This window comes from Sphingobium sp. EM0848, from assembly GCF_013375555.1.
Classification (GTDB): Bacteria; Pseudomonadota; Alphaproteobacteria; order Sphingomonadales; family Sphingomonadaceae; genus Sphingobium.
On the sequence record NZ_JABXWB010000002.1, the window covers coordinates 1 to 115,343 of the forward strand.

Annotated in this window: 93 protein-coding genes and 3 pseudogenes (1 of these 96 running past the window's edge); 61 read left to right on the forward strand and 35 right to left on the reverse strand. The window is 61.3% G+C overall.

The window, feature by feature from the left end:
* The coding region (locus HUK73_RS15690) for a hypothetical protein (protein WP_176592995.1) at window positions 1-546 on the forward strand (546 nt) is incomplete at its 5' end.
* 106 nt (window positions 547-652) lie between these two features.
* On the opposite strand, the gene HUK73_RS15695 is transcribed toward HUK73_RS15690, so the two are convergent.
* Both HUK73_RS15695 and HUK73_RS15700 read right to left on the reverse strand, forming a co-directional pair.
* Window positions 653-1,174 carry a hypothetical protein gene (locus HUK73_RS15695; protein ID WP_176592996.1) on the reverse strand — a complete coding sequence of 174 codons (522 nt, stop codon included), beginning with the start codon at window positions 1,172-1,174 and terminating at the stop codon, window positions 653-655.
* Window positions 1,175-1,274: 100 nt separating this feature from the next.
* Window positions 1,275-1,439 (reverse strand): hypothetical protein, encoded by a 165-nt coding sequence (locus HUK73_RS15700; protein WP_176592997.1) that lies wholly within the window; start codon window positions 1,437-1,439, stop codon window positions 1,275-1,277.
* Window positions 1,440-1,742: 303 nt separating this feature from the next.
* Here HUK73_RS15700 and HUK73_RS15705 point away from each other — a divergent pair, with 303 nt between their 5' ends.
* Window positions 1,743-2,177 carry a thermonuclease family protein gene (locus tag HUK73_RS15705; RefSeq protein ID WP_176593069.1) on the forward strand — a complete coding sequence of 145 codons (435 nt, stop codon included), beginning with the start codon at window positions 1,743-1,745 and terminating at the stop codon, window positions 2,175-2,177.
* Between the two features lie 75 nt (window positions 2,178-2,252).
* On the opposite strand, the gene HUK73_RS15710 is transcribed toward HUK73_RS15705, so the two are convergent.
* From HUK73_RS15710 to HUK73_RS15720, 3 genes are all read right to left on the reverse strand, one after another.
* Window positions 2,253-2,660 (reverse strand): single-stranded DNA-binding protein, encoded by a 408-nt coding sequence (locus tag HUK73_RS15710; RefSeq protein WP_176592998.1) that lies wholly within the window; start codon window positions 2,658-2,660, stop codon window positions 2,253-2,255.
* Between the two features lie 435 nt (window positions 2,661-3,095).
* Window positions 3,096-3,731 (reverse strand): hypothetical protein, encoded by a 636-nt coding sequence (locus HUK73_RS15715; protein WP_176592999.1) that lies wholly within the window; start codon window positions 3,729-3,731, stop codon window positions 3,096-3,098.
* A gap of 112 nt (window positions 3,732-3,843) precedes the next feature.
* Window positions 3,844-4,785 carry a DUF2493 domain-containing protein gene (locus HUK73_RS15720; protein ID WP_176593000.1) on the reverse strand — a complete coding sequence of 314 codons (942 nt, stop codon included), beginning with the start codon at window positions 4,783-4,785 and terminating at the stop codon, window positions 3,844-3,846.
* A 543-nt stretch (window positions 4,786-5,328) separates the two neighbouring features.
* Between HUK73_RS15720 and HUK73_RS15725 the strand changes: the two genes are divergently transcribed.
* Window positions 5,329-6,261 (forward strand): EcsC family protein, encoded by a 933-nt coding sequence (locus HUK73_RS15725; RefSeq protein WP_176593001.1) that lies wholly within the window; start codon window positions 5,329-5,331, stop codon window positions 6,259-6,261.
* A 63-nt stretch (window positions 6,262-6,324) separates the two neighbouring features.
* Here the strand turns inward: HUK73_RS15725 and HUK73_RS15730 are convergent, their stop codons facing one another.
* Complete coding sequence (locus HUK73_RS15730) at window positions 6,325-6,615, reverse strand: hypothetical protein (RefSeq protein ID WP_176593002.1); 291 nt, start codon at window positions 6,613-6,615, stop codon at window positions 6,325-6,327.
* 185 nt (window positions 6,616-6,800) lie between these two features.
* Window positions 6,801-11,660: an autotransporter domain-containing protein gene (locus HUK73_RS15735; RefSeq protein ID WP_176593003.1), complete on the reverse strand. Its 4,860-nt coding sequence runs from the start codon at window positions 11,658-11,660 to the stop codon at window positions 6,801-6,803.
* 416 nt (window positions 11,661-12,076) lie between these two features.
* On the opposite strand from HUK73_RS15735, the gene HUK73_RS15740 reads away from it, so the two are divergent.
* Window positions 12,077-12,805, forward strand: coding sequence for a hypothetical protein (locus HUK73_RS15740; protein WP_176593004.1), 729 nt, complete (start codon window positions 12,077-12,079; stop codon window positions 12,803-12,805).
* 73 nt (window positions 12,806-12,878) lie between these two features.
* On the opposite strand, the gene HUK73_RS15745 is transcribed toward HUK73_RS15740, so the two are convergent.
* Window positions 12,879-13,529 (reverse strand): hypothetical protein, encoded by a 651-nt coding sequence (locus tag HUK73_RS15745; protein ID WP_176593005.1) that lies wholly within the window; start codon window positions 13,527-13,529, stop codon window positions 12,879-12,881.
* Between the two features lie 199 nt (window positions 13,530-13,728).
* On the opposite strand from HUK73_RS15745, the gene HUK73_RS15750 reads away from it, so the two are divergent.
* The 4 genes from HUK73_RS15750 (at window position 13,729) to HUK73_RS27180 (ending at window position 16,003) form a co-directional block, all read left to right on the forward strand.
* Window positions 13,729-14,109 carry a hypothetical protein gene (locus HUK73_RS15750; RefSeq protein WP_176593006.1) on the forward strand — a complete coding sequence of 127 codons (381 nt, stop codon included), beginning with the start codon at window positions 13,729-13,731 and terminating at the stop codon, window positions 14,107-14,109.
* Window positions 14,110-14,302: 193 nt separating this feature from the next.
* The gene (locus HUK73_RS15755) at window positions 14,303-14,710 is read left to right on the forward strand and encodes an MbcA/ParS/Xre antitoxin family protein (RefSeq protein WP_022682587.1); all 408 of its coding nucleotides are present in this window, start codon (window positions 14,303-14,305) and stop codon (window positions 14,708-14,710) included.
* Window positions 14,711-14,712: 2 nt separating this feature from the next.
* Window positions 14,713-15,411, forward strand: coding sequence for an RES family NAD+ phosphorylase (locus HUK73_RS15760; RefSeq protein ID WP_255326377.1), 699 nt, complete (start codon window positions 14,713-14,715; stop codon window positions 15,409-15,411).
* Between the two features lie 187 nt (window positions 15,412-15,598).
* Window positions 15,599-16,003, forward strand: coding sequence for a DNA translocase FtsK (locus HUK73_RS27180; protein WP_176593007.1), 405 nt, complete (start codon window positions 15,599-15,601; stop codon window positions 16,001-16,003).
* 291 nt (window positions 16,004-16,294) lie between these two features.
* On the opposite strand, the gene HUK73_RS15770 is transcribed toward HUK73_RS27180, so the two are convergent.
* A complete protein-coding gene (locus HUK73_RS15770; RefSeq protein WP_176593008.1) occupies window positions 16,295-18,256 on the reverse strand; it encodes a hypothetical protein in 1,962 nt (653 codons plus the stop codon).
* 526 nt (window positions 18,257-18,782) lie between these two features.
* Between HUK73_RS15770 and HUK73_RS15775 the strand changes: the two genes are divergently transcribed.
* On the forward strand, window positions 18,783-21,470 hold the full coding sequence (locus HUK73_RS15775) for a PD-(D/E)XK nuclease family protein (protein WP_176593009.1): 2,688 nt from the start codon (window positions 18,783-18,785) through the stop codon (window positions 21,468-21,470).
* Window positions 21,471-21,472: 2 nt separating this feature from the next.
* Complete coding sequence (locus tag HUK73_RS15780) at window positions 21,473-24,637, forward strand: UvrD-helicase domain-containing protein (protein ID WP_176593010.1); 3,165 nt, start codon at window positions 21,473-21,475, stop codon at window positions 24,635-24,637.
* A gap of 38 nt (window positions 24,638-24,675) precedes the next feature.
* Here HUK73_RS15780 and HUK73_RS15785 read toward each other — a convergent pair whose 3' ends face one another.
* Entirely contained in the window at window positions 24,676-25,086 is a 411-nt protein-coding gene (locus tag HUK73_RS15785; protein ID WP_176593011.1) for a hypothetical protein, read from the reverse strand.
* 564 nt (window positions 25,087-25,650) lie between these two features.
* Between HUK73_RS15785 and HUK73_RS15790 the strand changes: the two genes are divergently transcribed.
* From HUK73_RS15790 to HUK73_RS15815, 6 genes are all read left to right on the forward strand, one after another.
* Window positions 25,651-26,994 (forward strand): anti-phage deoxyguanosine triphosphatase, encoded by a 1,344-nt coding sequence (locus tag HUK73_RS15790; RefSeq protein ID WP_176593012.1) that lies wholly within the window; start codon window positions 25,651-25,653, stop codon window positions 26,992-26,994.
* A gap of 99 nt (window positions 26,995-27,093) precedes the next feature.
* Window positions 27,094-27,606, forward strand: a complete 513-nt coding sequence (locus HUK73_RS15795; RefSeq protein WP_369805529.1) for a hypothetical protein — start codon at window positions 27,094-27,096, stop codon at window positions 27,604-27,606.
* 51 nt (window positions 27,607-27,657) lie between these two features.
* Entirely contained in the window at window positions 27,658-27,846 is a 189-nt protein-coding gene (locus HUK73_RS15800) for a hypothetical protein (protein ID WP_176593013.1), read from the forward strand.
* A 127-nt stretch (window positions 27,847-27,973) separates the two neighbouring features.
* Window positions 27,974-28,594 carry a hypothetical protein gene (locus HUK73_RS15805; RefSeq protein ID WP_255326379.1) on the forward strand — a complete coding sequence of 207 codons (621 nt, stop codon included), beginning with the start codon at window positions 27,974-27,976 and terminating at the stop codon, window positions 28,592-28,594.
* A gap of 29 nt (window positions 28,595-28,623) precedes the next feature.
* The gene (locus tag HUK73_RS15810; protein WP_176593015.1) at window positions 28,624-29,016 is read left to right on the forward strand and encodes a heavy metal-binding domain-containing protein; all 393 of its coding nucleotides are present in this window, start codon (window positions 28,624-28,626) and stop codon (window positions 29,014-29,016) included.
* Window positions 29,017-29,071: 55 nt separating this feature from the next.
* A complete protein-coding gene (locus HUK73_RS15815) occupies window positions 29,072-29,590 on the forward strand; it encodes a hypothetical protein (RefSeq protein ID WP_176593016.1) in 519 nt (172 codons plus the stop codon).
* A gap of 420 nt (window positions 29,591-30,010) precedes the next feature.
* On the opposite strand, the gene HUK73_RS15820 is transcribed toward HUK73_RS15815, so the two are convergent.
* The 5 genes from HUK73_RS15820 to HUK73_RS15840 form a co-directional block, all read right to left on the reverse strand.
* The gene (locus HUK73_RS15820) at window positions 30,011-30,679 is read right to left on the reverse strand and encodes a hypothetical protein (protein WP_176593017.1); all 669 of its coding nucleotides are present in this window, start codon (window positions 30,677-30,679) and stop codon (window positions 30,011-30,013) included.
* A gap of 69 nt (window positions 30,680-30,748) precedes the next feature.
* A complete protein-coding gene (locus tag HUK73_RS27185; RefSeq protein WP_369805531.1) occupies window positions 30,749-30,985 on the reverse strand; it encodes a DNA translocase FtsK in 237 nt (78 codons plus the stop codon).
* 4 nt (window positions 30,986-30,989) lie between these two features.
* Window positions 30,990-31,148 (reverse strand): hypothetical protein, encoded by a 159-nt coding sequence (locus HUK73_RS15830; protein ID WP_176593019.1) that lies wholly within the window; start codon window positions 31,146-31,148, stop codon window positions 30,990-30,992.
* Window positions 31,148-31,498, reverse strand: a complete 351-nt coding sequence (locus HUK73_RS15835; protein WP_176593020.1) for a thermonuclease family protein — start codon at window positions 31,496-31,498, stop codon at window positions 31,148-31,150. Before HUK73_RS15835 ends, HUK73_RS15830 begins: the two co-directional genes overlap by 1 nt.
* Before the next feature lie 120 nt (window positions 31,499-31,618).
* Window positions 31,619-31,867 carry a hypothetical protein gene (locus tag HUK73_RS15840; RefSeq protein WP_176593021.1) on the reverse strand — a complete coding sequence of 83 codons (249 nt, stop codon included), beginning with the start codon at window positions 31,865-31,867 and terminating at the stop codon, window positions 31,619-31,621.
* Window positions 31,868-32,089: 222 nt separating this feature from the next.
* Here HUK73_RS15840 and HUK73_RS15845 point away from each other — a divergent pair, with 222 nt between their 5' ends.
* From HUK73_RS15845 to HUK73_RS15870, 6 genes and pseudogenes are all read left to right on the forward strand, one after another.
* Complete coding sequence (locus HUK73_RS15845; protein ID WP_255326380.1) at window positions 32,090-33,439, forward strand: ADP-ribosylglycohydrolase family protein; 1,350 nt, start codon at window positions 32,090-32,092, stop codon at window positions 33,437-33,439.
* Between the two features lie 140 nt (window positions 33,440-33,579).
* Window positions 33,580-34,620 carry a YafY family protein gene (locus tag HUK73_RS15850; protein ID WP_176593023.1) on the forward strand — a complete coding sequence of 347 codons (1,041 nt, stop codon included), beginning with the start codon at window positions 33,580-33,582 and terminating at the stop codon, window positions 34,618-34,620.
* A gap of 66 nt (window positions 34,621-34,686) precedes the next feature.
* Window positions 34,687-36,162, forward strand: coding sequence for a DUF2779 domain-containing protein (locus HUK73_RS15855; RefSeq protein ID WP_176593024.1), 1,476 nt, complete (start codon window positions 34,687-34,689; stop codon window positions 36,160-36,162).
* An 82-nt stretch (window positions 36,163-36,244) separates the two neighbouring features.
* Complete coding sequence (gene sbcD / locus HUK73_RS15860; protein WP_255326381.1) at window positions 36,245-36,952, forward strand: exonuclease subunit SbcD; 708 nt, start codon at window positions 36,245-36,247, stop codon at window positions 36,950-36,952.
* A gap of 65 nt (window positions 36,953-37,017) precedes the next feature.
* Window positions 37,018-38,766: a DUF262 domain-containing protein gene (locus HUK73_RS15865; RefSeq protein ID WP_218036619.1), complete on the forward strand. Its 1,749-nt coding sequence runs from the start codon at window positions 37,018-37,020 to the stop codon at window positions 38,764-38,766.
* A 550-nt stretch (window positions 38,767-39,316) separates the two neighbouring features.
* Window positions 39,317-39,679, forward strand: a pseudogene (locus HUK73_RS15870) (transposase); the annotation flags it as partial.
* Window positions 39,680-39,901: 222 nt separating this feature from the next.
* Here HUK73_RS15870 and HUK73_RS15875 read toward each other — a convergent pair.
* The 5 genes from HUK73_RS15875 to HUK73_RS15895 form a co-directional block, all read right to left on the reverse strand.
* Window positions 39,902-40,822, reverse strand: coding sequence for an ArdC family protein (locus HUK73_RS15875; protein WP_176593025.1), 921 nt, complete (start codon window positions 40,820-40,822; stop codon window positions 39,902-39,904).
* A 90-nt stretch (window positions 40,823-40,912) separates the two neighbouring features.
* Window positions 40,913-42,925: a ParB/RepB/Spo0J family partition protein gene (locus HUK73_RS15880; RefSeq protein WP_176593026.1), complete on the reverse strand. Its 2,013-nt coding sequence runs from the start codon at window positions 42,923-42,925 to the stop codon at window positions 40,913-40,915.
* A 111-nt stretch (window positions 42,926-43,036) separates the two neighbouring features.
* Window positions 43,037-47,230, reverse strand: a complete 4,194-nt coding sequence (locus HUK73_RS15885; RefSeq protein ID WP_176593027.1) for a strawberry notch-like NTP hydrolase domain-containing protein — start codon at window positions 47,228-47,230, stop codon at window positions 43,037-43,039.
* Window positions 47,231-47,296: 66 nt separating this feature from the next.
* Window positions 47,297-48,163, reverse strand: a complete 867-nt coding sequence (locus HUK73_RS15890; RefSeq protein ID WP_176593028.1) for a toprim domain-containing protein — start codon at window positions 48,161-48,163, stop codon at window positions 47,297-47,299.
* 63 nt (window positions 48,164-48,226) lie between these two features.
* Window positions 48,227-48,553: a single-stranded DNA-binding protein gene (locus HUK73_RS15895; RefSeq protein WP_030092610.1), complete on the reverse strand. Its 327-nt coding sequence runs from the start codon at window positions 48,551-48,553 to the stop codon at window positions 48,227-48,229.
* A 664-nt stretch (window positions 48,554-49,217) separates the two neighbouring features.
* Here HUK73_RS15895 and HUK73_RS15900 point away from each other — a divergent pair.
* The 5 genes from HUK73_RS15900 (at window position 49,218) to HUK73_RS15920 (ending at window position 53,807) form a co-directional block, all read left to right on the forward strand.
* Window positions 49,218-50,294 carry a replication initiation protein gene (locus tag HUK73_RS15900; protein WP_176593073.1) on the forward strand — a complete coding sequence of 359 codons (1,077 nt, stop codon included), beginning with the start codon at window positions 49,218-49,220 and terminating at the stop codon, window positions 50,292-50,294.
* Between the two features lie 194 nt (window positions 50,295-50,488).
* A complete protein-coding gene (locus HUK73_RS15905; RefSeq protein WP_176593029.1) occupies window positions 50,489-51,691 on the forward strand; it encodes an AAA family ATPase in 1,203 nt (400 codons plus the stop codon).
* 47 nt (window positions 51,692-51,738) lie between these two features.
* A complete protein-coding gene (locus HUK73_RS15910; protein ID WP_176593074.1) occupies window positions 51,739-52,752 on the forward strand; it encodes a ParB/RepB/Spo0J family partition protein in 1,014 nt (337 codons plus the stop codon).
* Window positions 52,753-52,871: 119 nt separating this feature from the next.
* Window positions 52,872-53,222 (forward strand): antitoxin Xre/MbcA/ParS toxin-binding domain-containing protein, encoded by a 351-nt coding sequence (locus HUK73_RS15915; RefSeq protein WP_176593030.1) that lies wholly within the window; start codon window positions 52,872-52,874, stop codon window positions 53,220-53,222.
* A 66-nt stretch (window positions 53,223-53,288) separates the two neighbouring features.
* A complete protein-coding gene (locus HUK73_RS15920) occupies window positions 53,289-53,807 on the forward strand; it encodes an RES family NAD+ phosphorylase (RefSeq protein ID WP_176593031.1) in 519 nt (172 codons plus the stop codon).
* A 2-nt stretch (window positions 53,808-53,809) separates the two neighbouring features.
* Here the strand turns inward: HUK73_RS15920 and HUK73_RS15925 are convergent, their stop codons facing one another.
* On the reverse strand, window positions 53,810-54,913 hold the full coding sequence (locus HUK73_RS15925) for a hypothetical protein (RefSeq protein ID WP_369805532.1): 1,104 nt from the start codon (window positions 54,911-54,913) through the stop codon (window positions 53,810-53,812).
* Window positions 54,914-55,145: 232 nt separating this feature from the next.
* On the opposite strand from HUK73_RS15925, the gene HUK73_RS15930 reads away from it, so the two are divergent.
* Window positions 55,146-56,351: a tyrosine-type recombinase/integrase gene (locus HUK73_RS15930; RefSeq protein ID WP_255326386.1), complete on the forward strand. Its 1,206-nt coding sequence runs from the start codon at window positions 55,146-55,148 to the stop codon at window positions 56,349-56,351.
* A gap of 104 nt (window positions 56,352-56,455) precedes the next feature.
* Here the strand turns inward: HUK73_RS15930 and HUK73_RS15935 are convergent, their stop codons facing one another.
* The 3 genes from HUK73_RS15935 to HUK73_RS15945 are packed head-to-tail and all read right to left on the reverse strand — an operon-like array spanning window position 56,456 to window position 58,631.
* Window positions 56,456-57,298, reverse strand: a complete 843-nt coding sequence (locus HUK73_RS15935; RefSeq protein WP_176593033.1) for a hypothetical protein — start codon at window positions 57,296-57,298, stop codon at window positions 56,456-56,458.
* Window positions 57,295-58,242, reverse strand: coding sequence for an MvdC/MvdD family ATP grasp protein (locus tag HUK73_RS15940; protein ID WP_176593034.1), 948 nt, complete (start codon window positions 58,240-58,242; stop codon window positions 57,295-57,297). Before HUK73_RS15940 ends, HUK73_RS15935 begins: the two co-directional genes overlap by 4 nt.
* A 14-nt stretch (window positions 58,243-58,256) precedes the next feature.
* Window positions 58,257-58,631 carry a hypothetical protein gene (locus HUK73_RS15945; protein WP_176593035.1) on the reverse strand — a complete coding sequence of 125 codons (375 nt, stop codon included), beginning with the start codon at window positions 58,629-58,631 and terminating at the stop codon, window positions 58,257-58,259.
* A gap of 219 nt (window positions 58,632-58,850) precedes the next feature.
* On the opposite strand from HUK73_RS15945, the gene HUK73_RS15950 reads away from it, so the two are divergent.
* The 3 genes from HUK73_RS15950 to HUK73_RS15960 all read left to right on the forward strand — a co-directional run bounded on the left by HUK73_RS15950 (window position 58,851) and on the right by HUK73_RS15960 (window position 62,525).
* Window positions 58,851-59,693, forward strand: a complete 843-nt coding sequence (locus HUK73_RS15950) for a hypothetical protein (protein WP_176593036.1) — start codon at window positions 58,851-58,853, stop codon at window positions 59,691-59,693.
* 475 nt (window positions 59,694-60,168) lie between these two features.
* Complete coding sequence (locus tag HUK73_RS15955; RefSeq protein ID WP_176593037.1) at window positions 60,169-61,614, forward strand: nucleotidyltransferase; 1,446 nt, start codon at window positions 60,169-60,171, stop codon at window positions 61,612-61,614.
* Window positions 61,615-61,616: 2 nt separating this feature from the next.
* Complete coding sequence (locus HUK73_RS15960) at window positions 61,617-62,525, forward strand: S-4TM family putative pore-forming effector (RefSeq protein ID WP_176593038.1); 909 nt, start codon at window positions 61,617-61,619, stop codon at window positions 62,523-62,525.
* 42 nt (window positions 62,526-62,567) lie between these two features.
* Here HUK73_RS15960 and HUK73_RS15965 read toward each other — a convergent pair whose 3' ends face one another.
* Window positions 62,568-63,134 carry a hypothetical protein gene (locus HUK73_RS15965; protein WP_176593039.1) on the reverse strand — a complete coding sequence of 189 codons (567 nt, stop codon included), beginning with the start codon at window positions 63,132-63,134 and terminating at the stop codon, window positions 62,568-62,570.
* Between the two features lie 221 nt (window positions 63,135-63,355).
* On the opposite strand from HUK73_RS15965, the gene HUK73_RS15970 reads away from it, so the two are divergent.
* From HUK73_RS15970 to HUK73_RS16010, 9 genes and pseudogenes are all read left to right on the forward strand, one after another.
* Window positions 63,356-64,117, forward strand: a complete 762-nt coding sequence (locus HUK73_RS15970; protein WP_176593040.1) for a LuxR family transcriptional regulator — start codon at window positions 63,356-63,358, stop codon at window positions 64,115-64,117.
* Between the two features lie 16 nt (window positions 64,118-64,133).
* Window positions 64,134-64,877, forward strand: a complete 744-nt coding sequence (locus HUK73_RS15975) for a LuxR family transcriptional regulator (RefSeq protein WP_218036621.1) — start codon at window positions 64,134-64,136, stop codon at window positions 64,875-64,877.
* 72 nt (window positions 64,878-64,949) lie between these two features.
* On the forward strand, window positions 64,950-65,561 hold the full coding sequence (locus tag HUK73_RS15980; protein WP_176593041.1) for an acyl-homoserine-lactone synthase: 612 nt from the start codon (window positions 64,950-64,952) through the stop codon (window positions 65,559-65,561).
* A gap of 10 nt (window positions 65,562-65,571) precedes the next feature.
* Entirely contained in the window at window positions 65,572-66,447 is an 876-nt protein-coding gene (locus HUK73_RS15985; protein WP_176593042.1) for a phytanoyl-CoA dioxygenase family protein, read from the forward strand.
* Between the two features lie 125 nt (window positions 66,448-66,572).
* Window positions 66,573-66,914 carry a hypothetical protein gene (locus HUK73_RS15990; RefSeq protein ID WP_176593043.1) on the forward strand — a complete coding sequence of 114 codons (342 nt, stop codon included), beginning with the start codon at window positions 66,573-66,575 and terminating at the stop codon, window positions 66,912-66,914.
* A complete protein-coding gene (locus tag HUK73_RS15995) occupies window positions 66,911-67,579 on the forward strand; it encodes a lytic transglycosylase domain-containing protein (protein WP_176593044.1) in 669 nt (222 codons plus the stop codon). Before HUK73_RS15990 ends, HUK73_RS15995 begins: the two co-directional genes overlap by 4 nt.
* The gene (locus HUK73_RS16000) at window positions 67,576-67,923 is read left to right on the forward strand and encodes a TrbC/VirB2 family protein (protein WP_015449338.1); all 348 of its coding nucleotides are present in this window, start codon (window positions 67,576-67,578) and stop codon (window positions 67,921-67,923) included. The genes HUK73_RS15995 and HUK73_RS16000 overlap by 4 nt, the downstream gene beginning before the upstream one ends.
* Window positions 67,920-68,270, forward strand: coding sequence for a type IV secretion system protein VirB3 (locus HUK73_RS16005; RefSeq protein WP_015449339.1), 351 nt, complete (start codon window positions 67,920-67,922; stop codon window positions 68,268-68,270). Before HUK73_RS16000 ends, HUK73_RS16005 begins: the two co-directional genes overlap by 4 nt.
* Window positions 68,263-69,570, forward strand: a pseudogene (locus HUK73_RS16010) (transporter); the annotation flags it as partial. The gene HUK73_RS16005 and the pseudogene HUK73_RS16010, both read left to right, overlap by 8 nt.
* A 35-nt stretch (window positions 69,571-69,605) precedes the next feature.
* On the opposite strand, the gene HUK73_RS16015 reads toward HUK73_RS16010, so the two are convergent.
* Window positions 69,606-70,199 (reverse strand): recombinase family protein, encoded by a 594-nt coding sequence (locus HUK73_RS16015; RefSeq protein ID WP_013039114.1) that lies wholly within the window; start codon window positions 70,197-70,199, stop codon window positions 69,606-69,608.
* Between the two features lie 139 nt (window positions 70,200-70,338).
* Here HUK73_RS16015 and HUK73_RS16020 point away from each other — a divergent pair, with 139 nt between their 5' ends.
* From HUK73_RS16020 to HUK73_RS16080, 13 genes and pseudogenes are all read left to right on the forward strand, one after another.
* A complete protein-coding gene (locus HUK73_RS16020; protein ID WP_011627729.1) occupies window positions 70,339-73,296 on the forward strand; it encodes a Tn3 family transposase in 2,958 nt (985 codons plus the stop codon).
* A 57-nt stretch (window positions 73,297-73,353) separates the two neighbouring features.
* A pseudogene (locus HUK73_RS16025) lies at window positions 73,354-74,457 on the forward strand (transporter); the annotation flags it as partial.
* Between the two features lie 3 nt (window positions 74,458-74,460).
* Window positions 74,461-75,174: a type IV secretion system protein gene (locus HUK73_RS16030; RefSeq protein WP_176593045.1), complete on the forward strand. Its 714-nt coding sequence runs from the start codon at window positions 74,461-74,463 to the stop codon at window positions 75,172-75,174.
* Window positions 75,174-75,389, forward strand: coding sequence for an EexN family lipoprotein (locus HUK73_RS27190; protein WP_369805535.1), 216 nt, complete (start codon window positions 75,174-75,176; stop codon window positions 75,387-75,389). Before HUK73_RS16030 ends, HUK73_RS27190 begins: the two co-directional genes overlap by 1 nt.
* A 17-nt stretch (window positions 75,390-75,406) precedes the next feature.
* The gene (locus tag HUK73_RS16040) at window positions 75,407-76,351 is read left to right on the forward strand and encodes a type IV secretion system protein (RefSeq protein ID WP_176593047.1); all 945 of its coding nucleotides are present in this window, start codon (window positions 75,407-75,409) and stop codon (window positions 76,349-76,351) included.
* A 334-nt stretch (window positions 76,352-76,685) separates the two neighbouring features.
* Window positions 76,686-77,384, forward strand: coding sequence for a virB8 family protein (locus HUK73_RS16045; RefSeq protein WP_176593048.1), 699 nt, complete (start codon window positions 76,686-76,688; stop codon window positions 77,382-77,384).
* Window positions 77,381-78,238 (forward strand): P-type conjugative transfer protein VirB9, encoded by an 858-nt coding sequence (gene virB9, locus HUK73_RS16050; RefSeq protein WP_176593049.1) that lies wholly within the window; start codon window positions 77,381-77,383, stop codon window positions 78,236-78,238. Before HUK73_RS16045 ends, virB9 begins: the two co-directional genes overlap by 4 nt.
* 3 nt (window positions 78,239-78,241) lie before the next feature.
* The gene (virB10, locus tag HUK73_RS16055) at window positions 78,242-79,465 is read left to right on the forward strand and encodes a type IV secretion system protein VirB10 (RefSeq protein WP_176593050.1); all 1,224 of its coding nucleotides are present in this window, start codon (window positions 78,242-78,244) and stop codon (window positions 79,463-79,465) included.
* A gap of 3 nt (window positions 79,466-79,468) precedes the next feature.
* The gene (virB11, locus tag HUK73_RS16060) at window positions 79,469-80,473 is read left to right on the forward strand and encodes a P-type DNA transfer ATPase VirB11 (protein WP_176593051.1); all 1,005 of its coding nucleotides are present in this window, start codon (window positions 79,469-79,471) and stop codon (window positions 80,471-80,473) included.
* A complete protein-coding gene (locus HUK73_RS16065) occupies window positions 80,457-82,418 on the forward strand; it encodes a type IV secretory system conjugative DNA transfer family protein (RefSeq protein ID WP_176593052.1) in 1,962 nt (653 codons plus the stop codon). The genes virB11 and HUK73_RS16065 overlap by 17 nt, the downstream gene beginning before the upstream one ends.
* Complete coding sequence (locus HUK73_RS16070; RefSeq protein ID WP_176593053.1) at window positions 82,408-83,271, forward strand: LPD7 domain-containing protein; 864 nt, start codon at window positions 82,408-82,410, stop codon at window positions 83,269-83,271. The genes HUK73_RS16065 and HUK73_RS16070 overlap by 11 nt, the downstream gene beginning before the upstream one ends.
* A gap of 45 nt (window positions 83,272-83,316) precedes the next feature.
* Window positions 83,317-84,009, forward strand: a complete 693-nt coding sequence (locus HUK73_RS16075) for a HEPN domain-containing protein (RefSeq protein WP_176593077.1) — start codon at window positions 83,317-83,319, stop codon at window positions 84,007-84,009.
* A 3-nt stretch (window positions 84,010-84,012) separates the two neighbouring features.
* Entirely contained in the window at window positions 84,013-84,846 is an 834-nt protein-coding gene (locus HUK73_RS16080) for a DUF3883 domain-containing protein (RefSeq protein ID WP_369805533.1), read from the forward strand.
* A 34-nt stretch (window positions 84,847-84,880) separates the two neighbouring features.
* Here HUK73_RS16080 and HUK73_RS16085 read toward each other — a convergent pair whose 3' ends face one another.
* Window positions 84,881-85,864 carry a YafY family protein gene (locus tag HUK73_RS16085; protein ID WP_176593054.1) on the reverse strand — a complete coding sequence of 328 codons (984 nt, stop codon included), beginning with the start codon at window positions 85,862-85,864 and terminating at the stop codon, window positions 84,881-84,883.
* A 105-nt stretch (window positions 85,865-85,969) separates the two neighbouring features.
* Here HUK73_RS16085 and HUK73_RS16090 point away from each other — a divergent pair, with 105 nt between their 5' ends.
* From HUK73_RS16090 to HUK73_RS16115, 6 genes are all read left to right on the forward strand, one after another.
* Window positions 85,970-89,269 (forward strand): TM0106 family RecB-like putative nuclease, encoded by a 3,300-nt coding sequence (locus HUK73_RS16090; protein ID WP_176593055.1) that lies wholly within the window; start codon window positions 85,970-85,972, stop codon window positions 89,267-89,269.
* 3 nt (window positions 89,270-89,272) lie between these two features.
* Window positions 89,273-90,382 carry a DNA repair exonuclease gene (locus HUK73_RS16095; RefSeq protein WP_176593056.1) on the forward strand — a complete coding sequence of 370 codons (1,110 nt, stop codon included), beginning with the start codon at window positions 89,273-89,275 and terminating at the stop codon, window positions 90,380-90,382.
* Complete coding sequence (locus HUK73_RS16100) at window positions 90,379-93,009, forward strand: AAA family ATPase (RefSeq protein ID WP_176593057.1); 2,631 nt, start codon at window positions 90,379-90,381, stop codon at window positions 93,007-93,009. The genes HUK73_RS16095 and HUK73_RS16100 overlap by 4 nt, the downstream gene beginning before the upstream one ends.
* Before the next feature lie 196 nt (window positions 93,010-93,205).
* Window positions 93,206-96,403 carry a site-specific DNA-methyltransferase gene (locus tag HUK73_RS16105; RefSeq protein ID WP_176593058.1) on the forward strand — a complete coding sequence of 1,066 codons (3,198 nt, stop codon included), beginning with the start codon at window positions 93,206-93,208 and terminating at the stop codon, window positions 96,401-96,403.
* A 5-nt stretch (window positions 96,404-96,408) separates the two neighbouring features.
* Window positions 96,409-99,195: a BPTD_3080 family restriction endonuclease gene (locus HUK73_RS16110; RefSeq protein ID WP_176593059.1), complete on the forward strand. Its 2,787-nt coding sequence runs from the start codon at window positions 96,409-96,411 to the stop codon at window positions 99,193-99,195.
* Window positions 99,196-99,318: 123 nt separating this feature from the next.
* The gene (locus HUK73_RS16115; protein WP_176593060.1) at window positions 99,319-105,132 is read left to right on the forward strand and encodes a DUF3320 domain-containing protein; all 5,814 of its coding nucleotides are present in this window, start codon (window positions 99,319-99,321) and stop codon (window positions 105,130-105,132) included.
* Between the two features lie 145 nt (window positions 105,133-105,277).
* Here the strand turns inward: HUK73_RS16115 and HUK73_RS16120 are convergent, their stop codons facing one another.
* The 8 genes from HUK73_RS16120 to HUK73_RS16155 form a co-directional block, all read right to left on the reverse strand.
* Entirely contained in the window at window positions 105,278-106,333 is a 1,056-nt protein-coding gene (locus HUK73_RS16120) for a nucleotidyl transferase AbiEii/AbiGii toxin family protein (RefSeq protein WP_176593061.1), read from the reverse strand.
* Window positions 106,326-106,937 (reverse strand): DUF6088 family protein, encoded by a 612-nt coding sequence (locus tag HUK73_RS16125; protein WP_176593062.1) that lies wholly within the window; start codon window positions 106,935-106,937, stop codon window positions 106,326-106,328. Before HUK73_RS16125 ends, HUK73_RS16120 begins: the two co-directional genes overlap by 8 nt.
* A 140-nt stretch (window positions 106,938-107,077) precedes the next feature.
* On the reverse strand, window positions 107,078-108,184 hold the full coding sequence (locus HUK73_RS16130; RefSeq protein ID WP_176593063.1) for a relaxase/mobilization nuclease domain-containing protein: 1,107 nt from the start codon (window positions 108,182-108,184) through the stop codon (window positions 107,078-107,080).
* Window positions 108,177-108,713, reverse strand: coding sequence for a plasmid mobilization relaxosome protein MobC (locus HUK73_RS16135; protein ID WP_176593079.1), 537 nt, complete (start codon window positions 108,711-108,713; stop codon window positions 108,177-108,179). Before HUK73_RS16135 ends, HUK73_RS16130 begins: the two co-directional genes overlap by 8 nt.
* A gap of 278 nt (window positions 108,714-108,991) precedes the next feature.
* A complete protein-coding gene (locus HUK73_RS16140) occupies window positions 108,992-109,897 on the reverse strand; it encodes a ParB/RepB/Spo0J family partition protein (RefSeq protein ID WP_176593064.1) in 906 nt (301 codons plus the stop codon).
* Window positions 109,897-110,661 carry a ParA family protein gene (locus tag HUK73_RS16145; protein WP_176593065.1) on the reverse strand — a complete coding sequence of 255 codons (765 nt, stop codon included), beginning with the start codon at window positions 110,659-110,661 and terminating at the stop codon, window positions 109,897-109,899. Before HUK73_RS16145 ends, HUK73_RS16140 begins: the two co-directional genes overlap by 1 nt.
* A gap of 13 nt (window positions 110,662-110,674) precedes the next feature.
* Complete coding sequence (locus HUK73_RS16150) at window positions 110,675-110,851, reverse strand: hypothetical protein (RefSeq protein ID WP_020820482.1); 177 nt, start codon at window positions 110,849-110,851, stop codon at window positions 110,675-110,677.
* Window positions 110,852-111,037: 186 nt separating this feature from the next.
* Entirely contained in the window at window positions 111,038-111,430 is a 393-nt protein-coding gene (locus HUK73_RS16155) for a DUF3768 domain-containing protein (RefSeq protein ID WP_176593066.1), read from the reverse strand.
* Between the two features lie 506 nt (window positions 111,431-111,936).
* On the opposite strand from HUK73_RS16155, the gene HUK73_RS16160 reads away from it, so the two are divergent.
* Entirely contained in the window at window positions 111,937-115,050 is a 3,114-nt protein-coding gene (locus HUK73_RS16160) for an SNF2-related protein (protein ID WP_176593067.1), read from the forward strand.
* Window positions 115,047-115,343, forward strand: partial view of a hypothetical protein gene (locus tag HUK73_RS16165; RefSeq protein WP_255326383.1) — the start only. The gene runs 1,443 nt beyond the window's last position; 297 of the gene's 1,740 nt are visible here — the first part of the coding sequence; the start codon lies at window positions 115,047-115,049; its stop codon lies beyond the right edge, outside the window. The genes HUK73_RS16160 and HUK73_RS16165 overlap by 4 nt, the downstream gene beginning before the upstream one ends.

Here is a 115,343-nt window from a genome sequence, read left to right on the forward strand (position 1 = left end):
ATGTACGATCCAACATCGATCCTCGCCCAATTGCTGGAGGCGGCACCCGCCCGCCTTGAGACGGTTCCGCAGGGCCAGGGCATATACGCGCTCTACGATCATGAGGGCCATGCGCGCTACATTGGCATTACCGCCAAATGCCTGACCGACAGGATTTTCAAGCGCCATGTGGGCGGTGATAACAACAGCCACAAATTTTCGACCGTCTACAATGCTGGCCGGATGTTTCACGCTCGCAAGGCAGCGGCCTCCTGCCCGAGGGATGGCAAAATCGCCAAGGAATTGCGCCGTCTCTTCGTCAGGGAACATTGCCGTGCGGTAGCGATTGCGCTTCCTGGCCTTTCTTGGGCCGAGCTGCTTTCGCTTGAAGCCAATGTCCTGGCAGCGGTCCCTGCAGACGCGAAGCGTTGGAATGATGCCCGCGTGCTCAGCGCCGCTGAACCTATAGATCAGCTCAATGCCTTTCTGGCGACGATTGAATGGCCGCCTGAAAAGCACTTGGCCGTCAATCGGCAGGCAGAGCGTTGGCAATCTCTTGCGCGTTAGGCGGGAACCGCGCGGCAGGGATCGCCACCCGAATGGGCTGAGACTTGGAAAGCCAAGGCTCAGGGCGAAGCCTAGAGCCCGGTCCGGCATCGCCGGAGCCGCCCCTTCAGCTCTTAACGGTTCGCCGAAAATTACCGAGAACGGAGCACAGCTTCCGACTTTTGCGTTTCAGATCGGTAAGACGTTCTTCCGCTTCGGCTTGTTCGAAAAGCAGCATCAGGCGTTCAGCCTGCTGTCCGCGGATCGAGACATGGCGCAAGATCACGATCCATTTGCCGGTTCGCTCAAGCGCGATCTTCGCCTGACCATGCGCAAGAAACGACCGTAGGCCCTCGAGCGCGCGGAGATCCGAAAGGGCCTTAGCGGCCGCCTTGCCTTCCTTAGCAAAAATGCCTTCTTCCTCAATGAGCTTGCTGAGATCGTCGAACCGCTGACCGATCAAATGCCGCAACCGTACTGCCTCCCCTCTGCCCGGGATGGCCTTGAGAAGGAGGAGCGTTTCGGTGACGGCAGCTTCTGCCGCCGAGAAATGCTGCAGACATGCGCCGCGCCACGCGTTCACATCGTGGATCGCCTGGTTCCACAACGGATCGTCGTTCACAATCTCGATCGGGGCGTCTTCATCCATGAAGAGCGCCTAGCGCCGCTGTCTTTATTTTCGTTGAATCGAACACCACGCCGCGCGCCGTCTCGGCAAAACGTGAGCCCATAGACTCCCGGTGAAGCAGTCAGGAAAAGGGGTCGAACTCGGCCACCAAGGCAACGCTGCCGTCCGCATCCTCCGCGGTGATGACCCCATATTGCTGCCCGATCGCGATGACGAAGGTGACCACCATGAGGCTGCGCGAGAGACTGAAGGCGTGACGACGAGCGGTTGCAATGTCGGTGAACATGTCGGGGCTCCTTTGCGCGCCGGCGGGTCCGTCCCGCTCGACTGGCGCCCGACGTGTCCGGCCGGCGGCCGCGATCACTTTTTTGGCGCAGCCCAAAAAGCCGTAGCGCAGCGACCGGACCCCCTTGCGGGTTGATCGTAAAAGGCCGGCCGGACCAAGGATCGCGCCTGATTGAGAGCGGGTGGACCCGCCGGCCAGGCCCCATGATCCCGCCGATTTTTGCTCGGCGGTCACCCCCGCCCCGCCGGTCTGACTGATGGCATACCCATGACAAGCACGAGCCTCTCGGATAGCGTCGCCGCGATGCTGTTCGCACTCCTGCTTGCCGCCACCGTCATTCCCGATGGCCAGGTCTTCACCTGCACGCCGACGCGCGTCTGGGATGGAGATGGGCCGATCTGGTGCCGTGAAGGCATGCATGTCCGTCTCGCCGGAATTGCCGCCCGAGAGATGGACGGGAGTTGCCGGCCAGGTCAGCCCTGCCCCGAGGCAAGCGCCCTCGCCGCCCGTGATGCTCTTGTTAACCTGCTCGGCGACGCACAGGGGCGCACCAGCACGAGCCACATTCTGGTCGATGGTCCCACCATGCGCTGCCTTTCAACCGGCAACGCGCGCGGCAACAGGACCGGCGCCTGGTGCGCCGCGCCCTCTATCGGCGACCTGAGCTGCGCCATGATCCGCACCGGCACCGTGCTGCGCTGGGATCGCTATGCCCAAGGGCGATGCCGATCCCGCTGATCCGCTTGCCTCCTTTCCCGCCTGAGCAGGAAAGGAGGCCCGGCGGCGACGCCGCCGGGCCTGATGGGACCGATTTCAGAAAGGGATTTCATCGTCCTCGGGCTCATGGCCGCCGCCTGCATTGTCGTTCGCCTTGGCGCGGGTGAGGAAGGTCACTTCATCGGCGATGATCTCGACGCCGTAACGCTCGATATTCTCGTTGTCGGTCCAGCGGGTGTAGTGAATGCGGCCCCGGACCATGACCTTCATGCCCTTGTCGACATACTGCTCGACCGTCTTGCCGACCCCGTTGAAGCAGGTGATCCGGTGCCATTCGGTGTCCTCGAGCCGACGGTTATTGTCGTCGCGGAGGACCTTGCCGTTGCTGTCGCGCTTCGGGCGCGAGGTGGCGAGGCTGAAATGCGTGATACGGGTGCCGCCCTGAGTGGTGCGGGCTTCGGGCGTGGCGCCGACATTGCCGGCGAGGATGACGAGATTCTGCATGGCTGGAGTTCCTTCGAACTGGGTCCAAGGGACCGTCCCTTCGACTGATCCCCGGCCAAGGCGGACAGGACGGATCATCCACCGGCAGGCGCAGCGCCGGAAAACCCCGAGACAAGGGGTGGTGCGGGCAGCCGTGGCACACGGCAACTCGGCCCGAAGGCTCGCGGGTTGGATGGGCCGGGCGGCCGACTTAGGGGTCAGATGAGGAGAAGGACGGATCGTCGCTTGGCCGTGCCAGGAACCCCTCCATGGTAATCATGGGCATCCCCGACCTATAGCGCCACGCCGGTCCAACACCTTGGCGAACGTCAGGCTCGTCTTTGCCCCACCCGCCGCCTCAAGCCGCCCGGCATAACCGACCATGTTCCGCGCCGCCGTCCGGCGGAAGCCAAACCATGGCATGCCCATGCGAAGGGGACGGGCAAGGCGAACCGGTTACCGCGCCGGCATCGGCAGGTTCAGTCCGGCCGCCACGGCATCGAGGAGCGAGCCAGTCGCGCGCAGCACGGCCGCGAAGTCGCAAACATAACCATCCGCCACCAACGCGTCGATGCGATGCGCAGCATAGGCGGGACCGAGGCTTGTAAGCAAATCGACGAGAATACGGCCCGGGGTGGGCAGGCCAAGCCGCCGTGCCTCGTCGAGGGCGACGAGAAGGTCGTGACGAATATCGTGCGCGACCTCATCGTGCGACCAGCCCCGGCTCATAAGATAGGCTTTGAGCCCCAGCTCGCAGGATATCGCTAGCAGGTGCAGCGCGGGGGCAAGGGAAACGGTAGCGCCGAGACGTGCCCCGCCGTGAAACTCGCGCGCGCGATCAAGGAACATCAAGGCGGTTTGCCGATCGCCGGGCTCCGCCAGTCTCTCGATCGCGCGCCAGCGGTATGGCGACAGCTGGCTGAGCCACGCTGGGCCGGCCTGGTTGCGCAACTGGCGCAGGCAGGCACCATCGGCCTCTTCTACATCGCGGCCGGTCGACCACAAGAACAGCAGCTTCGCTTTCCAGCAGCGGCCACGCGCCGTGCGAAAAGCAAGGAGCGCGCGCGCCGTGGGGTGATCGGGCATGAACATGATGCAAACCTCCGGGAAAACGGGATGCACCCGCCCTGCCCTCCTCCCCTCCGGCATCGCAGCATTTTGAACCGGGGAAAGCCGGCCGCCGGAAGGCGGCCGGCGCTGCGGATCAGCCGCAGGGTCGCGACGCTGGTGGCGTGCCAAGCGGTCCGCGGCGATCGACGACGTGGATGCCGCGCGCCTTGGCCTCGATCACCAGCCTTTCGGTGACACCATTGCCTTGGAAGGCGATGACGTAGCGCGGCTTGACCGAAAGCATCTGCTCATTGCGGCGGAACCCGGCGCGATCGCCGAGCTTGCGATCGAGTCCGAACCGCAGCTGCTGGATACCGTTCTGCTCGGCCCAAGACGCGGCCAAGCGCTCAATGCCCTTCATGTCACCGCCATGAACGAGATACATGTCGCCCACCCGCTCGCGGACGGCATTGAGCGTTCGCAGCAGGTTATCTGCGAACTGCTTGGCTTCGTCGTCGCTGGCGAAACGCAGCCGCCCGCCGGCGAAGATCACGGGCGTGCCATGGACCATATTGGCATCGCGCACCCGGTCTCGTCGCGCCTGGAGATAGGACCGGCCATCGACGATCGCCGCAGTCGTGCCGAGCGAAATGCGGTTGCCCGACGCTGGCACCCAGGAACGGCCCGTCTCGTGCAGATAATGACGGGCTGCCGTGTCACGCATCGTCTCATAGGCCTCGGCGGACTGCTCGATCTTGCGGGCGAGATCGATTTTGTCCTCGAGGTCGGCGGTCGCGACTTCTGAGCCATCTTGCTCGGCGAGCAGAAGCCGAATCTCGTCCGTCAGCCGGTCGATCATCTGGTGCTTCTTGGCGGCGGCGCGGTGGAAGAGATTGACCAGGCCCCAGCCCAGATCCTCGATGTCGCGTTCGAGCGCGCTGAAGGGAAAAAGCGCGAAAAGATCGCTCCAGACAGCGCTGACGGTTTGTTCCATGGCTTCGGCGGGGGGCGGCGCCTCTAAGGTGCGCGGGTCGCCAGTGTGATCAAGATGACCGAGTTCGAGGGCGGAGAGTATCGCCGAGAGAGTGCTGGTCATGAGCTTTGCCTTTCGTTCCACTTGGGACCGGCGGCCCATCCGCCGGATGCGCAGCCTCCGGGCCATCGAAGGAAGCGGCGGCGGCACCGCCGGGCAAAGCCCAAGGGAAACCCGGGACAATGCCGGGTGGTGCGGGCAGGCGCGCGAGCGCCAACACGGCCGGATTGGCCCCGGGTTGCGGCCGCCAGCGCGATGGCCCAAGCATGCGCATCCTCTGGCGAAGGGCTGAGGCCTCATGGAATCAGGTAGCGTCGCCTTTCCAGCGATCGCATAAAATCTCAGATGTTGAATCTCGTGACATCATGATCGACGCGTCCCGAACAGCAAAGTTTGGGACGCCGCCGTGGTTCGCAGGCTTAGCGGCGAAGGTGGGCTTCTTGCGGAAGCGGACGTCGAGGCGCATCCGGCATTTGGTGCGATCAACGAACAGACGGACTTGTTGAGCGCCGCAGACACGGCGGCCGAGCAGGACCAGTTGACCGGGCCAGCAAGGCGACTACGGTTTCCCCAGCGGCATAGAACGCACTGCTAAGAGGAAATTAGATGATTGCATTATCGCCGTATGAGCGAAAAGCGTTGATTGCTATAGAGGAATGGAAAAGTCCTGAGCACAGTTTTTTCAGTCGCGCCATGAACTATGTTGATATTCCTTTGGATTTCGTCGGCGACTTTGTTCTCAAAACACCTTGGTTAGGCGATGCTCTTCAGAAATCTGTGAAGGGGGTACTTTCAGTTGCGAACGACACTGCGCAATACACAGTTCGGTCTAGGGCCATCATTGCGGAGTTTAGTGCGGCAGGTCATCAGGTTTCCACCCTACAGGATATTCGGAGCCTCGATCTTGAAGACGTGGACACCATGGTTGGATGGCTCTCTGCAAAGTATAAGGCCCTGGCAGCAGCAGAGGGAGTAGGCACAGGCCTCATGGGTGCGCCTGGGATCGCGATTGATGTCCCCGCGCTGCTGAGTATCAATTTTCGGGCGATTGGCGAGTTTGCGACATACTACGGGTTCGAGATCGGGCGACAAGAGGAGAGAATCTTCGCCCTTGCGATCTTGCATTACGCGGCCTCCCCGAAAGATGCGTCAAAGGGACTGCTGATGGCTGAGATTGCAAAAGTCACAAAGCAGGCAGCATCGAAAAAGACTTGGGAAAAGCTCAACCAAAGTGCCTTGGTAAAAATAGTCGAGGCAATAGCCACCAAGATCGGAATTAAACTAACCAAAGGGAAGCTTGCGCAAAGCATTCCCCTTGTGGGAGCAGGGGTGGGCGGGAGCTTTAATGCTTATTTCACGGCGAAGGTCTGTGACGCGGCCTATTATTATTATAGAGAGCGATTTATCAAAGACAAAGAGCGTCGACAGAAAGAAAGCTCGCCTCAATCGGTCATGCAGTCGGGTTCAAACGACGAAATTGAGGATGCGGAATTCACAGAAGTGGAGGTTGAAAATGTGGGCTCAAGCAAAGCAGACTAGTATGCTGCCCTTGTTAAATCGTTTCGTGGTGCGGCCTAAGAACGCTGTTCATGCAGAAGCCGATCACTGCCCGGTAATCGCTACTTCCTCCAAAATGGCCTGGGTGAGCAGGGGCGAAGATCTGACAAGCTGCTGCAGTTCACGTATCGCACCATCTTCTAGCCCATGCGCATATTCACCGTCTGCCCAAGGACGACCGATGTGACCGGGAGAAGGTACGAAAAAACATATCGCACCGCTGTCGTTAGTCAAAATTTGCACACCATAATGTGCGAGCCTTTCCATAAGGAGACTGGCAAGCGTCTTGTGCGTTTCTGCGCTTTGTCCGAAGTTGTTCACGTTCTGTTTACTCATTGATTCTGCACCAATATCTTCTCCGCTGGATCTGAATAGGCGGCGCGACAAATTTGGACGCAGCAGAATTCTTCCGAGCCCCTGTCCAATGCTCGGCATTCCCATCACACCCCGAGAGCAAAGCGGGCAAGCAAACGAAAGGGCGCGCCGAAACCGCCGCGCCCTTCCTTTGTTAGTGCGTTGTGTCAGAAGCCGAAGCTAATGCCACCCCGAACTTGGCCGAGCGTGTTGTGGCCACCGAAGCCGTAACCGCCAGAGAGGAACAGGTTGACGCGCTTGTTGACCGAGGCATCGACGCCCAGTTCGATCAGCCCGCTTCCATCCGGATCAACACCCTTCAGGCGGAAGGCATCGCCGCCGCCCAGATACTGGACCGTGCGGTCGCTGCCGATATTGCCCTGGAAGCTGTACTGCACCTTGGCATAGGGACGGTAGGCCATCCCATCGGCATCACCCAGCAGAGCTCCCGCCTTGACGCCCAGCACCGGCGAGAAGACCGTCTTCGACGCGTCGTCGACCCGCAGGCCAATGCCCGCACCGCCTTCTTCGGTGAAGCCGTTCATCGACCAGCGACGCAGCGCCAGCTTGCCGTAAGGCGTCACGACCAGATTGCCACCGGCAGCAAGGTCGTAGCCCAGCTCCAGGCTCGCATCCAGCTGCTTACCCTTGAAGTCGCCTTCGATCGTGCGAGCCAGCAGGGTGAGGTCCCGTTCGACTTCAAACTTCGAGAAGCCGTAGGCGACCTGGAAGCTCCCGTAGAAGGGGCCGAAGCCTTGGGTCGCATAGGCACCGATGGTGTAGGTGCGAACCTGCGCTTCTTCCGGCGAACCCTGAGCGGTCACATCATGCTGACCGTAGCCGAAACCGATGCCGAACGCGCCGTTGTCCTGGTAGGCAACGTCGATACCGAAGGCGCCACCGTAGCTGTTGGTCTTGATCTTCGACGCGCCCGACTTGGTGCCGCCCATCTTGGCGAAGTTCGCCGAGGGGTTGAACCAGATCTGGGTGCCCAGCGCCTCGCCATAGCCGCGGCGAGCGGCCAGGCGATTGACGGTTGTGTTGAAGACCGCGTTCTGATCGACAGCGGCAAGCGAACCGTAGATCTCAGCCGAGGAAAGCTCGTTGAAGACCTGCGCTGCCTGTGCGCTGTTCAGACGCCAATCAAGCCCAGCCGCGATGTTGGCGATATCCTGAGCATTGGCGATCTCAGTCACCGTCGCAAAGCCGTTGCCGCCAGCGGCATCCGTCTTCACCCGGGCGATGACATCGGCCAGCGCGCTGTCCAGTCCTACCGCAGCCGACGCCGCATTGGCATTGGTTGCGCCGGTGGCGTAGCTCTTGCGGGTCGCTTCGATCGATACGGTCTTGGCCGTCGCGTCATGCTTCAGGCCGAAGCTGACGAAAGGCGAAGCGAGCGATGAAGCGGCCGTCGCCGTGACATCGCCGGTGCCGGTGTAGGTGAAGAGCGTATAGCCGTCGCCCGTCGAATAGAGGCTGTCCTTCGACACCGTCACCGCGACCTTGCCGGCCAGGTTCAGGTTGCCGTCCACCGAGACCGAAGACGGGGTCGAGAAGACGCCGGCATTGGTCGGAGTGGTGAAGTAAGGGACGTTCACCCCACCGGTGATCGGGCCCAACACCTCAGGCGAGGAACCGGCATTGCCGACCGACAGGTTGCCGAAACGAACCAGCGAGGGGTTGACGCCCACCACCGTCGTGCCGCTGGCGCTCTGGTTGTAGTTGCCCTGCTGGTGGATTTCGATGCCCTTGATCGCTTCCGGACCCGGAGTGACGATGCTGTTGCCAACCGTCTGAACGAAGGTCGGTGCACGACGCCCCAAGACAAGGGTGGCATCGTTATTGATGTTGCCCTTGATGCCGAACACGGCGTCGTCCGAACCCACGACATCCAGCTGAACTTCACCCGCCTTCACGTTGAAGTTGTTGACATCGAGCGTCCAGGCAGCCGGAGTCGCGCCTTCCGCCGGGACATATTCGGCGCCGGTGACGACGAAAGTGCCGGTGCCGGTCTTGTTCAGTTCGTTGACGCCCAGCACGCGGACGCCGGTCGGAGAGAACAGACCTTCAGCTTCTTCGGGCAATTCGGCCACGGGGCTGTAGTTCGCAACCCCAGGAGCCGCCGGCTTGAACTCGCTCGCGCCTAGGAAGCCGCTGCCGTTCAGGTTGACGGTGGTGTTGGTCAGGTAAGCGCCGCTGTCATCGCGCTGGGCGTCAATTTCACCAAGCGTGATCGAGCCGTTGTTGAGGTTGACCGTCGCATTGATGTCAGCCGTCTTGACCGCTGCCTGGCCGTTCACCGTGAGGTTGAACGTCGCCGGGTCAACCAGCGACGCATCGAGCGGCACCAGCGGAGACAGCTGCGAGGCCAAGGCCGAGGTGACCTCATCCTGCGAGATGGTGGCGCCCGTCACGACGAAGCCGCGCGACACGCCATTCTGGTCGACCGTATAGCTCTGGGTGGCCAGCACCGGATCGACGCTGACGTCGGTGGTGTTGATCGTCGCGTTGACCGTTGCCGAGCCACTGAACTGCGCTTCACCAAGCGTGGTCGTACCGGCGAGAACGCCATTGTTGGTGACCGCGCCAGTGAGGCCAGCGATTTCGACATCACCAAGGGCCACGCCGCTGTTGGTGAAGCTGGCATTGCCACCGACCGGCGAAGCATTGACCGTAGCGATGATCGTGCGCGAACCGGCATCGGTCGGATTCGTGTCGGTGATCGTGATGCTCGCTTCGGAGTCCAGAGCCGAAACACTGAACAGGTTTCCGCCCGAGCCCAGCACGCCGTTGTTGACGAGCGAGGCAGAGGTCAGCCCCTCAACTTCCACATCGCCAATGGCTGTGCCATCGTTGGTGACCGAAGCCGCGCCACCCACGGAGCCGAAGCTAGTCGTGGAGACCTGGCTGGCGGGCGTGAAGCCATTAGCCGCAAAAGTGGTGACGGTCTCTTCCGAGATGCTTTCGCCAAGGCTGCTGGCGAACAGATTGCCGCCGCTGCTCAGATCGGCATTGCCGACAACGCTGCCTGCACCAATGGCAATCGAGGCGCCGCCGATGCCCGAAGCATTCACATCGCCTGCGACGCTCGGCACGCCCTTGCCTTGCAGCGCGGCCGCCGTATCGACAACAACGCTAGCCGTACCGCCCACATCTTCCGAATTCTCGCGGAAGGTTGCAGTGGTCTGAGTGCCGATTCCGCCATCGAGCGTGAACTCAGAAATGTTTTCGGTGCTACCGATGGTGGTGCGGGCGAAAGCGTTTACCGAACCGCCTACGGTGCCCGTGATGGTGGCGGCCGCATTGCCGAAGCTCGCACCGACCGTGGCATCGCCGTCCACCCGTCCGGCATTGGTGAGCGTCGCGTTGCCTGCATTGGCAGCGGCTGTCGAGCTGGAGAGAGTGGAGCTGACAGCCGTGCCGTCACCCGCAGCGTCCGTGGTGCTGGAGTTGGAAGAGGCGAAGGACTGGTCGCCCGACACGAAGCTGTTGACGAAAACATTCTGTTCAACGGTCGCCGCCGAACCGATCGTCGCGGTGGCGGAAGTCACGCCACTGACGTTGACATTGCCGCCGACCAGGCTCGTTCCTTGGAGCGTGACCGAGGCATCGCCACCTGCCTGGCTCTGCGTGAACTCGAAACCGCTGCTCGAGCTGGAGCCCTGAAACACGCCGGCATCATAATTGTCGGTCGTTTCCGAGCTGAACTCGAAACCGCTGGTCAGGCCCTGGCTGGTCGAGGAGACGTTCCCCGACACCTTGCCACCGTTCAGAGCAACGCTGCTGCCAGCATTGCCGAAGGAAGTGACATTTCCGTTCCGGCCGGAATCGCCAGGAGCCACCGTGCCGCTGATGTTCACCGTGCTCGTGCCGCCGGTGGCGACCGTCTGCTGCGTGTTGGTGCTGCTGCTGATGACGGAACCGGTGCCTGCGGCATCGCGCGAGTCGGTGACAACCGAGACGTTTTCGCCAGTGGTCGAGAAGCCCTGGGCGGTCGAAGAGAGATCGCCATAGACCGCTCCGCTCACCGTGGCAGTGCTGTTCCCCCCGGTGAACTGGCTGACGCTGCCGTCATTGCCCGTGCCGAAGTTCAGCGAGCCGTTGATGCCGGCATAGGTCCCGTCGATATCTCCGCCGACCGTCTGCTGAGAGAAGCTCGACTGGGTCGTCGTGGTCGTGCCGGAAACCGTGGTGGTCGGGCCCGTCGAAGTGAACACCGTGTCCTGGCTTACCGCATTGGTCTGACCGAGCACCTGGCCGTTGTTGGCGATGCTGATCGCTCCCTGATCCGAACCGGCAAAGACATCGCCGCTGATGCGGCCGGTGCTCGCGTTCGCGATGGAGATCGCGCCTTCCGTCGTGACGGCATCAACATCGCCCGCAATATCGCCGTTGTTAACGATACCGACGGTGCCGGTCGAGGCCGAGCCGAACACATCATCGTCGACTGCACCATCATTGGTGATCTGCACCGTGCCCGCGCCGAGACCCTGGCCGTTCAGGCTGTCGACCTGGCCCGCGACGCCGTTGGCGAGCGTAACGCTGCCGAACGCGGAGCCGGTGATGCTGCCGCCAACCAGATTGTTGTTGGTGACGGAAACTGCGCCGCCGAAGTTGGAGGCGCTGATGCCGCCCGCCACTTCGCCGTTGTTGGTCGCCGTGAAGCTGTTGGACGCACTGGCCGCGCCGACGCCGCCGAAGCTCAGGCCGGTCACATTGCCATCATTGTTGACGATGACCGCGCCATCGCCTTCGCCTGCTGCAAAGCCGCCCGCAACGAAGTCGAAACCGATATTCGCGCCGCTAATGTCCGCGCCGCTCGCGATCGTTACCGTCAGATCGGGATTGGCCAGCGTCGTAATGGCCGTGGCAATGTCGGCATTTACCGCCGCGCCGGTCCCCGCGCCGCTCGGTACGTTCACGGTGGCGGGAGCCGCCAACGCGCCACCGGCGTTTGCGAGCAATGCCGCCGCCGGTATGGAAGCTGACAACAGCAGCATCCGGTTGAACCTCGAATTCTTATTCATTCAAAACCCCTATTGCCTGCGCTTCTCAGGTGGGTTGGGTGGTGAAACGACGAGCAGCAGCGCTGTACGGACGCAACCGGCCGCGCATCGATGCTGTTTGGAACGCCCCCCAAACACCTGCCGTTGCGCAAATGTGCGCAACATTCGCAAATACCTATTCACTGAAAGCAAACCGCGCAAATCTTTTTTGCAGCGCAATGGCGCATAAAATGACAGAACCGGTCGTATATAAGTTTTGTCCGCTGCGCAGGTGCGCCATTTTGTGAAATTTTGCGCAAATATGCACTTGATTATTTGCGCTATTATTATTTGCGCCGATGTGCCGGAAGCGCATAATGATGCGGGTGCGGCGGGAGGGCGCCCGGATCAACCGGCCGCCGTCGAATGTCGCGCTAAAAAAATGCGGGCGCAAACACATGTCTTCTGTCGATGAATGGGATCAGGATAGAGCCCGCCAGCTGGTTGGCTGCCTGGTCAAAGAAACTGGGTTTTCAGCAAGCCAAATTGCACGCCGTTCTGGCCTGGCGCCCTCTACCCTAACCCGAATCTATCCTAATCCTACCGTCGGCTATTCGCTATCAGACAGAAGTGTCGCCAAGCTCAAGGCCACATTTCCAGACGCATTTTCCACCTGTGAAACTGGAGCGTTGCCACTGCCGTCTCCGGTATCCGAGATCACCGCTAAGGACGATCCCATCTTCGCCGGACTGCCGAAGAAACTTATTCCCGTTTACGCCGTCAGTCTGCACTTCCCCGAGGAAAGCGCGACATCCTTTGCCGATGAGCTTGAATTCTGGGAAGGGGATCTTTCGCGCCCTGCTGCCTATATGGCAGCACCGTTCGGCTTGGGCGACGCCGAGCGCTACTTTGCAATCTATATCCCTGGCGAAGCCATGGAACCACGTTTCCGCGCCGGCGAGCGGGTAATTCTTGATCGCATCAAACCCGCGTCGATCAATGCGGACGTCGTGGTTCAGCTGCGAGAGGATACGGGTCACTCACTCTGGACCATCGGCCGACTGAGTGCACGGGACCGCAGCCTCATTGAGCTGATGCAATATCGCGACCGCGTGACGTCATCGATCCCACACAACAAGATCAAGCAAATTTACCCGATCATCGGGATGGTCGATGACGACGCATGATCGGCTGAAAGCGATCGACGCAGCTTCTAAGCATCGGGATGCACGTTAGAGCAGGGGGCCAGATCTCGGATTGTCATCCACGGGTGGTCACGGCGCACATGGCCTTTTCTATTCCGGCCCACTCATGCTCATGTTTGCCGCCATGATTTTCCATGCCCGGCCTCGTCAAACATCCTTTCGGACTCGTGTAACTGTGGATGGTTCTGGCGGGCTGTTCGAACCAGGATATGTTGAAAGCCCAGTATTTGGGGAAAAAATAGAGACTGGAATAGGGCAGATGATCATGGATCCACCATGCGAGCTTTTGCCAATCCCCCTCCTCCTGAAAGGCATCCCAGAAAGACGGAACGACGATACAGGCAGTCGCGCCCATCAAGCCATCACGCCTACGATCCCAGATATGACTGGCGTAATTGCTCTCATTCGAAGCGCAGCTGTAGCCGGCTTTGCCAGCCGCCTGCATTTCGGCGCCAAACCCATTCACCTCGGCCGACCGGAAAGCTGACCGAATAGCGATCCTGCCAAAATGATCCTGCAGCGGCTCCAACAGATCCTGACACAAACGGCTGCCTGCCGCTATCGCAAGCTCCGGGTCATCCGGAACGTTTGCGAACCCATGGATCGATGCGATGTCCGAGAACAGAAAGTCGCGCATAAAAAACGACTTTGACAGCCTCACTCTTCCAAAATCGCTCAGACTCGCGACGCTTACTGGCTTTTTCATGATGCCCCCTTTGTCATCTTAGTTCCAGTCTAGAACGACATTTTCGGTCGCAAATCCTGGATGAAGCAAATGAGGCAGCTTGCGCAATATGACGTAACCTCGCAATAGCGCGCACTCCTCAAGTCAACCGGATGCTATGCGACCCCAATTCACCAATAAGGAAATTGCCCAACGCGTTTTTGCTCGAGCCGCTTGGGTTATGCATCAGTCATGGGAAGAAAACTGGCGGCATTCACGCCTGTTGGATGAACCATTAATCCCCAATCACATCATAATGGTCGGTCGCTCACGGGCAGCAGCAGAACATCGTGAACATGTTGTGCCATTAGCACTTATTCGAGATCAGTGCGAAAAGATGTTTTCTCTTGGAGCGAATGTAGCTGCCGTCGCGAAATTGTTGGAACGGCATCTAAAAATAGTGATGATCTCCAAGGCTGAACGCCTGCGGCTCGACTTCGATCTTGGACTTAAGGTGAGCATGCCCAAAGGTTGGTCTTTTGACGATGAGAATGCGGACCCCTTTGCGAGATTGAAGGCTGCCGGGATCGAATGGGATCAGATCGAATCGAACGTCGCCTGAGGCTTACAGCAGCCCTACAACGCGCTGGCTCTTGGCCGTTGGGATGGCGCTTGCTCCGACTTCCCCATTGCTCAGGGCTCACCAAGCCTCGTGCAATCTCCTGACAGGATCACAAAGCACATCTTATAGACATTTTCAGAAATCAGCTTATATTTCGGACATCGGATAGTCCGGAGGAAGAAAGGAGATCACAGTGGCGCAAGCCTTGGCTAAGACCGCTCCTGCAAGGAAGCCGGATCTCTCCGGCTCTGGCCTCCGGACATTCTCGAACATCGCCGAGCGCTGGTCGCTAAGCGAACAACAGCAGATGAAGATTCTCGGCGTTGAAAGCCGCTCCACCCTTCACAGTTGGAAGTCGAAGGCGAAAGCGCGCCAACAGATCAAGCTCGGCCGCGATACGCTTGAGCGGATCAGCTACGTTCTGGGCATCTACAAGGCTATCAATATTCTTCTGCCGATCGCCGAGCGGGCTGACCGCTGGATGCACGCGCCCAACGACGCTCCCATCTTCGGCGGCAAAAGCGCACTCGATCGGCTGACGTCCGGCAATGTGTCGGACCTCTTCATTGTCCGCCAGTATCTCGACGCAGAACGGGGCTAGGCATGACCAACGGTGCTGTGATGCCGCCTCTCGCGGCCACGGATCAACGCGTGTATCGCCTGATCGCCTCGATTTATCCGACCATCCTTCTCTTCGAACAGGTGACCGAACCTGAGGATCTGGATGATATCTACGCCCTTGAGGCCATGACAAACGAGCGCCTTCGTCAGGAGGCCGGCGACATCTCGTTGGTCCCCCTTGAAGATCGCGTTGTCGGACCCGGCTCCTCCCCCATCATGGCGGCCTTCACGCATCTCAATCGTGACGGCGCCCGCTTCTCCGACGCCAGCTTCGGCGCCTATTACGCGGGCTTTGAAACTACGACCGCGATTGAAGAAACGAAGCACCACCGAGAAGCCTTCCTCCGCCGCACGAAGGAGGGGCCGATCGATATCGATATGCGCTGCTATGTCGCCCGGCTCCGCGCGGATCTTCATGACCTACGCCCTTGGCATGACGACCATCCCGAGTTTTTCCACCCAACCGACTATGGCGCCAGCCAAGCACTCGCGCGCGCCCTACGGACAAAGCGTTCCATGGGGATCATCTATCCCAGCGTTCGCGCTGCCAGCGGCACCTGCGTTGCTGTCCTCCGGCCGATCTGCCTCTCCAACTGTCGCGAGAAAACCCATCTCACTTACCGATGGGACGGCAAGAGCATTACCGACATTTACGAAAAGAAGGCTTTCATTCCGAAATAAAATGATCCGTGGCATCGCCTACTGTGCGTGAATCTCGTAATTGAAGCCCAACAAGAACATACCATGAACTAATGGCTCGGAGCAATAACAACTGCCTCTCTTCGTAGCTCTGAGACTCTTTTGCGACCCATTCTGTCGTATCGGAATGTTTCTATGATCTCAGAAAGATCATTGGGGAATATCTAGAGTGAGTGAGAAGGGCACGCATTGTTGTTCATGGTCAGCAGAGGAAGAGTGGCTGGCCCTCAAGAGTATAGCCAAGCGGCTACTCAAGAACGCCGTTTCAGAAAAGAAGGCATGGAAGCGGAAAGTCGAATCCCTCAAAACGATCCTCTCTCTGTGTGACAAAATGGCGAGCGCCGATGGGACAGACGCTCCCGAAAAAATTGACGGCGCATTGTACGAACAAGCTTTTGAGCTCGTTTGCGCTCATCAAAACGCGTCTATCGCTTGGTTACACAGACGTCTTCGGGTGAGTTATCGGACCGCAACTCAATTGATTGAAGAATTGGAAAAGCACAATGTTGTAGGACCTCCAAATCACGTGGGCTTCCGTGATGTACTGCGTGACCCATTGGGCCGGCGAATATGAAGCGCAGGCACTGAATTATGCGGCGGCCGTTTCCATCCCCAAGCCGCCAGCAAATCAGAACGCTGGTCTCCGGCCGACAAGCCGCGATGTGCGGGTCAAGAACTCGGACAAACGCGAGAAGCGGGCGCATTCTCCTGCGCCGAGTTGCAGCATCAACAGTTCCCCAGATGAATGGCGAGTCCTTCCTATCCGAATCGGTCGGGTTCCGAGCAGTCTCAGTCTGCGACCCGAAGGCTTGGCTTATCCAAGTTCTTCTACTGGGGCCGGCTAAGCCGGCCCCACTTTTTCACATCAAGCAGCCTCCCAGACCCGGTTTAGAATTTGCGCGGCCATCGCCGCTTTATCCTGCGGAAGGAACCGCCCATAATGCTTGGCAACCATGTCGGGTGTATCCTGGATGGCATAGCTTGCCTGCTCGTAGGAGCCGGTATGCTTAAGGATGTGGGTGGCTAGAACATCCCGCACATTGTGCGGCCCGTGCGGCAGCAATCCCTTGATCGCACCTCGACCGGTGTAAGGATTGAAGACACCGTAACGCTGGATCACGAGCCTCCACGCCTCGTAGAATGTGGTCTGGTTATATGATGCGTCCCGACTGGTCGTCTTGACCGTTTTGACAAAAAAGGTGCCGGGGTCCTTCGCTCCGTTGAGCAGCGCAGGACGATGCCGCTCAATGTAGGCGCTGATATGCCCATATAGGCCGCCGAGATCGGGAAGGACCAGCCGGAAGGGCTTGCCAGCGAAGAAAGATGAGTGGGCATTTTTGAACGCAACGGCAGGCACGAACACTTCCCAGCCCTCGTCGCGCTCGCTCCAGCGAATTTCGCCGCGCTTCAAAGCCTCAAGCTGCCGCTCTGAGCGCGGCAGATGCCCACGCGGACAGACCATCAGTTGACGAAGGTTCTTCTGCCGCAATCCGAGATGTAGGCCAAAGCGAATGAGGAGATAGGAGCGCGCCACTTCCGCCGCCGCACGAGGGTACCGCCGCGCGTCCGGACGAACCTTCAATATCTCGTCGGCAATCTTCAGATACTCCGCGACCGGGCTCGATGCCTCAAGGATCGGCAATATCGGCTCGAACGGATCGCGATGGATACGCGCTACCCGTTCCACTTCCTTGACGCGTGCTCCAGCATGCGCATGAAGAAAGTCGCAAGCTCCTTGCCAATCGGCGCGGGCAGCTTCGATTTCCTCGGCCGATATGAGGCCTGCAACGGGGACAAGGCGTGAAGCGATTTCTGGGTGCTGACGCAGCCAGCCGGTCTCGGAACGAACCAGCGCCATCGCATTGCGCAGCATGTCGCATTCCCAGCGTGTGAAGAAGCCGCGCCGCCGCTCGCGCCATTGAACGTACCAGTCCCAAACGCGGGGAAAGATGAGCATGGCGAACGACATGTCCTTGAGCGGCACGCCATGCCCACAGACAGCCCCTTTCGAAGAGGCCGCCAAGGCACCGAACATGAGCCCAAAATGCTCGATCTTCTGGGCCGTGGTCTCCTCGTTCCAGACGCCAATGCGCTGGAAGCCGATATCGGTAAGGGTGGCAGTCTTGAAGCGGATAAGCTCGGTCAGTTCCGACACGAGCTGAGGCGGCGCGTCCACCACGCCGATATGGTCAGCTTGGTCATCGAGATCGTAGGGTTCGTCGCTAGATAGCGAAGCTCTCTGCGGCCTGCCCGTCAGAGAAGGGAAGCGGATCGCATAGCGCAGCTTCATGGCCTGGGCCTGAAAGCGACGATATTCGGTGGCGCCAGAGATCACCACGTTCTGAACCCAATCCAGAATGTTCGCCTGCTCCTCAAGTGACCTTGAGTTGAAATCATCGGGCAGGTGCCAAGCCAGCCGCCGCTGCTCGGCTTTGGAGATGCCCTTCACCAGCAGACCTGAGGCGGCGCGCGCAGGATTTGGGAGCTTCGACTTGAAGTAGCCCAAAGGCAAATCGTAGCGCCGCTCGATCCGTGTAAGCAGCTCTAGGCTGGCCGCGCTTTGGGGGGCGCGACGTCCCTCGGTCCACGATTGCAGAGTGGCGCGATCAAACTTCTCCTCAGGCCGGACGATAGATCGGTGGAGTTGATAATAGCTCTCGGAAAAGCGCCCCAGATGCAGAACGAGCGCTTCGCGAAATGAGGGAGGATCAACCCAATCTGTAAATTTTGGAACCGGGCGTTCGACGATCGGCAGAGGCTTGCGACCCCGCTTCGACGAGGCAGAATTATCCGTGTCGCCGCTACTCCGGCGTGTTGTTTTTGGCATTGTAGAAAATCCCAGATTTGATGGTCATGATCCAGCTTGGGCTGGGCACGCCTGGGATGCAGGCGCGCAAGCATGACGCCAGAACTTCGACTTCAACGTATCCCGGATCAGCGAGACCCCACCTCCTATACGCGAGCCGCGTGGGAGACGCCGCCGACGAGTCTACGCCCAATGGGCAAAGGCATGACTTGCCATGCCGATGCCATTCACCATTGGGTTAGATGCCGCAGCGGCCATTCGCCTAGATCAACGGCCGATACCCGCCGTCAACCTCCCAAACATCCTGCTCCTGCAGCCGCCTTGCGGGATTGATTCCTGCGACAGCGTCACCGGCCGCATATCGGCGCGATAAGGCGCAGCTTGGCGACACTTGGACCAGACACCAAGGCCATGTTTTGGTTCGCCAAAAGTGTAACGACCGACATTGTCGTAGGCGCATTCATTAATGACATGACAAAGCATTTCAGCTTACGGGCCAGCGATACCGGCGCTGGCGAGGCAGCTGCCGGTTGGGGGATAGTTGAGAATGAAGCTTATCTTCGGCCTTTCATGCGATGGCCCTTCTTTTCCGGATTTTCCGGGGCCGAATGAAGGCGTCTTCAATGCCGCCGTTGTAGGGCCTCAAGGCCTGATAGAGATGCTCGAAGTGCAGTTGGGCCTCACTGCTCCCCGCGTGGCACATGCTGTTCGAGTCTCGAGCTATGCTTCTAAACTGCGTGCTGCGCTGGCCACCGCCCCCCAACTGTTCTTCGCTCAGTCGTTCGCCCTTGATCCCTGGGCCACTGCCGCCTCCTTGCTTGAATGGCGAGATCAGCTGGTCGCTGGCGGCTGGTCTGGCGCCATCGTCGGCGCGGCGCGACTCGATGCTTTTGCGAAGATTGAAGGGGCAGCCCCCATGCTGCCGCTCGGCATCGCGGACCGCGCGCGGAGGCTCTGCGATGTGGTCAAAGCCCGCGCCAGCTTACCACTCGCCTCAATCGAGCTAGTCGAACCGAGAGATTTGCTGCCACCTCTCTGGCAGGCCCTCATCGAAGCCCTCGAAACATCGGCTATCAAAATCTCGCAAGTTTCGGCTTCTGAAACTGCCGTCAATGATCTGAGCCACGTGCAAGCGTTTCTCGAGGACGGATCGCCCGCGACATTAGCAGGCGATGGAAGCTTTGTGATCGTGGAGGCGGACACCGCCCTGACGGCAGCCGAAGCCGCCGCAGAGTGGCTCGCCCATTGTTCAGAAACTGAGCTGCATGGCACGGTCATCGTGAACCCAGACGGAGATACGGCACTCCTGGACGGCGCGCTGCAGGCTCGCGGTCTTCCGGCTCTGGGCTTGTCTGCCTCATCCCCTTGGCGTGGAGCGCTACAGGTGCTGCCGCTCGCCTTCGCCGCTTCTTGGGCCCCCTTCAACGCCAAGGCGATGCTCGATTTGCTCATGCTACCGCGCCCTCCGATCCCCCGAAGCGCGGCCCACAAGCTCGCCTATGCACTTAGCCGGGAACCTGGCACGGGCGGTGCCGCGTGGCTCGCCGCATGGGCCTCTATCGAATCAGATCTCGCCGATCGAACGCCCGAAGAGCCACAGGAAAGGCGCGACGCAAAACTCGCCACGTGGAGGCAATGGACGTCCGGGACGTTATACCAGCGGCACGAAGGGATGCCTGCGGAGGCAGCAAAGGCGATTGCATCTCGTGTCGCGCAATGGGCGCTTGAGACAAATGGGGGGACCGCGGATCCGCTTTTCCTCACGCTGGTTGGTGCCGCGACGGCCCTGACGCAAGCGATCGACGTGCTTAATATCGGCATTCTTTCCCCGCTGCTGCTCGGACGAATGATCGATCAGGTGCTCGCGGACGGCGCTAAGAATCCCAACCACGTCGCAACATCGGGCGGGTTGCGTGCCGTGCGTCATCCTGGGGCGATCTGGGACCAAGCCAAGCATGTCCTTTGGTGGGATTTCAAAGGTCCCGGAGAACGCGTGGCGCCCCTCCCATGGAGCAGGGAGGAGATCGCCGTCCTGAATGCTACCGGCTGCAACATCGAATCGCCGGCCGCGACGGCCGCGCGAATCGGGTGGAGCAACGCCAACGCCGTGCATCGCGCTGGCGAGCGCCTCATCCTTTTCTCACCGGCACTGTCGGCTGGAGAAGAGACGACCAGCCATCCCCTCGCCCATCAGTTAAACCCATTGACGGCACCCGCTGGCGACATGGTTCGATGGTCGGCAGAGCAGCTTCTGCAGGGACCGACTCATGAGCTAGCGGGACGCAGGCTTCTCCGAGAAGCCATCACTTCAACATGCCCGCCAATGCCGCGGGCGCACTGGCCGCTGCCCGCATCTGTGGTCGCCAAACTCGACGATCGTGTCGAAAGTGCTACCAGCTTTGAGCACCTGGCGGATTGCCAAATTCGTTGGCTTCTACTTGACGTCTTGCGTCTCTCCCGTGGACGAGTTGCGGAGATACCGGGCACGAACCAGCTGCTTGGCAACCTCGCCCATGAGCTCGCCAACCGCGTCTTCCCCGCAGATTCGGTACCAGATCCAGACACAGTTTTCTCGCAAGCCAGCAATCTGTTTGATGAGTTGCTCAGTGCGATCGCGACGCCGCTTCAGCAGCCCGAATATGCGGGCGAGCTGGCAGCCGCCCGCGTCAAAGTCCCAGCTGCTCTGGCCCAGCTGGCACGGCTCCTGAAGGCGATGGACGCCAAGGTGATCGGCACGGAAATCGAACGCGAGAGAAAGTTCGTCGATGGGCCTTATGTGAAGGGCCGGATTGACATGCTGGTGGAGCACCCTGCTCACAGAACAGGCGTGATCGACCTGAAATGGTCAAGGAGTGTAAAACACCGCCGCAACGAGCTGGCCGAGGGACGCTCTATCCAACTCGCGACATACGGCGCGATAGCAAACCCCAACAGTTCCACGCCTACTCCAGGCGCATTCTACATGCTGAACCAGCGGCAAATGATCGGTCTCAATGGCACATTCCTCGCCGAGGAAGTCGTTGAATCCGAGCATAGTCTGCCAGATACATGGACCAATCTCGTTGCTACCTGGCAGGTATGGCGCGATCTGGCACGAAGCGGGACTGCAGTGGCAGCAGGCGTCCACGAGGCTGAAGCTCATATCCCTGCCGATCTACCAATCGAACCTGGAACCGAACCATGTCGCTATTGCGAACTAACGGCTCTGTGTCGCGTGGGCGTGGAGGCCAACTGAAGATGACTGCCCCCAATATCGCAACCGTTGTCGCCTCTGCCGGTGCCGGCAAAACGACGCGCATCGTTGGAAACATTGCTACGGAGGTTGCGTCCCGCGATCCCGAAACCATCGTAGCCACCACGTTCACCGTGAAGGCCGCTGACGAGTTGATCGAACGCTCGCGCGCCAAGCTGTTCGAATTGGGCATGCCGGACAAGGCAGCACGGCTGCTCGGCGCCCGCTTCGGAACAGTGAATGCCATTTGCGGTCAGATCGTGTCGGAGAACGCCATCGCTCTTGGACGATCGCCCCGGGCCGAGGTCATTCCCGAAAGCAGCGTACCGCGGATCTTTGCGATCGCCGCCGATGCGGCGATTGAAACTCACGCGCCCGCGTTGAACGAACTGGCCGAAATCATGGGTTTCTTCGAACCTAAGCGAGCGGCTGATGCTGGACGAAGTGATTGGCGGGCGACCGTCAGACGCTTGATCGAGCTCGCTCGAGCGAATGGAATTCCAGCCAGCGAACTAGCCATTTCTGCGGAACGATCCGTGGAGACATTTCTTGAATTGCTCCCGGCGGCTTCGACCCGCAGCAGTGACGAGTTCGATGCAGATTTACGAGCGGCCGTACGATCGGCAGTGACTGCGGTGCCCACTGAATTTAGCGCAACAGCCAAACCGCATGTGGCGTTGCTCCGTCAGATCGATGCCGAAATCCGTCGAGGTGGACGGGTCTCCTGGCCGAATTGGGTCCGCCTGTCGAAGGTCGGCTGCGCCAAGAAGGACGGTCAAGCCTTTATCGACGCTCTTGAGGCCGTTGCACAAGCGGCTGGTCGACACCCTGAACACCCGCGGCTTCGTGAGGATTGCAGTCGGTTCATCAGATCGGTCTTCGCCTGCGCAGGCGAAGCGCTCGCAGCGTTCCAAGCCTATAAGGCAGAGCGCGGATTATTGGACTTCACTGATCAAGAGGCGCTCGCGCTAGAAGTCCTTCGTGACCCGATGATGTCCGCTGGCCTTGGTGAACGCATCGGCCGGTTGTTTGTCGATGAATTTCAGGATTCCAGCCCGCTACAGGTGGCCATCTTCACCGCCATGTCAGGCCTGGTCGATGCAAGCACCTGGGTCGGAGATCCCAAGCAGGCCATTTATGGCTTCCGCAATGCTGACAGTGCCCTGACCCAAGCTGCGTTCGCAGGTGTCGCCGCATCATCCAGCGAACCTCAAGATGTGCTGGCAACCTCCTATCGCAGCCGCGAGGGCATCATAAACCTTGTCAATGCTGCCTTCCCACCAGCCTTGATCGCAATGGGCCTGAAAGCTGAAGAACATGCTTTTACCGGGACGGGTCGCAACGAAGACGGCTTCACGCAAGCCCCGCTGGCGGTGTGGTGGCTCGAAGGCAAGCTTGAGCTCCAATATGCCGCACTGGCCGCCGAAATCCGCGATCTGGTAAAATCCGACTCCCCCTGGGAAGTCGCGGCAAAGCCAAATGGCGTGCGGGCCCTCCGCGCTGGGGACATAGTTGTCCTGTGTCGCAGCAAGGCGGACATTGCGAAAGTATCGGCTGCGCTCAGCCAACAAGGCATAAAGGCCGCAGTCGAGCGAGAGGGCCTTGCGCAAACGCCGCATGTCCAACTTGTTATGGCGGCATTTCGATGGGTCGCAGATCCCACCGATCGTCTCGCGCTTGCTGAACTCGCTCGCTTCTTCGCCGACGACCCGGACTCGGACTCTTGGCTTGAGGCACTCGGCGCAGAAAATTCCTCAGAGGCGATGCTCGCCGCCGTTCCTATTTCCTCAGATCTTTCCGCGATCCGTGAGGGCAGTCTCTCGTTGACGCCGGCGGATCTCGTCGATGCGATCATTCTTCTCCCGGAGCTTAATCGCCGTCTAGAAAGTTGGGGTGACGTCGCGGCCCGAGTCGACGATCTCGAAGCCCTTCGAGGTTTCGCGCGGAGCTACGAGGAAAGCTGCGCAAGCGAGGGATCCCCGGCAACACCTTCCGGCTTGGCGCTCGCTTTGGCTGCGGAAAATCCGGCGCGCCCACGGAGCCTGCAGGACAATGCCGTCAAGGTCATGACCTATCATGGGGCGAAGGGACTTGAATGGCCCGTCGTCATCCTGACTGGACTCGGCAAGGAAACAGAGCCGAGGCTGTTCGAGCCAACGGCCGAAGCCGACGGTGAGATAGACTGGCAGAATCCACTCACCGGGCGCTGGATCCGCTACTGGCCTTGGCCCTACGCCAGCCAAAAGAAGGACGTATATCTCGATGCTTCAGCACCCAGTTCGGCGCTAGGGCAAAAAGCCGCGATTCGAACGAGGGATGAAGAGGCCCGCCTTCTTTATGTCGGCATGACACGCGCTCGCGATCATCTCGTGTTTGCGCCTCCGGCTAAGGGCACACTCCATTGGTTGAAAGTTCTCGATGTAGACCAATCGGAGCATTTCTCTCTGCTAGGTGTCGGCGGCGATGGGATTCGGGCTGGGATGGAGACTTTTCCAGCCAGGATCGCAGCGTTGGCGAGCGACGAAGGTGTCGACGCCCAACCTCCGACCGTCGCATTCGGACGCGTCGCACGCCCAATGATGCAGCGGGCACCGCTGCATCGCCGCCCGAGCGAGGCATCAAGAAGCGAAACCTTCACAATCGTGGAGAAGGCGACAATTGGACCGCGCTTACCGTTTGCAGGCACTCCAGACATGACCCTGCTCGGCGAAGCCGTTCACGCCATCATTGCCGCAGATCAGCACCAAGATCCGCTGGATCGGCGCTTGGCTCAAGCACAGGCGATCCTCGATCGCTGGGGGGTACATCAGGTTGCCGCAAAGGATGTCGTGGAAGCCAACGAGCGGCTGCTCAGCGAGATCTCGAGGCGTTGGCGTGGTGCTACAATTCACCGCGAAACCCCGATTTCAGCACATATAGGAAACCAGCTGGTCACCGGACGCATCGATCTGCTGGTTGAGCATGACGAGGGCTTTGCCATTATCGACCATAAATCCTTTCCGGGCTCTCCTAACAGCTGGGACGCACGAGCCATTGGACACGGCCCGCAAATCCAACTTTACGCTGACGCGCTAGATAAGGCTCGGCCTGGTGCCACATGCGAACTTTTCATCCATATGCCTATTGTCGGAGGTTTTCTGCAAGTGAGATGCGTGCAGGAAGATGATTGATGCGCTAAACCAAAAAAGGGAATGGCGCATTGAGTTGCTCAAACAAAAACGGGCAGTTGCCTCCGATCGACCGCCCAGCCTTCCCAGAACATGAGTTTATCGAGCAATCGGCGTTCAATGAAGTGGTCTGGCACCTTATTACGGCTCATCTCACATCCTTGTACTGCGAAGTATGCAAGTAAATCAGTCACTGCTTGCTGGAAATCAGGCTGCTGCTTTTCATCTTCACGCGCGCTAGCACATGCTGCATGAAACGCAGCGTAGTCATGTTCCTTTCCATTTCGATAAACATCCAAATCGGTACCTGCTGCCTCATCCCCACGCTCCCTAGCCCGAAGCCTCGCGGACTTGGTCGCAAGAGCATCCCAGATGTACACCTCGCTCGAAGGATGCACGAACGTGGCGATTTTGGAGGCCGCCGATGTCTGGCGGGCTTTCCGTTTGTTCAAAGCCTGCAATCGCTTAGCAAACGCCGGTATATCGGCCGTGGGAGCGAACTCTGGAAGAGACGCTAGGCTTCGGATCTCGGTCGCGACGGAGTCCGTTTCCCAGCTCGCGCGAATGAGCATAAAGGTAATGAGAAATAGCCGAGCGTCCTCACCATTTACGCTCTGAATTTCAGCACCAAATTTTCGGAGCCAGTGCTGATCCGATGGTTTACGCCCTTCGACAATCTCACCTGCGGGTGCGCACCACTTTTAACATCGGCGACTGCATGGGACAGAAAAAGGCTGCGGTGGGCGCGCAGGGCGGCATACGATTCAAAACCCATGAGAACTCCGATGGATAGCTTCTATTGGCTCTCCTTGAAACTGTACCGTTAAAATCCAGTCAATGATCGCGATTTGTGAGGTCCGAGTTGATTTGGCTGCTCCACAATCATTTACAACTCAATGGGACAGGCGGCACCTGATCAGCGAGTTGATCATCTATCGGTTTGGAAATTCATCACTTGGTTCCCGCGACCTGCTCTCCGTGCTAGCGGACAAATATCTCGCCGACGAAATGGGGGTATGATGCACTGGCTAGATCGCAGAACACCGGAGTCACGCAAATCTTTCGATGCCCGGTCTGCTGGCGATGTCGACTATGGCCGCGTGGTCCACTCAGCCTCCTTCCGGCGATTGCAGGGCAAGACCCAGATTCTCAATCTTGGCGATAGCGATTTTTATCGCACCCGGCTCACGCACTCCTTGGAAGTGGCGCAGATTGCTGGCGGCTTGGTCAAGCAGCTCGTGCACAATCTTCCTGGCCACCCCGCGCTGGCCTACCTACCAGAACATGCTCTCATCCAGGCCATTGCCTGCACCCATGATCTGGGCCATCCCCCATTTGGGCATGGCGGCGAAATCGCTCTGAATTACTGCATGAGAGATCATGGCGGTTTCGAAGGGAACGGCCAGACGCTCCGCATCCTGTCGAGATTGGAGAAATTCTCGGAGTCTGCTGGTTCGAACCTAACCCGCGAAACGCTGCTGGGCGTTCTCAAATACCCTGTTGCTTTTAGCCAGGCGGCAAACCCTGATCTCCGACCGGGCATGCTTTCCGACACCAGCGGCACGCCGCTGCTCGACCGCAATGCTTCCGAGCCCCCAAAATGCTTCTTGGATTGTGAGCAGGACGTCGTGGACTGGATCCTCTCCCCGCTCTCCAAGGGTGATAAGGAGGCCTTTCGGCAGTTTGATCTCAGGCTAGGAAAGCATACAAAGGCGCGCCACAAGGCGTTCGCATGCTCGATCATGGACCTCGCGGACGATATCAGTTTTGGTATCCACGATCTGGAGGATGCGCTCGCCCTCAAGCTGATAGATGAGCAGCAGTTTCATACACATGTGCCTGCATCGGCTTGCCAGGGCCTGCTCGATTATCTGAACAGCCAATACCGCGGCCAATATGGCAATGACGTGTATGGTGGCCTGCTCAACCGCCTGTTTGGCGATGGCAACGACCGCAAGCATCAGATCAACCGGATTCTCAATTTCGTCATCCCAAGCATTCAGATCCGAGAGGAAGCCGAGTTTGAGGAGCCAAGACTCAGATATCGAGCCGAGGTTCCAAAACCCGTGGCGGACTTCTTGGCCGCCGTGACGAAGCTGGTTTACGAAGAGGTGATCTGTAGCCCGAGCGTCCAGCATCTCGAGTTCAAAGGGCAAATGATGGTGATCGCCGTTTTCGAGGTGATGAAGTCCGAACCGAAGCGATTCCTCCCCAACGACGTTTACGTCAAATTCGGCGCCTCTGCCGATCCTATGAGGGTCATCTGTGATTATGTTTCAGGCATGACCGACGCTCATCTCTTGCGGACCTATGAACGCCTCTTTGCTCCGCGGATGGGATCAGTGTTCGACAAGCTCTGACATCCAAAAACGTTAGAATAAGGGACGCGCCTCCAAAATTATGACCGTTTTTGACGCACAATAAATTTAACAGGCTCCCATCGAAAGCAGGGAGTGAATGTGACGGAGCGTGAGGACAGCCTTCTAGGTTGGGTGGGCGCGGGCATCGTCTTCGCATTGATGATGCAAGTGACTCCATTCCGTTGGGCCGTTTACGCGCTCACTGCCTGGCTCGGCTTCTTGTTCGTACAAGATTGGTGGAGCGAACGTGAGTTGCCGGTGGGCTCTCCTGATGCAGAATGGCAGATCGAAGCACAGGACATCCAATCCAATGCCAACGATCAGCAACTTCGCTACTCGGTGCAGGGATGGTTTCACAATCGCGGCAATGAGGCGCTCGAAAGCGCGCTGCTGGTCGGTCTCCTTTACGAATGCGTTTCGCCCGACGAACCAATTGATCGATGCACCCCCGTCAGCGAAAGCCATGACAATCTGACGCTTGATCTGAAGCCAGGTTTCCGCACGCACTTTACGGCTTACCCACAGTTCAGCGGCGCAGGAGGCCCCAATCCGCGGGTAGTTTGGAATATGCGGAACGTCATTGCCGATAACGACTGGAAGCTGGATGAATGAGGCGAATTCTCAACGTCACCAACTTGGCGGCACACCCATGAAGGCGAGTCGATGACCAACGATCAAATCGCGTTGGGTGCGGCCGTGATGATGCTGAGACGACATGGTGACCAAGCCCCCACCAAGGTAGCCGAGCGGATTGGCGAGCTTGCTGTCGAAGGAGACTGGGAGGGATTAGCGTTCTGGAAGGCAATAGCATCCAAAATGGATCAGATATTGCGCGCGGGTTCGGTTCAATAATGGCCACGCGCTTTTAAGATGACGAACTGCAACTACTGCCCCGACCGCTTGACATCTCGGTCGGCGCCCTACAACAGATTCACTGGCCTTGGGGAAGGCCAAATATGGGGGTATTTCAATGAGATTCATGTACGCGATGCTCGCCTGCGCGATCGCCTCGTCGACGCTTGCTCAGACTCAGGTCCAGTCGCCTGCGCTGGCTGTTGGCCCCGCAGCCAACAATGTTCTTCGCACGGGCACAGAGATCCAACTCAAGACGGAAGAGCCGCTGACGACCGAAGGCAAGAAACTACGTGTGGGTCAGCATTTCAGGCTCTCGGTGATTGAGCCTGTATCTGTCGGTGGTCAGATCGTCATTCCGGTCGGTTCGCCTGCTGTCGGGGAGATAACCGAAGTTCGTAACAAAGGGATGTGGGGCAAATCCGGCCATCTGACCGCCTCTCTCCTCAATGTGAGCGTAAACGGCCGCCAAATCCGGCTTACCGGTACATTTGACGACAAGGGTGTCACCGGCACGGCAGGGGTCGTCGCCGCTGTTGCCTTCGTTCCGGTCGTAGGCTTCTTCACCACGGGTACGAGCGCCAAAATCGCTGCTGGATCGCAGGTAAAGGGTTTCATCGGCGAAGATGTGCCGTTGGTTTTCGCCGAAGCCAAACCGGCTGAACCTGTGACCGTTCCTGTCGCAGCCGGCACCGCTATTGCTGCCGCAGTGGAGACGGCTCCGGCGGTTGCCCCTTCTACAAAGTGATCCGACTTTAACACGGAGCTTAAATTCTCATGCGTTTCGTTCTGATTGCCGCCTTTTCGGTGGCTATTGCATCGCCTGCCCTTGCCCAACCAACCCAGGCTCAGCCGCTCGTGAATGAGGAAGTCGGCGTCCCCGTTTTCCCATACGATATCACCGACCGCCCCTATGAGGTGCTGGGTGAGGTCAAGGCTGGGGTTCGCAAGGCGACCGTCTTCAGCAAATCGCCTTCGCAGGACAAAATCTACAAAGAGCTGTGGGAACGTGCACAAAAGCTGGGTGCTGATGCCGTGATCAAAGCGCAATATGGTGATGCTCATGTGTCGGCATTCAGCTGGGGCAAAGCGAACGCGACCGGCACGGCGGTTCGCTTCTTGCCGGCTGGCAGCGCTACTGCGGCAGCGGCACCTGCTGGCTCCCACTAACTTAATGTTGCGCGCAGCCTTTATCGCAGGCGCCCTTCTGGCCAGCAGTCAGGCAATGGCTGCTCAGGACGCTACCGCTTCAGAAACTATCATCGCCCCTGCCCCTTCACCCACTCCTCGCTGGGTGAAGGGTACAGATGTTGAACTGATGGTGGTTCGCGAAGTGAACAGTCGATCCGCCAAGGCCGGCGAGCGTTTCAGGCTGCGCGTTAATTCACCCGTCACCGTGGACGGAGCCATCGCCGTCCCGATCGGGGCTGTCGCCTGGGGAGAAATTGTTGCCGTCTCGGGCACAAGCGCGGCGGGTGGCAAAGGGCAGCTAAGCCTCCGCTTGCTTCACCTCGACACCCCGTGGGGGCCGGTCGCGTTGACCGGCACGAAAGGTACTGAAGGCGCCTCGAACACCGGCGGGGTCATTTTGGGCGTGTTGGGCTTTGGCATTTTCGGCCTGCTGAACAAGGGCGGTAATGCAACCTTCAAGGCCGGCGATATCATTCATGGGTATATCGCCGATGGCGAGGAGCCAGCTCCCGCGCCTCTCCTCATCTCGAATCAAGACGGGTCGCATTCATGAAAATGGTACGGCTCGAATTGTGATTTAGGCATTCGAGAAAGCGAGGCTCGACTATATGTCTTTTCGTTACCCAACCACTAGTCCACTGCATCCTGAAGCGCTCAAGCGGAAACAACGTAGCCTTCGCGAGGGCTTCGCTATGCCTCTCACCCTTCGAGTTCACCGAGCGCTTTCTTGGCTACGCAGGGCGGAAGCCGACGAGGGTGACGAGGACGTACGTTTCATCCTGTTGTGGATCGGTTTTAACGCGGCCTATGCCGGCGACGTTGGATTAGCTCTGGGTGGCGAGAGTCAGCGCGAGCGCGACGCCTTCGCCCGCTTTTTCTCCACTCTGGTCAGTTTCGATGGCAAGCATCGGATTTATGACATGGTCTGGCAGCGATTCAGCCAGGAAATCAGGGTCCTGCTCGACAACCGCCTCTACAACGCGTCGCGGGACGTCCTGCTTGCAATATGGGTGCGGACAATATTCCAACTGTTACGCAACTGCAGGCGGCGGCTGTCGATTTCCTCCCGCGCGCGCTGTGCGATCCGTTCAAGGTCGACCACCAGCTCATCAGCGAGGCAGCGTCGCTCGGAGGGGGCAGCGTCCTTCATCAGTGCCGCTGCGGTTGACACCGCTTCCGGGACCGTGCGGGAGATGAATGTAGAACAGTCAACGACGCTCCATTCGACTGATTCCTCGCTCACCAACTCCAGCACCCGAGCACAGCTATGCCGAGCTAAAGAAAGACGCTGCGCGTATTCTGGCGCAAGTTCTCCAGCGATTTTCCAAGCTTCAGCGATATGTGGATCCGCCTCGGGCTCCAAGGCTTCCTCGACGACCGCAGAGGACATCGTCGACTCCTCTTCCATCGCCAGCAGCTGACGATCAGCAAGTCCCTCACGGCGTCCGAATTTTCTCAGACACAGGACGAACACCAGGATCGCAACGCCAGATACAGCAATTCCGAACCAATCACCCACAAGAGCGACGGGCAGAACAACGAAGGCAATAAGGCCAGCAAGCGCCGCCACCATTGCGGCGCCCGCAACTTTCCCAAGGACAAGAGCCGCATTGACGAGGCCTTGTAGACCCTTGCGCAGCACCTCCCAATTCGGCGCAGGAGAACGACGCTCACGAACAACAAAAGCGCGAAAAAAATCAGCCGGCCCAATCTAGATGTTCCCCACGCAAATGCCTGATGCAACCCTTCGCGCACCGTTCTTGTCTGGAGCGCTTACCAATCCGGAAGGTTCTATCTCGTCCATAATTCGGCGAGCATAAGCATATTGAACCCCCAACTCTCTGGCTAACCGGTTTGTCGAACCAGATCGCGATTTTCTTATCAGATCGCACGCCATTTGGACGCGATCAGCATGGGTCATCGGGCCATCCCCGTTGATGGGTGGCATGCGATTACTCGAACAGCCCAATGAGCCGCCGGACAACCGATGCGAGCATCATACCCGTGCCGAGCAGGAGAAGACCTCCGATGATAATCGCTTCTAGAGCAACCAGATAGGGGAAGGGCGAACCATCAGCTTCTCTATCCCGCTCATCCCAGCGACGTGACATCACCTGCACTCCCGCGCCAGCTCAAGCCCATTATCCCAGTTTCTCTTATAGATCGCCTGACCGCGCCCGATCTGCTCACAGGCAACATTGACGCCATTCACATAAACATGGGCGAGCGTACGACCATAGCGGTCGCGTCCCACGCGGCGGATGCTGACGGAACCACTCATGAGATTTTGCAGGCTCTGCTTACTGGCCTGCCCGTCGCCCGGAGCGCATGCGCGCCCCGCCGCGCATCCATGGATTTCAGGCGCGTCGATGCCAACTAGGCGCACGCGTTCTCCATCCAAACGGATGGTATCGCCATCGACGACGGTTACGGCAGCCGCCAGCAAGAATATTCCGATCATCCTGAATTCCGTTTACCGAGTTTCACCGGCCCAGCAGTAGCGAACGCGCCGGACCACCCATTGGTGAACCAAGCCTTTGGGGCCAAAGGCCATTGGTTGCATTCTGTTTCGAGTTGGAGCTTACTGACCTGACTTGATGTTCTTCGCTAAGACGGAAATCGCGCCGCCGATCAACAGGCCTGCCCCAACTGTGACGAACGGCACGACCGCAGCGATAGCGGCACCGGCCGCAGCGCCAGTGATGGCCGTGCGACCCATCTCGGTGCCCCAAGCCTTCTTCACCCCATCGACAGTCTTCTCACCGATTTTCTGGCCGACCTTCGCCGCGCTGGTTCCCGCCTCTTTCAACGTATCTCGATCAATCTTCATGCTAATTCCCCTGTTTGATGCTTTCACCACCCCATCCTGTCTGCTGGGTCAAGGTAGTTCGGCCTTTCAGAGACCACGAGGAGGTAAGTACGACCACATCTGTCAGATTCGGTCGTAATAGCTCTCGCCAACTTCAAGCTGGCGCCATGAAGATGGCCTGAAAGGACAAGAATGGACCAAAGAGACGCTGCTAATGTGCTCCGCACCAGTGCGAGCCATCCGTTGAAGATCGCGTTCGTCCCAGCCGGCGTCCGCGGCGGCAGAATAGGGATCACATTCTGCCCGGGTAAGAAGCAGCAAGATGCTCTGACGGGCGCGTGGAACCGTGACCTCTGCGCAGACCTAGACGCCATTCAAGCCACTGGCGCGGCCGCAGTAGTTTCCCTGATCGAAAGCGAAGAATTCCTTAGCCTCGGCGTGGAACGGCTCGGCGAGGAAGTGCGCGCACGTCACATGGACTGGTTTCATCTGCCCATCAGGGATGTCAGCATTCCCTCCCCGGTGTTCGAGCAGGCATGGGCCGTCACTGGCGCCAATCTACGCTCCCGCCTACGCCAGGGCTTCGATATCGTGCTCCATTGCAAGGGCGGCTTGGGGCGCGCCGGAATGATAGCCGCGCGACTGCTCGCTGAACTGGGGAGCGAGCCAATGGCTGCCATAGAGCAGGTGCGGACGGCTCGCCCCGGAGCGATCGAGACACACGACCAACTCACCTATGTGCAGCGAAGGGCCACAGTCGAAGAGGCTCATCCCCCCACGACCTCCGCGGCGGTGCGTGCTCGCGGCCGAGGCGCTTTGATCGGCTTGGCTGTAGGTGACGCCCTCGGAACGACATTGGAGTTTGCACGCAGGGACAGCTATCCCCTTCTAACCGACATGATCGGGGGCGGCCCGTTCGGCTTGAGGCCTGGCGAATGGACAGACGATACGTCGATGGCCCTCGCCCTGGCGGATAGTCTTTTGACCCGCAACATCGGCATGACCGTCAGCGCAGCATTGGCCCGCTGGGAGCAATCGGGAAACCCCATCGCCGGATCCACAGATCCCGCCACCGCGGGGAACGGCAGCTTGATGCGCCTCGCGCCAGTAGCTCTTCGATATCATGACGACATCCCAGCACTTGATGATGCCGCAGCACGTCAAGGTCGGACCACACACGCAGCGCCTGAGGCAGTGGAGGCTTGCGTCCTCTATGCGCGAATGATCGCGAGCGCGATTTCCGGCAGCAACCTGGACGATGTTCTCAACATCAGGGGCGAGGGCCTGACCAGGAAGATCGCGGACATCGTTGGTGGCTCCTGGCGAGGTAAGCCGAGGCAAGACATTCACGCGTCGGGCTATGTCGCGCATTCGCTGGAAGCCGCACTCTGGTGCATCGGTCGAACCGGCAGTTTCACAGAAGCCGTCCTAACTGCCGCCAATCTCGGACAGGATGCCGACACCACCGCTGCAATCACCGGCCAGCTCGCCGGCGCCCTCTATGGTGAGGCCGGCATCCCACAAGCATGGCGGGATCGGATCGTCGGTTATGAGCGAATTAGCGATATGGCCGATCAACTCTTATCCCGGTAAGCCGTAGAAGCGCCCCCTTTCACTCTAGGCAGCCTAGCCTGCGCCCCATCCCGGCATCGGGAACCTCGATTTCCTTCATTAGGCTCTTGAAAGAGCGGCGAAAGCGGTCGTAGTTGGGCACGAATGGGGGGTAGTGCAGCATGACCGATCGTATGGCCAAATTGGACCGATTATTGGCGCTCGTACACGCGCTATCGGAATCGACCGAGGGCCTGACACTCGATGAAATGGCTGAAACACTGGGGGTCAATCGAAGGACCGCCGAGCGGATGCGCGACGTCATCGCGCGGCACTTCGACCTTGAGGAAGTAACCGAGGATCGCCGTAAGCGCTTTCTCATCAGAGACAGCCTTAGGCGCGTCTATACCCGTCCCACTGCGGCTGAAGTTGCAGCACTTACGGCCGAGGCAGATGGGCGACGAGGGGCTGGCCAAACAGTTCGTGCCGACCAATTGGCGAGCCTCCTCGCCAAGGTAAAGGGCGCGTTTGACGATCGCGAGAAGCGCCGCATTGACCCTGATCTTGAGGCTCTCACCCGGCTTCAGCGGACGATGGTCACCGCCGGCCCCGTCGCTACCGTGCCGCCTGAGACGATTGCAGTCGTCCAAGCGGCGATATTGTCCGGTTGCTGCCTTGAATTCAGCTATGCCGCGGTACAGCAGCAAGAACCGCGCTGGCGACGGGTGATACCCTTTGGCATTGTTCACGGCCCTCTGTCCTATCTGGTAGGAAAGATGCCCGATCGAGAAAATGACCCGGTCTATTATCGACTGGATCGTATGATCGAACCCAGGCTTAGCGAAAAGCTCGGGTGTGCGCCCGATGACTGGGACATTGATGCTTGGCTGGCCGATAGTTTCGGGGTCTGGCGAGATGAAAAGCAAGACATCGTGCTTCGCGTTCATGCATCTGCAACCTCACGAGCTCGCGAATGGCGGTTCCACCGCAACCAGCAGGTAGAGGCACTCGAAAACGGAGACCTTCTTATCCGCTTCACGAGCGGCGGGATGCGAGAGCTGGCAGAGCATCTATTCACCTGGGGCAATGAGCTCATCATCGAGCAGCCTGCCGCGCTCATTGAGATGATGCGCCAGCGCATCCTGGCTGCGCTGACGATGCTGCCGCCGGAAGCCGCCTCGCCTAACACGACCACTTTTGTCGCGCCCACGATGCATGGTTGAAGACATGACGATCAACGCTTCGGTTTTCCGCCTCACCCTTGCCCGCCTCTCAGTAAAGGTGGCGGCATGAGTGTAGCGCCCCGCGCCTTTGGACTTTCCAAGTCCAGGATCACTTATTTCGAGCAGTGCCCGAAGCGACTGTGGTTATCGGTTCATCGCCCCGAACTGGCTGAAACCGATGAAGGCGCAGAGGCGCGATTCGCTATCGGGCATGAGGTTGGCGCCGCCGCCTGCTCACTCTTGCCGGGCGGGGTCATGGTCGAGGCTAAACCCGATCTTTCCGCTGCGCTCGCCACAACGAAGGCTTTGCTCGAAAGCGGTCACGAGGATCCGATCTTCGAAGCCACGTTTCAGCATGATGGCGTTCTGGTAAGAGTCGATATTCTCGAGCCGAATGGTATCGGCGGCTGGCACATGGCTGAGGTCAAAAGTTCGACCAAGCCCAAGGATTATCACGTAAATGACCTGGCCACTCAGGTCTGGGTCGCCCGTGAAGCCGGTGTGCCAATCGAGAGCGCAGCGATCCGCCATCTAGACACCGACTTCGTTCTCGAAGGAGATGGTTCGCTCGACGGCCTGTTTTTCGACAGCGATCTGACTTCCAACATCAAGGACCGGGTCGAAACACGGGCCGAGGTTGTAGCCGCAGCGCGCGAAACGCTCGCCGGTGAGGAACCCAGCATCCTCCCTGGATCACATTGCGACGGCCTACCGTGTAATTTCGCGGCATATTGCGAGGGAGCACTTCCGCCAGGCCCGCAATGGCCGGTCACCGTTCTTCCATATGGCGGCGGGAATCATTGGCTGAGACGCGGGGTTGAAGATCTTTTCGAGATTGACCCCACGATGCTGACGAACCCCACCCATCAACGGGTTTACAAGGCTACCATTACAGGCGAACCCGATCATAGCATCGAGGGCGCTAGATCCGCGATGGCGGATTGGCGCTTCCCCCGGACATGGTTGGACTTTGAGACAATCGCATTCGCCATTCCGCGCTGGGTTGGCACACGTCCGTATCAACAGGTGCCTTTCCAATTTTCCGCTCATGTCGAAGCGGAAGACGGAAGCCTCCAACACCATGAATTTCTGAGCCTGGACGGTGCTGACCCGCGAAGGGCTTGCGCCGAGGCGCTGGTAACGATGATTCCCAGTTCAGGCGCGGTAGTCGCCTACAATGCTGGCTTCGAGAAAGCCCGCCTTCGCGAGCTCTGTGAATTTTTTCCCGATCTAGCAGACGATCTCAATTCGATCATCGACCGGGTGGTTGATCTGCTGCCGGTCACTCGCGCCAACTGGTATCACCGCGACCAACGAGGCAGTTGGTCAATCAAGGCCGTGTTGCCGACCGTTGCCCCAGATCTCGATTATACAGAGCTTGAGGTCAAAGACGGTGGTAACGCCCAGGCTGCCTATCTGGAGGCTATCTCCCCTACCACGACGGACGATCGTCGGGCTGCCCTAGATGTGGCACTGCGAACTTATTGTGGCCGAGACACCGAGGCGATGATCGTCTTGGCCAGGCACCTCACTCAAAACTGATATCGCTGCTCTGGGCAGCGCTGGCCAGACCCATGGTCGAAATTACGTCCATTTCTGTCGCCAATTCCGCAAAGCTTAAGCCATGACCGAATCAAGACCCGCCTTCCGACTGATCCATAGTTCTGACTGGTATATTGGGCATGAGCTGTTCAGCCATGAACGAAAGGCGGAGCATGAAGCGTTTCTGTCCTGGCTCCTCGACCGCCTCGTCTCCGAAAAGGCGGATCTGCTGCTCGTCACGGGCGACATATACGACGTCGCGAACCCTCCAGTGTCAGCGATGGCACACCTTTATGCGTTCCTTCGGGCCGCGACGACGCGCTGCCCCAATTTGCAGATCGTCGTCGTCGGCGGGAACCACGACAGCGCAGCAAGAATTAATCTGCCCGCCGCACTCCTCGGTCCTGAACGAATCCACCTTATCGGCTCTCTCCCCCGTGTGAACGGCATACCCGATTTCGAGAGGATGCTGGTCCCACTCAAGGACCGGACGGGCACGATGGTGGCGTGGTTAGCAGCGGTGCCCTACTGCCGGCCGGGTGACATGGGGTCCGGCGGGCTTCCAGAATTATATGAGAATGTTCTGACTGTCGGGGCCGAACGTGCGAACGGGCTTCCGCTGATCGTGACCGGGCACCTCCACGTAGCGGAAGGGGATGTCTCCGAACATTCAGAGCGTCGGATCGGCGTGATCAGCCACGTCGAGGAAATCAAAGAACGGATACCTGTGAAGATCGAGGTGACGCCCGTCGCCCGAGGCCGCAGCGAACTATCGGTGATTAGCGGTTAGGGTAACCCGAATTAAGTCCCGCACACTCCAATGCATTCCCGTGTGACGGGACGGCAGGGAAATGGTTGAAAATCCGCGATTTCAAACTTAGTGGCAGCGCCTTGAACGCCCCTCGCCAAACAGAAATTTCCAAGGAAGGTATTCGCTCAATGCAGCTTAACCCGCAACATGTGACAATCGATGAATTGCTCAGCGGAAGGCTGTTCAGGATACCGGATTATCAACGCGCATATTCATGGCAAACCAAGCAGCGTGCCGACCTATTCAATGATATTGAAGAAGTCGCGCAGTCCGGCTTTGACCATTTCATGGCAACGGTGGTGGGCCTTGGACGCGAATCCTGCAACATCGGGTCTAAACGGTATAAAGTCGTTGATCTGGTTGACGGGCAGCAGCGTATCACCACCATCGTTATTCTTCTAAAGGCGATCGAGCAAGCCCTGGATAATGAACATACCGAGCGCGATAAGCGCGATTTGGGCGAATTGCTTGTTAAGGATGACGAACATTCTGTTGTCCTACTACAGACCAATCACGACAGCAGCGACGTGTTTCTTCAGTATGTGCGGACAGGCCGCGCTGCGGACACGAAAGCTCCGACCGCATCAGATCAGAACGTCATAGACGCTATCGCAGAGTGCAAGGCTTTCGTCGCGAACTGGGCAGAAAGTCGCCCGCTGGTCGATCTCCTTTCGACCATTAGGAACAAGCTTTCTCTGATCTACCATGAAATCGCCGATGAAGCTGTAGTGTACCGGGTCTTCGAGGTTCTCAATAGCCGTGGACTCGACGTTAAGTGGTTAGACAAAACAAAAAGCCGACTCATGGCTCTGATCTACGAACACGTGCCTGATAGCGTGCGTCAGGAAGGCTTGCATGAGATGCATACCATCTGGAAAGACGTCTATCGCACGTTAGGGTTGGACGTACGTCTCGGGGATGAAGCGCTTGCCTTCGCTGGCACATGGAGGCTTCCTACGACGCCGCGGCGGGTGCTCAGCGAAGAAGACGCATCAATCGAAATCGCCAACGCCGCGGGCAACGCCATTCGTACGATCATGGACGCAGCTCGATGGCTGCGCCGTGTTGTCAACAAGGTTGTCTCATTGGACAATGACCAGCGCCGCTCGGCCGTCGCCCGCGTTCGGCAGGCCCGTTTCGTCGCCGTCGCTATCCTCTTGCGTGGCTTCGAGGAAGAAACCGAACGAGATCTTCTCGCAGCTTGGGAACGCGTGACTTTCCGGATATACACGCTGGGCGGTGCAGACACGAGAAAGCGTGTCGGGGAATATGTCGAGCTTGGATATGAGATCATCAACGCCACCCTTGAGCCCGCTGCGATTAAACAGCGACTGTTAGATATCGGCCATGGTTATTCGATCGATGAGGTGATCGAAGAAGACGGCAGCACCTGGGAAGAGTGGTATGGTGGCTGGTCAGCCGAAGTGCGCTACCTGCTATTCCGCTATGAGGAGCACTTAGCCAGGGAGAAGGGCGAGCATATCGATCCTCTGGCGTGGGAGAAGATCTGGGCAACTGATCCTGCAAAATCGATTGAGCACATAACGCCGCGGAGTAGTAAGGAGCCGTGGGTGCATCACCTCGGCAATCTTACCATGCTTCCCCCGAGAACGAATTCGAAACTCAGCGACAAGCCCCCTGCCGAGAAGGCTGGCACCTATGTTGAAGGAGGCGTTAAGGCGACAGCGGCAGTGGGCCGTGCGCTTTTGCAGGGCATAGTGTGGGATGAAGAAGCTGCGAAGCGCAGAGCTGCTGATATTGAGAAATTCGTTCGCGTTGAGTGGGGCGAGTAAACAGCTGGAGTGATGTCGGCGTTCGCTGTGGATGCGCCGACAGCGATGTCAGGAGTCGCGGGCTCGGCTACTCAGAACGGTTTCGGGAGGCCGACAGATTGTTGCCTCCCGAAGCGCCTGAGGCCAGAGTTCATTATCCGTGGCTCGCCACGATCATCGTGAACGCCCTGATCGTTGGGCAGACCGCGCCAGCTGAAGGTCGATGCAGAGACAACCTCCTTCTCTGGCTCGGCCTTCTGTTGGATCGGCAGGCGGGCTGACGCTGATCGCTCTACAACGGCTTTCTTCGTAGTTGATCGGTAAGCGGGTGTTTCGAGAATCACCGGGTGCCTGGATCAACTGCCATGAGACGACGATGCATTTCGGCGCCATGAACCGAACGGCTCAGACGCCATTCCAGGTTCCACGTCCCAACCGCGAAGCTCGCTTTACGTTCCGTCAAGTGTAAGCGCTGTTTCCCACCCACTGAACTGATGGGGTGGATGCCCCCTTCGCCCGGCATCGTATGATGCCAGACCGGCGCGACATTGCGCTGGAGAAGGAGGAGCAGATGACCGACGTCCACATTCTCGCGATCGATCTCGCAAAGCGTAGTTTTCAGGTTTGTGCGACCGCGCCGGGAGGGGCGGTTCTGCTCAACCGGGTAGTCTCGCGCGCGAAGCTCGAGACGGTTTTGCGCGATCAGGCGCCCTGCATTGTGGCAATGGAAGCATGTGCCACGAGCCACTTCTGGGGGCGGTTCGCGCAAAGCCTGGGTCACGAGGTGCGTCTCATCCCGCCCATCTACGTGAAGCCGTTTGTCAAACGACAGAAGAACGATGCGGCGGACGCAGCTGCGATTGCCGAAGCCGCCCTGAGGCCGAACCTGCATTACGTGGCAGTCAAGAGTGCGGAGCATCAGGCGCGGGCCGTACAGGCGGGTCACTTCTCGATGGAAATCCCGGGTCACTTCTCAGCGGCAATCAACACGTCGCGTCTTCGGCGCCGATTTCGACTGGTATCGCCGCCCGGCCAAGGCCGCCACTGTCGGAAGCAGACATCTAGCGTTTGCCGACTGCCCCTGAAAGACGGCAGGCTGTGGTCATTGGATCCGCCATCGCGACGATCACATAAACAGGCAACACTATCGACCAGCTCAAGCGGCCGCCTGCTCATCCAGATCCTCACCGGCAAGACCCGTCACGCGGAGCAAGTAGCCCGCGGCCTCCTCTGCCCGCGCCGCCGCCGTGAGCAGGGCACGATTATCCCTGCGCAGGATCTCAAGCCAGGAACCGATATGGGCCGCATGATCGTCGAGATGGGTGGTTGGGAGACCCACATCGGCGCCAACCAGCGCTGCCGTCAGTTCGGCGACCAACTCCTCGAATGCATATGCCTGATCACCGAAGCGCTTGCCGAAGGATCGGGCAAGCCGGTCTGGATGACCCGTCCAGTGACCGGCCTCGTGCGCGAGCGTGGCCGCCCATGCAGCACGCGTGTCGAACTGCTCGACGGGCGGCATCGTGACGCGGTCTGCGCGCAGGTCGTAATAGGCGCGATCGCCTCCGGTCCGCAGCCGCGCCGGCAGACGATCGACGAAGCGTTGTGCCCGTGGATCGAGCCGGTCGCCCGGTGGGACGAGCGATAACGGTTCTGGATAGAAATCCGACGGCAGCGCGTCGATCTGGTCTGCATTGAAGACCGCATAGGATCGCATCACCCGGCGATGCTCATCAACCCGCTCGCCAGGGCGTTCGCTGGAATCGACCTTCTTCGAATAGGCCTTGTAGAAGATCGCAAATTGCGCCTGCTCACCGGCACGGACCTGCCCGCCAAGGATCTGCGCCTGGCGGTAGGTCATCCAATGGCGTGACCGATAGCCGCATTGCTCGGCGGCCAGCCACAGCCAAAAGGTATTCATGCCACGATAAGGCTCGCCATTGGCCCGCAGCGGACGTCCCTGCGCCGCACACGAACGCCAGGGCCGCACCCAAGGTCGCACACCGGCCTCAAGCCGGTCGATGATTGCGCACGTGATGGTCTCGGCCGGCGAGGGCCGGCCCGATGATTGAGTCATGATGGATACTCCGCGAAAGAGCGGCGGCCAAGTCCGCCGATGAAGGACGGCGGGCGACGCAAAAGCGCCGCCCGCCGTTAGTCGCTGGCCTCAAGCCGCCTGGTCGAGGTCGTCAGCATCGCCATCGGGAGCGATCTCCCCTCCCCCGCCGTTGCAATCATCCTCATCGCTGAGGAAGGCGGAATAGCTGCGGAAGCTTTCGGGCTTTTCGATCCCGCCGAACCGCATCTCGTCGGGCAGCCAGGAGAGCGCCTTTTCCCGGACTTCGGCCTCGACGATGCCCTGCCCCGAACAGAGCGCAGCGCAGGCATTGGCAAGGTCACCCTTCTTGGCGTCCTTGTATCGGCCGCGCAGCACCGGCCCGCCGATCTCGTCGAGCGCTTCGAGCATGACCTCCTTCTTCACCCGCCCAAAGAAGTTCTGGGCATCAGGCCGCCACCATTGCGCGACATCAATGTCGAGCAGCCGTCCGAGATGATCGTGGAAGCCGTTGCGGCGCCCGCCATCGTCGACGTTGAGTGTCGGTTCCAGCGTCTGCGCCATGACATGAGCGAGCCAATCGGCGCGCGCCTGTTCATCCAGTTGCCGGAAGGCATCGAAGCGGGACGACAGCGTGTTCCCGCCTGCCCAGCTCACATCGAGCGCCTGGCGCTGTTCGGTCAGGACATTGCTCGCCGCGCTACCTTCATCGCGGAAGCTGACAATCGGGAAGCTCGCGGCGGTCGCCTGCAGCGTCGAGTGGTCCCGGACATAGCTGCTGGCGAACACCGTCCGGTGCGCCATCAGGAATATCGTGAGATCGAGCGCTAACCCGGCATCCGAGGCGACATGGGCCGCCAGGATCTGCCGGCGCTGGGTCGCGAGTTCGTCAACCAGCGTCGCGCTGAGCCGGGAGACCGCAACCTTGCCGGACGGTGCTTCGGGTTCTGCGTCTGCGCCCGCCTGACGAATGGCGCGCTCGCTAAACATGCGGCTGTGCACCCGCGGACTGCCATCGGGCGCCAAATAGATGAAGGTGCCCAGCTGGTCTTTGATCGCATCGTCGACCATCGTGCGCGACGCCTCGATCGTATCGAGTTCCCGCTCTATGTCGGCGAGCCGCGCCGAAGCCGCCTCGGCCTCGGGCGTATCGTCCTCAAGTTCGGTTTCCAGCTCTCGGATGAGCGCATCGCCCTCATCGGAGAGACTGTCGACGCGCTCCTGCTCGTCCTCGCTCAATTCGCGCAGCGGCGGATGATATTCGTGGAGCTGACACTCCATATCATAGGGCACATGCGTCGCGAGAACCGGCGTCACGAACGCCAGCTTCTGTTCGGCAGCTAGCGCTGCCGCTGCCGCTTCAAGCTTCTGGGCGGCCAGTTGCTCGATGAGCTCCACGTCGATCCAGCTCTCGTCCACATCTTCACCGAACAGGTCACGCTCGATCCGGCCGCCCGCGCCGACATAGGCGTCGCGGCCAATGAACCGCGCCTTGGCGTCGGTCGCCTTGGCCGTCCCGTTGAGGAGCGCACGGCGGATATTGTCGGGATTGTCGCCATAATAGGACCGGCTCATGCTCTCGAACACGCGTGCCTGGCGATCGACGTCGGGCGTGACGGCATAAGCCTGGGCGACCCCCAGCGTGATCTCGCCCGCCGCCAGCGCCGCGAAGACGAGAGGAGCCAGTTCGGCAAGCCGGACCCGCTGCTCGACGAAGCGGGTCGTGACCCCGAAGCGTTTCGCCACATCCTCGGCGCTCGCGCCCCGGTCGAGGAAGTGCTTGAAGGCCGAGCATTCATCTGCCGGGTTCATCGCGACGCGGTGGAAATTCTCGGCAAGGCTCGCTTCGGCCGATCCGGCATCATCCTCGAGCACCAGCACCTGAACCTCATGGTCCCCGGCAAGCCGACCTGAATCGATCAGGCGCTGGAGCGCCCGCAAACGGCGGCCACCCGCCTTGACGGTGAAATGTCCTGCCTTCTTGAGCGGCGTGACCACGAGATTCTGCAACAGGCCATGCGCGGCTATATTGTCGGCCAGGCTGTCGAGGTCGGCATCGCGATTGGATTTGCGGACATTGTCCTTCGAGAGCGAGAGGTTCTTGACCTTCACGGACTGGATCATCGGTTGTCTCCTTCGAGGGTTGCGCCGACCTCGTCGGCCGGCTTGAGCCACTCAGGCCCACCCGGCCGAAGGCCCCCTCCCCTCTCTTCGGTCGCTTGGCGCGGCCGCGGGTCAGTCCGTGATCCTGGCGAGGATCTCGAGGGCGCGGCTCGGGGGAACGAACAGCCGCGTGCGGTGCTGGATGATCTCAGTGAAGCAGCCCGCCGCCTTGAGATGCGGCAGCGCCTCGGGCTTCCAGTCGAGCAATTCGAGGCGTTGATCGCCGGCGACCAAGGCGCGCTTCAGCCGCAGCGCTCCGATCGGCATGATCTCGCCCGAGGTGCGGACGTGCTCGACCCGCGCGCCGAGGTCGATCTCGACATGGGCCGCGATGCCGAACGCGCCCGCGATGCGTTCCACAAGCGGCGCCGGAATAAGACGCCCGAGAAGCGACTGGCCGTCATCGCTCGTCAGCCGCCAGACCTGGACATGATCGTCGGGCAGCTTGCCCCACACCGGGAGCAGCAGGCCGGTGACCAGATAGATGATCTGCGTGCGGGTCTGCGCCGCCATCGCGTCGCATTCGGCCTGCCAGGCTTCGTCGAAACTCGCGCGGTCCACGTCGGTCCAATGGGTTTCGGCGAAGAGGTCCTGCCGGTGCCGTTCGGTGCGCGTCGGCCGCACCAGTTCGTAGCGGCGCACGGTCCGCCCCTCTTCGTCCGTCAGCGAGAAGGTCGGCCGGCAAATCGCTGCCTTGCCGGAACGCGGGTTGATCAACCCGCGCGCTTCCGGGTCGGCCAGAAGCCAATGCGCTCGTTCCAGGGTCAGCGGCCGATATCGTTCCTCGGTTTCGATACGCAGGATCTCGGTTTCGGCCCCGCTCACGGGATCGCGCCGGATCACCGTGCGGTCGAGGATCGAAATTCGGTCGGCCGCGATCGTTTCGACGCCAAGATCGAGGGTGCCAGCCTCGCGGGCCTTTTCCACCCGTGCTTCGATCAAGCCCAGATATTCGTCGAAGATCGCGTTCTGCAGGTCGATGCGCAGCGCTAGGATGCGGTTCAACCACCGCTGGATCGTGGGCAAGGTCTCAGTGAGCCCCCCACCCTCCCCGGCCAGGTTCAAACCGGTGAGCGACTGGAATTGATCAAAGCGCACCGATTGGAGCTTTCCCTGGAACAGTAGGCGAAACCACTGGTCGAGCGATTCCCGCGCGAAGTCGGACTCCAGATTGTCGCGGGGGTCGAAAAGTCCCTGCCCGCCGGTCTGGCGTTGGCCGCGGGTCAGCGCGCCCAGACTGTCGAGGCGCCGGGCGATGGTCGAGATGAACCGCCGTTCGCCGCGGCAATCGGTGGAAACGGGCCGAAACAGGGGTGGGCAGGCTTGGTGGGTGCGGTGCGTGCGGCCCAGCCCCTGGATCGCCGCGTCCGCGCGCCAACCGGGCTCGAGCAGATAGTGGATGCGGCGGCTCTGATTGGGCGCGTCGAGGCTGGCGTGGTAGCTCCGCCCCGTGCCGCCGGCGTCGGAGAAGATCAGGATGCGCTTTTCGCCGCGCATGAAGATGTCGGTCTCCGCGAGGTTCGTGCGCGCGCTGCGCCGTTCGATCCGCTGACGGCCGTCGGCATCGACGATGATCCGCCGGCTGCGACCCGTCACCTCGGCCACTGCCTCCGTCCCGAAATGCCCGATGATGTGATCGAGCGCCGAGCCGACCACCGGCAGCGCACAAAGTTGCTCGAGGAGCTGGTCGCGCATGGCGATCGTTTCCCGGCACAGCACCGGCTGCCCGGCTTCGTCGATCATCGGTTCCGAGCGCACCGTGCCGCTATCGTCGGTATAGGTGCGCATCTGGCGCACCGGAAAGGCGGCCGTCAGATAGTCGACCAGGAATTCGCGCGGGGACAGCTCGATATCGAGCCAGGCCCGCTCCTCGGGGGACAGGTCGGCAAGGGCACGATCGAGCATCGCTTCCGAGGTCGACACGAGCTGGACGACGGCGCAGTCGCCGCGCGCGAGATCGGCGGCGATTGCCGGGATCAGCGACGGCAGCTTCATCGACAGCAGGATCTGGCCGAAGAAGCGTTGCTTGGTCGATTCGAAGATCGACAATGCCGCGGCCTTCGCGCCGCTATTATAGGTGGCACCGCTGAAGCCGTCGGTGACGCGCGTGGCGGCGAGCGCGGCCTGCAGATTGTTGTGAATGATCGCCCAGGCATCGGCATAGGCATTGTAGACGTCGATCTGTTCTTCGCTGAGCCGATGCTCGAGGATGTCATATTCGACGCCGGCAAAGCTGAGCGCCCGCGCGGCATAGAGGCCCTGCGCCTTGAGGTCGCGGGCGATCAACTCCATCGCAGCGATGCCGCCGCGGCGAAGCGATTCCACGAAGGCCCGCCGGTCGGCGAAGGCCGTCTGCGGTCCCCACAATCCGAGGCGTGTCGCATAAGCGAGGTTGTTGACGTCCGAGGCGCCCGTCGCCGAGGCGTAGAGAATCCGGGCGCGCGGAGCGAGATTTTGCAGGCGGACGCCGGCGATGCCCTGCTCGGACCCTTTCGTGGCGCCGAACCGGCCCTCGCCGCCGGCCACCCCGGCCATTTCATGCGCCTCGTCGAAGACGATGACGCCGCTGAAATCCTCGCCCATCCATTCGATCAGCTGGCGCAGCCGCGTGCCTTTGTCGCCGCGGTTGGAGCGCAGGGTGGCATAGGTCAGGAAAAGGATCCCATCGCCCAACTGGATCGGGGTGCCGAGCTTCCACTGGTTGAGATGCTGGATGTCGAGCGGCAAGCCGCCAAGCGCCGACCAGTCGCGGCGAGCGTCTTCGATCAGCGTCTCGCTCTTGGATATCCAAAGGTGGCGGCGGTTGCCGCGCAACCACTGGTCGAGGATGACGCCCGCCACCTGCCGCCCCTTGCCGGCGCCCGTGCCATCGCCAAGGAAAAAGCCGGTCCGATAGGCGTTACCGGCCTCTGCCGGCGACAGCGAAAGACCCTCCTCGCTAGATATGAACCGGCCGGGAAGATCGCGCTCGAACGCCGCGCCAGCGTAGATCAGCGTTTCGAGCTGCGCGTCCGAGAGCAGGCCGTCGTCCAGGATCCTGGCCGGCAGCACGGGTTCATAAGCGACCGGAGGTGCGGCAATCGATCCCATTGCCTGCGATTCGACCAGCGCGCTTGGGTGCTCGCGGGCATCGGCAATCAGCAGACGGCTCGGCCGATAGGGCAGGTAAATCCCTTGCGGTTCGCCCGCGGGCGCCGGCGCGTCGAGACGGTGATAAGCGACCGCGCGGGTCGTGGGCAGGGTCACACGCGAGCTTACGGGGCGGGTCCGCCGCGTGAGGCCCCGGAACAATCCGCTGGGGCGGGAGATCGGCTGCGGCTGCGGCGCGCATGGGGTCGCCATCGCATCGATGACCGCAAGCGCAGCGCCGAGCGTCGTGCAGGTCTGGCGCGGGACCGAGCCCCCTGCCCCGCCCTTTTCGAGGAGTATGAGCTGGACTGCCTGGCCGGTGCCGTGCTTGGCATAGGCATTGGGCGGCAGGTCGAGATGCAGCCGGGCATGCGCGCCCGCGGTGGCGTGCAGCCAATCCTCGTCCCCAGTCTCGATGCGGTCGGGGAGAATAACGGCGCAGCGCCCGCCTGGAGCAAGCCGCAACAGCGCGGAGCGCAAGTGGCGAAGCGCGGCATGGCGATCGCGCGCCCGCCCCTGGCTTCGCGAGAAGGGCGGATTGATGAGCACGACGCTCGGCACCAGTTGTGGATCGAGCATATCGTCGATCAGTTCGCCATCATGCGTGCTCAGCCTGCCTTCGGGAAAGGCGTGACGCAGCAAACGCGCGCGCCAAGCATTGATCTCATTGAGAAGGAGGCGCGCGCCGGCGAGATGGGCGTCTACGGCAAGGAGGCCCGTCCCGGCCGAGGGCTCGAGCACGATATCGTGTGCCGTGATCGCGGCGGCCTTGGCGGCAAGGAAACCGATCGGCGCCGGTGTCGAGAACTGCTGGAACGCGATCTGCGTTTCGCTACGCACGCTTTGCGTGGGAAGCGCCGCCGTCATGGCGATCAGCTGGGCGAGCCGCGCATTCGCATCTGCCGGGAGCGTCGCGTTCTTCAGATGGAGGACCTGCGCGAGTTCGAGCACATCGTAAGCGTCGCGCAATGACCATAAGCCATCGGCGCTCGATCCACCGAAGGCCGAGGCCATTTCGGCAAGGAGGTCGTTACGTGCAACCGGACGGCCTTCGGACAGCCGGTCGGCTATGCCTTGAGCAGCGATACGGGCGGGATCATCGAGCAGCAGCGTGAGCGCGAGGGGTTGTGTGGCCATGGGGCATCTCCAGGTCTGACACCTGGCATCAGCGCCAGGTCATCAGTCTGAAGGCCCCCTCCCCTCTCAGGCCGCCTCGGCGGCCTGGCGGACACGCCAAGCATCATTCCAGTCCGCATGCCGTTCCGGCAGCTGAAGCACCAGTTCGCGTCCATTGGCTGTGAGATGCGGGCGGGCTTTTTTGAGCATGGCGGCAGCGGCGGCACCGCGATCGCCATAGACGATGATACGCTTGACCCGTTCGGGGATGGCGACGAGCCCAAGGCGTTCGACCCCGCCCAGCGCCCAGGTCGGCGTTCCGAACCAGGCCATTGCTGAAAGGGCGTCCTCGATGCCTTCGGCAAGGCCAAGCTCCTCGTCGGCCGGCGCCAGACGCATGGCCGCGTCGCCGAGAAGGCCAAGGGCAATCTTCGGTTTTGGCAAGGGTTTGTGCAGGATGTCGGCGAGATCGAGGCAGGTCCGCTGGACGGCGACAACCCCCAGATCATTCTCGACCGCGGCGATCATCGCCGGAAAGAACCGGCGACGCTCACCGGCACCGACGATGGTGCGCGGATTGTAGCGCAGGCAACGCGGATAGGGAGGCGGCAGACCGCGCGCCGCCAGATAATCGGCCGCTGGAGAGTCGGCGATGGGCTGGCTCGCCTTCCATAGGCGAAGTGCAAGTGCGCGATGGTCCGCGGCCGCCTTCGGGCGCGGCATGGTGAGCGGCTCCGCATCGTGAAGTTTGCGCCGGCGCAAAGCAGCTAGAACATCGCGCGTGTCGCAGCCGGCAAAGCAGTGGAACAGGATCGCCCGCTCGCCCAGGCGTACCGACAGGCTGGGACCATGATCGTCATGTGCCGGGCAACGGCATTCGCCGCGCGTACCGCGCCAGATCCCACCCAGGGCTTCGACAATGGCTTTGGCGCGATGGGGAGCAGCTATGGGCATTGACTAATCCTCGCAAAGTGGCGGAGCGCCGCTGCTGATTGCGCCCTCCCCTCCCCGGTATTTTCAGCCCGGCATGCCTTTGGGTGCCAGGATCCCGAATTCCTCGACGATGCGATCGGTTGTGTAGTGCGTCGCGCCGTCGCGCTCATAGGAACTGTCCTTGAGCCGCCCGGCTATGCGCACGAGATCCCCGACTTGGGCTCGGTCGGCAATATGTTTCCGCTGGCCCTCGCTGAAGACGCTCACGCGGTTCCAGTGACTGTCTTCCTGCCATTCGTTATCGTCACCCTTGCGGCGATAATTCGCGCAGACCGACAGCAGGGTGACTTTCGGCCGCGCGTCGATTTCTCCGATCCGGCCGATGATCTCGAACTTGGCGAAGTTGATCATGCACTCTCCATGCGCAACGTCATTTGGCTGGCAGCCTATCGTGGGCGGTCGACTTCGCGTATCCCTCCAGACGGGGGGATTGAACGATTGCATCAGGCGCGACGCGGATCTCTTTCTCAAAAAAAAGAATCAAAACGCCGCTGCTCGCAGCGGAAGCTTTTCCGATTCAAAAGGATTCAGATTCAGGAGGCCGAAATCGCAGCATTTCTGCGGGTTTGAGCAAGCTTATCCTGACCGGACGGGGGATTTTGCCTGTCCTTCCGGGGGCGTTTCCCTGACCGGCCGGGGGATGCAACCTGACCGGTTGGGGCCTTCCTGACCGCATGGGGGCCAGCCTTACTTGGGAGCGATTCGTCCGCCACGCCGCTCGTCAGGGACTTTCTTTGGCCTACGTGCGGCCGTTTGCATGCGTAAGGGCGCCTTGAAACGCGACTCGGCGCACTTCCTCATGTTTTACCGTTACGGGGCTAAATTCTATCCTGACCTCTTGGGGGCCGAAACCGCCGTTTATCCTGCCCTGACTTGACGCAAGAGGACAGGTCAGGCAGATTTCTTCCCACGCCGGACGAATCGGTGCAGACTTCATGGCATGGATGACGAGCAAGCCCTAGACCACGCTGTAACGCCCTCCCCCGCCGGTGATGATGCTTCTCCGGGGCGGGCGATGCGGGTGGCTGCCGCCCTGCAGGCAAAGGGCGGTGACGAGTTCGCCAAGCCCGGCAGCATCGTCGAGGTCAAGTTCGTCAAAGGCCAGTCGCTTAGCCTGACCGCTTCGCGTTTGCTTGCGCTGATGATTTTGACTGCGGGCGGTGATGCCTGGGAGGACCGCCCGCACAAGATGCGAAAGGCGGACATTCGCCGCGGCCACAAGGGCAATGAGCGTATCTCGGATATGCTCGAGGAATTGCACCGCACGCTTTTCGCGGTCGACGACAAGTCCTGGCGCGGCAAGAAGGCGACGCTGCGTTTTTCGCTTATCTCGTCGTCGCGCGAAGAAGCGGAAGACGAGGAGGGCGCGGACGCGGGGTGGATAGAGTGGGAGTTCACGCCCGAGGCCCGAAAACTGATCCAGGAATCGGAGACCTATGCGGTTCTCAACCGCCAGGCGGTGTTGGGCTTTCGTTCGACCTATGCGCTCAAGCTCTACGAGATCGGCGCACTAAGGCTGCATCGGCGCCAGTCGAGCTGGAAGGGCGACATGACCGCGTTGCGCGCGCTGCTCGGCATCGCACCGGACGTCTACAAGGACTTCGCGCAGCTGCGGCGCAAGGTTCTCGAAAAGGCCAAGGCTGAAATCGACCAGCTCGCTCATTTTTGCGTGGAGTGGCGGGAGAACCGCCAGGGCCGAACCGTCACCGAGATTGAATTCCGCTTTGAGCCCAAGGATGCGCCTGCGCAGATAGCAACCGTCGATGAGATCGCGCGACATTCGGCAGGGAGGAAGGCGAGGCGCGAAGACGAGGTCGAGACCATTGAGGCCGTTACACAAGCGGCCGCCTTGGTGTCGAAGGATAAGGCCGGGGCAGGGGAGTTGACCTTTCCGAACGGCACGATCCGCTTTGGCTCGGACATGCTGGCGGGGATCGCGCGGTCCGTCGGCGGCGGTTGGGATATTGACCTCATTGCCGATGCCTATCGGGAACAGATGGGGGAAAGGCTGGCGAAGCTGAAAGGTGCCAAGTTGATCGCCTCATGGACCGGCTTTTGCGAGAGTTTCCTGGCACGACGCGGGCGCCCTTGAGCCGAAATTGCACCGGTGCAATTTCGCGGTAAACGCCCCCAAGAGGTCAGGTTACAGTTGCGCGCAAGGGCCGGAAGCGCCAATTGCGGTCAAATCAGCCCGACGGCTCAGAATGACTTGCGAAAATCAGCCTATGATTGACCTAAAAGTGCAAATTGAGCTATGCCCCCTCTAGTTTCGCAAGGGGGCCTCTGTTGGCTGCATCACTCAACATCGAGGGCACGCAGGATCTGCTGTCCGTCTCAACGCTCGCACAACGGACCAGCTCTGTCCTCGAGCGGCTTCGCGACTCTGCGCGGAGTGCTCGGGCGGACGAGCGGCGTGAGCCGACCTTTCCAATCGGCAAAGCTGCAGAACTGGTGGGCCGAACCGCGGCGGCCATTCGCGAAGCAGAGAAGGACGGCCGCTTGCCGCCGCCGCCGCGCACCGAAAATAACCGGCGTGTCGGCTATACCCTGGCGCAGCTCAACGACATGCGGGGATTGTTTGGCACCCGGCCCTGGCGGGCTGCAACGGACCCCTGCTGCGTTATCGCGGTGCAGAACTTCAAGGGCGGAGTGGGGAAATCGACCCTGTCGGTGCACTTGGCCCAGTATCTCGCGATCAAGGGCTACCGGGTAGCTCTCATAGATTGCGATAGCCAGGCATCGGCAACGACCCTGTTTGGCTATGTTCCCGACCTCGACCTGACCGAGGAGGACACGCTCTATCCGTTTCTGCGGCATGATGACATGGCGTCGCTCGACTATGCCTTGCGCAAGACTCACTTTGACGGCCTCGAGCTTGTCCCGGCCAATCTCCGGTTGTTCCAGTCGGAATATGAAATCGCGGCGCGTATGGCGCGGGGGCAGGGGAACCTGATCGACCGCATGGCGCAAGGCATTGCGAGCATTGCCGATCGGTTTGATGTTGTCGTTCTCGATCCGCCGCCGGCGCTTGGTGCGATCTCGCTTTCGGTGCTGCGTGCGGCCAATGCGCTCGTCGTGCCGGTGCCGCCGACGGTGATGGACTTTTCATCGACCGCGGCTTTCCTCGCTATGCTCGACGAAACCATCGAGACCCTGGCGGATCGCGGCATGGCCCCGACACTCCAGTTTCTGCGCTTCGTCGCCTCCAAGGTCGACGAGAACAAGTCGATGCAGAAGGAACTGCTCAACCTGATGCGGACCCTTTTTGGCCACGCGATCGTGCGCACGCCCCTCAAGGATTCGGCGGAAATCGACAATGCGACGGCGCGGCTGATGACCGTTTATGAGCTGGATGGCCCGGTCACCAGTTCGGCGGTGCGCAACCGCTGCCTCGCCTATCTCGACGGCGTGAACAGTGAAATCGAGGTCGACATCCGGTCGATGTGGCCCAGCCATCTGGCGCGCTTGCGCAAGGAGGGCCTCGCCTGATGCGAGCAAAATTGCACCGGTGCAATTCCGGGTAGAAGAGGTGTATGATGAGCAAGAAAAACGCCAACTTTGCGGCTGATCTGGTCGCCGGAATCGACCCGGGGGCTCAAGCTCCAGCGGCCCGACGCTCCGGCATCGGTGCGAGCGTCCTGGCGGGCCGGGAAAGCCGGCTTGCCGAATTGGCGACGGGCAGTGTCGTCTCACGCACCCATGAACTCGTTGATCCGGCACGCTGCCGGATGTGGGTCGGCCATAACCGCGAATATGCGCTGCTTAACGAGGAGCGGTGCGCCGATCTCATCGAGAGCATCAAGGCGCAGGGCAAACAGGAAATGCCCGCCATCGTCCGGCGGGTGAAGGACGATCCTGCCTTCGATTTCGAGGTGATTTGCGGCGCGCGCAGGCATTGGACGATCAGCTGGCTGCGCGCCCATAACTATCCGGATTTCCGCTTCCTCGTCGATATCCGTAGTTTGACGGACGAGGAGGCGTTCCGGCTTGCGGACCTCGAGAACCGGGCGCGCGATGATCTTACCGACCTGGAGCGGGCGCGCGACTATTTGCGCGCCCTCGACGCCTATTATGAGGGGCGCCAGAAGGTCATGGCCGAGCGAATCAATGTGACGGAAAGCTGGCTTAGCCGCTATCTCGACCTTGCTCGGCTGCCGGCAGAACTGATGGCGGCCTTCGCCGTCCCGCAGGATCTGAGGATCAAGCATGTCACGGCGATCAAACCGCTTCTGAAACCAGAGGATCGGCGTCAGCGTGTATTTACTGAGGCGACGCGGCTCGCGGAGGCGCAGGCCAATCGCGGGGTGCCGATGCCGGTTCCGGACGTCATCCGGGCGCTCGCTTTGGCCGCCGATCCCCCCAAGAGGTCAGGTTCCCCCAAGAAGTCAGGAAAGCCCGAAACGATCATGTCCGAAGGGGGAAAACCACTGCTGAAAGTTGAGGCGGTGGATCGCAAGGGTCTCAAACTGACGTTGCTCCCGCATGCTGGCGGCACGCGAGTTGAAGCTGAGGCCGCGTTGAAAGTGCTCCTGGATCGGCATTGGGCCTGATTTTCTTCGGCGTGCTGAAACTGTGAGCTCGGCCGCGGAAGCGTGGTGATCTGCACAGGCCGATTGATTCATTGAAACGATATGGATTTGGGTGCATATAAGAGGCAAGGAGTGCACTCATGCTTGCCGCATTTTTGGACGATATTCGTGAGGGGGACATGATCGCGCCGCGCCGCATGGCGGAACGCCTGCGCCTACCGATGACGCGTCTATCGCGACTTGCGCACCTCAATCGCAACACCATGACCACACATCCCGGCAGCCCGGCTGTGCAGGCCAAGCTGGGGGAAATTGCCCGGATCATCGCGCGCGCCGCCGATCTGGCCGGGGATGAAGGCAAGGCGATAATCTGGTTCAAGCATCAGCCGCTTCCTGGATTTGGCAAGACGGCCGAGGAATTGGTCGAGGATGGGCATGCCGACATCGTGATCGAGGATCTCGATCGCATGGCTGCTGGTGTCTATTCCTGACATGGCTCAGCCTGGTTCACAGAATTGACCGTGCCCATGTCTCTTTCCCGCCGGTAGAGCGGTGCCATGACCTATGTGCTTGCGCCAATGTCACTTCCGCTCTGGCGGATGATCGGGATCCGCCATCAGTTTAGTCCGACGTCGGGGGAGGGCGCGCGACTATATGGCGGTCGCTGGAATCGAAAGGGCGTTCCGGCGCTCTACCTGGCTGCAGATGCGGTCACCGCGGTGGCGGAATATTATCAGGGACTGCCGAAACCCGGAACGCTTGTTCCTTATTATCTCGACGCCGCAGCTATCGCGGATCTCACTAACAGTACGGCGGAGCCTTGCGACACGCGGGTCGGGGAGGCCCTGGAAACAAACTGGAAAGCCATGGCGTTTTTTGATCGCCAGACACCGCCGAGCTGGGTGCTGACGGACGAACTGATTGCGGCGGGTGCGCAAGGTGCGTTGGTGCCCTCGGTCCAGAATCTGGGCGGGCGGAACCTGGTGCTGTGGCACTGGCATGAGAAGGATATGCAAGGGGAGGGTGCCGCGCTGACGGTCCTTGATCCTGACGATGCCTTGAGGCCTCCCCGTTAGGATTAGCCCGAACGATGCTCCAGCAGCCGGTCGATATCGGCCATCGCCGCATCAAATTCGGCCAGCGCCTGGTCGGGGCGGGCGGAAGCCTGGCCTAGGCCTGCTGACCCCGAAATTGCCCGTGGTTCTTCGGCGACCAGCAGCACCTTGCCCTTGATGCTCTCGCGCCGGGCGAGGCCCGCTGCGGTCAGGGCGTCGCCGATCGCATAGGTGCCGCGCCGACTGACCCCGAACGCCGAGCTTATCTGATCGAGTCCGAGCGGCGCGAACGCAGTGAGGAATTTCCACACCTGCGGTGCTCGGGCGCTCGAGCGCAGGTGCCCCAGCTGCCCGCCCACAATCGCCGCGCGCCTCCGCGCCTGGTCGACCAGCGCACAAATCCGCGTAATGCTAAGATGTAGGCTGCGGACGGCCAGCAGTGCGCGTTCGCCGGGCCACAGCTGCGGCTGAAGCGCCTCAGCCGTCACGGCGCCGGGGCAGGGGAGGGCGTGGACCCACGTCCCGCTCGCGCTCAACACGCGCCCCAGCGCCGCATCGACGGCCCAGAGCGGGGTACGTGGGGCTGCCTGCTCGACCGCGACCTCGCGCCCGCCGAGCGAAAAGCGCCGCACCGCGCGCTCCACCGGCGCGAACAGGGGATCGGCACGCAGCAGGGCGTTGAGACGGGCCAGACCAGCGAAGGGCAGGGCGGAATCGTCGTTCATGCTGGCCTGTTTGGTCAGGTCGGCGGCCTTTGCCAGCGCCTCGTCCCCCAGCGCGTCTTCGGCATGGGCTGGACGGTCGGCCCCGAAGCGAGCGGCCAGAGCGATGGTCTGCGCGGCGTCGGCGAGCGGTTCCCACGGATGATGGCTGAGTTCGCCCAGCAGGGCGCGGACCACGGCATAGGCGGAGCAGCAAGTGAGGGGCGTCTCTTGGGGGCCGCGGTCGAGCCCGGCGAACCATGCGTGGAAACGCAAGGTCGCGTCGGTGAACCCCGCTTGTGCCAGGGCCGCGAGCAGCACCTCGCGCAGCAGTCCTACGCAGAACAGCCGTTTTTCGATATCGGTGAGGCCGGCGAGGAGCCCGTCGAGCCGGCCGAGCGCCAGCGCGCATGCGGCCTGTGCCACGGCAAGCTCCTCGGGCGAAACATCCGCATCGGCGGCGAGGGGATGAATGCACTCCATGTCGAGTGTGTAGTGAATGCTAGAACACTGCACAACTGCTCGGATGGTTGGTAACGGAACATGTGATAATTGCAGTTATCACAGAAGCAGATTTGACGATTGTCTATAGGTGCGCTACAGGCGGGCCATGGACGCGAGCGGGGTAGGCGGGCGCGAAAGCCACAAAAACGGCGGTATGGCCGGACCCGGCAGTGCGATCGTCGCACTGCCGGCTGCAACTATGCCGGAGATCGCCTGGACCGTGACCCAGATGCGGGCAGGGAAACGCATCACCGTCAACGAGGAGCTCATCGCGGCCTTCCAGGCCGCCAGCTCGCCGCACTCAATCCGCGCGCTGAAGTCGGACCTCGAGGCGTTCGATCTCTGGTGCCGGCGTACCAACCGGATCGCGCTCCCCGCAACCCCCGAGGTCGTCGCCGACTATCTCGACGCGCGGGCGGGGCAGGGAGCGAAGCCCGCCTCGCTCGGCCGCTACAGGGCATCGATCGCCAAAATCCACCAGTTGCTCGACCTCAAGGACCCGACCCAGGCCGAGCTGGTCAAGCTGCGGTTACGTGCAGTCCGCCGCGAGAAGGGGACGGCGCAGGCCCAGGCGCGGCCGCTGCGCTTCAAGGGGCCGGTGCGCGATGTCGCAGTCGACGCGCCGCGCGGGCTCAATGTGCGCGCATTGCTCGAGGCCTGCGCTGACGATCTGCCGGGGCTGCGCGATCGCGCTCTGCTCTCGGTCGCCTACGATACCGGACTCCGGGCGTCCGAGCTGGTGGCCATCGCGGTCGAGCATATCCTTGATGCCATCGATCCCGAGGCGCGGCTGCTCGCGATCCCACGAAGTAAGGGCGATCAGGACGGGGAGGGGGCAACCGCGTTTTTGTCACCTCGCTCGGTGCGCGCCATTGCTGCTTGGCAGAAGGCTGCGGGGATCGTGGTAGGTCCGCTGTTCCGGAGGGTGCAGGTGCGGCGCTACAAGGCTCGCGCCGCTGTGAAACCGCGCCGGATCGAGACGATTTCGGGGCGCGAGGCCTGGGATCTTCGCAAGCTCATGGGCCGACCCGCGGTTCCCGCGCGGGTAGAATACGATGTGGGCGAGGGGGCACTCCATCCCGGCTCGATCGGTCCGATCTGGCGGACAATCATCCAGCGGGCGTTCGATCGCGGGGCGCTCGGCGACTTGACCGCCGATGATCTGGTGCGGCTGCTCAAGGGAATCAGCGCGCATTCGACGCGGGTGGGATTGAACCAGGACCTGTTTGTAAGCGGCGAGGACCTTGCCGGCATCATGGATGCGTTGCGCTGGAAAAGTCCGCGCATGCCGCTTGCATACAATCGCAATCTCGCCGCGGAGGCTGGGGCGGTCGGTCGCCTTACCAAGCGGCTCGAATGACTGTCACATGGATCGTGCGAAATTGCTGCACGAAAAGGCACCTGCGGCAACGTTGACCCAAGATGGCGAGCGTTACGTCAGCTGCAGGAAGCCATCGACCAGGCCTAGTGTGGCCTCACGCATTCCTTGGCGTGCTCGGGGCAATCGAGCTGGCGCGCGGGCCCTGGGCTAAGCTTGGTCACTACCGGCTGCTGACTAATGGGCGGTGCGACATGGGACGGCTTGACCGGTGATGGGTTGCCACCGGAATCCGGTAGATTTTTACGCGGCGGAAACGCTGGCCGATCGCGCTCTACGACGACCGCCTTCGCCGGCGGCGGCTCTTGCGTCGCATTACGGAAGCCCATCGCGTAAAATAGCGGATCAAGGAGTAAAAGCAGGACGAATGTACCGAACGCCCGCAGCAGGTGCTCGTGCGTCACACGGATGCGGGTAATCTTCGCATTGACTGCGTCTCTCGACCGCCTGGTTGCCAGGAGCGTGCCGCGCGTAAGTTTGCGCAGCGGCTTCTGCGTCTGCCACGCCGCCGCAATTTCCGCCTCCCCCACGCGTTGAAAGCCAGCCACTTGAAGCGTCTTGAAGGCGTGATAACCGGCCGCCGCAATGTAGATCGTCGCCACCGCCAGCACGAACAGCCGCGCGGCATCGGGCGCCGGCCCGGCTTTCTTCTCCCAGTTGGCTGCCTGGAGCGTGATGATGACGGGGACGAGTGCGGCCAGGACGGCAAGGTAGGTCGTGGCCTTGCTTTCAGCGGTCCGAACACGCTCAATCTCGGTGGCCGAGACCTTCTGGGCCTCGTCTAGCGCCCGTTCGTCGTTCAAGGTGTAGTCGGCAGCCTCAATGGCGGCGATGTCTCTCTGAAGGCGCTGGTCCTCGACCGCCTGCTCAGCGGGCGTGAGCTTTTCGATGTATGGGAAGATTAGGTCGAGGGCGCGCCAGCCATTCATTCGCCGCGGTCGCCAGCGAGAGCATCGACGATGGCGGCGGTTACCGGCGCTCCCGTCCGCTGCTCGATCCAGGCCCACTGCCCATTCGGATTGGCCTCAAGGAACCAGAAGCGGCCGTCTTCGTCCTCCACAAGATCGATCGCAGCAAATCGCAGGCCGAGGTCCCGGGTCACCGCGATGCAGGCCAAGGCCAGATCCACAGGCAGCTCCATCGCCTCGTGCGCGAGATCGAGACGAACGCCCTTGCGCCAGTCGACCTGGGTCTCGTCGTGCGCCTGCGACAGGATCCTCGTCGCGAAGATCGCGCCGTCGATCACGACCACCCGGACGTCTGACCTTTTGAGGATCTCCCGCTGCAGTATCAGCGGCGCTTGTCGAACGGCCTCCGTGTCGCCAGCCTCAAGCTCGGCAACCCGACTGGTGAAGATGACGCTGCCGACCTCGCCGTCGTCGATCAGGGCGTGGCGCAACGGCTTCGCCACCATGGAACCTTCGGCGAGGAAGGCCTGCGCCGCGTCGAAGGAGTTGGTAACGAGCGTATCGGGGATCGCCAGCCCCATGCGGCGCGCGGCGGCGAGCTGCCGCGGCTTGTCCTCCGCCCGCAGGATCGAAAATGGTGAGTTCAGCCAGCGGCCTTCGAGCACGTTCCAGAGGCTGCGCAGGATCGCCGACCATTCAGCGGTCACATAGGCGGCGGTCGCCTCCGCGCCTTCCGCCTCGAAGCTACCAGGCCGACGGTAATAGGCGCCGGTGACGTCCGAAAGGGAAAAGCTGCCGCACGGTCCGGTGAGCGTCAGTTCCGCAGGATCGCCATTTGCCATCACAAGTTCGTGTTGCGGTAGGTCCTCGGTGTTGAGGCGGATGAATGGCAGCCCGCGCCTGCGCATCTCGAGAACGACGAAGTCCGTCGTGACGTCGCGCTTGTTGGTGACGAGAAGGATCAAGCCGGGTCGTCCGCTCACCAGTACGGCGTCACCGCCTCGTCGTCCCGTTCCTGCTGAACGTCAGTCTTGGTCGTCAGCTCTGGAAGGCAAAGCGAGGCGTCCTCGTCATCCGCTTCCTGCCTGACTTTGGTAAACGTGCCTGTCTCCATCGACCCGAACCGCGTGGGATCGTCGTCATCAACCTCAACATGCGTCATGGTCTTGCTCTGCGTAGCGACCAGTGATCCACCCGCGACCTCAATGATCGGAACTTCGCCATCCTCGCTGTCGATGACCCAGACGCCGAGCTCGGGAGAATAGCGGCCAGGCATCTCTGAGTCGGCTGACCGAGGTGTCGCGAAGCGGAGCAGGAATGGATCAGTTTTGATGACAGGGGAGAAAAAGGTCATTGGCAACAGTCCCACATCGAGGATCGCGTCAGGAACATATAGAGAAAACGAGACGGGAAGGTAAGGGCCTCAACGATCATTTCGGCATTGGAACTTCCGCAATAGCAACCGCACTCGGCAAGCGGGCATAGGAATCGCTCGCCCCCCGGAGCGAAACTCGTGGTGAAGCGCGCCAATGTTTCTATTTCGTTCCCATATGGGCGTGCTAGAAACGCCCGTATGAAGCTTACTGAACTCCGCCATCGCGTCGAGCGTTACATCAGCGGCGATTGTCGCGTGGCAGATCTCGACCGGATTTTCCTCGGGTTGCGCGATCGCTGTTATGGCCTCGCCTCCATCCGAGAGATTGGTGACTTCGTTGCGCATCGCGATCAGCGTGAAAAGGGACCTGTCACCGACAAGGTCAAGGACATCCAGCTGAGTTTGGAGTCGTGGCTTGCCCAAGGCGAAGGAAAGATTCCCGATCTCGCCGCGGCGAAGCGGATCAGCGTCGCTAACCTGCGCACTGCCACTGACGCGCAACTTGACGCGCGGCTGGGTTTGAGGCGTGACGTGGTGAAGGCCGTGCTCGCCCAGGCCATCAAGAAGATGGAGAGCGACCGCTACGACAAGATGACCTTGCGGGAACAAGCGGTCTTCAACTACTTAGCGGCCGCCTTCATCTGGAACCCGGCATTCACGGACGAGCAGGTCGCTCAGGATCTCGCAACCGTTCTCGTCAAGGCCGGCGCGCTTCTCAAGGACGAACGCGCCGCCTTTGATGGCAACAATGCTTTCCTAGCCCTCTACGTCACGGCGTTGATGCATGACTCTGCGGTCGTGATGGACGATGGATCTCGGTTCGAACTGGTTGCTGGCTTCGCCAACAAGGAGAGCCGGATCGAGGTAAAGGCTCGCATCGAACTTGCGGGCTGGGGCAAACCGGTCACCGCGCCAATCTGCGTGTTCTGGACCAGGCTGATCGGCACCGATCACTGTTCGGAAGATCTGGCTGCGGTGCCTGGCGCTTGGAACGGCGCGATCGAGATCGACGCTTCAGGTCGCCTCGCCAGCTTCGCCTGAGCGCAACGCCGGTCTTGAATTCAAGCCGGTTCCAATTCGTCAGCATGGACAGACGGATAAGCAGATTCGTGGCCCGGCGAAGGGCGATTTCTTTTTTGCAAGGATGGGTGTCCGTTTTTGTCACCCTCATCGCCGATTGTAGTGTTGTGACAACCGAATCGGAGACGACAGGATGAAATGCGTAAGCAGGGCCTCGATCGGCCGCCATATCATCGACATCGATGGCTGCCTGCGGGCGACCAATCATTCGTCTGTGTCTGCTGAGGATATTCTCGCACTCGGTGGGTCGGCTACGCGAAACTTAGAGGTTTGGCTGGAAATCTATGGGGAGAGCTGGCTGCTCGGCCCTTTGGATCGCGTCGAGCTTGATGCGAATACGGTCGCTTTTTTTCGGACGCGCGCCCGCGCACCGGCAGATTTCGCCTTCAATCGTGCGGAGCGCGCGACCATCGCTCTTGCGGCCTGAGGCGATATCATGAAGCTGGTTTCTCAGTTTACGTCTTTTCTCAAAGACACGGTCAACCTCAATCAGACCCGCATCGACCTGCTTGAATCCAACGTGGAAGCGATCAGGAATTTCATCCGCCAGTGCGAATGGTCCCCCCGGGTCCGTGGATTTGAAGAACAGGGTTCGTGGGCGCACGACACGATTATCAAGCCGGTTGATGGCGGCGAATTCGATGCTGACCTTCTGGTTGTCGTGGATCCCGTCGATGGCTGGAGCGCGAAGGACTATGTCGCGAAGCTGGGAAAGGCATTCGCTGACAGCTCCGTCTATGGCTCCAAGGCTAAAACCTGGGACTATTGCGTCACCATCACCTATCCCGGCGAGCGCAAGGTCGATATCGCCCCGCTGGTTCGATCACGGAAATATGACGGAAGCCAGGAGGTCTGCAATCGTGCTGCCGACCGCTTCGATGCCAGCGAACCGGTGGAATTCACGGCATGGCTCCGTGAGCGCAATGCACTGTCGGGATCAAACAGCTTCCGCAAAGTGACGCGATTGATGAAATATCTCCGGGACATCAAGACTACGTTCACCTGCCCCTCGGTTTTGCTCACGACGCTGCTGGGCATGCAGATCCACTGGTACGACAAGGATTCCGACGCATTTTCGGATGTCCCTACCACCCTGCGGACAGTCATCGGACGGCTTGATGATTGGCTGCAGGATCGGCCGGCTAAACCGCGGGTGGAGAACCCGAAGCTTTCGAGCGAGGATTTTGCTGCCAGCTGGACCGATACCCAGTATCTGAACTTCAGGTCGTTCATTCACAAATATCGTGGATGGATTGACGAGGCCTATCTCGCTGAAGACCGCGCTGCCAGTATTACTGCGTGGCGGCGTGTTTTTGGCGAGGCCTTTGCCAAGGGCGAAGTAGTAGAAGCGTCTAAGGCCAATGGGGAGGGCGTGTCGCGAGTGCGGGCTCTGCTGACCAGTACCGCCGCTCATCTCGACAGCCTGGTCGAGGTCGTTCGTGATTATGGCGTGTCGGTCCTCCCAGATTTCTTCTACCGGCCCCCGCATATGCTCGAGCCCAGTTGGAGCAGGGCGCCGCACGTGTCGCGCGATGTCCATGTCACGGCGACTTGGCATCAAACTCGCAATGTGAATGCCATTCGCACGGTAACGCCAGGAGAGGTGCTGTCCCGCCGGGGAGGCTTGTGGTTCGAAGCGAGGATCGGCGGAGGACAGCCGTTGCCCAGCGGTTTTCGGGTACAGTGGCGCATCACCAATACAGGCGCGGCGGCGCTGTCACTGCGGCAGGGGCGTGGCGACTTCTATACTCCCCAGCAAAATGGACGGCGGTGGGAGGAGCTGCATTATCGTGGCGTGCATCTCGCCGAGGCCTTCATCATCAGGATGGCCGACGATGTCCTTGTCGGACAAAGTCCGCCGTTCCACGTGGTGATTGAGTGACTATGAACGACATAGCTGAGCGTCAAAACGCACCGCATTTCTTGCGCTTGCTGCGCGCCCGATCCGAGATCTATCGGCGCGCCACCCGCCTGCAGCTGGTGCAGGTCACGTTGACCGTCATTGTCCCGGTCGTGATGGCGATCGTCGCGCTATTCACGCCAGCGATACGCCCGTTCGCTGGCGCATTATCGGTCAGCCTCACGCTCATTGACATCGGATTTCTCGACAGAGCTTTGAAGCGCCGCTTGAAGACTGCGGCTCTGATCTGCGAGCGGTTCGACTGCGACCTTCTAAGACTGCCATGGAGCAAATTCGCCGCCGGCAAGCCGCTTGAACCGGAGATTATCACCGAGGCGGATCGGCGATGGCCCAAGGGCGATGCAAAGCTCATCGATTGGTATCCGACCGCCGTCGGACGGGCGCCATTGCATTTAGCACGGATAATCTGCCAGCGAACAAATCTGTGGTATGACGCAAAGCTGCGCGAAAACTACAGTTTCCTATTGGTCGCCGGGGCCGTCGCAATCGTGCTCGCGTTGGTAGCTGCTGGGCTAGCCCTCAATCTGCCCTTCACTGATTTTGTCGTCACGGTCCTCGTTCCAGCAACCCCGGTTCTGTCCTGGGCTGTGCGCGATGCCTTTCGGCAGCGTGATGCGGCCGATGCTCAGAAACTGGCCCGCGCAGAGGCCGAAGCACTATGGGAGCTGGCGCTCGCGGGAGGTTGCGACGACAGCGAATGTGAAAGGCGGTCACGCGAATTTCAGAACAGCATATTCCAGCGCAGAACCAGTAATCCGCTGCTCCTGCCTTTCGTCTATCATTGGCTCCGATCTGGGATGGAGCTCGACATGAATCTGGGGGCCGCTGAGTTTCTGCGCCAGGCTGGGATAGCCGAAGTCAATCAATCCTGACGGCAATCTAGGTCAGATACCGAAGGCTGGATGCAAGACCGTTTATCTCGTGAACGCGAATTCGCTCTGGACCGACGCTTTCGGCGCGCGAACCGCCGGGCCGAGAAGACGCGCATCCCCAACCAATGTATAGACGGCATGGCGCTGCCCGCCGCGGTTCCGGTGGTCGACGCGATAGCCTTGATAGTGGCGCCGCAGGAATCCTGCATTCACGAGTTCGGAAACCGCGCGGCTGAGATTGCTTTTGCCTGCAGTTCGAATGCGCGCGCACATTTCCTCGGCGACCGCCCGCTGTGCATCCTCCGCATCGCGCGGGAGCACTCCGCCTCTGGCGAGGTCTCGATGGACGCGCTCGGCCAAGGCCAAGTTACGCGGGCCGCGTTGGGCCATTGGCGTGAGCGCGTCGCAAAGCCAGTCGCGCAGCGAAACAAGCTCGTTGCCCCGCTTGATCCAGGGACCGGCGCTCCCGTCGGGACCGGCGACCTGCGCAATCAGGTTGAGTAGCATGAAGGCGTAGCGGGGGCGGCTTGAGGCCTGCGCCAATCTCTCGAGTACGGCTGCGATATCGCAGCTGCCGGAAGGTTCGAGAGGAGCCGAGGGTTGAAACATAACACGACTGAATCAAGCACAGACGAGGATCAATGTGAATCCGAAATCCGCACCGTTGGACGTCATTTGTCGTCTATGACACTTTACCGGCGGGCAAAGTGTCATAGATGATTCATTCCTCGAAGCATGTTGCGAATCGTTCTCAACTCGCCGTGATAATCGCCGCGCTGGCCGCTTAGCGCTGGACGGGGAGGCGTCCTGGCGACGAGCTTCGACCGTCTATGACGAACAGGATAAGAGACTGCGGCCGCCTGGCTGACCTTACACGTTTCGCAGAGGAATGTGCGCGTGCTGAAAACCTCGGCGATCTGCAAGGCACCATCGATGCCGCCGTGCGCGAACTTGGCTTCCGCTGGTTCACGCTGCTTCACAATGTCGATCTTCGGCGCGGAGGCGGGCAGAGCCTGTTCCTCACCACCTATCCGTCGGCTTGGCTCGAGGAGGTGCTCGCGGAGCGCCACTATATCGAGGACCCCATCCACGCGGCCTGCGCCCGCACGCCATCGGGGCTCGCCTGGGACCGGGTGGGTGACGTGCTTGAGCTTTCTTCGCGCCAGCGAAGCATCCTGAAACGCGCCAGGGATCATGACCTTGCGGCGGGCTATAGCTTGCCGATCAGGACGCCGGGTGAGCCTGAGGCGATTTTTACGGTTGCCCGATCGCGCGACGAACCGTTGGAGGCGACGGAAATCCTCATCGCCCGGTTGCTGGGTTCGGTCGCCTATGACCGGGCGCGCGAACTGCTCGGCGAAGAAATAAAGGCTATGGCTTTCGTTCCCCTCAGTCCGCGCCAGGTCGAGTGCATCGTGCTCGTGGCCCAGGGTAAGAGCGATTGGGAGATTGCCCAGATCCTTGGGCTTAGTCGCGACACCGTGCACGAATATGTTGAATCCGCGCGCCGGCGCTACGGCGTGCGGCGCCGAACGCAGCTGGTGCTGCGCGCAGTTCGCGACGGCCATCTCAACATGGACGCGCTTCTCTGATCTCGTTTGGGCCGTGATGATCGGGCTCAGGGACGTTCAGGACTTCTGCGCGGTCGCCGCGACAATCAAGGACAGCCAAGCACTAGCCGGCCTGATGGCCGAGATCACGCGCGCGATGGGCTTTCGGCATTTCGCATTGGTTCATCATGTCGACCTGAAATCCGCAGCCGGCTCGGTCCACATCGTCGACTATCCGCCGGACTGGGTGGAACGCTTCCAGGCGCGGCGCCTCTATGCGAGCGACCCGATCCACCGCGCCAGCCACCGCACCCATGTTGGCTTCGCCTGGTCGGCGGTTCAATCGATCATCCCTCTCACCGCGGCCGACCGGTCGATCCTGGCAGAAGCCCGCGAAGCGGGGCTAGGCGATGGTTTCACCGTTCCGGCCCATATTCCTGGCGAGATCAATGCCTCCTGTTCGTTCGCGATGGGACCCGGCGAAGCGCTCGACCTGGACCAACTCCCACTCGTCCAGTTGATTGGCAGTTTTGCGTTCGAAGCCGCGCGCAAGCTTTCGCGAGCCGGCCAGCATCCATGCGAGAACCCGAGCCTGACTGAGCGGCAGGCCGAATGCGTCGCGCTCGTCGCGCGCGGGAAGACCGACTGGGAGATCAGCCAAATCCTTGGCATCGGGCAGGAAACCGTGATCCAGCATGTAAAGGATGCGCGCGACCGCTATGGCGTGACGAAGCGCACGCTGCTGGCTATCCGTGCCTTGTTCGATGGACAGATCAGCTTCGCAGATGTTTTCGGCCGATGATCTCCCCAGGACTGGGGATAACCGAAAGGGCGCGAGCCTGATCGACTGACCGCCTCACCAAAGGAGGCTGTCATGCATATCGAAACCGGCGTTGCCCGCGCCATGGAAAACCGCCTGTTCCGTTCGATGTTCGAGGAACGCAAACGGGTATTCGTCGATCTTCTGCTCTGGGAGGTCCCGGTCCTTGCTGGCCGCTATGAAATCGATCAATTTGACAATGATCGGGCGGTTTACATCGTAATTGCCGGGAGCGACGGCGAGCATCGTGCCTCCGCGCGGCTCCTCCCAACCGCTCATGACCATATTCTCGGCACCATCTTCCCGGAGCTGTGCGAGGACACACCCCCGCGCGGCCCCGACATCCTGGAAATCACCCGCTTCTGCCTAGCGCGAAGGCTACGTGCCCGAGAACGCCTGGAGGTGCGCAACCAACTGGTGTCCGCACTCGTCGAATATGCGCTCGGCAATCATATCCGCAGTTATACCGGCGTCGCGGAGTGGCCCTGGTTCCAGCAAATCCTGAGCTTCGGCTGGCATTGCCTTCCCCTTGGCCTTCCCGCGACGGACCAGGGGCGCTGCCTCGTTGCCTTGCAGATCGACATCGACGGCTCCACGCGCGAACAGCTGCGCGCAAGCGGCGTTTTTCGCCCGGCCGGCCTTGCCGATCTGGCGAGCGCGGCGTGAGGTCGGCGTCATGGCGAGCATCGCACCCTGCCACATCTCCGGAGCAACCACGGCCCGCGAAGACCTGCGGCGGCACGGCTTCTGTGTGCTACAGGACATCGAGCCCCAAGCCCGAATTGCCGAGATCGATCGCGCCCTCGATCCGCGCTTTGCCAGCACACCCTTTTGTCAGGGCGGCTTCTATGGTCCACGCACCAAGCGCTTCGGCGGGCTCCTGAAGCGCGTGCCCGCTGTCGAGAACCTTGTCCGAAATGCTGCCGTCATGCGGCTGGTGCGCTCGGTCCTCGACCCTTGGTGTGATACCATCCAGCTCAACCTCACGCAGGCGCTCGAACTGCATCCGGGCGCGCCAGCGCAGTTCCCCCACCGGGACCAGGATATGTGGCGCGGCCCGGCCGGCGAGCTCGAATATCTCGTCAACGTGATGTGGCCGGTTTCTCCGTTCAAGGCTGAAAACGGCGCGACATTGATCTGGCCGGGGAGCCACAATCTCGGCACGGCGGGCGATGATGGGAACCCGATCGCCCTCGAGGCGGATCCCGGTTCGGCGATCCTTTTCCTGGGGTCGACGCTCCATGGGGCGGGTTCGAACCATACAAGCGCCGTGCGGCGCGGTATCATCATCAGCTATTGCCTGGGTTGGCTGAAGCCCTACGAAAATCAATGGCTGACCTATCCACCCGATGTGGCCAGTGCGTTCGATCCAGAGCTTGCCGCGCTTGTCGGATATCAGCAGCACCGCCCCAATCTCGGCAATTATGACGGGCAATGCCCGTCCATCCTGCTTCGGGGCGAACCGCCGGAATATCTGGCTGCCACCGATGCCCTCCGACCCGATCAGGAGGGTGCCTTGGCCGAATTCCTACGGCACCAGCATGCGGGCTGATCAAATCCCCCCGGCTGGGGGGATTGTCGAAAGCGAGGCCCAGCGGAACAAAGAGAGGTGAAATCCAACGGATAGCTGACGCCAATTCCCGACGCGGGAGGTGTCTCTCGCGGGGGAATGACCCGATGCAACGTGCGACTCTCGGCCTGGCGGTGCTCGCCATGGGCACCGCCCTTCAACCGACTCCGGCGCGAGCGAATGACTTGGGCTGCCAGGTTCTCCTGTGCCTTTCCAACCCCGGTGGCGCGACCCAATATGCCCGGTGCGTCGCGCCCATGGCCAAGCTGTGGCGGCGCTTGGCCACCGGCGGCTCCTTTCCCGGCTGTGTCGGCGGAGGCGTCGCAGGCACCAAGGTCTATGATCGGGAATCGGCAACGCGGCGCCGGGTTGTCATGACGTTCAGCGATGGGCGCCGCGAAACCTACTCGCTGGCCAATATCGAGCGGCTGCAGGACGGCGCTCGATGATCCTCGACGTCGCCAGTCTTCTCGCCCTTGCAGGCTCATGCGCGCCAAGCGTGGCGCCTGAGACGCTGATCTCGATCGTCCACACTGAAAGCCGGTTCAACACGCTTGCGATAGGGGTTAACAGTCCGGGTGTGCGTAAGCCGGCGCCGGTGACGAGGGCACAGGCGATTGCCGCGGCGCGCAGCCTCATCCGCCAAGGTTACAACATCGACCTCGGGCTTGGGCAGATCAACAGCGCCAACCTCGGATGGCTGGGTCTGTCGGTTGAGGATGCCTTCGAGCCGTGCCGCAACCTCGCCGCCGCCGCCCGGGTTCTTGCGACCAACTACCAGGCGGTTGCGCGCTTCGCCCCGAGCCCTGACCATGCGATCGCAACAGCGCTTTCGCTCTACAATACCGGCGATCGGCGCCGCGGGTTTCGCAATGGTTATGTCGCCCGCGTCTATGCCAGCGCGTCAACCGTCATCCCCTTGATCCGCGGCAGGCGCCCAGCGCCTGTCATGCCGGCACCTGTCCAGATTGCCGACGCGGCGAGCGCCAATCCGCAAGCCTCCGCGCTCGCGGCGACGCAGGCGGCCGGCTGGAACACCACCGCCGATGCCCGGCAGGCCTCGCTCATGGTCTTCGGGGACGGGGCAACTTCTGAGAAAGGACAGCATCCATGACAGCGATCACCGCCCGCCTGGGCTCCCAGCCCCAATGGGCGCGTCTTCTGCTGCGCATCGCCGGCATCGCCGGCATCGTCGGTCTGGCGGTGCTTGTCTCATTGCTGCTCAGCGATCCCGCCCATGCGCAGGGCGCGGACGGCATCACCTCGATGGCGGAGAACATCAAGACCTGGCTGACGGGAACCTTCGCCAAGACGATTGCGGTGATCGCCGTCGTCATCGTCGGCTTCATGTTCTTCACCGGACGGGCGAGCCTCGGCCTTTTGGTGACGGTCATCGTCGGCATTTTCATCGTATTCAGCGCGCAGTGGATCGTCGATACCATCACGGGTGGCGCGTGAAGGAGGCAGCGTCCTCGAACGAACGGCTGCGCGAGGAAACGCTCTTCCTTGCGGTGACCCGGCCGACGATGTGGCTGGGCGTGCCGCTCGAAGCGTCCTTGCCGATCGCGCTTGCTGCCTGTCTCACCCTGATCGTCAGCGGCAATCCGCTTTACGCGGTGGCGATCGGCGGTGCGTGCCTCGCGGTCGCGCGCCTCATCGTGCGCCACGACGCCAATGCCTTTCGCCTGTTATGGTTGTGGACCTTGACCAAGGCGCGCTGCCGGAACCGCGGCTGGTGGGGAGGCAGTTCCTATTCACCGCTGCCGGTCGCGGGGATGAAGCGGAAGGGTTTCGCGCGTGGCTAGCGCCGCCCAACTGCCGCCACGCAAGACGCCCTGGCGGGTTCTGGCCCGAGAAGCGGAGCCCGGGCGCTATCTTCCCTATGCCCGCCATGTGACGCCCGATGTGATTGCGCTCGATAGCGGCGATCTCATGATGATGTTCCGCCTCGAAGGCCTGGCTTTCGAGACGGCTGATCCGATCCACCTCAACGATTGGCACGAGAAGCTCAACGGCACCTGGCGCAACATCGCCGACGATCGGCTTGCGATCTGGACCCACATCGTCCGCTCAGCCGTAGGGGACTATCCCGAAGGGGAGTTCCGCTCGAGGTTCGCCGCCGAGCTCGACAGCAAATATCGTGCGCGCGTCACCGCCAAGCGGATGTTCGTCAACGAGCATTATCTGACGCTTCTCATGCGTCCAGCAGTCGGATCGGCCGACCGGACCGGGCTGCTTCTCAAGCGGATCGCGAAAGCCAGGGCGGCGGCGCAGGAAGTCGATCCCGATGAACTGGCGCGCTTCGAGGAGAAGGCACGGGACATCGAGAAGCTGCTCCGCCGCTGCAGCCCGTCGCGCCTCGCCCTCTACGAGCATAATGGCCTTATCTTCTCCGCCCCGCTCGAGGTGCTCGAGCAAGTGATGATGGGCGCGCGATCCAGGGTTCCGCTCGTCCGCGGTCATCTGGGATCGGCGCTTTATGGCGAGCGCGTGATCTTCGGACGCGAGACAGTTGAGATCCGCGCCCATGACGCAAGCCGCTGGCAGGGTATCTTCGGGATCAGAGAGTATCCCGCGCTCACGCGCCCGGGCCAGATGAATGCCTTGCTCGGCCAGGATTTCGCCTTCGTCGTCTCCCAATCCTTCACTTTCATGGGCAAGGCGCGGGCAGCCGAACGCCTGCGCCGCCGTCAGAACCAGATGGCCTCGACCGAGGATGCCGCAGCGAGCCAGGCGCTCGATCTCGCCGATGCCGCCGACGATCTGCAAAGCAACCGGTTCGTGCTCGGGGAGCATCATTTCTCACTGGCCGTCTTCGCCGAGAGCCAGAGGCGGCTTGCCGATAATCTCTCGGCCGCGCGCGCGGCACTGGCCGATGCCGGCCTGGTGGCGGCGCGCGAAGGACCAGCGCTCGAAGCGGCGTTCTGGGCGCAGCTGCCCGGAAATTTCGCATGGCGGGCGCGGCCGGCGGCGATCACCTCGCGCAATTTTGCCGCCTTGGCGCCGTTCCACACTTATCCTGCGGGCCGAGCCAACGGGAACCATTGGGGGCCTGCCATCGCCATGATGAAGACGGCCGCGCAATCGCCCTATTATTTCAACTTCCAGGGGTGACTGCACGAAAGTGACTTATCTGCACGCTAAGAGCGAACGGACCGGGAACGCTGGGACTTTGTGTTCTTCTCCGTGGCTTCGAGGGCTTTGTAGAGGGCGGTTTTGCCGATCTTGAGGCGCGCGGCGGCCTCGCGAACTGTGAGGCCGGAAGCGATATGTTCGCGCGCCTTGCGGAGCTTGTCAGGTGTGACCACTGGCCGCCGCCCACCGGGGCGACCTCGCTCGCGAGCGGCCTTGAGGCCTGCATGGGTGCGCTCCCGGATCAGATCGCGCTCAAACTGGGCAAGCGAGCCGAAGATGTTGAACACCAGCATCCCGCCCGAAGTGGTGGTGTCGATGTTCTCGGTGAGCGAGCGGAACCCGATACCTCGCGTCGCTAGCTCGCCGACCTTCTCAATCAGATGGCTCATCGAGCGCCCAAGACGGTCGAGTTTCCAAACCACCAGCGTGTCGCCGCTGCGCAGATAGGCGAGCGCCTCGGCCAGGCCGGGCCGATCGGCTTTTGCACCAGATGCGTGATCGTCGAATATCCGGTCGCACCCGGCCGCGTTCAGCGCGTCGAGCTGGAGTGAGAGCTTCTGGTCTGCCGTCGAGACGCGCGCATAGCCGATCAACGCCACATGCAGCCCAATCCTGTCCGTTTTCCCATCATTATCTGATCTTGTCCGAATCGCCGTTATAGGTCCAGAGTTAACGGACATATTCCTGCTGGCCGCCAGAGGACCGTCTGACGGACAAGGACGCGGAAGGAGATAGTGCTTGGCGAGACGGCGACTGGTGAGCGCGGAAATCTGGGCAGGGCATTATGGCGCGCCGCTCGATGAGCGCGAGATTGCGCGGCACTATACGCTGACCGGTGACGACCTGGAAATTGTCGGCCGCCGTCGCGGCGATGCCACCCGGCTCGGCTACGCGATGCTCCTACTCTATATGAGATGGCCTGGCCGTGCGCTGGAAGCGGGTGAAGTCCCGCCCGCTCCTGTGCTCGCCTATGTGGCGCAGCAACTCGGCGTCGCGCCCGAAGCCTTCGCGGACTATGCCCATCGGGACCAGACCCGTCGCGAACATCTCGTTGAAATCCGACGATCGCACGGGTTCAGGATTTTCGACCGCAAGGCTTTCCACGAAGTTGTCGCATTCTCGATCCCGATCGCACAGACCATCGTCCACCCCGGCCAGATGGCGGGGGTCATCGTTGACGAACTTCGGCGCCGGCAGATCCTCCTGCCTTCTTCATCGGTTCTCGAAGCGGTACTCCGGCGTGCTCGCCAGCAGGCCGAACAGCTTACCTATGAAGTGCTCACGAACGGCCTGCGGCCCGATACGCTGCAGGGGCTGGACGATCTGCTGGCCCGACGAACAGGGCAAGCCGCGACATGGCTATCCTGGCTGCGCAATGCACCACAGTCGCCGGCAGCGCGCAACATCCTACGCCTGATCGAACGGCTCACTCATATCCGCGCGCTGGATCTCGATCGCGCCCGTGCCGACATGATCCCGGCTTTGACTTTTGACAGGCTGGCGGACGAAGGCAGCCGGATCACACCCCAGCACCTTGGCGAACTCAATGCCCTGCGCCGCCATGCGACGCTGGCGGCGCAGGGCATCCGTCTTGAGGAAAGCCTGACCGATGCCACCCTGACGATGTTCGACAAGCTGTTGGGCAGCATGTCGCGTCGCGCCGAGAACCGGACCCGTGACAAAGCCCTCAAGACGGTGCGCGAGTTGCAAGGCCATCTCCGGACGCTCACAGGGTCTTGCCGCATTCTCATCGAAGCGCGCACCAACGGTGTGGACTCTCTGGCGCAGATCGAGGCGCTGGATTGGCAGCGCTTCGCCGTGGCGGTCGCGCGGGCCGAAGTACTCGGGCGACCGGAAACCGTCGATCGCACCGCTGAATTGATCGAGCGGCATCGCACGGTGAAGCTCTTTGCCGGTGCCTTTCTCAACACCTTCGAATTTCGCGGCGCCGGTGCGGTGCAGGGACTCCTGTCGGCGCTTACCATCATCGCGGAGCTATACCGGACCGGCAAACGGCGCTTGCCTGATCGCGTGCCGCTGCGCTTTGTGCCCTCCGCATGGCGGCCGTTCGTCCTGCGGGACGGCATCGTCGATCGCGCCGCCTATGAACTATGCGCCTTGTCCCAGCTACGGGAGCGGTTGCGAGCGGGAGACATATGGGTCTCGGGAAGCCGCCAGTTCCGCGATTTCGATAGCTACCTCATCCCGCCGGCCACCTTCGACGCGCTTCGCGAGAAGGGGCCGTTGCCGCTCGCCATCGAAACGGACTTCGATCGTCATATCGAGGAAAGGCGCGCCAGGCTCGACACGGCGATCGAACAGGTGACGGTCCTCGCCCGACAGGGCGAGCTGCCCCAGGTCAGGCTTGACGAAAGCGGCCTTATCATCTCGCCGCTGAAAGCGGCAACGCCACCCGCCACCGAGATTGCCCGTCGCGCTGCCTATGACCGACTGCCGCGCGTGAAGATCACCGATCTCCTGCTTGAGGTCGATGCCTGGACCGGGTTCAGCGAATGCTTCATCCATCGGCGTTCGGGCCGGGAGGCCGACGACCGCAATGCGCTGCTCACCGTCATCCTTGCCGATGGCATCAATCTCGGCCTCACACGCATGGCGGAAACCTGCCGAGGCGCAAGCCTGCGCCAGCTCGCCCATCTCCACGACTGGCACATCAGCGAGGCCGCCTATGGTGAAGCGCTGGGAAGGCTGATCGACGCCCATCGCGCCATGCCGCTCGCCGCGCTGTGGGGAGACGGCACCACCTCGTCGAGCGACGGACAGCAATTCCATGCCGGGGGCCGTGGCGCCGCAATCGGCGACATCAACGCGCGCAGCGGCAACGAACCGGGCGTTGCCTTCTACACCCATGTCTCGGATCGATATGACCCCTTCGCGACCCGGGTAATCGCGGCGACCGCCGGCGAAGCTCCCTATGTGCTGGATGGCTTGCTGTATCAGCAGACCGGCCTGACAATCGAGGAGCACTACACCGATACAGGCGGTGCATCGGACCATGTGTTCGGCCTTATGCCCTTCTTCGGCTACCGCTTCGCGCCGCGCCTGCGCGACATCAAGCAGCGTCGTTTGCACCTCCTTCCCGGCCAGGAAGCCGGCCCCTTGCTTGCCGGCATGACGGCCGAACCGATCGCATTGGGTCATGTCGCGGCGCATTGGGATGAACTGCTGCGGTTCGCCACATCGATACGCACCGGCACCGCCACCGCTTCGGCGATGCTTCGCCGCCTGTCCGCCTATCCGCGACAGAACGGACTGGCCCTCGCGATGCGCGAGCTGGGCCGCCTCGAACGCTCGATCTTCATGCTCGACTGGCTGCGCGACATTGATCTGCGCCGGCGTACCCAGGCGGGCCTCAACAAGGGCGAGGCCCGCAACGCGCTCGCACGCGCGCTCTTCTTCAACCAGCTCGGCGAATTGCGTGATCGGCGGTTCGAGAACCAGACCTATCGCGCCTCCGGCCTCAACCTGCTCGTCGCCGCCATCATCCTGTGGAACACCCGCTATCTCGAAGTGGCGCTGGCTGATATCGGCACGCCCGACGAAATCGCACGTCACGTCGCGCCATTGGGCTGGGAACATATCTCGCTCACCGGCGACTATAGCTGGAATGTTGAAGATCGGCCCGATCCGGATGTCCTGCGGCCACTGCGCGCCATCAGTTCGTTGCTCGCCGCGTAACGTTCACCATACGTTCGCGCTTAGCGTGCGGATGCGTCACTTTCGTGTAGTCACCCCTTCCATGTCGGCGATTTGGGCCACACGCTGATTATTGGTCCTTCCGGCGCGGGCAAGACCGTCGTCCAGAACTTTCTGATGGCGCAACTCGAGAAGACGGGCGCGCAGCAGATCTTCATCGACAAAGACCGCGGCGCGGAGATTTATGTCCGGTCCGCGGGCGGGATCTATCTGACGCTGAAGAATGGGGAGCCTACAGGTTTCGCTCCTCTGCGGGCACTCGACTATGGTCCGCGCAATCTTGTCTTCCTGGGGCGCCTGATCCGGCAGCTGGTGACGCCGGTCGGAGGCCAACTCGGGGTCACGCAGGAGCGCATGATCGACGAGGGACTGGCCTCGCTCGGGCGCCTCGCGCCGGAGGATCGCTCTATTCTCGCCCTGCGCCAGCTGCTCGGCCAGCGGGACCCGGAAGGCATCGGTGCGCGGCTGGAAAAATGGGCGCGGGGCGGATCGTTCGGCTGGGTGTTCGACAATGAGACCGATGCTTTGTCGCTCGAGGCGCCGTTCGTCGGCTTCGACATGACGGATTTTCTCGACAACCCCGAAGTCCGCACGCCGCTCATGATGTACATGTTCCACCGGATCGACGGTCTTCTCGACGGTCGGCGGCTTGTGATCGACATCGACGAGTTCTGGAAGGCCTTGGGTGACGACGCCTTTCGCGCCTTCGCGCAGGACGGCCTCAAGACCTACCGCAAGCAGAATGCGTTCCTCGTTTTCGGTACACAGAGCCCAGCGGATGCGCTGCGCTCCGACATTTCGCACAGCATCATGGAACAAGTCGCGACCAAGATCCTGCTTCCGAACCCCTATGGGCGCGAAGCGGACTATGTCGACGGGTTGGGCCTGACCCAGGCTGAATTCAAGCTCATCCGGCATGATCTGAATCCAGAATCCCGCCGGTTCCTGGTCAAACAAGGCCATGACTCGATCGTCGTCGAACTCGATCTTGGCGGTCTCTCCGACGAACTCGCCGTGCTCTCGGGCACCACGGAAACCGTGACGCTGCTCGACGTCATCCGCGCCGAAGTCGGCGACGATCCCGAAAACTGGCTGCCTCTCTTTCACCAGCAGCGTCGGTCTCCATCGAGCAGGAAAGGATGAGCTATGCATAAAGGCAAATTCGCAGCGATCGGTGCGATTATCCTGGGAACGGCGGGTCCGGCCGCCGCCCAGGGCATACCGGTCTATGACAGCTCCGGCTATTTGCAGGCGCTGGCCACGGTCAAAAACACCCTGTCGATGATTGAGCAGGGCAAAGAGCAGATCGCTGAAGCCAAGCAGCTCTACGGCAGCTTCAACCAGGTCACCGACGTCAACGGTATCGCCCCATCGCTTTCCACCGACGCCATGCGCCATCTTCTGCCGCGCGAGGCCCGCGACCTCGGCAGGCTGATGTCGTCGGACAATGCCAGCCTGGGATCGCTGGGCAGTGCCGCGACCCGGATTCGCGATGCCAATCGCATTGCCCTACCGGAATTGCGGCCCGGCGCTTCCGCCTATGAGCGGGCGTCGCGCGACGCTCTGTTGCGGAATGGCGATCTGGCCGCACGCGATGCCGCGATCGCGGAGTCGGCCTATGGCGTCTCGGCCCAACGCACAGCGGGCTTGGAAGAACTGCGCACCTCGCTCGATACGGCTTCGGACGCGAAACAGGTCATGGACATCCAGGCAAGGGTAGGGGTCGAAGACGCCCACATCCAAAATGATGCCCTGCAGTTGCAGGCGCTGCGGATGCGGCAAGAAGCGGACGCTCGGCTACGGTCGCAGCGCGAGAGCGAAACGATATTGGCTTCCAAGCTCGGGAGCCTGTCACAATGATGGGTAAAGTTCTCCTGCTGACAGCGCTCGCGACGGCTGTCTTAACTGGGTGTGAGCGAGCGCCGCGGGGGAAGGACTATTTGAATTCCCATCCCGAGGAACTGAGCGAACTTATCAAGGCTTGCGCCGATGGCTCGCACTCGAACCAGCAGGAGTGTTCGAACGCCGAAAGTCTTCGAACACTCAACAACAAGATGCGGTCACTCTCAAGGTAGGCGCGTTGGAACTCGGCATGGCTACGGACTTGTTCAGCTCACTTTACACGAACATTGATGGGAAGCTGGACCTTTTCCTAAATGAGCGTCTCCAAAATGTGGTCGACGTCGTGCGCGGGCCGCTGGCACTCGGCCTCGTAATCTACATAGCCCTTTTTGGTTACATGGTGATGCGCGGCATCATCGGCGAACCTTGGGGCGAGTTGTTCTACCGCATGGTCAAGCTCTGTCTTTTGTATATCGCCGCAACGACAGTCGCGTATTCCGAGTGGATCACGACGCCGCTTTTTCATGGAATGCCAGACGCTATCTCGCAGGCTCTCGCGGGGAAGACGATTGGGACGGCCGGCCAGGCTTTTGACGATTACTACACGCAAAGTGATGTCATTATTGCCCGCATTGAGACTGAGGCCGCGAGCTACAGTGATATCAATCCTTATAAATTGGTCCTTTATGCGTTGAGCTTGGGGCTTAAGGCGCTCGCAGGTCTCTCGGCGGCCATCGGCTTCGCTATTACAATATTTGCCAAAGTTGCACTCGCGATCATCATCGCCCTCGGGCCCATTTTTATCGCCCTCGCATTGTTCGAACCGACAAGACGCTTCTTTCATGGCTGGCTTGGCCAAACCGTAAATTACATCGTCTTGCTGGCTGTAATCATCGCGATCACGACCCTTATTACCGATCTCGGGGCAGCTGCCACGGCAGCATCTGAAGGTGTTGTAGATACGGCATTCGGTGCTGTTCTGTTTGCTGCATACATATTTCTCGGCACAATCTTCTTCTTCCAGGCTCCTGCGATCGCCACCGGCATTGCGGGCGGGGCCGCCGCCGGGGTCGGCGCCTTCGCTGGGACCGCCTGGGGGACGATGGCCTCCCCCTTCCGACAACGCCGCATTGCGCGGAACAGCCGCAATCTGGAGCGCTCCGCTCGTCGTGGCGGCTCCATCGAAGCGGCATAGCGAGGCATCACCATGACTTTGCCCTTTCCAAGAAAATCGGCATTCACCATCCGTCAGGTTACGTTCTGTCTCATGGGTACCCTCCCACTGCTCGGCCTCGCGGGTTGCGCTTCCGGACCCAAGAAGCTGGCCGTTTGCAACGGGCACCATCTGCGTGACGTGAACATCTATGGGAGTGTTCTGCCCGGATCGCCGGTGCCTGCGGTCACAGCACCGCGTGCCGTGCCGCCCATTCCTCCCTTGTCTCATCCGGAGGTGGGCGATCCACCGCCTCCGCCCGCAGTGCCAGCGTCTCCGGACGACAAGATTTCCTCCGCGCCAAGGAACGCCCGATATGCGAGCTGCTGATGATCGCGCTGAGGCTGTGCCTGTATCGGGGCTACAGCGCTATTTCCGGGACGCGCGAAGCTGGGACCAGGACAGGGTTCGATCGGCGTTGCGATCGACGCGCGTGGCTTGGACCGTGGCGGCGGTAGCCTCGGTCCTTGCAGCCGCATCCATTTTTGCCGTCGCCGCGCTGGCTCCCCTCAAGACTGTCGCGCCCTATGTCATTCGGGTCAATCAGACGACGGGCGCGGTGGATGTCCAGACGGCGCTGACCCAGCGGCCGATGCGCTATGATGAGGCGGTCACCAAATACTTCCTCGCGCAATATGTCCGCACACGCGAAAGCTGGATACCGGCGGCGGCCGAGGAGAATTTCCGCTTTGTGACGATCCTGTCGCAGCCTACGGAGCAGCAGCGCTGGGCACGCTTCTTCAGCAATAACAATGCCACCAGTCCCCAGAACGCCTGGGGGAAAAACGCGGTCGTGCAGGCGCGGGTGCGCAACATCGCCTTCATCAATGATCGGGTCGCCAATGTGCGATTCACACGGATCGTCCAGACCGAGACGGATACGCAGAGCAGCGATTGGATCGCCACGGTCACATTCGCCTATGCCAATGCGCCGATGGCCGAAGGTGACCGCTATCGGAACCCGCTCGGCTTCCAGGTCGAAAATTACCGCTCCGACCCGGAGGTGATCCGATGAGGGCGCTCGCTGCCGCGATCATCTTGGCGCTCGCACCCATATCTGCGGGCCATGCGGTTGAGGTGCCGAGGGGCGGCCCGTCCGACCCTCGCGTCAAGTTCGTGGATTACGAGGAAACCCAGGTTTATCGCGTCGTCGGCACCTTTCGGACGGCAACCCAGATTGTCCTCAGCGAGGACGAGACGATCCAGCATGTGGCGCTGGGCGACACCTTCTCCTGGGAGGTCGCGGTGGCCGGGCACATCTTGTTCCTCAAGCCACGCGAGCGGGCTGGACCGACCAACCTCATCGTCACGACGTCCCGCGGTGGTGTGTTGCGGAGCTATGCCTTCGAATTGACCGCGCGCAGCGGGCCGATCACCGGCCGCAACGGCCACGCTTATTTCCAGGTGCGTTTCCGCTATCCAAGGGATGACGCGGCGCGGACGGAACGTTTGCGAGCGGCACAGATCGCGATGCAAGCGGCTGCACTGGAGGCCCAGGCTGTACGCGGTGCCCTCGATCATGCGGTGATCGAGGGTCCGCGCAACATGAATTACAAGGTCCAGGGCTCGAGCGAGCTGCAGCCGTCGGAGGTCTCCGACAACGGCCAATTCACGGTGCTGCGGTTTCCAGCGAACCGGGAAGTGCCTGCCATTTATCTGGTGAGGCCGGACGGGTCCGAAACGCTGGTTCCCTTCGATGTCCGTGACGAATTCGTCGTCGTTCATCTGGTGGCGCGCCAACTGCGCCTGCGCCGGGGCGGCGAGGTGCTCTGTATCTATAACCAGGCGCCCGAACCTTATGGCGTCGACCATGGGACGAATACCGGATCGCCCCATGTCGAGCGCACCATCACACATCCGCAGGAATGAACCATGGCCGATGAATCGTCCCCTGTCGTGCGCCAGCTGCACGGTGCCGATCCAACGCCCGAAAGGGACGAAATCCTTCACGAGCGGGGAATCCAGCCGATCGGTGGCATGACGCCCGCGCGGCGCAACACCGCGCTGATCTTCGCCGGCACGGCGATGGTCCTGGGCATTCTTTGGGTGAATTCCGGCACGGGCCGGCAATCCTCGTCTCGTGACCTCACCGCGCCGGCAGGCGCAGCGCGGGAACGACCCGATATCGTCGCTCGGGAAACCGTCGACTATGCCGCGGTCGCTCCTCAACCTCGGCCGCTCGGGGCCGCTGGCGCGGACCCCAACGCGCCGGTGCTCAATCCTGCAGTTGGCGTTCCCGGCCCTGACGGCCAAATTGTTCCAGCCATGCAGCCGGGCGCGGCACCGAGCGGAACCAGTACCCCTCGGCCAACGCTTGCCGAGCAGGCACGGCGGTCCACACTAATTGCCTATGGAGGTCGCGATCTCGGCGGCGAGGCTGGCCGGCCCATCGCTGCGGGGGCTGCCGGCGAAGCGCCGGACAACGCTGCGGGAGCGCCCGAGAGCGGCGAGGGCAGGGCACCCAACGCGCTCGATCTTTTGCGGCAAAGCTCGTCGATCGGGGAGGCGCGGGCCTCGATGCTGCCGAACCGCAACTTTTTGATCACGGCGGGCACATTGATCCCCTGTATTCTGCAAACCGCCATCAATTCCGCGCAGCCCGGTTACACATCATGCCTGATCCCGCGTGACGTCTATTCCGAGAACGGCCGGGTTGTACTGATGGAAAAGGGCACGCGCGTTCTGGGAGAATATCGCGGCGGCATCCAGCAAGGGCAAAATCGCCTGTTCGTCCTATGGACGCGGGCGGTAACGCCTCAGGGCGTGCGGATCGATCTTGCCTCGCCTGGCTCCGATGCTCTCGGCCGCGCCGGGCTTGCGGGCGCGGTCGACAGCTTCTTCTGGGCGCGCTTTGGCGGCGCCTTGCTCCTCTCGCTCGTCGATGATGCCGCCTATATTGCCGGACAGGCTGCCTCCAGCGGCAACGGCAATTTCAACAATGTGACGCGGGCACCCAGCGAAGGGGCGGCGATCGCTCTGCAGAACAATATTAATATCCGGCCGGTGCTGAAGAAGAATCAAGGTGAGGAGGTCGGCATCTTCGTCGCCAAGGATTTCAACTTCGCCGACGTCTACAATCTGGAACTGCGGCGGTAAGCCATGCGCGATACCGCCGTCCTTCGCCACTATCTGGCGCCGCTCCTGCCGCTTCTGGAACCGGAAGATGTCACTGAGCTGGTGATCAACCGTCCGGGAGAAGCGGGGATCGAGGATCGCGGAGGGTGGCGCTGGCAGGAGATGCCGGAGCTGGACAGCGACTGGCTGGGGACGCTCGCCGTTGCTGCGGCGAGCTTCACGCACCAGGACATCGATGGTCAGTCCCCGATCTGTTCGACGGTCCTTCCGGGCGGAGAGCGCTGCCAGATCGTCATACCGTCGGTCACCCCAAGCGGTTGTCCTTCCTTCACGATCCGTAAACCGTCGACCGTGACCCTGCCGATCGACCAATTGGCTAGCGCCGGGCTTTTCCGCACGACGCGTGCCAGCGCCAAGGGCCTCACCGATGTCGATGCGCGGTTAGTGGCGCTGCGCGACGCAGGCGACTGGCCGGAATTCTTCAAGGTCGCCGTCCCTGCGCGCAAGAATATACTGGTCAGCGGTGCCACCGGCTCGGGCAAGACGACCCTCGCAAAAGCGCTCATCCAGCTTATCCCCCCGGAGGAGCGGTTGCTCACCATCGAGGACACCCGAGAACTCGTCGTGCCTCATCGCAACGTCGTTCACATGATCTATTCGAGCGAAGGGCAGGGGCTGGCCAAGGTCGGCGCCAAGCAGCTGCTCGAAAGCGCACTGCGCATGCGGCCTGATCGGATCTTGCTGCAGGAACTACGCGACGGCACCGCCTTCTACTACCTGCGTAACGTCAATTCGGGGCATCCCGGGTCGATCACCACGGTCCATGCCGGCTCGGCCGCCGGCGCGTTCGAGCAGCTAACGCTGCTGGTGAAGGAATCGGAAGGCGGCCGCGATCTTGCGCGCGACGATATTCGCGGGCTGCTCCGCATGCTGGTCGACGTGGTCGTGCAGACGCGGCGCCACAGCGGGCGCTTCGAAGTCGAAGAGGTCTATTTCGAGCCGAAGGCCAGCGATGCTGCCGCGGCGTAATCCTTGGACACTCGGCCTGGGCGCCATTGGCGCGATCCTGCTGTGGGCCGTCATCACCCTGTTCGTTGCCTTGTTCGGGCTCGGGCAGATCGGACCTAATATCGATCTCGACACTCTGCCGGCCTGGCTCTGGTATTATCGCGGCGATCCGCTGCTCGCTAACTGGATCAAGCGGGGAGCGATGGCTGGCGCCGCCGTGGTCACGCTTCTTGTCCTCACGATCCTGCGGCGAGGCCCAGCCTTGCACGGCACGGCGCGGTTTGCGCGCGAGGGCGAAATCCGACGCGAAGGGCTGCGCGCCCCATCTGGCATTGTCGTCGGACGGAAAGCAGGACGCTTCCTCATTTTCGGCGGGAACGAGCATGTCCTGCTCGAAGCGCCGACGCGGGCGGGCAAGGGTGTAGGTGTTGTCATCCCCAATCTGCTGACTTGGCCGGATTCGGTCGTCGTGCTGGATGTGAAGCGGGAGAATTGGAGTACCAGCGCCGGTTATCGCCAACGGGGGGGCCAATCCGTTTACCTCTTCGATCCGTTGGACCCAGAGGGCCGGACGGCACGGTACAATCCCCTGGCCCATATCCGGCGAGCCGATGACACCGAAGTCGTTAACGAGCTTCAGAAAATCGCAGTCATGCTCTTCCCTGCGCCGGAACGATCGGACCCGTTCTGGGCCGAGGCGGCGCGCGCGGCCTTCATCGGCGTCGGCGCACTCGTTGCTGCCAATCCTGGCATGGCCTTTACGATCGGTGAGATCTATCGACGGCTCACCACTGGCGATCCCAAGAGCGACCTTCCCAAGGCTCTGGAAGAGGCGAGGGGGGCAGGACAGCGCCTAAGTCAGGCCTGCGTCTCGGCAATCCAGGATTTCGCCTCGGCTTCGGACAATACCTTTTCGGGGATCAAGCAGACGATCACGGCGCGGCTCAATCTCTGGCTCAACCCAGTGGTCGATGCGGCGACATCGGCAAGCGATTTCGATCTGCGCGAAGTCCGGGCGCGGCGCATGTCGATCTATCTCGGTGTCTCTCCCGACAATATCGACCGGATCGCGCCGGTTTACAGCCTCTTCCTGCAGCAGCTGGTGGATCTCAACACGCGTGATCTGCCCGATGCTGCCAGCAATGTCCCAGTGCTGATCCTGCTCGATGAATTCGCAAGGCTCGGGAAGGCCTCGGTCATCGCGGGTGGCTTTTCCTATGTCGCTGGATATGGCTTGCGTCTGCTGCCGGTGATCCAGAGCCGGGCGCAGCTGCGGGCCATTTATGGTCCCGATGTTACCGACGAAATCATCGCCAATTGCGGCCTTGAGGTGGTGTTCACGCCCAAGGAGCTGAAGGTCGCGAACGAGCTTTCCGAACGGCTCGGCTTCTTCACGATGAATGTAAAATCGCGCAGCCGAACGATCCATGGGCTGCTGGCCAATCGCAGCATATCGGAATCCGATCAGCGTCGTGCGCTGTTGCTGCCGCAGGAGCTGATGCAGATGCCCAAGACCGAGCTGCTGTTGCTGCGCGGCGGCATTGCACCCATTCGCGGTAGGAAGATCGCCTTTTACCGAATGCCGCGCTTCACAAGGCGCGTGTTGTCGCCGCCCATTCTGCCGTCGCGGCCTATCCCCGCTGCACTATCCCCAACGGTTCTGCCGCCTGGCAAGCATCAGATGGTGCCCCCTTACAATGTCGCGGAGGGGCCAACGGCGAAGAGCACGGGCGGGGCCTTGCTGGAGGAGACCAAGATGCGGGAAATGACCGAGGGTGAACTGGCGGGCGCGGCCCAGATTACCGATGACATGCTGGTCCTAGGCGACCTGACTGACTTGCCGCCGCCCGGCGATGAGGCAGCGGCCATCGCTTTCGTGTCATCGATGATCGAGAGGGCGCTTGTGCAGCCGGCAGAGCCGTCATCTTCACCCGTCATGCAGGAAAGGGCAGACCATGGCCGCTGAGAAACCTGTGAAGCCACGCAATGCGGGCAAGCGTAGCAATACGATCGCGCAGGACGCGGGAGCCAAGCCTGCGAAAGCGCCGCAATCGTCACCCGAAGCAACCAAGAAGGTGAAATCGGTAGATCCGTCCTTCCTCCAAGCGGCGTCGCCCGGTGCCATTCCCGAGGCTTTGCGGAAGCGCTATTTCTCCACGACGAGCAAATGGTCGGGCGAGCCCGCATATTTTACGACGGCGCAGGCCAAGGAACCGGCGTTTCGCGACCAAGGCAGACGGCTCATCACCTCGAGCGAAAGCGAAGAGATCGTGCGCGACCTCGTTGCTATCGCCCGCCATCGCGGGTGGTCGCACGTCCATGTTACTGGCAGCGAAACGTTCCGAAGGGCGGCGTGGCTCGAAGCCAGTCGCCACGGTCTGGAAGTTCGGGGATATCGGCCGAACGAACGGGATCTGCAGGAGCTGGATCGCGTCCGGCGCGATGCAAGCCGCAACAGCATCGCCCCTGCCGTCACGGCGCCAGCATCGCGCGAACCCGCTCGCGGCCACCGCCAGGCCGATGAGGCTTCTAGGCAAACATCGTCGGAGCAAAGCCAGGAGAAAAATGCGCGGGCGGCCCAGAGCCAGCTTCGCGTGATTGAGACGGTGGTGCGCGCGGCCTTGTTCGACAATCCGGATGCGGTTGCCAGGGTGATGAAGGTGGCAAACGACAAGGTGCAAACGCATCTGCAGGCGGGGCGGCAGTTCCAGGCAGCCAAGGTGCGGGACATGTCCGGCCGGGCAGTTGAGCCGTCGGGCCGGAAGCGGCAGGAACCCGGCAAGGAACGACCGCCGCTGCAACGATCTCGAGGCCGTTGATCGAGAGGGATTGAGCCTGACCAGCAAGGCTTTACGATGCTGGTCATGGCCTATCGCTATCCGCCCGGCAGCCCGCTGCATCATGAAGCCTTGAAGGACAAACAGCGCCAGCTGCGCGAAGGATTTCCCACGCCGCTCACGCTCAGGGTGCATCGCGCCCTGTCATGGCTGCGCCGTGCCGAAGCCGAGGAGAGCGATGAGGACGTGCGCTTCATTCTGCTGTGGATTGGGTTCAACGCGGCCTATGCCGGTGATGTGGAAGCATCGCGTGTGGTCGGTATCCCCGATGGCGAGCGGGGATTGTTTCAAGCGTTCTTCGCAACCCTTGTGGGCTATGACGGCAAGCACCGGATCTACGACATGGTCTGGCAGCGCTTCCCTCAGGAAATCCGGATGCTGCTCGCAAACCGCTATGTCTTCCATCCCTTTTGGCAGCACCACAATGGTGCGTCCGGCTATGCCGACTGGGCTGACAGGCTCGAGCGGTCGCGGACAGCGATAGGCGCCGCACTGCGCGATCATGACACGGCGAAAATACTCTCGATCCTGTTCGACCGGCTTTATGTGCTGCGCAACCAACTGGTGCATGGCGGCTCGACATGGAACAGCGATGTCAATCGCGCCCAAGTCAGGGATGGCGCCGCGCTGCTCGGCTGCTTGCTGCCGATCTTCATCGATCTCATGATGGACAATGCCGGGCATGAATGGCCAATGCCGAACTACCCGGTGGTGGAATAGGGCGTGGCGGAAGTCTGGTCCGATCAGGAAATTGATCACATCGTCGCCGACTATTTCGCCATGCTCACCGACGAGCTGGTTGGCCGCTCCTTCAATAAAGCAGCGCGAAACCGCGATCTTCAGGCCGTGATCGACCGCAGCAAGGGCTCGATCGAGTTCAAGCATCAGAATATCAGTGCGGTCTTGCTCGGCCTTGGTCAGCCTTGGATCGAGGGCTACAAGCCGGCCGCCAATTTCCAGAATGCGCTGGTCGATGGCGTCCTACGGTGGTTGGAGGCGCGGCCCGAATGGCTGGCTCCCGACAGGCTCTCACGAGCTGCGCTGAACGTACCGGAAGCGCAAGGATCACTGCGGATCGGGCCGCCGCCCACGGTGCGCAACGAACCGTCGCCGATCGATCCAGCGTTCATGGCCGCGATCGGCCGCAAATATGATGTCGCCGAGCGCGATGCGCGCAACCGGGCGCTTGGCAAGGCGGGTGAAGAATGCGTGCTGCATCACGAGCGCAGCCATCTATCAGCCGCGGGCCGCGACGATCTCGCGGACAAAGTTCGCTGGACATCTTTGCAGGATGGCGATGGTTTTGGCTTTGATATCCGGAGCTTTGAAACGGACGGGCGCGAGAAGCTGATCGAGGTCAAAACCACCAACGGATGGGAGCGCACGCCCTTTCATATCTCTCGCAATGAGCTGGCCGTCGCCGATACGAGGCGCGAGGAATGGTGCCTCATGCGGCTGTGGAATTTCGCCCGTGCGCCGAGTGCCTTCACGCTTCGCCCGCCCTTGAGCGATCACGCACAATTAACGGCGACCAGCTTCCTCGCCGAACTCAACTGAAAGGCCGCCATCGACGGCGAAGCAAATCGATCAATCAGGGCAGCGCGGGGAAGTCGGGACGCGCATGGCCTTCGACCAGCGCCCGCAGTCCTGCCGGTTTCAGCACCTCGACCTTGTCGCCCCATTGATAGAGATGCCAGGCCATTTCCAGCCAGCCTGCGGCCTTGAACCGCACAATCAGGCTACCGTCGTCGCTATATTCGGCCGATTGATTGGGATGGAACTGGAACTCGGCCGCGCGCGAGGCTGCGTCGGGAAGAAAACGCCAGACGACCTCACCGTATTGGGCGGGGTCCTGATAGGCGCCGAAGGCCTGCGCCGCATGATCGTTCAAGGAATAGCCGGACTGGATGGGAAAACTCTCATCGAGACATTCGGCGCTGTGAATGCGGTCCAGGCGAAAATGGCGGAGATTCTCGCCTCGATCAGCCTGGCGCGCAACGAGATAGCTGCGCAATCCCAGCAAGAGCCCATGCGGCTCGACCGTCCGGGTTTCTGCATCGGTGTCGCCATAGACAATGCGCATCTTGAACGGTCCGCGCAGCGCCTCGATCAGAACGTCGGTGACCTCAGGTCTCATCGCGACCTTTGGGCCTGGCCGCGCCACTTGGCCCAAAGCCGATAGTACCGCCTCCGCATCGGCTTCCGAGCGCAGCGCGTCGCGCGGGGAGAGGCGCGTGATCAGGCTGTCTCTTAGATCTTCCAGCGCGCGGGCGTGGCGAAGCCGGTTCTCATCGCGGGCCGCGCGGGCGGCGATTTCCAGAGCCTCGATGGTGTTTTCCTGGCGCGGTTGCAGCCGCTCGGGGATGGGACTTTGGATGCGCCAGCGCCGGCGGCGATCGTCATCCTCCACGACAACGACATTCGCGAAATTATCCTCCAGCGCGCTGGTCATGCGCTGCGCCGTTCGGTGCGAAATGCCAAATTCCTGAGAGATTTCCTCAAGGCTGATGCCCAGACGCCGCGAGGCGGCGAGCTGGGCGAGGCGCAGAAGATCGTTTGCCTTGGCGAAAGTCATTGTATGTCCATGTCACAGATTGACACCCTCGCATGCTAAGGATCAGGGTAACGCCTGTCGAGGTGATTCCCTCGTGGGGGCGCAGGGCAAATCGAAGGGGGCCAAGTGAGGACGATCGGGAGCACCATCCTGTTTTCAGCGACGGACCTGATGCGGTTCGTCGGCTGCGCGCATGCGACGGCGCTCGATCTTGCCTATATGCGCGGCGAGCCGCTCACCCCCCGGGAAGATACCGAGGATGCCGCGCTGCTTCAGAAACAGGGCGATGCTCATGAGGCCGCCCATTTGGCGACTCTGAAGGACGCGGGCCATGGGGTAGTCGAGATCGCGCGTGGGGACCTTGCCCAGAACGCGGACGAGACGCGAGTTGCCCTGGCGAAAGGCTCGCAGATCATCTTCCAAGGGGCTTTTCTGGCCGAGCGGTGGGGTGGCTGGTCCGATTTTCTCGAACGGGTCGAACGGCCGTCCTTGCTGGGGCCGTTCAGCTATGAAGTGACCGACACCAAGCTCAAGCGCAAAGCCCACCCCAAGCATGTGCTGCAGCTCGTGCTCTATTCCGACCTTTTGGCGGAGATTCAGGGTGTGATGCCGGAGCACGCACATGTGCAGCTCGGCGATGGGACGCGCGCGACGCTGCGCTTGGCCGACTATGCCTATTATGCGCGCGGTGCGCGGGCAAAGCTCGAGGCCTTTGTTGCTTCGCCCGGGCCGACGCGGCCGGTTCCCTGCGCGGATTGTTCGCTGTGCCGATGGGCCGATCATTGCGACGCTGTCCTCACCAGCCAGGACAGCTTGTTCCAGGTCGCCAATATTACCCGCGGCCAAGTGAAGAAGCTCGAGGCGTCCGGCATCGAAACTATGGCCGCGCTGGCACGGCATGACGGCTCGGTGCGCGGCGTTGCGAGTGCAACAGCGGAGAAGCTTGTCGGCCAAGCACGATTGCAGCACGCGCGCAAAACCGGCGAGCCCGCCTTCGAGTTGCGCCCGGTACAGGCAGGCAAAGGCTTCGACCTGCTCCCTCGGCCGCAGGCGGGCGATCTCTTCTATGATATCGAGGGCGACCCCCATTATGAGGGAGGCCTTGAGTATCTGCACGGCGTGTGGGCCGATGGTAGTTTCCATGCCTTCTGGGCCCATGACCATGCTGCCGAAGCGCAAGCGCTCGAACGGCTGCTTGCTTTTTTTCGCGATCGGCTCACGGCTTATCCGCAGGCCCGCATCTATCATTATGCGCCGTATGAGATCACCGCTTTGCGGCGTCTCACCACGCGCTATGGTATCGGTGAGGCCTTTCTCGACCGGCTCATGCGCGAACGCCGCTTTGTTGACCTCTATGCGGTCGTGCGCGGCGCGCTCATTGCTTCCGAACCGAGCTACTCCATCAAGGCGCTGGAGGCCTTTTATGGCCTGAAGCGCGAGGGCGAGGTCAAGACAGCAGGCGGATCGGTCGTTGCTTATGAAAATTGGCGCGAGACGGGCGATCAGCAAATCCTCGACGAGATCGAGGACTATAATCGGATCGATTGCCAGTCGACCCAGCTTCTGCGCGATTGGCTAGTCAGCATCCGGCCCGATGGTCCGTGGCCCGTGCTTGCACAGGACGCGGCCGAGCAGGAGGCCGTCGAGGACGAGGAAACAACAGCGCTGCGCGATCGCCTGGCCGCATCCACTCTGACCCCAGAGCGTCAGGAATTGCTGTTCAACCTGGGGCTGTTCCACAAGCGTGAGGCCAAGCCTGCCCAGTGGACGGTTTTCGACAGCGCGGCGCGCGATGAGGAAGAGCTTGTCGACGATCTCGACGCCTTGGCGGGGCTCGAGGCGATATCTGGGATCGAACCCATCAAGCGCTCGGTGATGCGCACCTATCGCTTTCCGTCTCAGGAAACCAAATTGCGCGAAGGCGGCAAGGCTACTGTGCCCGGGATTGATGGGCCGCCGTCAACTGTTGCGATTGAGGCGCTGGATCGCGATGCATGCACGATTACCCTGAAGGTGGGCGTGGCGAGGGCCGAACTCCTCACCGATCGGCTGACCCTGCATCCGGATTGGCCGCTCGATACCAAGGTGTTGGCCGCAGCGGTGCGCGACGTCATCGAGGACCAATGCGGGCCGCGGCGTTATCGTGCCGTCGATGATCTGCTGTCGGGCGCCGCCCCACGTCTGAACGGCATCGCCGGCGACATTCTCGGTGGTGGGGAACCGGTGGCGGGCGCCATGGCCGCTGCGCAAGCCATGGACCGGACATTGCTTCCGATCCAGGGACCGCCGGGCACGGGCAAAACACACGTCACGGCCCGGGTGATCCTGGCGCTGGTCAAAGCAGGACATCGGGTCGCCGTCGCCTCGAACAGCCATGAAGCGATCCGCAATGTCCTGCTCGGTTGCCTGCGGGCGCGCGAGGAAGAAGGCGGCACTTTTCCTGTCTCGTTCGCCCACAAAGTTTCCGGCGGCGACGATGGCTATGCCAGCGATTGTCCCGTTCACCGCGCCACGGCCAATGACGACTTGATCCTCGCCCGCGCCAATGTGGTGGGCGGCACGGCCTTCTTCTTTGCGCGCGATGAGAATCTGCAGGGCTTCGATTGGTTGTTTGTCGATGAGGCGGGGCAAGTGGGCCTCGCTAACATGGTCGCTATGGGGCGTGCCGCGCGCAATATCGTGCTGGTCGGCGACCCGCGCCAGCTGCCTCAGGTCATCCAGGGCGCACATCCTGCGCCCGCCAACCTGTCATGCCTGGAGTGGATGCTGGGCGAGCATGCCACCGTCCCGCCCGATCGGGGCATATTTCTGGCCGAGACCCGGCGGATGCATCCCGCGGTTTGCGACTTCATTTCAAACCAGGTCTACGAGGGACGTCTTGCCAGCCATAGCGATACCGGGCGCCAGAGCGTTACCGGAACGGCCTGGCCCACGGCTGGCGCATATTGGGTTTCGGTTTCTCATGACGGTAATGCCCAGATTGCCGCTGAGGAAGTTGCGGCGATCGGAGCGGCAATCGAGAATCTCCTGCAAGGGAGCTGGACCGACAAGAACGGCGCCACGCGCCCTATCGGCCCCGGCGACATCATCGTCGTCGCCCCCTATAACGCGCAGGTCAACGCGCTCCGAGCCGCGCTGCCCGGCAGCATCCGGGTTGGCACGGTCGACAAGTTTCAGGGCCAGGAGGCTCCCATATGCCTTGTCTCCATGACGGCCTCCTCGGCCGACGAGACGGCCCGCGGCATGGAGTTTCTCTTTTCGCTCAACCGCATCAATGTCGCGGTTTCACGTGCCAAAGCGCTCGCGCTTGTTTTTGGTAGCGACCGCTTGCGCGAGGCCAACTGCAGCAGCATCGAGCAGATGCGGCTCGTCAACACACTCTGTGCCCTTCCGCCGCTTTCTGCGCGCGCCAGTACGGGATCTTGATCCATGCGTTTCCTCCACACAGCTGACTGGCAGCTCGGTAAGCCCTTCGGCCGGTTCGAACCCGAGGTGCGCGCGGCGCTTGGCGAAGCGCGCTTCGACGCCATCGACCGGATCGGCGAAGTCGCCGCCGCCCAGCAGGTGGGGCATGTGATTGTCGCGGGCGACATCTTCGATACGGAAGGACCAGAGGACCGGGTCATCGTCCAGGCAGTGTCGCGGATGCAGCGCTATCCCTGCCGCTGGTGGCTGCTCCCGGGCAATCACGACTATGCCCGCAACGGCGGACTGTGGGATCGCGTCCGTCACAAAGCCTCGGACAATATCATCCTGCTCACCGAGCCCGTCGCGCAGGAGATGGAGGCCGGGGTTTGGCTGCTACCCGCACCTCTCATCCACCGTCACCATCTCGACGATCCGACCGAGCTTTTCGACAGCATGGAAACGCCAGGCGCGAAGCTGCGGATCGGCCTTGCACATGGTTCTATTCGCGATTTCACGGCGCGCGGCGAGACCAAGAACCAGATCGCGCCGGATCGCGCAAAGCGGTCCAGTCTCGACTATCTGGCGCTCGGCGATTGGCACGGCACACTCAAGGTCGATCCGCGCACCTGGTATGCCGGAACCCCCGAAACCGACGGTTTTCAACGCGATGAACCCGGCCATGTTCTGATGATCGAGCTTGCGCCGGGAGTGGAGCCAAAGGTGGAACCCGTGCGCACCGGCCGATTCCAATGGCTGCTCAGGGATTGGACCTTGCAGGACACTGCTGCCTTCTCGGCGGAATGCGACGTGCTGCTCTCGGCTATCGATCCTGCGGCAACGCTGCTGCGCCTTTCGCTGGCGGGCATTACGAGCCTCGCCGACCGCGTCGAGATCCTTTCGCGGCTCGAAGATGACCTCCGGCATCGCCTTCGCTTCTTGGATGTCCGGGCGGACGATCTTGTCGGGCGGCCGGGCGAGCAGGACTTGGCGGATCTTAAGATAGAGGGATTGCTCGGCATAGCGGCTGAGAAGCTCACCGAGACGATCGCGGCCGGCGGGACCGAAGCCATGTTAGCGCGGCGCGCAATGGAGCGGCTCTTTGTCGAATATCATCGGGGAGGCCAAGCGTGAGCCTGCAACTCCGGCGGATCAGCCTCAACAATTTCCGCAAGTTCCGCGAGCCCCTGACGATCGAGGGGTTGGGTGAGGGGCTCAACATCATCATCGAGCCCAATGAGAGTGGGAAATCCACGATCCTTGAGGCCCTGCGCGCGGCTTTCTTCGTCCGCCACGCCACGAAGAATCAGCTCGCCCAGAGTTTTGCGCCTTATGGCGAGGCGGTCGCGCCAGAGATCGAAGTCAGTTTCGATATTGGCGCCGACAGCTGGAAAATCGCCAAGCGCTTTCTCAAAGGCCCTCAGGTCGAAGTCACGGGGCCGCAGGGTCGGGCGCAGGGCGAGGAGGCCGAGAATCGCCTGCAGGCACTTCTTGGGTTCGTCAAGGATAGCAGCCAGCGCGGTGACCCGGCCACCTATGGCGCGCTCGGTCTGCTTTGGGTTCCGCAGGCGCAGGCGCTCGAAGTGACGGCACCCGGCAGCATCGTGCGCAGCAGCATCCAGGCGACGCTTGAGGCGGAGGTCGGGACGATCGTCGGCGGCGCTGCCTATGAGCGCGTCCAAAAGCGGATCGATGAGCAATATGACATTTACTGGACGCCCACTGGAAAGGCGCAGTCGAAGGGGCGTTGGCAGGCGGCGCGGGATCGTGACCAGCAGGCGCGGCAGACCGCTGCGGACGCGGCTGTTCGGCTCAATGCGCTCGAAAAGAGCTTCAGCGAGCTAGAAACGGCGCGCGGCCGACTCAAGGTTATCGAGCGGGAGCTGACGGACGAGACCGAGCAAGAACAGCGCGCGAATCTCGTTCAGTCTCTGGAGATAGCCAAGGCTGCCGCGCAGATTCTTGAAACCCGCAAAGCCGAACATGAAAATATCTCTACGAACCTCGATCGCCTCGAGGATCTGCATGCTCAGCACGAGGCCGCGAGAGAAGCGCTGACGGCCGCTGATGAATCTTTGGCTGCAATCACCGCCGATCGCGAGCGGCTTGCAGCTCAGCTGGAAGCGGGACGCACGAAAGTCGCGGATGCAAAGGCAGCGCTCGACAAGGCGCGCGATGATCGCGCCACAGCCCGTCAGGCGCTTGTAGAGGGGGAGGGACGTCTCGCTGGGCGTCAGCGCCGCGCGGCGATCGCCGATGCGCACCAGCGGTGCACCGATCTACTCGACCTTGAAAGGCGACTGGTCGATGCTCGCAATCAGGCCGCACGGGTCATTCCGGCTGAGGCGCTCGCTCGCCTGGAGGCCAATGACCGCGCTGTCGCGGAGGCGCGGGCAGCCGTCAATGCTGGCGCTACCACAATCGAGCTTACGGGCGACGCTACGGGCATCACCATGGACGGCGAGCCCCTGACACCAAATAGCCCGCGCACCTTGACCGGTGAGACACAGATTGCCCTGGGTGACGGCATCCTCTTCATCCGCCCGCCGGCAACGGCGGCCAGCGCGACAGCCCGCCTCGCCGAATTGCTCGAGCGACAGGATCTGGAACTGGCCGAATTGGATGTGGCCGACCTCGCTGCGGCGCGGACGCGAAACGATACTTCGCGCGACGCGCAGGGGACCGTCCAACTGCTGGAAACCAAGATCACCGGCCTCACGCCGGCGCAGCCGCTGTTGGATCTTGCGGCAGGCCCTGATGCGCTCAAGCTGTTCGTGGCCAGTGTCCCAGCGGAATCGTCGGCGTCCGATGAAGACGAGATCTCGACCGATCAGCTCACCCGCAGCGTGGAAGAGGCGGAAACTGCCGCGGTACGCGCTGAAACGCTGCACGACCAAGCCGTTCAGGATCTCCGTGAAATAGAGGATAAGGACCGACCGCTGGCCGCCGAGCAGGCGGGCGCCGAGCGCGATCAGACCCATGCGTCTGATCGCATCGCTCAGATCGAAGGAAAATCCGATTTTGCCGGGCTTGCCGACGCCATCGGCAAAGCCCGGGAAGATGCTGTCCAGGCCGCTGTCAAACTGGCCGAAGCGAAGCGAGACGCCACGGCTCATGATGTGCAGGCGATCAACCGCAAGATCGAAACGATCGATAGCCGGGCAAGGGCCGGTCAAACCCGTCGGAGCGACCTCGAAAAGGATATCGCGCGCCTTGAGGCGATCATTGAGAGCGAGGGCGGCAAGGGCCTGGCGAGCCTGGCCGCGGCCGCAGCCGAAGAAGCCGACGCCGCAACACAGGCGCTGACGCGGCTCGACGAAGAGGCAGCTACGATCAAACTGCTCAAGGATGTGCTGGACGAGGCGCGCGCTGAGGCATCCCGGACCTTTGTTGGCCCGGTGGCCCAACGCGCCCGAGTGCATGTCGAGCGCCTGTTTCCCGGCGCCGACCTCAGCTTCGATGAAGAGCTCGGCCTGGCCTCGGTCACGCGATCCGGTCTGAGCGAAGCCTGCGGAACGCTCTCAAAGGGGACGCAGGAGCAGCTGGCGGTCCTGACCCGCCTCGCCTTTGCCGACATGCTGCTGGAGCAGGGAACACCGGTTTCGCTGATTCTCGACGATCCGCTGGTCTATTCCGACGACGGCCGGCTCGATCTGATGACGGAAATCCTGGAGGAAGCCTCCCAACGCATGCAGGTGATCCTGCTGACGTGCCGCGATCGGGCATTCCGGCATTTGACTGCAACTCGAGTACAGATCTGAGGTGACAGGAAGGCGAGATTGCACTTTATGGGATTGCCGAAGGCGCTATCTATCCATTTGGTTCTATTCAATTTGGTCGGGATATAGGGGGAAGCATGACAGATCCTACGCTAACAGCGCTATGCTGTGAATAATACAGCTAGAAGAACGAGCGAATTTCGATCTGCACGCGCAGTTTACTGACTTGGGAAATCAAATGACCGACTCTCTCCGCAAACTTCTATTGGCCATCGTCCCAAACGATGGATCAGCAGTCGGCAATTTGACTTTGGCTGCGGCTATGCGCGAATCAGTACCTGACCTTAGTGACGAAGCATACCAGCGCATCCGAGACGGGCTGATCGCGGATGGCATACTCGGCAAAGGTCGCGGCCGCGGCGGGTCAGTTTTTCTGCTGGGGCTCGACGACGACGAGGACGAGATTGACGATGGAGATGGGGACGGCTTCTCGCTGACGGCGCAAGAGGCTTCGGCGCCTGCTGCCCCCAAGACCGGCGGTAAAAAGAAGGTCGTGCGCAAATCGGACGGGCCGATGCAGGTGCTGAGCTATCGTCACGCAGAAACGCGGGTGAACAACCCCGAGGTTGGTATGGTGCATCCGGACAACGATCCGGATCAGCCTAAGACCGTCTGGAAGTACGATCCTCACCTCGACCCAGAACTGATGTTCGACAGCCAGCGCGGGGTGGTCGAGAAGTTGATCGACGATGCGCTGGCGTCTGGGGATGCTGATGCGATGCGCGATGCGCTGGTGGAACTGAAGCGGCTCCAGGAGCCGTATCTCAACTGGGCGGGCAAGGCCGAGGGGACAAGCTTCGCGGTCGATACCGTGTCGCTGCATGTCCATGAGCGGGTGGACCCGGCCACGATCCTTGCCAATGCGCGCAAGCGGCTGAAGGGCGAGAAGGCGGGCGAGGCATGGCGACAGGCAGACCTGTTCGCGGCCGCGTTCGAGAACTTGCCGCTTCGTCAAGCGCTGGACTTCTACCACCATGAGAAGGGTTGGTCGAACCGGCTGATCGCGGGCGACAGCCTGCTGGTCATGAATTCCCTGCTGCACAAGGAGTCGATGGCTGGCAAGGTGCAGATGATTTACATCGATCCGCCCTATGGCATCAAATACGGGTCGAATTTCCAGCCGTTCACCAACAAGCGTGAGGTGAAGGACGGCGATGATGCCGACCTCACGCAAGAACCGGAGATGATCAAGGCGTTCCGCGACACATGGGAACTCGGCATCCACTCCTACCTGACCTATCTGCGTGACAGGCTGCTTCTGGCCAAGGAACTGCTGCATGAGAGCGGCAGCGTGTTCGTGCAGATTTCCGATGAAAATCTTCACACGGTTCGTGCAGTTCTCGACGATGTTTTCGGTAGAGGCCAATTCGTTTCGCAGATTACAGTCGCAAAAACGACCGGTGCTTCTAGCCTCACGCTTTCAGGTGTAGCAGACTACCTGCTTTGGTATGCAAAGGACTTGGGCTCACTTAAATACCGCAGCCTCTACATCCAAAAGGAGTTGGGCGGAGCAGGCGCTTCACAATACAGCCTCTATGAAGATGATCGGGGTGAGAGAAAGCCCATCGGTGTTCATAAGCTCAGTCCGTCGGACAGACCTTTCAGTCACGGTGACGCTCGCAGTCAAAAACCGCCCGGTGATTTCCCGGTAAAATTGCAGGGAAAAGAGGTCGTCCCCGGAAAAGGATACTGGAAAACCGGCCAAGAGGGCATGCCACGTTTGGGAAAGGCGAACAGGCTGATGTTCGTCGGAAATACGCTTCGCTACGTCCGATATTTGGATGACTTTCCGGTTTTTCCCTACACGAATGTATGGACGGACACAGGCACCTCGGGTTTCGCTGATCCGAAAGTGTATGTCGTCCAGACAAACGTAACAATTGTCGAACGGTGCCTCCTTATGACCACCGATCCCGGCGATTTAGTACTCGATCCAACGTGCGGTTCGGGGACAACTCCTCTCGTCGCTGAGAGGTGGGGGCGCCGCTGGATCACCTGCGACACCAGCCGTGTTGCCGCCACGCTGGCCAAGCAACGCTTGATGACGGCGAGCTTTGATTATTTCGCGCTACGCTATCCGCACGAGGGGCTGAGGGGCGGATTCGTTTATGAGACTGTCCCACACATCACTTTGAAGAGCATCGCCAATAATCCCGATATCGACACGATCTACGAAGAGAAACACCCAGCCATCGCCGCAGCGCTGGACTCGTTGAACGCCGCCTTGCTCGCCAATCCACCCGCACCAATCAAACCTGTGCAAGGCTCGCGCAAGGGCAACCCCATTACCTTTACCTCCGGCGAACGGCTGGACGAATGGGAAGTGCCGTTCGACTTCCCGACCGGCTGGCCGGAAGCAGCCAAGCAGTCCTTCGCCGCTTTCCACATGGCCCGGCAGGCGATGCAGGCCGCGATGGATCAGTCGATCAAGGACCATGCGGAACAGGAAACGCTTTACGACAAGCCCGAAGTGGACAAGAGCCGCCTACGGATCACCGGCCCATTTTCCGTCGAGGCCGTTCCCGCGCCCACCGTATTATCGCTCGATGAATCAGCCCCTCCCGAAGAGGCTGACGCCACCGTCGCGAGGTCTGGCGAAACGTCCCGCCAGACACAATGGCGCGATGAACTGATCCGCACCGGGATCCGCGCAAAGGGCGGGGCCATGCTGAAGTTCACCGATCTCGAAGCCATCCCCGGCGTCAAGCATCTTCATGCGTCGGGCACTCTGGACAGCGGGGAACGGGTCGTCGTGAGCTTCGGGCCAGAACACGCCGCGCTTGAGCAGAAGCAGGTAGAGCGCGCCATCGAGGACGCGCAGACCTTGGTGCCCAAGCCCAAGTTCGTGGTTTTCTGTGCCTTCACCTTCGATCCGGAAGCAGCGAAGGATATCGACGAGACCAACTGGCCCGGCGTCACTCTGCTCAAGGCCCAAATGAACACCGACCTGTTGACCGAGGATCTAAAGAAGGCCCGTTCTTCCAACCAATCGTTCTGGCTGATGGGGCAACCCGAGGTGGAGCTGAAGCAGGTCGGCGACAATTGGCAGGTCGAGGTTCATGGCTTCGACTACTTCGATCCCCGCGAGGGCACACTGGTTTCAGGTGGCAAGTCCAAGATCGCCATGTGGTCGCTGGATACCGACTATGATGGGCGCAGCCTCATGCCGCATCAATTATTCTTCCCGATGGCCGGCGCAAAAGATGGCTGGAACCGCCTGAAAAAGACAATCCGCGCCGAATTGGACGAGGACCTTTTGGAGCAATTCCATGGCACGGTTTCCTTGCCCTTCGAGGCCGGGGACCATCGCCGGGTCGCGATCAAGATTGTCGATGACCGGGGCATCGAGTCACTCAAGATCATGAACTTGGAGTGACGGCGGTGACCAAGCCCAAGTCGCTCATCATCAACACGCCGTTTGTATGCCCCCAGCAACACTGGGCACCAAAGCAGGATGGCACGCTGGAAATCATTCCGGAGCGCCGCCCCGCCAGCTACGAGGTGTTCGATGCTCGGAACAACACCCGGCGAACCGAGAAGCTGGAACTGGTCGAGACGATCCGTGGGCGCGTCGATCAATGGCGCGAAGCTGGCTACCCCGGCGTGACGATCGTCACCCGCCGCCTCCTCGAACACTGGCATGACAACACAGCGCGGGAATACCCGTTCTACTTCTGCCAGCTAGAGGCCATCGAGACGCTGATTTGGTGGCTTGAAGGCGCGGAGGAATACAAACAAGGCATCCATGTCCCCGGCGACGGCGGTGCATGGCAGCGCCTGTGCAACAAGATGGCGACGGGCGCGGGCAAGACGACGGTGATGGCCATGATCATCACATGGCAGGTGTTGAACGCGCTGACCTATCCGAAGCGAAACAAGGATTTCAGCCGGGCCATCTTCATCGTCGCCCCGGGCCTAACGGTGAAGGGGCGGCTTCAAGTGCTGATCCCCAGCGCCGGCAGCTACTACGACGAGTTCAATCTGTGCCCGTCCGAAGCGCTGCGCCAGAAGCTGAACCAGGCCGAAGTCCTGATCGAAAACTGGCACACGCTGATGCCAGCCACCGAACCCAAACGCTCGGTCGTCAAGAAGGGCGCTGAGACCGACGAGGCATTTACCCGCCGTGTCCTGGGCAAACTCGCTGCCTTCAAGGATATCGTCGTCATCAATGACGAGGCACACCACGCCTATCGCAAGCCCGCCGAGGTGAAGATCAGCAAGAAGCAGGCGGAAGAGGCCGGGATCGATCTTGACGAGGCCACTCGCTGGATCGAGGGACTAGACCGGCTGCATAAGACCCGCCGCATCCAGCGGTGCTTTGACCTGTCCGCCACCCCATTCGCGCCGACCGGCAAGGCTAGTACCGACACCGCCCTATTCGATTGGATCGTTTCCGATTTTGGCCTTAACGATGCGATTGAAGCGGGGCTCGTGAAAACGCCGCGTGTCGTGGTGCGGGACGATGCCATGCCCGATGCTAAGACGTTGCGCTCCAAGCTCTACCACATCTATCGCGATCCGGCGGTAGCAGAGGATCTGAACCGCAAAGCTGAGGCACATGAGGCGCTGCCGAAGCTAGTCAAGGACGCCTATACGATCCTTGGTGCTGACTGGCGCGCGACAGCCAAGCAGTGGGCGGATAGCAAGCACCATTCACCGCCCGTCATGCTCACTGTGTGCAACCGGACCGAAACGGCTGCGCGTATCGAGCACTTCTTCAATCAAGGTGATTGCCACTGGCCGGAGCTTCAGGCGCCTGGCAAGACCTTGCGGGTCGACTCCCGCGTCATGGAGAAGGCTGAGGTTGGGGAAACTGCCGGGGCCGACAAGGGCTACGAGGCCCGGCTAGAGCAAGTGATAAACGAGGCTGCCATCCCGGAGACACGGAAAGAGCAGCTTTGGGGAATGAAGAAAGAAGAATTGCTGCGGGAGATCGTCGATAATGTCGGCAAGCGCGGCGGTGCTGGCCAAAATCTCCAGAAGGTCATTTCGGTGGCTATGCTGTCCGAGGGTTGGGACGCGAAGAATGTCACCCACATCATGGGTCTGCGTGCCTTTACATCACAGCTGCTCTGCGAACAGGTCATCGGCCGCGGCCTACGGCGTGTCGGCTATGACAAGGACGATGACGGGCTGTTCCTACCTGAATATGTGAACGTCTTCGGCGTGCCGCTTTCGATCTACGAGCCGGGGGAGGGCGGGGATGCCCCGCCGCCGCCCAAGCCCAGCACTCAGATTGACGTGGTGCCTGACCGGGCTTCTTTGGAACTGCGTTGGCCGAACGTGCTTCGCATCGAGACCGTGGTAAAACCGGAACTCACCGTTGATTGGGCCAAGGTCGAGCCTTTGCCGCTCGATCCGGTTGCCACCGTCATTAGCGCCGAGATTGCCCCTGCGCTTGGCGGTGCAGCGGACATGAGCAAAGTGACGGCAATTGACTTATCATTGCTGCCGGAAGAGTTCCGTCTTCAGCGCCTGACATTCGTGGCGGCGCGCAAGGCGTTTGCCGAACTCAAGGCCAACTTCAAGGGTAATGAGGAGTACCTTGTCCTCCAGCTTATCCGGCTGGTTGAAACCTTCTTACCCTCTGCAAAGATCAATATCCCGTCGCTGTTCCACAGCGATCCGGTCCGTCGCCGCATTCTGATCGCGCTCAACATCGACCTGATCGTGCGGCACGTGCTCCGGTTCGTGACCGAGCAGAACACAACGGTTCTGACGCCGGTATTCGACGAAGAGAACCCCATTGGCAGCACCGGCCAGATGCGCGCGTGGTACACAACCAAGCCAAACATGCCGACTGGCAAGTCACACATTAGCCACGTCGTGGGGGACTCCGCTTGGGAGCAGTATGCCGCGAACGTATTTGAAAGCCGCGACGATGTAATTGCCTATGCCAAGAACGATCACCTTGGTTTTCAGATACACTATCTCTGGCAGGGATCCCGCCGCCGATACATTCCCGATTTCATCGTCCGGCTGGCGAATGGAAAGACACTCGCCTTAGAGATCAAGGGAACAGACAGCGAGCAGAACAAGGCCAAACGAGAGGCCTTGGACGAGTGGGTTCAAGCGGTAAATTCGAGCGGTGGATTTGGCGAGTGGTCTTGGGATGTCGCCTTCGATCCTAACCAAATACACGACGTTGTGGCGCGTCACGAAAAATGAACATGACTGCGAATTGATAACGGTATCTTGGGGGCTATCAATAATCACAAACCTACATTCGATGCGGGTAATTGATATCCACCCCCGCCTTTTCCGGCTCAATCCGGAAGGGGCTGCGACGCCATGAGCGGATTTGACATCATAGCTGCAATGCAGGCTTTGGGGCTGCCTGCCGCCTTGGCGATTGAAGAAAATCTCCGCGCCATCGAAGACCTTGTCGATTTCCATTACGATGATCACGAGCGTCTGGGCCTCATAAGAGGCGAATTGCACAGATTCCGGCACCCCGTGGCGCGCTCCATTGTCGCGCGCATCGACTCCCATATGGAGAATTTTCAGAACTTCTCGTCAGAAGAGCAAGATGATTTGCAAGTTGGAAATGAAATGATGGCCACCCGAGCAACGAAAGGACCGGAGCTGACGGCCGCGCATGCTCGTTTGATAAGCCTGATAGACTATGTGGAGGCCACCGAGCGCGACCGACTGAAGGTCGAACTCGATTACCGCAGCCACCGCGGCTTTGTCGCTACGGAAGATGAGGTTGCCGGACTGCCTGGCGTGTCGCTCGATCGGGGGTCCGGGGATGATCCCGTCTGGCTGCGCGTTGAACGGCTCGCCAAGATTGCGCCGCCCGCGCCACCGGATCAGGAACTGGCGCTGTGGCTGTCCCTGCGCGACGATGTAGCAGCAATACCATCACTCAAGGTGGAAATCGCCACAGCCGGCCTTGTCGCGCTCGAATTGCTTGACGCGGAAGAAGCGCCGGAACACATCGCCCTGTCCGATTATGAGCGCCGAGACAGTGTCGAAGCGGCCTTCCATGCCTGGCTGGAAGGGGCATGGAGATTATGGGCAGAACGCGAAAAGCCCCGCCGCGAGACCATCAAGCTGTACAACGCCCTTTATATGCTGCGCCAGCAGTTGGAAGGTGTAAGCGACGTCCCGCTCGAACTGGTATGCGGCATTGGCTTTGCAACGCTGTTCCGCAACGGCCAGCGTTTGCGTTATCCGCTGCTGTCGATGACCATGGAGCTCTCACTCGACGAGCAAACCCATTGCATCGAAGCGCGTCCACGCCTTGAGGCCGATCCCGGCCTTGAGATCGATCCACTCGACCGGATGGGACTGCACGCGCTGGACCAATGGCGCACAGCCACGGAAAGATTCCTAGCGGCACTAGACGAGGTGGCGCTCTCTCCCTTTGCACTCGAAAGCTTTGAGCCCGTGTTGCGCCAGGCCTCGGCCCTGTTCGATCCAGATGGCATTTATGTGCCGGATGCCAATCCGGCCGAGGCGCGGCGGATACCCTCGGTCGACACGCATTTGCAGGTCAGCACCGCGTTCGCCTTCTTCCAGCGCGAACGGCGCGCAACGCAGCTGATGGAAGATCTCCGGCGCTTCCGGGCGGCCATACAGGATGGCTCGGAGGCCCCCGATCTCCCTGCCGCCGTTGCCGCCCTACTGGTAGAGCCGTCCGACACAATCGAAGAACCCGAATACCCGCAATTCCGTGGTATATCGACCATTCCCGGCGTCACCTCGTCGGACGGCTCGGGCAGGGACCTGTTCTTTCCCAAGCCGTTCAATCGCGAGCAGGTGGAGGTCGTGCAACGGCTCGAAGTTCGCCCGGGCGTCGTGGTCCAGGGGCCACCGGGCACCGGCAAGACGCACACGATCGCCAACATCATCAGCCATTACCTTGCGCTGGGTAAGCGGGTGCTCGTCACCTCCCAAAAGGCACCCGCCTTGCGTGTCCTGCGCGACAAGCTGCCTGAGGCGGTGCGACCGCTTGCGGTGAGCCTGCTCGACAGCGACCGCGACGGTCTGAAGCAGTTTCAGGAGTCGGTCGATATCATTGCTGAGAAGCTCCAGCGGCTACGCCGCCATGAGCTTGAGCGCCAGATTTCTGACCTCGATCATCAAATCGACAACCTGCACCGCAGCCTCGCCCGTATTGACAATGAAGTCGATACGATAGGGCGAACGGCAGTGTCGCCCGTCGTGCTCGAGGGAGAAACGATCGAACCCGTGCGGGCGGCGCGCATGGTGGTAGTCGAACCTGAACTGGCAAATTGGTTGCCGGATAGTGTTGATGCCGAGCCCGAAAACGCTCCCCGTTTCAACGATAGCGACATCGTGGCGCTCAGACAGGCGCGGCGGAAAGTTGGGCAGGACATCGGGTATTTGGGCGTTCCCATTCCGAAATTAGCCAGCCTGCCTTCCATTGACAGCCTGCTGCCCGTTCACCGCGATCTCTCCCGGGCCGAAGAACTGCGCCGACAGATCACCGCAGGTACGTTGCCGAACCTTAGAATAGCGGAAGGGGAAGCTGAAGCCCAATTGGCCGATCTTGCGCATGAGCTGGATGAACTTGGTACCCTGGATACGAAAGTGTCATCGGCACCATATACGTGGACGGCGGATGCCATTCGCGGCGCTAGGACCGGCGAAGACCAAGACATGTTGGCGGCGATTGCCCGCCTCCAGCCAGAGATCGACTACCTTATCTTAGAAGGGAGCCACTTCCTAACCCGGCCCATCAATATGCCAGATGACGCGCTCGACGATGAAAAGCTGCTTGAAGCGTTGCAGAGACTTTGTGAGGGTAAAGCGGCATTAGGCTTTGTCGGCGGTCTCTTCGCCGGGAAGGTCAAGGCAAAGCTGGCGCAGGTTACGTTGCTTGGCGAGGCTCCGCGAAACGCGGACGAATGGCTCGAGATTCAACGGTTCATCGACGGTATCAAACGCTCGCGCAAGCTTCGCCAAGCCTGGAACCATCTCGTTTCGTTGGGCGTGGGCGACCAGATCGATCAGGATGGCCTCGCGATTGCGAAGCGCATGCGCGCACAACAGCAACACCTCGAAAATGTCGGCGCGCTTGTCACCCAACAGCAGCTTGTCGATGGCCGGGCGCGGAAGATCATTGCCAGCTGGGCTCTGTCGGTATCGGAGGGTAGCCCATCCACCGTTAGGCTGCGTGAGGTGGTCGAGACGCACCGGTTGAAATATCGGCTCGAGAGCGCCGAATCCATACGCTCCAAATTGATCGCTTCCCTAGCATCGGCCGGTGGCGACATTGCCCGCGAGTTGCAGGACTATGTAGTGCGCGCTTTGGGCAACCCGGATGTCTCTACCGAAGCCTTCCATTCGGAATGGCAAGACCTGACCCTCAGACTTGCTCACATCGAAGGTCTTTCAGAGGCTTTCGAAACGATCCAGACCGTTTGCACAACCATTTCGGCATCGGGCGGCTCTCGTTGGGCAGAGGCACTCCGTTCCGAACCAGTCGAAGGCATGGAAGACAGCCTCACCCCGGGTGATTGGGTCAAACGTTGGAAGCTCAGGCGACTTAGCACTTGGCTTGCACGCATTGATCGTCATGCTCGTTTGCAGGAACTTGGCTCTGAGAGAGCCGAAAAGGAGGCCCTGCTCAAGGAAGCCTACGAACGTTCGATCGAATTGCGGACCTGGCTCGAGCTAAGCCGGAAAGCGACCGATGGCGTGAAGGCTGCTTTGGCGGCCTATGCGGATGCAGTTCGCCGGATCGGCAAAGGCACGGGCAAACGGGCAGGGCGATATCGCCGGGAGGCACGAGCTGCGTCCGATCGCGCCAAGGGGGCTCTGCCTTGCTGGATCATGCCGCACTACCGGGTGTCGGAATCTTTGCCTGCCGATCTTGGCCTGTTTGACGTCGTCATCGTGGATGAAGCTTCGCAGTCAACCGTGGCAGCTCTTCCGGCATTGTTACGCGCCCAGAAGATCCTCATCGTGGGCGATGACAAGCAGGTAAGCCCCGAGCTCGTTGGGCGCGATCAGGCCCGCGCTGATGAACTCGCCAGCAGGCACCTCGGGGCCCAAGTAGCGGATTATCGTTCCTGCTTGCGGGAAGAGCAGTCCCTATACGACCTCGGCAAGGTCGTTTTCGCTGGCGGCGCCATCATGTTGACGGAGCATTTCCGCTGTGTCGCTCCGATCATCGAATTCTCAAAAGGCCAGTTCTACGGCCATCGGCTGACGCCGCTGCGATTGCCGACGGCGTCCGAACGGCTGGATCCGCCTTTGATTGACGTTTTCGTGGAGGACGGCTTCCGCAAGGGAGACGTGAATGTTCCCGAGGCGGAATTCATCGTCTCCGAGATCGCGGCGATCGCGGACGACGAAAGGATGTCGAAGCGAACGATCGGCGTCACCACATTGCTGGGTCAAAACCAAGCCGCGCACATTTACAAGGAGATCGAGCAGCGCCTCGGAACTGAGGTGATGGAGCGCCACACAATTCGGGTAGGTGATCCGACCGCTTTCCAGGGTGATGAACGGGACATCATGTTCGTCTCGCTGGTGGCACAGCGGGAGGATAGCCCGCTCTCAGGCAATCGATATGAACAGCGCTTCAACGTCGCCTTGTCGCGAGCTCGAGATCGAACCTACCTTGTTCGCTCCGTTGAGCTGGATCAGCTGCGCACGAGCGATCAGCTGCGTCGATCCCTCCTGGAGCATTTTCGATGCCCCTACCCGGCTGAAACATCCGACCTGAAGGATCGGCGTGATCGGTGTGAATCCGATTTCGAGCGAGAAATGTTCGACTTGCTTTGCGAACGCGGCTTCCGGGTCAACACTCAGGTCCGTGTCGGAAACTTCAGAATCGATCTCGTGGTCGAGGGTGACAATGACCAGCGCATTGCCATCGAATGCGACGGGGATCGCTACCACGGGCCCGACAAATGGCCAGATGACATGATGCGCCAGCGTATCCTTGAGCGTGCCGGTTGGACGATCTGGCGTTGTTTTGCCTCGCGTTTCGTTCGCAATCGGCAGGCAGTAGTCGATGAAGTTGCCGCATTTCTTGCCGCGCGCGGAATTAAACCGGTCAACGATGGCGAAGAATGGATAAGCCGTCATACGGAATTGCGGACTTGGCGGCTTCCTTGGCCTGATGACACCGAGCCTGTACCTGCGGCAGAGCAATCACCGGCTGATGGTGGTGCAACCGCTGATGCTTGGCCGGAGCCAGCTCAAAAAACGGATGTCCTTGGCGCCGCCGAAGCGCCTGATTCCAATGTGAACTTGACGCGTGTCACCGAGTCACAGGTTCAGAATGCCATTCTCAATCTGATGTCTGATAAACGCGTTTGGTCCAATGGTGAGTTAAAGAGGGCGCTTGTGGGCGTCTTGGCTCTGTCCGACGCAGATCGGGCAACCGCAAACTTTCGCCCGGGCGAGGAGAAGTGGGAAGAACTGGTAAACAATGCCCTTTCCCCTTCTCGCGGAAATTCGCTTCATTCAAAGGGCTTGGTCAAGAGCGCAGGGCGCGGCCTGCATGTCCTGTCTGATGGCGATATAGCGGGGCCCGTCGACAAAGCCGCCGTGGTTCGCCCCTCCAACCCCGAGGATGGCGAGAAAAGTTACTCGCCTCCTGCAATCGAAATCGGCACCGAATACCAAATCGTCTCTTTGGTTGTTCCATTGGAAGAGGTCGAACAGATCTATCAGCCAGAGTATAAGCCAAGACTTGAAAGGTTGATCGATGCCACGCTTCAGGCCGAGGCGCCAATGTATGAAGACATCCTGATTGAAAGGATCGCCCGCGCTCACAAAAAGGAGCGGGCAGGCCGGATTATTCAGGATATCGTCACGCAGGCAATTTCCGATCGTCATCCATCGGTGCAAGAAGATGGCCGGAACGTGGTGTTCCACGAAACGATGGATACTGATCAGTTGGTTGCGTATCGACCGGCCCGATCGGATTGGCGATCTCACCGAGACATTCCTCTCATTGAACTCGCGAGCCTGGCTTTGCCTCTTGTCCGGAGAGGCAAGGCGGAAGCCGATGTCCTTGCCCATTTTGCACGGACTTTCAGCTTGGCTCGATTGCGGGAGCCTACGAGGAAGCGGTTTGAATCTGCTATCGCAATTGCAAAAGCGACGCGCGAGAATTGATCTCAGGCTTGTGAACGCCCTGCGTGATCGCGACCGTGCAAGAAAGCTGGCGGCCATCGAACGTGGGAACCCCACTCCTGAGGCTCAGACTCCGGTGATTTAACATAAGATATATTATCAGTTTTTTCTGTTTGTTTTCAGTGAGTTATTGATTAGCCGCGTTGATCGCCTGCTCTATGCGGGCCATGCCTTCGATCACCGCGTCAAAGGACGGCGGCGCCGTCATGAACATCTCGCCCATCGCGGCATAATCGTGGGCGAGCCGGTCCATCATGCCCTCTGTCGGCAACAGCCGCAGCGATCCCAGGACAGCGGTCTCGTAGGACGCGGACTTGTCGGCGAACATCAGGCTTTTGTTGTGGACCACCTGCTCGAGGAGTTCCGGCCGTGCGAGGGCCTCGGCCGTGACGGCAGCCCCGTCGAGCATCAGCACATCATAATAATGGCGCGAAAGCCCATCGCGCAGCTTGGCATTATGATGGAGCGCGTGGAGGATCGTAACCTTCTCCCAGAAGGTGCGCTCGACCGCCAGCGTCGGCACGTCGGTTGCGGGATCCGGTAGCTCGTCGGGGAAATCCTCGGCCAGATAGGGGATGATTGGGCGCATGGCGAAGGGCTCGGTATCCCCGCGCGCGCCAAATTCGAGCTTGATGCGCGGCTTGATATAGCCGCCTTCGTCCCCGCCCCCGTAATTCTGGCCATAGGCAAGACCATAGTCCGAAGTACGGGGATAGACGAAGAGGACGGTCTGCTGATCCTTGTCGTCGGGGTCGAGCGACAGATGCCAGCCTTCGCTCGTGCCGAGCGCCGCTCCGATCTCGCGGCCAAGCACCGGCATAGCGATCGTCGCGACATAGGCCTGGGCAGCCACTTTGAGATCCTTGGTCCGCCGCTCGCGTTCCTTGCCGCTAATCCCCGCCTCCATCGGCGACGCCACCTGATCGAGGAGCGGCGCCGACCGGCTGATGGTGAGATCGATATCCTCCGAGAAGCGCTGGATGATATCATACGCCTTGGAGAGCGACGTGCCGCCCTTGAAGGTCATATGGCCCGCAAGGTCCACGGCACGAACAAGGCGCCGCAGGGTCCAGCAGACCCAGAAGTCTTTCTCGATTATGATCGGCGTGAGATCCCGGCGAGCCGCCGCTTCCTCGATATAAGCGCGGCGATCCTCGGCCGGGCGGCGGGCGAACTCATCCATGGCGCGCCGCCTGAATCTTCAGGACAATGTCGCCCATCCAGCCCGGCATGGCCGGGCGGGCCGCAACGAGCGTACGCGTACCAGCATCGTCAAGCCGCGCGGCGAAGCGCCCGATCGCATCCGCGTCGATATTGCCCTTCCCTAGATGTGCGAGCGCCTGGACGATCGCATTCACAGATTCCGGCGCGTCGAGCACCGGCGCACGGCTGTGTTTCAAGGTGACGCTGCGGCCGCCAGCCTTGGCGGTGCGGGTGCGACCGCTGGTGGCGTAGCTCGCCCGGGCAGGCACCTGCGTCGAGAGGCCAAGGCTATTGGCGGCCGCCGCCCCTGAAGGCGCGAGCGCATCACCGCTCTGCGCGGAGAGCGCCTGGGCAACCTGTCCGGGATCCGGGCTCAGGGTACCAAGCTTGTCATGCTGGCGGGGATAGTCGTAGAGACCGCGGCCGATCCGGCGGATGTCGCCGGCATGCGCGAGACGCGACAGCGCCATATCGACCGAGCCGCGCGTGCCAAAGTCGACGAACTGCTTGGGCGTAAACACCCAGCCACGGCCCTTGCCGCGCACACGCTTCATGATCCGATCAGCCACCGCAGACATATCCATGCTCCTGTCTGTTAGATAATAGCATGGTTTTTTCTAACAAGCCATGACCGGAGATAGCGCCAGTTTTCTTGATTTTCCGGGACATTCCATTCACATGGTAGCGAGAACATCCCTTCGCAAGATCAGTCACCCCATGCGAATCAGCGCTCCCGCCCACGCTCGGGTGGTGGCCGCTCGGGGCCAGCTCCACCCTCCAGTTCTCGCGCCGGATGTGTCGCTTGCCGCCCCTGCATCATCTCGCGGGCCAGCGCGAGACGTCGGGAGACCGCCGGCGGCATAGCCGCCAGGAAGCCCGCAATCTCGTCGGAAAGCGCTTGGTCGTCCGCCTCGCCGGTGCGTGCGAGCGCCACCGCCGCCTCCGCATAAGCGCCGCGTATCTGCTTCTGGCGAACCAGCGCCATCACGTCTTGCGGCCGCCGTTCCTCGTCGCGCGCGCGCGCATAGGCTCGGGCGCGCAGCACGTTGAGTTCATCCATATTGAGCCGGCGCCCCTCCTGACCGATCCGAGCATCGAGATGCAGCGCCGCTGAGCGCACACGCTTCTGGACGTAACCACGCGCACGCCTGGGCGTCGCCTCAGCCGCGATCCCGCGCGTACGTAGCTCATGCGCGAACGTCTCCCGCATATGATGGAGGTCGGCCTTGCGCGGATTGAGTCGCGTGCCGTCCGCACCTTCGGTGGCCACCGTCAGATGGACGTGCGGATGATCGGTGTCGGTGTGAAGCGCCAGCATATAGGCGTGATTGTCTTCGAACAGGATCCGGGCGAACGCCTGGGCGGCATCCTGCAGCGTCTCGGGATCGGTCGAACCGCCGGGCATGGAAAGGACCAGCGACAGCGAGGTCGGCCGGTCGCGGCCATGCTCGTTCATCGCCTCGTCGAACATGGCCCAGTCCTGCGCGATCTCCTTCAGCCGTTTGGGATCATCGATGATCTCGCCCTCGCTCGAGCGCACCGCAAGCTTCCCGTGCCGCGCAACATAGCCGAAATGCTCGGAAAGATGATGCGCGCCATATTGCTTACCCGAGACCTTGACCATGACCTCCGGGGCCTTGCGCACGATCCGCTCGAGCTTGGCCCGAGCCTCGGCCTGGCTCAGCGGCGCGGCGCGCGCCTGCCTTCCCCGGCCCGATCCGCCTCGCCCGACGCGGACATAGGCTCCCCGCAGTGTCCGTTTACCGCCGGTGGGCGGCCGCCATGCCTCCATGAGGCTGGGCAGCGGCAAGATGCCCTCCTCCTCAAACATCGAGGCTATCCCAATAGGCAAGATCGCCCTTGAGCGCAGTGCCAAGACCGGCAAGCGCCGTCCGGATTTCCGTCCGAAAGCTTGCCACCCGCCCCGCCTCGCGCGCGACATCGAGTCCGGATTCCACCATCACCGAGGCATTGAGCGCACGCGTTGCCTGATTGAGATTGATGCCGATCCGGTTGAGCTCGCGCCACGCCTGAGCCACTGCCGCCCGTTCTTCGAGCGGCAGCGGTGCCGCCGAATGCAGGCGGCACCGCACCAGCCTCGTCACCCAGTCGGTTCGCTTCATACCCAAAGCATCGGCCTCGGCATCCAGCGCGGCAATTTCCGCATCGGTCAACCGGATCTCAAACCGCCGCGTTGCTCGCTCCCGTCGGCGAACTCGTCCCGGCCTCCCGCCCTCCTCCGCGTCCACTGCATTCATGACGAGGCGCCGCAGCAAAGCCGAGCGGCCACCGGCGCTCTCCGCCACAGCATCGAAGCGCTGGGCGACTTCTTCGTCGAGACGGAAGGTGAAGACGGGCATGCATCGAAGACTATTGTCATACATCCCCGGCGTCACGCCTATCCGGCCCTCACCTTCACTCAACTCATCTGATAGTCTGCTTGAGCAGACTTCGACCATTCTTGGCAAAATGCGCCTATCATTCACGCCTGATCCACGAAGGGCGGCGCCAACGGCGCCGCCCCAGCTCGGACCTACGGAAAAGGCCGCACCCCAAAAGGGGCGCGGCCGACATACACACGAACAGGATATGCGAACGCGGAGGAAGAGGGTCAGAGCAACGCGACGTCGGGGCGTCCCTAAGACGCGGCGCACAGTCGTTCGGCCGCGATCTCTTGCCGGGATCCATCGCCGAAGATCACGACAACACGCGGGTCAAGGACAAGACGCGCGGGACGGCCATCGACTTCGACGGCAAGACTGACCTCTGGCGTTTGCGCCGCACGTCGCGCAGCAAGCTCAGCCCCCGACAGCGGTTCGGGACAGGCGACGGTCACCGCAGCGGCCTGCAACGGCGCTACTTCGATACTGGGAGCGTCCGTCTTTCCCTTCAGCCCGGCAATGAACCGTGCGCCTTCCGCCAATGTCCCGCCTTTCTCATCCCAGGCAGCGACATAGGCCTCGACTTCTGCAGGATAGTCCCTGGCTGTGCGATGCAGGTCGTAAAGCAGCCGGATCGGCGCGCGCGGGAGCTCTTCCCTGAGATAGGTAGGCATGTCACCATAGGCCGCATAGAGCGAGACGAACTGCTTGGAGCGGCCCAGCGCAGCGGCGATCTCGACCTGGCTCATGCCGCCCTTGAGCATACGGGCAATAGCATGAGCGAGCTCGACCGAAGACAGGTTCGCACGCTGATCGTTCTCAACGATCTGATCGGCGAGCAGGTGGCTCCCTTCCCCCTCGGCCACGATGATCGCCGGGATCGTCACCCGGCCCGCGAGCTGGGAGGCACGAAAGCGTCGCTCGCCCAAACGGATGCGATGCAAGCCCGCGGTGTTGGCGGGCGCAACCGTGATCGGCTGCAAGACCCCGCGAGCCGCTATGGAGGCCGCAAGCTCGGCCAAGGCGTCATCGTCGAAACTGCGCCGGGGATTGCCGGGGTCGGGGATGACCCGATCCAGAGGGATTTCCTCGACCCGGCGTGCTGTTTCATGCGCGCCGACGAGCAGGCCGAACTCCTCAATGCGTTCGTCGAACTTACCCATCAGACAAGGGCCGCTGGCGCTGAACCCAGCCGCCGTTCGATCTCGGCAAGGATCGGCCGAATTTCCTCGGCCGCCGCCTTGGCGCCGCCACCACCTTCCATCCAGACCGGCCGATGATTTTCCGCGGCATGCTTGTAGGTCGGTCGCGCCTTGATGAAGGCAGGGAACATCAGCCGCTCGCCCACTGCGTGGGCGAGCTTGACGGCATTGTCCATTTCGCGCCGGTCGAACGGGTTGACCATTGATGGCAGCAATCCGAGGAAATCGATCTTGCGCCCTGCCCTCGCCGCCTCGGCCTTGCGCAGCGCGGTCAGCAGCATCTTGGCGCATTCGACCGAATCTTCGGCGACCTGGACGGGCGCGATCACTGCGTCAGCGACCGCGAGAGCGCTCAGGGTCAGCTCGTCCCATTTGGGGCCGGTATCGATCACGCACAGGTCGAAATGGGGTGCGAGCGCAGGAAAGCGGCCGAGAAAGTCACGCACATCCTGCGCCGCCTTGATCATCTGCAGACGCTGGTCGGCGGCGAGCAACGTGAGTCCGGTCTGGCCGTCGGCGGCAAACGCCGCCGACGGATCGAAGAGATCGGACGCGAAGCCACCCGGCCGCTCGCCGGCCAGACGGCGCGACGAACTGCCTTGCGGGTCTAGGTCGACGAACACGACCCGGCGCCCTGCCGCTTCGGCCAGATACCAGGCGAGATGCGTGGCGAGGAAGGTCTTGCCCACCCCGCCCTTGAGAAGGCTCACAGCGATCGTTCTCATCGGCGCGGCCAGCTCAACAATAGTCGTCCGGACCGTCGCGCAGATTGCGCTCATAATGGTCACGCGATGACCAGTCGCCGCCACCGCCGATGCCGGGACCGACATAGCGGAAGAGATAGACGGTGAGCGCAAAACAGCCGAACGCAAAGAGGATCGCGTGATCGGGATGGGCGGCGAAATAGGCGGACATGGCGGCAACTCCTCAAATGGTCTGATCCCGCGTCGGCTCACAGCTTTGCATCGGCCGCACGGGGGCGATGCTGCGGTGCGGCCTCCCCTCCCCAAGCGCGCTTGGCGCTTGGACATTCCTCGCGCGCAGTCTGCTCAAGCAGACTTTTCACGGCCATCCCCCCGATCAGGGGGATGGCCGTGCCGATCAATATTCCTCGGCGAGTAGGATCGTCAGAACCCGAGTGGTGACGTCGGGATTGGCCGGATCGGGTGAGCCCCAGGCAAGCTCGAGATCATAATAGTCGATCTTCCAGTAGAGAACGGCGCTGTCATATTCGAAGCGACCAAAATCATGCTCGCCCAATGGATCGTTGTCGGGATTGAAGCTGTCATAGTTTTGCACCGTGCGCAGGATCTCGGCGCGTCTGCGAAATCCGCGGAAGAGGGACACGTCACCGACCAGCGCGGCGACGCCTGCGGTCATGACGATCTGGTTTCGGCCAGGGCTGCATATAGATCTCCTCAGGCTGTCATTCAGTGCGGCGATGCGGTCGATCCGCTCGGCTCGGTCTGCCGATTGTTGGGAAGGCTGCGACATGGCTGTGACTCCGGTCTGGATCAGCCCCGCCCATCGGGGCCTTCCGACAGGCGCCCCAAGGGCGGCGTCATAGCGGGGTCGTGCACCCGGAGGGTCACAACGCAGTGGAGAAGCCCGCTATGCGGGCTTGCTCGGCCCCGCGCGCCGACCAGGAAGCCGACAACGGACAAGGAACCGGATGGCGTTGCTCCTCCCCGGGTATCGCACCTAGTTGGCAGACGCTGACCGTCGCCGAGCCGCGCGGCCTATCGACCGCGACAGAATTTGTCACCCCTTCGAGCTATAACAGCCCCACCCAGGACGACGGAGGATCGATTCGATGAATTTCCTGCATGTCCGAACGGTCAGGGAAGTTACTTCCGCCCGTCGCAAGAGAGGACGGCGCAGATCTATCAATGCCAGCACCTTCCAAGTGAATGGCGCAGATTTTGAATGATTTAACATTCGCCTGACACTTGACGCTGTCGGCTTTCTATTGATCATCCTGTGAGGGGGGAAGGTTCACTATGTTCGAGGCAGGGGAGCGGGTACGACTGAAAAACGATCCGGCGGTTGTCGGTGTCGTAACCGACCGGCCGCCCGAAGAACGAGCAGGACGCACCTTCTTCCAGATTGAGCTTCCGACAGGCCGTCGAAGTCTGCCGGCAAACCAGCTCGAACATGTCCTGGCCGCCCCCGATGCGCTCGTGGATCTGCGAAACGGCAAGCTCTCCGCCCCAACCGACTTGCGACGCGCTCTGACCCATCTGCGCATGACGGGCCGCCTTGCCGACATGATCTACAGCATGGGCGCGACGAACACCGAGTTTCACGCATACCAGTTCAAGCCGGTCCTCAAGCTCTTGAACGCGCCCTCTCGCGGACTGCTCATCGCCGACGAAGTCGGTCTCGGTAAAACCATCGAAGCAGGGCTCATCTGGACAGAGCTTGTGGCGCGGAATCACGATTGTCGGCGACTTCTGGTGGTCTGCCCCAAGCCGCTCGTCGAAAAATGGCGTGCTGAGCTGCGCAACAAATTCAATGTCGACGCGCGTATCTGCGGCGCCGCCGAGTTGCTCGACACGCTGCGCGACGACCAGGAGCGTCGCGAGGGTTTTCAGGTCATCGCATCGCTTTCCGCCATCCGTCCGCCGCGCGGGTGGGATGATCCTGACGAGCCCGCCTCGGGTGCGCGTGCCGACCTCGCGCGGTTACTCAATGATTCGGCTCAGGATTTGTTCGATCTCGCGATCTTCGATGAGGCGCATCATCTGCGCAATGCTGAAACGATGAACCATAAGCTGGCAAAGCTTGTGACCGATGTGAGTGATTATTCGCTGTTTCTTTCGGCCACCCCGATCAATCTGCGCGCCAACGACCTGCGCGCGCTCTTGAAGCTCATCGATCCGGACACATTCGAACGCGAATATCTCTTCGACATCCTCCAGGAAGAAAATGTCCCGCTGGTGCGGGCTTGGGAAGCGGCACGCGATACGCGCGTGCCGATGCACGAATTGGCGGAGCTTGTCGGGGATCTGCCCGAGGGGCGGGTTCTCAAGACCGGCGAACGGCTGAAACGCCTGCGCGAAGAGCTCGAAAAAGGCATCGTCGATACCCCGGCAAACCGCGTGAAATTGGCAGCACGGATCGAAGAGATGTCGCTGCTGGGATCCACGATCAATCGCACGCGCCGGCGCGATGTTGCGGAATTCAAGGTCGAGCGCCGCCCCCAGACGGTAAAATGGCCGATGAATGAGGCGGAAGACGCCTTCTATCAGCGGGCGACACAGCGCATCGAGGCATATGCCTTTGCCAACGAAATCAACGAGCGGTTCCTGCTCGCCCAAACCCAGCGGCTCCTCGCCTCGAGCCTGGCCACAGCCTATCGCCATTGGGGCGAACGAAGCGGTTTCCTCACGCTCGACGAGGAGGACGATGCATCACCCCCTGGAGCGTTGCCAGGCCCGCTGATTAGCGCGCTTGGCGAAATCTGCGATGACCCTGCCGTCCTAGCGGGACTGGAAGCCGCCGATACCAAGCTTGCAAAGCTGCTCGATTGGCTGCGCCAGTTGCGCGAGCGGGATCCCGATCAAAAGTTCATAGTCTTCTCGAGCTTTCGCCGCACCATCAGCTATCTCGCCGCGAAGCTCCAAGCCGCCGGCTTTGCGATCATGGAACTCCATGGCGGCATCAAAGCCGACCGCCAAGAAATCGTCTCGCGTTTTGCCGATGCTCCCGCAGGCACGATCCTGCTGACGTCCGAGGTCGGCGGTGAAGGCCTCGATCTTCAGTTCTGCCGCATTCTGATCAATTGGGATCTGCCTTGGAACCCCATGAAGGTGGAGCAGCGGATCGGTCGTATCGACCGTATTGGCCAGCGATCGCCGTCAATCGACATCATCAATCTGATCGCCGCTGAAACGATCGAAGAGCAGGTCTATGACCGGCTCTATCTGAGGCTGGGGATCATCCAGGAGACGCTGGGCGACTTCGAACCCATCCTGGGTGAGATCATCCGCGACATCGAATTCATCCTGACCAACCCCGAGCTTTCTCCAGAGGCACGGGCACGTGAATTCGATCGCTCTATCCAGGCTGCAGAGCAGAGGAAAATGCAGGCAGAGGAGCTTGAGCGGGAAGCCCCTGGGCTGGTGGCGCATGGCGACAGCATTCTTCAGAAGGTCAAGGAAGCCTATGCGCCGCACAAGCGGCTGACCGAAAGCGACCTGCGCGATTATATCGCCGGCATTCTGGTCAATACGTTCGAGGGCACGCGCTTCGAACCGATCAACGGCATCGATATCGAAGCATATGACGTTCGCCTGTCGCCAAGAGCGCAGGCCGAATTTGGGCACTTTCGGAATCTGAAAGCCCGGCGCTACCCGACCCGCTTTTCTCGAGACGCCGCCAGCGGCGTGAAAGCCGTGTTCGGCAGCAACCCAGACCCGCTGCGCCATCGCAATCTGGAAGCCATTCCGATGACCCATCCGCTGGCGCGCTTTTGCGCCCAGCTCCTCGACGGTCGGCAAGTCGGTGTCGCGCCCCGGCCCGTAACCGCATATCGCGTGCCTCATCAGCCGCATTGGCCTCTGCCCGCAGGCCGATATGTCGTGGCAGTCGAGCGTTGGTCGATCGATGGCCTTTTGCCTGTCGATCGCCTAGCATTCGCTGGCGTCGACTTCGCCACCGGCACAAGCTTGGAAGAAGATGCCGTCGAGCAAGTGCTGATGGAATCGCTGGCCAGCGCCCCTCAGCTCCGACATCTCGAACCGGCCGATCTACCCCATGTCGCGGATGTGATGGCATCGCACCTTTTGCCGGCACTCAAGGAACGCCGAACCGACTTCGAAGGGGCGGAAGCCGCCCGGCACTATGACGACGTCGCCACCCAGCGCGCGCTCATCACGCAGCACAAGGAACGAGAGAAAAGCAGGGCCGAAACCCAGATTCGCGAATTGCGCGCCTCGGGCAGCGCCAAGAAAATGAACATCACATATGCCATCCGAGGCAAGCTGAATGCCTTTCTCGCCCGGATGGATCTCAAGCTGGAGCAGATAAACCGTAAGGAAAATGACCTGAGCTTTGATGAGCCGATGCTCGTCGGTATCGCAGTGGTCGAGGTCGCGGAGGCCGGCGCATGAGCAGAAAGGGCAAAGGCTTTGCAAGCCTGGCTGATGCCGCTTCCGCCCTGATGGACCTGCGCACGAGCCTGGCCGGAACAAATGCCCCATCTCGAAGCCCTGACCGAAAGCCCCAGGCAGCGGGCAGCGAGTTTGCCGATATCGAGCAACAAATGCTCGCGAAGCAGGCGGCGTGCCCTCCTCTTTCAACTCTTCCGGCGCGGAACGGGGCAGGCCAGCGAGCCTCCAAACCGGGGACCAAAGCGCAGAAAGCAAAAAACAAGAAGGCCCAGCCACAACCCAATTCCAAAGGC

Excerpts from the sequence above, each read along its gene's own strand:
- HUK73_RS15770 (WP_176593008.1), bottom strand. The coding sequence starts at position 18,256 with ATGCCAAAAACAACACGCCGGAGTAGCGGCGACACGGATAATTCTGCC.
- HUK73_RS15735 (WP_176593003.1), bottom strand. The coding sequence starts at position 11,660 with ATGAATAAGAATTCGAGGTTCAACCGGATGCTGCTGTTGTCAGCTTCC.
- HUK73_RS15700 (WP_176592997.1), bottom strand. The coding sequence starts at position 1,439 with ATGTTCACCGACATTGCAACCGCTCGTCGTCACGCCTTCAGTCTCTCG.
- HUK73_RS15705 (WP_176593069.1), top strand. The coding sequence starts at position 1,743 with ATGCTGTTCGCACTCCTGCTTGCCGCCACCGTCATTCCCGATGGCCAG.
- HUK73_RS15955 (WP_176593037.1), top strand. The coding sequence starts at position 60,169 with ATGAAGCTGGTTTCTCAGTTTACGTCTTTTCTCAAAGACACGGTCAAC.
- HUK73_RS15805 (WP_255326379.1), top strand. The coding sequence starts at position 27,974 with ATGTACGCGATGCTCGCCTGCGCGATCGCCTCGTCGACGCTTGCTCAG.
- HUK73_RS15780 (WP_176593010.1), top strand. The coding sequence starts at position 21,473 with ATGACTGCCCCCAATATCGCAACCGTTGTCGCCTCTGCCGGTGCCGGC.
- HUK73_RS15855 (WP_176593024.1), top strand. The coding sequence starts at position 34,687 with ATGAGTGTAGCGCCCCGCGCCTTTGGACTTTCCAAGTCCAGGATCACT.
- HUK73_RS16160 (WP_176593067.1), top strand. The coding sequence starts at position 111,937 with ATGTTCGAGGCAGGGGAGCGGGTACGACTGAAAAACGATCCGGCGGTT.
- HUK73_RS15760 (WP_255326377.1), top strand. The coding sequence starts at position 14,713 with ATGACCAACGGTGCTGTGATGCCGCCTCTCGCGGCCACGGATCAACGC.
- HUK73_RS15880 (WP_176593026.1), bottom strand. The coding sequence starts at position 42,925 with ATGATCCAGTCCGTGAAGGTCAAGAACCTCTCGCTCTCGAAGGACAAT.
- HUK73_RS16150 (WP_020820482.1), bottom strand. The coding sequence starts at position 110,851 with ATGTCCGCCTATTTCGCCGCCCATCCCGATCACGCGATCCTCTTTGCG.
- HUK73_RS16070 (WP_176593053.1), top strand. The coding sequence starts at position 82,408 with ATGGCCGCTGAGAAACCTGTGAAGCCACGCAATGCGGGCAAGCGTAGC.
- HUK73_RS15965 (WP_176593039.1), bottom strand. The coding sequence starts at position 63,134 with ATGTTTCAACCCTCGGCTCCTCTCGAACCTTCCGGCAGCTGCGATATC.
- HUK73_RS16115 (WP_176593060.1), top strand. The coding sequence starts at position 99,319 with ATGAGCGGATTTGACATCATAGCTGCAATGCAGGCTTTGGGGCTGCCT.
- HUK73_RS15840 (WP_176593021.1), bottom strand. The coding sequence starts at position 31,867 with ATGAAGATTGATCGAGATACGTTGAAAGAGGCGGGAACCAGCGCGGCG.
- HUK73_RS15910 (WP_176593074.1), top strand. The coding sequence starts at position 51,739 with ATGAGCAAGAAAAACGCCAACTTTGCGGCTGATCTGGTCGCCGGAATC.
- HUK73_RS15850 (WP_176593023.1), top strand. The coding sequence starts at position 33,580 with ATGACCGATCGTATGGCCAAATTGGACCGATTATTGGCGCTCGTACAC.
- HUK73_RS15945 (WP_176593035.1), bottom strand. The coding sequence starts at position 58,631 with ATGACCTTTTTCTCCCCTGTCATCAAAACTGATCCATTCCTGCTCCGC.
- HUK73_RS16000 (WP_015449338.1), top strand. The coding sequence starts at position 67,576 with ATGACAGCGATCACCGCCCGCCTGGGCTCCCAGCCCCAATGGGCGCGT.
- HUK73_RS15745 (WP_176593005.1), bottom strand. The coding sequence starts at position 13,529 with ATGAAAAAGCCAGTAAGCGTCGCGAGTCTGAGCGATTTTGGAAGAGTG.
- HUK73_RS15915 (WP_176593030.1), top strand. The coding sequence starts at position 52,872 with ATGCTTGCCGCATTTTTGGACGATATTCGTGAGGGGGACATGATCGCG.
- HUK73_RS16145 (WP_176593065.1), bottom strand. The coding sequence starts at position 110,661 with ATGAGAACGATCGCTGTGAGCCTTCTCAAGGGCGGGGTGGGCAAGACC.
- HUK73_RS16065 (WP_176593052.1), top strand. The coding sequence starts at position 80,457 with ATGCTGCCGCGGCGTAATCCTTGGACACTCGGCCTGGGCGCCATTGGC.
- HUK73_RS15720 (WP_176593000.1), bottom strand. The coding sequence starts at position 4,785 with ATGACCAGCACTCTCTCGGCGATACTCTCCGCCCTCGAACTCGGTCAT.
- HUK73_RS15740 (WP_176593004.1), top strand. The coding sequence starts at position 12,077 with ATGTCTTCTGTCGATGAATGGGATCAGGATAGAGCCCGCCAGCTGGTT.
- HUK73_RS15920 (WP_176593031.1), top strand. The coding sequence starts at position 53,289 with ATGACCTATGTGCTTGCGCCAATGTCACTTCCGCTCTGGCGGATGATC.
- HUK73_RS27190 (WP_369805535.1), top strand. The coding sequence starts at position 75,174 with ATGGGTAAAGTTCTCCTGCTGACAGCGCTCGCGACGGCTGTCTTAACT.
- virB11 (WP_176593051.1), top strand. The coding sequence starts at position 79,469 with ATGCGCGATACCGCCGTCCTTCGCCACTATCTGGCGCCGCTCCTGCCG.
- HUK73_RS15710 (WP_176592998.1), bottom strand. The coding sequence starts at position 2,660 with ATGCAGAATCTCGTCATCCTCGCCGGCAATGTCGGCGCCACGCCCGAA.
- HUK73_RS16155 (WP_176593066.1), bottom strand. The coding sequence starts at position 111,430 with ATGTCGCAGCCTTCCCAACAATCGGCAGACCGAGCCGAGCGGATCGAC.
- HUK73_RS16085 (WP_176593054.1), bottom strand. The coding sequence starts at position 85,864 with ATGACTTTCGCCAAGGCAAACGATCTTCTGCGCCTCGCCCAGCTCGCC.
- HUK73_RS16125 (WP_176593062.1), bottom strand. The coding sequence starts at position 106,937 with ATGGATATGTCTGCGGTGGCTGATCGGATCATGAAGCGTGTGCGCGGC.
- HUK73_RS15725 (WP_176593001.1), top strand. The coding sequence starts at position 5,329 with ATGATTGCATTATCGCCGTATGAGCGAAAAGCGTTGATTGCTATAGAG.
- HUK73_RS15930 (WP_255326386.1), top strand. The coding sequence starts at position 55,146 with ATGGCCGGACCCGGCAGTGCGATCGTCGCACTGCCGGCTGCAACTATG.
- HUK73_RS15975 (WP_218036621.1), top strand. The coding sequence starts at position 64,134 with ATGATCGGGCTCAGGGACGTTCAGGACTTCTGCGCGGTCGCCGCGACA.
- sbcD (WP_255326381.1), top strand. The coding sequence starts at position 36,245 with ATGACCGAATCAAGACCCGCCTTCCGACTGATCCATAGTTCTGACTGG.
- HUK73_RS15750 (WP_176593006.1), top strand. The coding sequence starts at position 13,729 with ATGCATCAGTCATGGGAAGAAAACTGGCGGCATTCACGCCTGTTGGAT.
- HUK73_RS15775 (WP_176593009.1), top strand. The coding sequence starts at position 18,783 with ATGAAGCTTATCTTCGGCCTTTCATGCGATGGCCCTTCTTTTCCGGAT.
- HUK73_RS15835 (WP_176593020.1), bottom strand. The coding sequence starts at position 31,498 with ATGATCGGAATATTCTTGCTGGCGGCTGCCGTAACCGTCGTCGATGGC.
- virB9 (WP_176593049.1), top strand. The coding sequence starts at position 77,381 with ATGAGGGCGCTCGCTGCCGCGATCATCTTGGCGCTCGCACCCATATCT.
- HUK73_RS15935 (WP_176593033.1), bottom strand. The coding sequence starts at position 57,298 with ATGAATGGCTGGCGCGCCCTCGACCTAATCTTCCCATACATCGAAAAG.
- HUK73_RS15810 (WP_176593015.1), top strand. The coding sequence starts at position 28,624 with ATGCGTTTCGTTCTGATTGCCGCCTTTTCGGTGGCTATTGCATCGCCT.
- HUK73_RS15830 (WP_176593019.1), bottom strand. The coding sequence starts at position 31,148 with ATGTCACGTCGCTGGGATGAGCGGGATAGAGAAGCTGATGGTTCGCCC.
- HUK73_RS15960 (WP_176593038.1), top strand. The coding sequence starts at position 61,617 with ATGAACGACATAGCTGAGCGTCAAAACGCACCGCATTTCTTGCGCTTG.
- HUK73_RS15995 (WP_176593044.1), top strand. The coding sequence starts at position 66,911 with ATGATCCTCGACGTCGCCAGTCTTCTCGCCCTTGCAGGCTCATGCGCG.
- HUK73_RS16045 (WP_176593048.1), top strand. The coding sequence starts at position 76,686 with ATGCGAGCTGCTGATGATCGCGCTGAGGCTGTGCCTGTATCGGGGCTA.
- HUK73_RS16095 (WP_176593056.1), top strand. The coding sequence starts at position 89,273 with ATGCGTTTCCTCCACACAGCTGACTGGCAGCTCGGTAAGCCCTTCGGC.
- virB10 (WP_176593050.1), top strand. The coding sequence starts at position 78,242 with ATGGCCGATGAATCGTCCCCTGTCGTGCGCCAGCTGCACGGTGCCGAT.
- HUK73_RS16130 (WP_176593063.1), bottom strand. The coding sequence starts at position 108,184 with ATGTTTGAGGAGGAGGGCATCTTGCCGCTGCCCAGCCTCATGGAGGCA.
- HUK73_RS16135 (WP_176593079.1), bottom strand. The coding sequence starts at position 108,713 with ATGCCCGTCTTCACCTTCCGTCTCGACGAAGAAGTCGCCCAGCGCTTC.
- HUK73_RS15980 (WP_176593041.1), top strand. The coding sequence starts at position 64,950 with ATGCATATCGAAACCGGCGTTGCCCGCGCCATGGAAAACCGCCTGTTC.
- HUK73_RS15715 (WP_176592999.1), bottom strand. The coding sequence starts at position 3,731 with ATGTTCATGCCCGATCACCCCACGGCGCGCGCGCTCCTTGCTTTTCGC.
- HUK73_RS16105 (WP_176593058.1), top strand. The coding sequence starts at position 93,206 with ATGACCGACTCTCTCCGCAAACTTCTATTGGCCATCGTCCCAAACGAT.
- HUK73_RS15950 (WP_176593036.1), top strand. The coding sequence starts at position 58,851 with ATGAAGCTTACTGAACTCCGCCATCGCGTCGAGCGTTACATCAGCGGC.
- HUK73_RS15895 (WP_030092610.1), bottom strand. The coding sequence starts at position 48,553 with ATGATCAACTTCGCCAAGTTCGAGATCATCGGCCGGATCGGAGAAATC.
- HUK73_RS16140 (WP_176593064.1), bottom strand. The coding sequence starts at position 109,897 with ATGGGTAAGTTCGACGAACGCATTGAGGAGTTCGGCCTGCTCGTCGGC.
- HUK73_RS16030 (WP_176593045.1), top strand. The coding sequence starts at position 74,461 with ATGCATAAAGGCAAATTCGCAGCGATCGGTGCGATTATCCTGGGAACG.
- HUK73_RS15730 (WP_176593002.1), bottom strand. The coding sequence starts at position 6,615 with ATGAGTAAACAGAACGTGAACAACTTCGGACAAAGCGCAGAAACGCAC.
- HUK73_RS16120 (WP_176593061.1), bottom strand. The coding sequence starts at position 106,333 with ATGGATGAGTTCGCCCGCCGCCCGGCCGAGGATCGCCGCGCTTATATC.
- HUK73_RS15695 (WP_176592996.1), bottom strand. The coding sequence starts at position 1,174 with ATGGATGAAGACGCCCCGATCGAGATTGTGAACGACGATCCGTTGTGG.
- HUK73_RS15815 (WP_176593016.1), top strand. The coding sequence starts at position 29,072 with ATGGCTGCTCAGGACGCTACCGCTTCAGAAACTATCATCGCCCCTGCC.
- HUK73_RS15985 (WP_176593042.1), top strand. The coding sequence starts at position 65,572 with ATGGCGAGCATCGCACCCTGCCACATCTCCGGAGCAACCACGGCCCGC.
- HUK73_RS15800 (WP_176593013.1), top strand. The coding sequence starts at position 27,658 with ATGACCAACGATCAAATCGCGTTGGGTGCGGCCGTGATGATGCTGAGA.
- HUK73_RS27185 (WP_369805531.1), bottom strand. The coding sequence starts at position 30,985 with ATGCCACCCATCAACGGGGATGGCCCGATGACCCATGCTGATCGCGTC.
- HUK73_RS15790 (WP_176593012.1), top strand. The coding sequence starts at position 25,651 with ATGATGCACTGGCTAGATCGCAGAACACCGGAGTCACGCAAATCTTTC.
- HUK73_RS15990 (WP_176593043.1), top strand. The coding sequence starts at position 66,573 with ATGCAACGTGCGACTCTCGGCCTGGCGGTGCTCGCCATGGGCACCGCC.
- HUK73_RS15885 (WP_176593027.1), bottom strand. The coding sequence starts at position 47,230 with ATGGCCACACAACCCCTCGCGCTCACGCTGCTGCTCGATGATCCCGCC.
- HUK73_RS15970 (WP_176593040.1), top strand. The coding sequence starts at position 63,356 with ATGACGAACAGGATAAGAGACTGCGGCCGCCTGGCTGACCTTACACGT.
- HUK73_RS15890 (WP_176593028.1), bottom strand. The coding sequence starts at position 48,163 with ATGCCCATAGCTGCTCCCCATCGCGCCAAAGCCATTGTCGAAGCCCTG.
- HUK73_RS16075 (WP_176593077.1), top strand. The coding sequence starts at position 83,317 with ATGGCCTATCGCTATCCGCCCGGCAGCCCGCTGCATCATGAAGCCTTG.
- HUK73_RS16040 (WP_176593047.1), top strand. The coding sequence starts at position 75,407 with ATGGCTACGGACTTGTTCAGCTCACTTTACACGAACATTGATGGGAAG.
- HUK73_RS15875 (WP_176593025.1), bottom strand. The coding sequence starts at position 40,822 with ATGACTCAATCATCGGGCCGGCCCTCGCCGGCCGAGACCATCACGTGC.
- HUK73_RS15900 (WP_176593073.1), top strand. The coding sequence starts at position 49,218 with ATGCGGGTGGCTGCCGCCCTGCAGGCAAAGGGCGGTGACGAGTTCGCC.